Origin of the sequence: Vibrio sp. Makdt, from assembly GCF_027587015.1 — a bacterium.
Lineage (GTDB): Bacteria > Pseudomonadota > Gammaproteobacteria > Enterobacterales > Vibrionaceae > Vibrio > Vibrio chagasii_B.
In genome coordinates this window covers 57,672-139,349 of the sequence record NZ_JAPPTH010000015.1, presented here as the reverse complement: position 1 = coordinate 139,349, position 81,678 = coordinate 57,672, and the positions used below count along the sequence as shown (strand labels likewise).

The following is an 81,678-nucleotide window of genomic DNA, read 5'->3' as shown; positions in this document are numbered from 1 at the left end:
TAGATACAAAAAAAGCCGCTATTAAAGCGACTTTTTACGATTGGTTATAATATCAACTACTTAGGTTGAGCGTCGATACATTGGCCATTAATGTCTGTCACACTTGGGTTCATTAAGTGTAAGTACAGTGGGATGATATCCAGTGGCGTTTTTAGCTTGTTTGCATCTTCACCTGGGTATGCTTTTGCGCGCATTCGAGTTTGAGTGCCGCCCGGGTTGATCGCATTAACACGGATGTTGGTGTCTTCAAGCTCATCCGCTAGGATTTGCATCATACCTTCAGTAGCAAACTTAGAGATCGCGTAAGTGCCCCAGAATGCACGGCCAGAGTGGCCAACGGTAGAAGAGGTAAATACGATACGACCTGCTTCCGCTTTCTTTAGTGCAGGCAGAAGTGCTTGAGTCATCAAGAACTCAGACTTCACATTGATCTGCATAACATCATCAAAAGTCTCTTCATCAATCTGCTCAAACGGGCTCAGAGTACCGAGTACGCCAGCGTTATGAAGTAGACCGTCTAAACGACCGAACTGTGACTCAATGGTTTCAGCCATATCAATGTAGTTCTGCTTTGTCGCGCCTTTTAGATCTAATGGGATGATCGCAGGCTGTGGGTAACCAGCACTTTCGATTTCATCGTAAATAAATTCAAGGTTTTTAACATTGCGGCCTAGCAGAATAACTGTCGCGCCATGTTGAGCGAAGCTTAGTGCTGCTTGGCGTCCAATACCGGCACCAGCACCAGTAACCAAAATTACTTTATCTTTGAGGGCATCTGTAGAGATTGGGTAATCCACCGTGCTTATCCTTCTTTCTTTTATTATGTTCGCCATTCCATTGATGTTTAATCACACAGATAACCGCAGGAATGATGAGAAATTCTTGGTAATCGTGACAAGATGGTTACAATACACTAATTCATACATTAGGGGATATGACATTGGAATTTTTGTTGGACTACGGCTTGTTTTTAGCCAAGATTGCGACCGTTGTAATCGCCATCATCGCAATTTTAGTCATTGCTAAATCTGTGGGTGGAAAATCAAGCGCGATTAAAGGTGAGCTGGAAATCACGAACCTATCTGAACACCATAAACAGACAATTGAACAATTAGAGCACCATCTACACGATGATGCTTTCATCAAAGCCCGTGATAAAGCAGAAAAGAAAGCGGAAAAAGAGAAAGTAAAATCACGCGGTAAAGAAGTGAAAAAAGCAGCGAAAGAGGGTGAGCTTGATAGCAAGCGTGAACCACATCTATTCGTTCTTGATTTCAATGGCAGCATTGATGCGAAAGAAGTGGCTTCATTACGTGAAGAGGTAACGGCGGTTCTAGCTGTGGCTCGTGAAGGCGATGAGGTATTACTTAAGCTTGAATCTGGCGGTGGCATGGTTCACGGCTACGGTTTGGCGTCTTCTCAACTTGACCGTATCAAAGCCGCAGGCCTGCCTCTGACTATCTCGGTAGACAAAGTAGCGGCAAGCGGCGGCTACATGATGGCATGTATTGCAGACAAAATTGTGTCAGCGCCTTTCGCTATCGTTGGCTCTATTGGTGTGATTGCTCAACTGCCAAACTTTAACAAGCTGCTTAAGAAACACGATATCGAGTTCGAACAGCTAACAGCAGGTGAATACAAGCGTACATTGACTATGTTTGGTGAGAACAGCGATAAAGCACGTGAGAAGTTTAAAGAAGAGCTAGAAGAGACACATGGTCTATTCAAAGACTTCATTCGTGACCACCGTCCAGCACTTGATCTTGATAAAGTGGCGACGGGTGAACACTGGTTTGGTACGCAAGCTCACGAACTTGGGCTGGTGGATGAGATCCGCACTTCTGATGATTTAGTTGTTGAAGCATGCAAAGACAAGACAGTGCTAGCGATTCACTATGTACAGAAGAAAAAGCTATCGGACAAGCTCGCAGGTGTGGCAGGTAAATCTGCAGACAGCGTGCTGATGAAGCTGATTGAACGCGGTCAAAAGCCGATCGTTTAATAGTGTTCGTTTAAGACGCTAGAGCTCAAGAAGTAAGAGCCAAAAGAAGCTTAAAAGGAAAGCGCATAAGTCGATGACTTATGCGCTTTTTTGTTGCTCCACTTCCGAGCGGGTGACCACTATGTTGTAGGGGGAGCGGAGTCTTATACTCATCACCGATTAACAGCGATGGGTATTAGATTTTTGCTCCGTAATCATTACGTTTCGGGCAAGTAGTCAGAATCTCTCTATGACCTGTGTCTTTGACCTCTTCTAAAATCACATCGAAGCCCCATAAGCGATATAAGTGCTTCATCACTTCGTCGTAGCCTTTATCCAGAGGGATACGGTCATGAGGGACATATTGCAATGTCATTGAACGATCTCCGCGTACATCAACATTGAATACCTGAATATTGGGTTCAAGGTTGCTGAGGTTGTATTGCGCGGCGAGCTTTTCACGGATCAGGCGGTAGCCCGGGTCATCATGAATCGCACTCACTTCAATGGTGTTTTTTCGGTCGTCATCGAGCACTGCGAACAGCTTAAAGTCTCGAATGATCTTCGGAGAAAGGTATTGGCTGATGAAGCTTTCATCTTTGAAGTTGTGCATCGCAAAGTGCACCGCCTCCAGCCAATCCGTTCCTGCCAATTCCGGGAACCACTCTCTGTCTTCATCGGTTGGCTCTTCACAGATACGACGGATGTCTCTAAACATCGCAAAACCAAGCGCGTATGGGTTGATACCGCTGAAATAAGGGCTGTTATAGGCTGGTTGAGCGACTACGCTAGTATGGCTGTGTAGGAACTCTAAGATGAACTTATCACTTACTAGGCCTTCATCGTATAGATGGTTAAGAATGGTGTAGTGCCAGAAGGTTGCCCAGCCCTCATTCATTACCTGAGTCTGTTTCTGAGGGTAGAAGTATTGGCTGACCTTACGAACAATACGTACACATTCACGCTGCCAAGGCTCCAGTAAAGGCGCATTCTTTTCAATGAAGTAAAGAATGTTCTCTTGTGGCTCACTTGGGAAACGTACCTTCTGCTCTTCCTCTTTGTCGCGGTTTTGTGGCACTGTGCGCCATAGTTCGTTAACTTGAGATTGCAGGTAAGCCTCACGTTCTTCTTGGCGAGCGGTTTCCTCCGCGATGGAGATCTTCTCTGGGCGTTTGTATCTGTCAACGCCGTAATTCATCAGAGCATGGCAAGAATCGAGCAGTTGTTCGACTTCTGAAACGCCGTATTTCTCTTCACAATCATTGATGTACTTTTTAGCAAACAACAAGTAGTCGATGATTGAGCTAGCATCTGTCCATGTTTGGAACAGGTAATTTCCCTTGAAGAAAGAGTTATGGCCGTAACAAGCGTGTGCCATTACTAGCGCTTGCATCGTCACGGTATTCTCTTCCATTAGGTAGGCAATACAAGGGTCCGAGTTGATTACGATTTCGTACGCGAGCCCCATTTGACCGTGCTTGTAGTTCTGTTCGGTTTGAATGAACTTCTTACCAAATGACCAGTGATTGTAATTAATAGGCATACCGATACTCGAGTACGCATCCATCATCTGTTCAGAAGTGATCACTTCGATTTGGTTAGGGTAAGTGTCTAGTCGGTAATGCTGCGCCACACGCTTAATTTCCACGTGGTATCGCTCTAAGAGGTTGAACGTCCAATCTGGACCATCAGGCAGCATCTTGTCGTTGTTCTTTGGTGCAGCTTTTTTCTCTGCAACGTTTGATTTCGCTGTCATGGCAAGCCCCCTTACGCTGTCTCTTTCTGGAACAGTTCTCTAAACACAGGGAAGATATCATCCACTGTTTTGATGTTTTTCATGGCGAAGTTGTCGAAGCTCGCTTCTAACTTCTCATACTCGTGCCAGAGCGTTTGGTGTGAGCGACGCGTGATCTCGATGTACGAGTAGTATTGGCAAGTCGGCAGAAGCGTATTCACCAGTAACTCTTTACAGCGAGGCGAGTCATCTGCCCAGTTATCACCATCAGACGCTTGTGCCGCGTAGATATTCCACTCATTAGCCGGGTAACGATCAGCAACAATTTCTTTCATCAGTTTTAAGGCGCTCGATACAATGGTGCCACCGGTCTCTTGCGAGTAGAAAAACTCGTGCTCGTCGACTTCTTTGGCTTGAGTATGATGACGAATAAACACCACATCGACATTTTCGTAGGTGCGATTAAGGAATAGATACAGCAGCACATAGAAACGTTTTGCGATGTCTTTAGTGGCTTGGTCCATCGAGCCAGACACATCCATCAAGCAGAACATCACCGCTTGGCTAGATGGAATAGGGCGTTTCTCGTAGTTTTTGTAACGTAAATCGAAGGTATCGATGAACGGCACGCTATCGATTTTCTTACGTAGCTCGGCAATCTCTTCCTTGATTCGAGCTTCTTCAAACGGTTGAGCGGGCTCGGTCATTTGAACTTGATCGAGCTGGTCCATTAGGGTTTTTAAATCGCGCTTTCTACCTGCCGTCATTGCGGTTCGGCGAGCAAGTGACTGTTGCAGTGAGCGAACAATCGCGATGTTGGATGGAATCCCCGCGCTTTGGTAACCAGAGCGGTGCGTTTTCCATTCGGTGATCTTGTTGACCTGATTTTTCTCTAGGTTAGGCAGGGCGAGATCTTCAAACAGAATGTCTAGGTACTCGTCTTTTGATATTTGGAAAGTAAACTCATCTTGGCCTTCGCCATCTGGGCTAGCATCCCCTTGGCCTGAGCCACCACCTTGACCACCACCTTTCGGGCGCTCGATTTTATCGCCGGTGATGAATTGATCATTACCAGGGTGCACGCGCTCTCTTACGCCACCTTGACCTTGGTGAAAGCTTGGTTCTTTGATGTCTTTATGAGGAATAGTGACGTCTTCACCAGTTTCAGTGTTGGTGATTGAGCGTCGGTTGACTGCATCGGCCACAGATTCTTTGATTTGCTCTTTATGGCGTCGTAAGAAGCGCTGTCTGTTTACAGCACTCTTATTCTTGCCATTGAGCCTCCGATCGATAAATTGTGCCATAAGAACTCCCTCTCAGCTGATGTCGCGATCCTACTTTTACACGGGTATAAGAGTTATTGGTTGGTACGAGCTGCCCACATGAGCAGCTCTATACCGTTTAGTTATGAGGATTTACGAACTCTTAGGTACCACTCAGATAGCAGTCTCACTTGTTTCTCGGTGTAGCCTTTTTCCATCATCCGAGCAACGAAGTCGTCGTGCTTTTTCTGATCATCCGTAGAGGTCTTAGCGTTGAACGAGATAACAGGAAGCAGCTCTTCTGTGTTGGAGAACATTTTCTTCTCAATCACAGTGCGCAGTTTCTCGTAGCTGGTCCAAACTGGATTTTGACCGTTATTGTTCGCTTTGGCACGAAGCACAAAGTTCACAATCTCATTTCGGAAGTCTTTAGGGTTACTGATACCGGCTGTTTTCTCGATTTTCTCTAGCTCACCATTTAGAGAAGCACGGTCAAATAGCTGGCCTGTTTCTGGATCGCGGTACTCTTGGTCTTGGATCCAGAAGTCTGCGTAGGTTACATAGCGGTCGAAGATATTCTGACCGTACTCAGAGTAAGACTCTAGGTAAGCAGTTTGAATTTCTTTGCCGATGAACTCTACGTAGCGTGGCACTAGATATCCTTTCAAGAACTCAAGGTACTTCTCGGCGGTTTCTTGAGGGAATTGCTCACGTTCAATTTGTTGTTCAATGACGTAGAACAGGTGAACCGGGTTAGCGGCCACTTCGGCTTGGTCGAAGTTGAACACGCGAGATAGAATCTTAAAGGCGAAACGAGTCGATAGACCAGACATACCTTCGTCTACACCGGCGTAGTCACGGTACTCTTGGTAACTCTTCGCTTTTGGATCGGTATCTTTAAGGGTTTCACCATCGTAAACGCGCATTTTCGAGAACAGGGATGAGTTCTCAGGCTCTTTCAGTCTCGATAGGATGCTGAATTGCGATAGCAGGTCGAGTGTGCTTGGTGAACACGGTGCATTCGACAGTTCACTGTGCTCAAGCAGTTTCTTGTAGATCTTAACTTCTTCAGAAACGCGCAGACAGTAAGGGACTTTTACAATGTACACACGGTCGAGGAAGGCTTCATTGTTCTTGTTATTGCGGAATGTCTGCCACTCGGATTCGTTCGAGTGAGCCAGAATCATACCGTCGAATGGCAGTGCAGAAAGCCCTTCAGTACCGTTGAAGTTACCTTCTTGAGTTGCTGTTAGTAGAGGGTGTAGTACCTTGATCGGCGCTTTGAACATCTCTACGAATTCCATCAGGCCTTGGTTAGCTTTACATAGCGCACCAGAGTAGCTATAGGCATCTGGATCATCTTGAGAGAAGTGTTCTAGTTTACGGATATCTACTTTACCAACTAGGGAAGAGATATCTTGGTTGTTTTCATCACCAGGCTCTGTTTTCGCGATCGCCACTTGATCGAGGATAGAAGGGCGTAGCTTGATGACTTTGAATTTAGAAATGTCGCCGCCAAAATCGTGCAAGCGTTTCGCAGCCCATGGAGACATAATCGAACGAAGATAGCGCTTTTCGATGCCATACTCGTTTTTCAGTAAGTCGCCATCTTCATTGACGTCAAATAGACAGAATGGGTGGTCGTTTACTGGGCTTCGTTCACCGTCAGCAGAAAGTACGTAAATAGGTAGCTTTTGCATCAGTGCTTTTAGCTTTTCAGCAAGCGATGATTTACCGCCGCCCACAGGACCAAGCAAGTAAAGAATCTGTTTACGTTCTTCTAGGCCTTGCGCAGCGTGTTTTAGATAGGAAACAATCTGTTCAATCGCGTCTTCCATGCCGTAAAAATCTTCGAATTCACGGTAACGAGATATAACTCGGTTCGAGAAAATGCGACTTAGTTGAGGGTCTTGCGCGGTGTCAATAACCTCAGGTTCGCCAATAGCCAGAAGTAAGCGCTCCGCGGCGTTGGCGTAAGCACTTTTGTCGTCTTTACACAGCGCCAAGAACTCTTGCAGTGTCAGCTCTTCTTCCTTGGCTGCTTCATAACGTGATTGATAGTGGTCAAATATACTCATAGTCACATTCCCCTTGTTAACCAGTCAAAACTGACGAGCGATTGAAAAATAGGCTCTCCCTACATTTTAAGGTTAGACCCGCTTCCACAATTTTGCTTAACAATTATGTATTTATTTACAATTTTGCGTGTTGAAAGACCCGCTAAAGCTATAGGCAACTTGATGCGAGTAGAATCCAATAATTTTATATACGAAGGGTTTTGGCCTTTCGTTTTGTGTTTTTAAACCATTTTACAATTCCCACACTGTATTTATGTGTATCGGATGTATTACTGGGTTCTATTGATTTTTTGGAATGTAGTACCATATAATGCGCAGCGTTATCAGAAATCGCTTAAAAAATAGGTAGAAACAGTGAAGAGTCTTTGGTTAAAAATCGCCATTGTTGGAACAGCAATGTTAACGGCGACCACTACGCACGCAAAAATATCACAATGGTCATTGGGTGTGGCTGCTTCTTATTCTCCTGCTGTGTACAAAGACACGCCGTCAAATCGCGCGGTTATTCCGATGATTGGCTATGAAGGTGAACACTTTTTCATGCGTGGATTCAGCGCTGGCTATCGTTTGTTACCAGCTGGCTCACCTCAGAATATTGTGTTTCGAGCGGTTTATGATCCAAGAACATTAAAGCCAGGTGACTCAGACAATGTGGATATTCAAAAACTAGATGAACGTAAAGCTTCGGTATTAGGTGGCGTCAGCTATCAAGTGATTACGCTGGTGGGTATGTTTGAGGCAACAGCGGGCTCAGACTTAGGCTTTAGGCACAACGGTATTTATGCTGAAGCGGCTTGGCGCCTGCCTATTCGCCGCAATGGCTGGGCGATTACGCCTTCGATTGGTTACGCTTACAACAGTGAACGCTTGAACAACCACTTGTACGGTGTGAGCTCAGCAGAAGCTGCAAAAACGAATCTAAACGAGTTTGATGCCGATTGGGATGGCCAGTACTTTATTGGTTTAGGTGGTTACTTACATGTAACGCCGAATATTCGAGTGACTGGCGGTGTTCGTTACACCAACCTAGAGGGTGATATCGAGAATAGTCCAATCTTAGAAAGCGGGATTAATATGGCGGCCAACGTCGGTGTTGCTTACGTTTTCTAGTTAACAAGAAGCGAATACAAAAAAGGGTTACTCATGTGAGTAACCCTTTTTATTTGAAACTTTATAAGCCAAATTGAGGCTTATCTTTTTATGCATTAAGCACTAAAGATTTGAGATAGCTCTGTCGCACATAGGTGGTACTGACGAGGGCAGTTGCGCCATGTTGTTAGCATGCGACGGTATTTGTCTAGCATTGGCATTTGGCTATTGAAGTGGTGATCGGCTTTGTCGAACTGAGGGTAAAGGCCTTCAGAGTCAACTAGGAAACGTACGTAGTGTACGATTTGCGCTTCAGATGCAATGTCGAAACCTAAGAACTGTAGGCGACGCTGATCAACCTCTTTACGCTCGTCTTCTGCAAGCATTTTGTTCGACTCTTGCATTGCATGGTACATCTCCATGATGTCGATAATTTCGCGACATTCTGCTTCAGTCAAACAACCAAACTCTTTGTTAAGCTCACGCATTTGGAGTTCGTAACCACGCTCTACAATCGTTTGTAGACGTTGATATTTAGCAGAGTTCTCAGGATCCATTTGAGACATTAGGTAGTATTGATTTGATAGAATTAGACGCTGAGCATTGGTCATTTCCATGGGAGAAGCCTCACTAAAAAACTAAATGTTGTATTCTTTTGTTGAAGTAAGAGTAACAGCATTCCTACGAGTGGAAACATGATCTCAACACGGATTTAATATGATTTTTTGAATTGATAAACAAAAGTTGTAAAGAAAAGTGAAAGGATTGTTTGGCTCGAAAAAGAAAACGCCCCAATCGAAATTGAGGCGTTTGAAACAGGTTTTAAATACCGTTGGTATTAGTATTTTACGTTGGAGTGGTATTGGCTTAGAACCGCAACAATTTCATCCATTGTCTCTTTACTTGGTGGGTTTACGCCTTCAAGAGGGTAGTCCAAACCAAGAGCTTCCCATTTATGCGCACCCAATTTGTGGTAAGGAAGCAGCTCTACTTTTTCGATGTTGTCCATGTCTTTAATGAACTCACCAAGTAGGTGTGCATCTTCTGGTGTGTCTGTGTATCCAGGAACAATCACGTAACGAATCCAAGTCGTTTTACCAATCTTATGAAGGTAACGGGCAAAATCGAGAGTACGTTTGTTAGATACACCAATGAAATCATGGTGAATTTCATCACGCATGTGTTTCAGATCGAGCATCACAAGATCAGCGGCGTCTAATACTTCATCAACCACTTCGGTGTGCTTACGAATATAGCCATTGGTATCAAGGCAAGTATGGATACCTTCAGCTTTAGCAGCTAGAAAGAAGTCACGGACAAACTCAGGTTGTAGCATCGCTTCACCACCAGAACAGGTGATGCCACCGCCAGACGCTTTCATGAAGTGACGGTAAGATTTCGCTTCGTTGATGATTTCTTCTACAGTGACTTCTTTGCCATCATGAAGGTCCCATGTATCGCGGTTGTGACAGTACATACAGCGCATTAAGCAGCCTTGAAGAAACACAATAAAGCGGATACCAGGGCCATCGACAGTACCACAAGATTCGAATGAGTGAATGCGACCAGTTGTAGACATGAGCTATTCTCGTAGAGGAATTTATGCCCTTTATTTTATTACAAAAACGGTACATAAAATAGGGTCAAATCGTAACGAGACCTTTAAAAATAAAGGCAATCACCACTGAAGATGATTGCCTTTATCAAACTTGAAAAGTAAATGTGAAAGCTTGAATGATTCGCTAGAAGAACGCGAACATTGTAATGCCTCCGGTGGTGTAGATAGACTCTTTCGCTTCTTTGTAATCCGGAGTTTTTGCGGTTAGCGCGAAGGATGCACCAACGTATTGGTTGTACCAAGCCACACCCATGACAGCTGTCGTTTGAAGGTTCTCTAGAGTCACATCGTAGATAGCCGGATCTTCATTGTTTTTATTCGCGTATTCATCAACACCAGAGCGATCACCTTCAATGGTTAAGTCGTTGAAACGGTAACGACCTTCGAGGCCTGCATAGGTAAACCAACCAGCGTTCGATGCGCCGATCATACCTGGTTTAAATGGATTTTCCGTGGTGATGTTAGCCGCACCAAAGTTACCACCTAGGTCAGTACCCCAACGGAACATAAAGCCTGTTGAAATATCACTTCTAAAGTTACCCACGTTAATTTCTGAAACGTTGGAAATCTCGAAGTCAGTATTCGCCAACGCTTGATTACGCATTAAGTTGAAATGACTAAGGTAACCAACGCTGCCTGCCCATTCATCATCAACTTGGTATTCCCAACCCAGAGGCTCATCTGATTTAGTGATCGAGTGAACCAGTTTTTGAGCATCTTCAGAAAGCGCACGCTCGCCTGTTGTGCCAAACGTGATGTTAAAGCGCTGAGCTTGTTGCGGGTTCAAGCTGATGTAGTTGAATTCTGTATGTAAGTAACCGGCGTATGGGCGGTCATTCGCAAGGGGTTTTTCCACTTCAATGTCAGAAGGGGTATACATTTTGTGGCCAAGGGTGATTTCCCACTTATCTAAAGAGCTTGCGCCCCAGTAAGAAAGGCTTAATGGTTTAGCCCAATCGTATGGCGTAATGCTTGACGATGTGTAGCCCAGAAATAATCCATTGGTATAGTCTTGGTCGACACCAAAAATTCCATCGTTGTCTAGTGCAAAAGTGACCGTAGAACGTTCAGACGCCAAAGATGAAAAAGAGAGAAGAAGCAGGGGTAAACAACGAAGGTATTTCATGGAGCAGTTACTCTTAAATTATGAACTGCGATATTACCGTACTTTGCTTGAATTTGTGGAAAAAAAGTGAATAGAAAGCGCCTTTTTTGCTCAATCTAACATTTAGGGAGATGGGAGAAGTTGTTGAGATTGGTAACGAATATAAAAAAGCCCCGCACATTGGCGAGGCTAATTATTATTTACTGTCTATTGAGCGTGAGCTTATAGAGACTCAGTAAATGTACGTGCGATTACGTCAGCTTGTTGCTCTGCAGTTAGAGAGTTGAAGCGTACAGCGTAACCAGATACACGGATTGTTAGCTGAGGGTATTTCTCTGGGTGCTTAACTGCGTCTTCTAGAGTGTCGCGGTTAAGAACGTTCACGTTAAGGTGTTGACCACCTTCAATGCCAGCTTCGTGGTGGAAGTAACCATCCATTAGGCCTGCAAGGTTCGCTTTCTGACCTTCAGCATCTTTACCAAGAGCGTTAGGTACGATAGAGAACGTGTAAGAGATACCATCTTGTGCATCAGCAAACGGTAGTTTACCTACAGACGTTAGTGACGCTACAGCACCTTTCTCATCACGACCGTGCATTGGGTTAGCACCAGGAGCGAAAGGAGCACCAGCACGACGACCGTCTGGAGTGTTACCTGTTTTCTTACCGTATACAACGTTTGATGTAATAGTAAGAACTGACTGTGTAGGGATAGAGTTACGGTAAGTCTTAAGCTTACGGATCTTGTTCATGAACGTAGAAACTAGTTCACAAGCGATATCATCTACACGAGCGTCGTTGTTACCGTATTTAGGGTAATCGCCTTCGATTTCGAAGTCAGTTGCGATGCCATCTTCGTCGCGGATTGGTTTAACAGTCGCGAACTTAATTGCAGATAGTGAGTCAGCTGCAACAGATAGACCAGCGATACCACAAGCCATAGTACGACGAACGTCACGGTCATGAAGAGCCATTAGAGACGCTTCGTAGCTGTACTTGTCGTGCATGTAGTGAATGCTGTTTAGTGCAGTCACGTATTGCTTAGCTAGCCAATCCATGAATGTGTCTAGGCGACCCATTACGTCATCGTAGTTAAGAACTTCGTCAGTGATCTTGTCAGAAACAGGACCTACTTGAAGTTTTAGCTTCTCATCTACACCGCCGTTGATTGCGTAAAGCATTGTTTTCGCAAGGTTAGCACGAGCACCGAAGAACTGCATTTGCTTACCAACGATCATTGGAGATACACAACAAGCGATAGCGTAGTCATCAGACTCTAGGTCAGGACGCATTAGGTCATCATTTTCGTACTGGATAGAAGAAGTATCGATAGATACCTTCGCACAGAAACGCTTGAAGCCGTCAGGTAGTTGCTCAGACCAAAGAACAGTGATGTTTGGCTCTGGAGAAGGACCCATAGTGTATAGAGAGTTTAGGAAACGGAAGTTAGAACGCGTTACTAGCGTACGACCGTCAATACCCATACCACCCATAGACTCTGTTGCCCAGATTGGGTCGCCAGAGAATAGCTCATCGTACTCAGGAGTACGTAGGAAACGAACCATACGTAGCTTCATTACGAAGTGGTCGATCATTTCTTGAGCTTCAACTTCAGTGATCTTGCCAGCAGCGATATCACGCTCGATGTAGATGTCTAGGAAAGTCGAAGTACGACCTAGAGACATTGCAGCACCGTTTTGAGACTTAACAGCCGCTAGGTAAGCGAAGTAAGTCCATTGGATAGCTTCTTGAGCAGTTTGAGCTGGCTCAGAGATATCGAAGCCGTACTTAGCAGCCATCTCTTTGATTTGACCTAGAGCGCGGTGTTGCTCAGAGATCTCTTCGCGAAGTTGCATTGTTTCTGCTAGGTTTTCGCCGTTTTCGAATTGCTCTTGAAGAGAAGCAAATTGAGCTTGCTTGTCTTTCATTAGGAAGTCGATACCGTAAAGTGCAACACGACGGTAGTCACCAATGATACGACCACGGCCGTAAGCATCAGGAAGACCAGTCAGAACACCAGACTTACGACATTTTAGGATATCAGGAGTGTAGATATCGAAAACGCCAGCATTGTGTGTTTTGCGGTATTCTGAGTAGATTTTTGAAACCATTGGGTCAAGAGTTTCACCGTATGCTTTACAAGAACCTTCAACCATACGTACACCACCGTTAGGGATGATTGCACGTTTTAGTGGTTTCTCAGTTTGTAGACCAACGATAGTCTCAAGATCTTTCTCAATGTAACCTGCATCGTGAGCAGTAATGGTAGAGATAACAGAAGTATCGAAATCTACAGGTGCTTTAGTTGCGTTTTCCTGTTTGATACCTTCCATTACCGAAGCCCAAAGCTTGTTAGTTGCTTCAGTACCCTCAGAAACTAGGAAAGACTCGTCGCCTTCATACGGCGTGTAGTTCTTTTGAATGAAATCACGAACGTTTACTTCGCTTTGCCACTCACCTGCAGCAAAATCTTCCCAAGCTTTAGCAAATTGCTCTGCCATGACATACCTACCTTTTTAGTAGAAAAAACACGTACATTAACACTGTTGAGCCAGCGCCCCTCGTAAGGGTAGTACACTCTTATTAATAACAATATATATGAGCATATGTGCTTCATATGGTTATATATATTGTCACTACTTTTTATATGTTGTCTTTACTCTATGTAATCAAGACTACGCTAAAAAATTTCTGCAAACCTTAAACTAAATCAATAAATGCTAAAAAAAGTTGAAAAAATTTGAGTGGCAGGGGTTGCCACCCAAACTTTTTTTTAATCCGATTACTACTTTTGTGTAGTAAAGGAGATTATAGCCAAGCTTTTAGACCATATTGGCTTTCTAGCATACCAACTGCAAGCATTGCTACTAGACAAATAACCAAAACACCAACTGGGATAACAATCTTGTCTACAAATGATAGACGCTTAGCACGCTCTTTATCACCAATTAGGCCGTTGTTATCTAGAAGCATAGTCAGTGCCCATGCTAGTACAGGGTTAACGACCGCTGAACCAAAGATACAGATACCAGCTGCTTGAGAGTCTTTTGAATCTTTAACCATCTGCATACCCGCTTCAAGTAGAGGTAGAGATACACCTACAAGTAGCGCAACACGCATCACTGGTGGCCATACTGCTACGTCCATTGGGAAGCCAAGAATCGCAACAATAATACATAGAGAGCCAAGCAAGATTGCGCCGCCAGGGATTGGACGTTTCGCGATAGCCGCTGGGATCATGTAAGTACCCCAAGATGAAGTGATGTTACCACCACCAACTGCTGTACCTACCATTTGACGAACTGAACACATAGTCATTGTGTCATCTACGTCCATCAGTACTTTTTCAGACTTTTTAGGGTAGTTCAGTTCTTGGAAGATACGGTGACCTAGGAAGTCAGGTGACCACATTGCTACTGCTAGGATTGCAAATGGTAGAGAAGCGATGAAGTGCTCAACGTTTGGTAAACCAAGCATCCAACCTTCTTCAGTAGAACCCCACCAGTAGATTGGGTTTAGGTTTGGAATGCCTGTTTCAGTTACGAATTTGATATCGAAACCAGCACCAAGTACTAGAGCAATAGCTAGACCAGTGAAAGCACAAACAGGGATTGCTAACCAACGCTTGTTCACTTTAGCAAGGAATGCATATAGGCCGATGGTAACGGCTAGAACAATCAAACCGATGTAACCCATGCTACCAGCAGCGACAGTGTCAGACTGAAGACCAACAGCCCAAGCTTGAATTGAGTTGATTTGGCTCATTGTACCGGTTAGACCCAAGAAGATGAGCAAGCCACCCGCCGTACCTTCAGAGGTAAGGTTAACAAGTTTAGACCCACCTTTTAGGAAGCTTAGGATAAGACCGAAGACACCGATAAGGATTGCCAATGCAAGAGGGTGAGCACCAGCTAGAGCGATGGTACCAATAAGAGGAATCATTGGGCCGTGGTTACCGGCAAGGTTAGCTTTAGGGTTAAAGAAACCAGAAGCAAGGATACAGAACAGCAGTGCAGGGATAAGCATTTCTACACGAGCTACTTCAATCGCAAAGTCTTTACCAAGGTTTACGTGATCCCAAGCTTGAGTTAGGCCTTCAGCCCAAGACATCATTACTGCAGAGTACATCGCGATGATACCAATGGTACCAGCCAGTGCAGGAACAAGGTCTTCTAGTTCAAAGCGGAAGTCACGGCCAGGAAGGTTTAGGCCAAAGCGGCGAGGCTTCATGATTTGAAGTTCGTGATCTAGATAATCTGAGCGGTTCTCAAATTCAGAAGCAGGGCGGTGTAGCTCTTTATAGCTTTTCTCTTCTACTTCAGAGTTCGCATTATTGACAACGTCTGACATAGATTCCTCATATTTTTATGTTAGTAATTCTAAAATTGAATTCTATAATTTCGCGTAATTGTGTTATTTCTTAGTTATAACTCATTAACATTATGTTGCACGGTTTTGATGTGCTTTATGCAGCTAAGTTAAAAGAAATGTATGGCATTTTTAATGCCTTATTGTGTGCTGAGGAGTCTAACAAGCTTACCCTTTAGGGTGATTGATCTTGATCACTTTATGAGTGTATGTGAAAGAAAGCTACAAAACGGAGCGATTCATTAACGTACCATTGATGAATCGTGTAATTTGTTTTCACAAATTGACGTTTACCTACCTTCTCGAGGTATTGCTTATAAAGGAAAGCGCTGAGTTGCTGATTCTTATTGAGTTATTTCACTTTTATCCCTCTTCAGCAAAATGTCAGCCAAACACTTACAATGTAATAACCATAAAATAGTTGTGACTTATAGTACGTGCAGCATGCTTTTATTGGCGCTTTCTGGTTTCGTTGTAAATGACACTTCTTCGTTCACCAAAGTTGTTTTTCTTGTGAGACATTAGGCTACGAGAATCTCATTTTGGTTAACTTTATTTAAACAATGTAAGCATTGGATTTATAGCTTATTGATAGAAGTCATTCATAAAATTGAGGCGAAAACGCTACCTTTTGCATAATAAGTCAGAGTGAAGTGCTATTTATTCCAAATTATTAGGTTAATAATTTGTTGCATGTTAATCCGTGTGGTGCTAGTTTGTATCGCATGAAAAGGTCGGAGTACCTTGCATTTTCACAAACTTGGGAGAGAAAGCGCATGAAAGATGTACCGGCGCTGGACATAAAGGATCTACACAAAACGTTTGGTCAAAATGAAGTTTTAAAGGGAATTTCACTTTCTGCGCATAAAGGCGATGTGGTATCGATTATCGGATCTTCAGGATCGGGTAAAAGTACTTTCCTTAGATGTATCAACCTTCTAGAGACACCGACTGCAGGCGAAATTTGGGTTAATGGTGAATTAATTCAAATGAAAAATAATCGTCAAGGTGTGTCTGTTCCTGCTAATGAAAAACAAGTCCAACGAATCCGTTCTCGATTGGCGATGGTTTTTCAGGGGTTCAACCTTTGGTCTCATCTGACCGTTCTCGAAAATGTTATCGAAGCACCTGTTCATGTCTTAGGTGTACCTAAAGCTCAAGCGATTGAAAATGCGGAGTTACTACTCAAGAAAGTAGGTCTGTATGAGCGTAAAGATTACTATCCGGGTCACTTATCTGGTGGACAACAACAACGTGCTGCGATTGCAAGAGCGTTAGCAGTAGACCCTGAGGTAATGCTGTTTGATGAACCAACATCAGCACTTGACCCAGAATTAGTAGGGGAAGTACTTGGTGTAATGCGCGATCTAGCAGAAGAAGGAAGAACCATGCTTGTGGTAACACATGAAATGGCTTTTGCTCGTGACGTATCAAACCATGTGATGTTCCTGCACCAAGGTCTAGTGGAAGAACAGGGCGATCCAGCTAAACTGTTTACGAACCCAGAGTCTGAGCGACTACAACAATTTATCTCTTCGATCTATTAATCAGAATTGAAATGCCGTTGCCAAGGTAAACAGCGACGGTGTGAACAATAAAACACAACAAATAAGTTAATAAGCAACAACAAACACAATATTAAAACTAGCAAAACATAAAAACCTAAATCACAGGAGTAGGGATATGAAAAAGTGGTTATTAGTCGCGGCACTTGCTGCAACTGCGGCAACAGGCGTAGCTCAAGCGAAAGAATGGAAAACAGTACGCTTTGGTATTGAAGGTGCTTACCCTCCATTTAGCTGGACAGAAGCAGATGGTTCACTGAAAGGCTTCGACGTGGACATGGCTAACGCGCTTTGTACTGAAATGCAGGTGCAGTGTAAGATCGTTGCACAAGATTGGGATGGCATTATTCCTTCTCTACTTGCTCGTAAATATGATGCGATCATCGCGGCAATGTCTATTACTGAAGAACGTAAGAAGAAAATCGACTTCACTGGTAAATATGCACTTATCCCAAACAAGTTCATCGCTAAGAAAGGCGCAGGTCTTAACTTCGATGATTTAAGCGGTCAAAAAATTGCCGTTCAACGTGCAACAACTCACGATAAATACCTAACAGACAACTACGGCGACACGGTTGAAATCGTTCGTTACGGTTCTTTCGATGAAGCTTATCTTGATCTAGCAAATGGTCGTGTTGCAGCTGTACTTGGCGATGCTTCTGCTCTAGAAGAAGGTGTTCTGAACAAAGCGGGCGGTGAAGCGTACGAGTTTGTTGGTCCATCACTAACAGATCCTAAATGGTTCGGTGAAGGTTTTGGTATTGCTCTACGTAAGCAAGACAAAGACCTAACTAAGAAGCTAGATGCGGCAATCCTTTCTCTACGTGAAAAAGGCATCTACCAAGATATCGCGGCTAAGTACTTCAACTACGACGTATACGGTCAGTAATCTCTAGCGTCAATTCTTAAGGGAGAGGCAACCCTCTCCCTGTCTTACCAACTTTTTCGCAGTTCTGTTGGAATTCATTATGTTTGATTTACAAGGATATGAAGCGTCGATCCTGAAAGGGGCGGTGCTGACAATCGAAGTTGCCTTGCTGTCGCTAATTTTAGCTATGGTTCTTGGTATGCTAGGTGCCTTAGCAAAGCTTGCGCCTTATCGCTGGGCTCGTGCTATTGCAACCCTCTACACAACCGTCATTCGAGGCATTCCAGATCTCGTGTTGATGATGCTGATTTTCTTTGGTGGACAAATCCTTTTAAACAACAGTTTGTATTCCATCAATGAGTGGCTCAATGAGTGGTTCACATCCAGTGATCCTAACCATGAGTGGACTTCTTACTTACCTGATTATATTGATGTTAGCCCATTTGTTGCGGGTGTCTTGACCATAGGCTTCATCTTTGGTGCTTACATGGCAGAAACATTTCGTGGTGCGATCATGGCTGTGGATGCCGGTGAAATGGAAGCGGCAAAAGCTTACGGTATGAGCCCTGTAAAGGCGTTTCACCGCATACTGCTTCCGCAGATGATTCGTCATGCACTACCTGGTTTTGGTAACAACTGGTTGGTTTTACTTAAAACCACAGCTTTGGTTTCCATTATCGGCCTAGAAGACATGGTGCGTGTTAGCGCATTAGCGGCCGGTTCAACCAAAATGCCGTTTACTTTCTACATGACGGTGGCACTTATCTTCTTGTTCTTCACCAGTGTATCGACAGGTTTACTTAAACTTGTTGAACGTAAATTCAGCATCCACGCGAGGTAGTTATGGACTTTTCATTGATAATTGAAAGCCTGCCGATTTACCTTGGTGGTCTATGGACAACAGCTTGGATGGTGTGCGTCGCTTTGATTATTGGCTTGTTTGTTGCCATACCATTAGCTATCGCTCGTAACAGTCACAATATGTTGATTAATGCTCCTGCGTGGTCGTTTATCTATTTCTTCCGTGGCACACCATTACTGGTACAGCTTTATTTGATTTATTACGGCATGGATCAGTTCTTCCCAGTGAAAGACACACTATGGGAAAACGCATGGTTCTGTGCGTTGGTGGCATTCATCCTGAATACTTCTGCTTACACGGCTGAGATTATCCGTGGTGCAATTAACGGCTTACCGAAAGGTGAGGTGGAAGCGGCAAAAGCATACGGCATGAGTACACCGAAGACTTACCGTCGTATCATTTTACCAAGTGCTTTACGTCGTGCACTGCCGGCTTACAGTAACGAAGTTATCTTCATGCTTCACGGTTCAGCCGTTGCTGGTATCGTAACTATCATGGATTTAACAGGGGCAGCGCGTTTGGTTAACTCACGTTACTACGCTCCATTTGAATCCTTCCTAACCGCAGGTCTGTTCTATATGGCACTAACGTTTATCATCATCGCGATTTTCAAATTCGCAGAGAAACGTTTCCTAGCTTACTTAAGACCACTTAGTTAATAGCATTCTGTATAGTTAACAAAACGGCGCTCATTGAGCGCCGTTTTTATTAGGAGAGACTGTTTAACTTGTTATTTAAACGTCGACCAAATTGGCGCGTGATCTGATGGTTTTTCTATACCGCGCAGTTCGTAGTCGATGCCTGCTTCCGTACACTTATCAGCAAGTTTCTGAGTTGCTAGGACGACATCGATACGCAGCCCTCGGTTATCAACAAAGCCTTTAGAGCGGTAATCAAACCATGAGTATTGATCAGTGACTTCTGGGTGCAGTTGGCGGAAGGTATCTACGAAGCCCCAATCCATCAATGTTTTTAGCCATTCACGCTCTTCAGGCTGGAATGAACACTTGCCCGTTTTCAACCAACGTTTTGCATTTGGCTCGCCGATACCGATGTCTGCATCGATAGGGCTGATATTGATGTCACCCATCACGATGATCTGCTCATCTTTGTTGTGATAGTCGTTCAGGTAGGTCATCAAGTCTTTGTAGAACTCACGCTTGTATGGGTATTTGGTTTCATGCTTGATGTTGTCCCCTTGAGGGAAGTAGCCATTTAGCACAGTAACCTTTTCGCCATTTTCATCTTCAAACGTCGCCATGATCATACGTTTTTGATGGTCTTCATTGTCTGTTGGGAAACCTTTCTGCACAGAGATAGGCTCCTGCTTACACAGCATAGCAACACCGTAATGTGCTTTTTGGCCGTGGAAGTAGACTTGGTAGCCCATTGCTTCAACATCAGCAATTGGGAAGGCCTCGTCGTGCACTTTGATCTCTTGTAAACCAATTACGTCAGGTTGGTGTTTGTCGATAACCGCTTGCAGTTGATGAAGGCGAGCTCTTAGGCCATTGATGTTGAAGCTAATTACTTTCATTTATTTTTATACCTCTCGTAAACCTTTGCCTATAGTGCAGCAAAGACTATTTGATTTGGTGAGTTTCATAGTTAATCGTATTTAACCATGCTTAATAATGTATGTCGCCATTTGTAGAGACAAAATGGCGACATAAAATGGCGTGAATACTTGTATTGAATCTATTGAATCTATTGAATCTTGAGTAAATCTAAAAAGAACGCGTATTCCAGTGCGTCTTCTTTTAATCGTTTAAATCGCCCTGATGCACCACCGTGACCTGCTTCCATGTCGGTTTTGAACACAAGTACATTGTTGTCAGTTTTCATCTCACGCAGTTTGGCTACCCACTTCATAGGTTCAAAGTACTGTACTTGCGAATCATGTAGACCTGTTGTCACCAACATATTCGGGTAGTTTTGAGCCTTCACGTTGTCGTATGGCGAGTAACTCAACATGTAATCGTAGTAGGTTTTATTGTTAGGGTTACCCCATTCGTCGTATTCGTTGGTTGTAAGAGGAATTGATTCATCAAGCATGGTCGTTACCACGTCAACAAATGGAACATGAGCGCCAATGCCTCGATATAACTCAGGTGCTTGATTGATGATTGCGCCCATCAATAGACCGCCAGCCGAACCGCCCACTGCGAACACTTTATCTTTCGCGCCATAACCTTCTTCAACTAGGCCTTTTGTGACATCGATGAAGTCATTGAACGTGTTTTGTTTAGTCAGCTTTTTGCCATCTTCATACCAAGGGCGCCCCAACATCTCTGAACCTCGAATATGCGCGATAGCATAAACGAATCCGCGATCAAGTAGGCTAAGACGAGCTGAGCTAAAAGTTGGTTCGATTGTGTGCCCATAAGATCCGTAGGCATATTGGTAGAGAGGGTTAGTACCGTCTTTCTTGAATAGATCTTTGCGATAAACCAAAGAGACTGGTACTTGCTTACCATCGCGAGCCGTGATCATGATTCGCTCTGATTGGTAATTATCAGCATCGAAATCACCTAATACCGGCGTTTGTTTCATGATCTCTGATTCACCTGTATTAAGGTCGAAATCATAGTAAGTGCCAGGAGTCGTTAGGCTGCTGTAATAGACTCGAACTTTAGAGTTATCTAATTCATAGTTACTTGTTAGGTAGGCAGCAAAAGCGGTGTCGTTGAACTCAAGTGGAAATTCTTTGCCTGTAGAGAGTTGACGAACCTTCACTGTAGACAAGCCATTTGAACGCTGCTCGTAAACCAGATGATCATTAAATAGCTCAAAATCGACAAGCTGTACATTGTCGTCAGCTGGAATGACATCGACCCATTTTGAACGATCATGCATATTTTCAGCCGTTGTTTTCATCAAACGAAAGTTGACCGCTTGGTAGTTGGTGTAGATGTAATACCAATCCTCTAGCTTGGCGATGCTGTACTCAATACCCGTTTCTCTTGGGTAGAAGGCTTCTGCTTTTGCATTTGGGTTGTTGGCATCAATAATTGAAACACCACTGGTTTCAGTGCTCGAGTGCCAAATGTATACCTGCTCGCCATCTTTACTCTTACTGATGCTGGTGTAGTAAGCGCTGTCAGCTTCTTCGTAGACCAGCTCATCGTTTGTTTGAGGTGTACCTAATACGTGGCGGTAAACTTGATAGCCGAGTAAAGTTTGTGGATCTTTCTTGATGTAGTAGAAGGCTTGGTTGTCGTTTTGCCATGCGATAGCGCTCGAAGCACCTTCAATTTCATCGTTTAGGTATTCACCTGTTGTCAGGTCTTTAATCTTAATGGTGTAAATACGGCGGCTCAGAGTATCTTCGCCATAGGCCAACATATTTTCGTTCGGGCTGACAGATAGACCACCAATGCTGAAGAATTCATGTTCTTTGGCGAGTTCGTTAACGTCTAAGATGACTTGTTTGTCTATTCCTAAAAAGTGTTTTTCGCGCAAATGAACTGGGTATTCGTTGTCACCTGTGACTTTATTTGAGTAGTAATAGCTACCTTTACGAACTGGTACCGAATTGTCGTCTTTCGCGATTCGGCCTTTGATCTCTTCAAATAATTGTTCTTGAGATGCTTCTGTATGTTTCAGAACAGTCTCGGCATACTGGTTCTCTTGCTCGAGGTGCTGCAAGATCTCCGGATCTTGGCGTTCATCATCACGCATCCAATAGTAATCATCAATTCGCGTGTCACCATGAGTCGTCATTGAATGAGGGACTTTCTTAGCAACGGGAGCTTGGGTTTGTTGAGCGATGAGTTGCGATGGAGAGTAGTGGTTCATGGTTGTTGTTCCTTGATTGCTGCATCCGGCGACAAGCGCGACCGATACGGCTAATGTGGTTAAAGCGAAACGCATCTATATATCCTTAGTGTGCACCTTACTCGTTTTATTGCCAGCATCCTTTAGTGGTTAGTTTCCTTCCAGTGATATTATTTATAATTGGATTCTGGATATGCACTTTCATCGTAAGTGTCTGTTATTGTTTTTAAAAAATCAAAGTAATGTTTGATGAAATTAGTGGTAGACATCATGCAAGGGTAAACGGGTAATAAAAAAGGGACACGCCTTTCAGCATGTCCCTCTATTTGTAAGGTAGGAGTTGCGTTTTACTCTAGATAGCCAATGGCATTTCGTTTGAGTGGTCAGGCTTACGATTAACCCAACGTAAACCAAGCATAGCGATAAGTGACATGGTAATCATCAAGCAACCCAGTGGCAGCTGATCTTGAGCTGGGAAGAACGATGCCAACAGTGTTGCAATACCGGCACCTAGGTTCTGCATACCACCTAAGATCGCGCCGCCCGTACCTGCGTGATATGGGAATGGCGAAAGTGCTCCCGTTGTCGCGGCTGGAAATAAGATACCAGCGCCCAAGAAGTAAATGGTTGCACCGCCAATCAAAGTTAATGCGGTTGTTTGACCAAACAGACCCGGGATAAGCACCACAGCTGAGCCAACTAAGATCGATACTAGACCAACATTCAGTGCTCGGCGCTCAGAGCGACGTTGCGCGATGTAACTCGATAGACCTGCACCCACTAGGTAACCCGGAATCGGTAACACAAATAGCAAACTCACGGTGGTTGCCGGCAAGCCAAGTACACCGCCAAGCAATACGCCAGCTGCTGCCTCAAACACTGCTACGCCCGCAAATGTTGCCACTAGTACCAGCAAGAAGCCTTGGAAGCGTTTGTCAGACAGAACAAACTTGTAGCTGTTGACGACTGATTCATTTTTGCGTCGCTCTTTTGGCAATGTTTCCATCATGCTGGTCATCATGGTGATCACTACAGCGATACCAAACAGTGCTAGAAACAAGTAGCTAGAACGCCAGCCAAAAGCTTCTGTTAGGTAACCGCCCAATACAGGTGCCATTAATGGGGAGAAGATCACACACATGCTGATTAAGCTGTTTGCACGGTGTAACTCAGCGCCCTCAAAACAATCGCGAGTCAATGTACGAGACATTGCACCGCCACAACCAATGCCCAAGCCTTGAATAAAGCTACCCACCAAGAACCATTCGTATTCATGAGCAAATAAGCCTACCAAAGTACCTAGGATATAGATAACTAAGCCTGCGACGATGATTGGTTTACGACCGAGGCGATCTGAAAGCGGACCGTAAACAAATTGCGACAAACCATAAGGGATCAGGTAACACGCCATCACTGCTTGAAGTGAAGACGCAGAAACCAAGAACTCACCTGCCATATGACCGATAGAAGGCACGTACATCGTTTGAGTCATTTGACCTACGGCTGTCAGAATAGCGATTAAAAAGGTAAGTTTCGCTAATGGAAACGAGGCGGACATTTGCGTATCTCTCCAAAAATTAAAAACGTAAAAAGCCTTAGCGCTCCATTAGGGAGAGCCAATTAAATAAAGCGATCAGGGAATCTAGGCGCGAGATATTAGAGTTTGATTGCCGAATTAGCAATCAAAAAGTGTGAAGTCGATCAAGATAAAAATCTATGGTATGGATTAGAAAAACTAATCCTTAATCTATGTGAAACGAGTAAGTGTTGCAGGAGGAAGCTATTGAAATATTATGAGTGATTGAACAAGGTTTTGATTACCGGAGGTGGTGGTGCGCTCAATAATCTAAATCGTATAGCAGGTTTATGAAACGACAGATATCTTTGTATCAATACCTAAGATTAATAGAGTAGCCAGTCTGTCGCGTACACGACAAGCGTTATTAAACAGGTCACAACAATTGTTAGTACAAGTGCAGTCACTAACTTTTTCTTCAAACTTAGTGTGTTAAATACTTCGCCCTCTTGTTCTCTTAACCTCTTGTCTTCATCAAAGTGCCACTTGATCGCTAGGTAGCCACCGATAGTCAATACAATCAGCTTAAAAGCCCCTGCAAAGTATGGAAAGAAATTGGCCCAGCTCGCGTTCATCATCTATCTCCGTCGTTATCAAAAAAGATTCAATAGCATAATAACAAGCTTGCTTTTATAGCGCAGCGAGATGAAAAGGCATTTTTCAATTCCGGTAGGGGAGCTGCAAAGTGTTCTTATCGCCTTGAGAAAGGACGCAAGTCATACGTCATATTTTTAAAACGACAAAGATGAAGCTAAGTATCGGAAGTTAATAGCTCTCTCAGTCACAGAAGCGATAGACAAAAAGCATGAAATGTTAATATTTGCGTGAACTTTCGTTTTATATGTTAGCAATTTGTGATGTAATCATCCGCTAAGCTATTCGTCTAACTTATCTACATTGTGTACAGCCATTCGTTGTCGATGTGATAGTTATGGTTATGGAAGTCTTTTGGCTTAAATAAGGATATTAAATGCGTTCTCTATCGGTACAGTGGAAAATAACTCTATTAGCGGGTTGTTGTTTAATCATTACGTCACTGTCTCTTATTGGTTTCTCGATCTATAACGCGACGAGCAATCAACAAGTCATCAAATCTCAAAGTTCAGAATCAGTGATCAATAAAACTCAGCAGTTGTTGGCGTCTGTTTCTCAGCTTAATGCCCAAGAAACTCAACGCTATGTTGACGAAGCGATTTATCGCGCAGAGATGCTTGCGGCCAGTGCTCAGTTTCTAAAGAACAATGCAGATGAAAACTTTACTCCGAGTGAAGAGCTTCGTACAGCATTAGACGAAATGGTGCGTCGTTCAGTTTTAAACTTCGATTCAATTCAAGGTGCTTATCTCGTATTCAAGCCTGACTTACTCGATAGTGAAGATGCGAACTATGTCGATGCCGATTATGTAGGTTCTAATGAGAAAGGACGTTTCGCTCCTTACTGGAAAGTAGCGGATAATGGTGAGAATGTTCTGTCGAATGTACTTTCGGAATCAACATTGAATGACAACAGCAATAGCGAACGTTTTTACTGTCCACTATCTTCAGGGCAAACCTGTATCAGCACCCCACGAGTGGTGAACAGCGGCGGTACAGCATTACTGACGTCCTCTATTTCAGTTCCAATTTTAGTCGACGATGTTGCGATTGGTTTTCTTGGTATCGATTTGAGACTCGATGGCTTAACCAGTGTGATTACTCAATCTGACCAGAGTTTGTTTAACGGTGCAGGTAAAGCTTACGTGGTTAGCCTAGACGGCTCAGTTATCGCTTCTGACGATTCAAGTATTGCAGTTGGTTCGAATTTCCAAAGTGATAATACCAACAGTGACTTAATGACCGACTTTATCTTCGGCGGTGAAGTAACAACACAGTGGAGTGAGAACGGTGAGTGGTTACTTGCGTTTGCACCTGTTGTTGCTGCTAACCAAACGTGGGGTGTGTTGTTTGAAATTCCAAGAGACAGTGTCGTCGCTGATGCAAATAAATTGGATTCCATCATTAGCACTAAGCTAAGTGAAGGCATCAAAACAGAAGTGATCGCCGGTACAGTGTTTATTATCTTTGGCTTAGCCATTATCGCGTTTGCCTCGTTGTCTATTGTGAAGCCGATTCGTCAGGTTGTGGAAAGGTTGAATGACATCGCTTCAGGTGAAGGTGATTTGACGCAGCGCTTGGAAGTGAAGTCTCAAGATGAAATCGGTCAGTTGTCAAAAGGATTTAACCTGTTCCTAGATAAGCTGCAACACACAATCAAAGAAGTCATTCACACCACAGAACAAGTGGCAAATACTACCAGCCAAGCGAAAGCATCAGCATCAAGTACTCGTGAAAGCAGCGAGTCTCAATTTAAAGAAGTGGATCTAGTCGCGACAGCAGCAGAAGAGATGACTCAAACTGCGGGCTTAGTGGTACAAAATGCAGAAGTTGCGGTAGACGCAGCTTGTGAGGCAAATCGTTCAGCTCAGCAAGGGCAGCAAGTTATCGAGCTTTCCGCCGGTGAAATGAGGAAGCTGGTGGAACGCATGTCGAGCGCCGTGCCTATTGTTGAAGAGCTAGCGAAGAACAACGGTAATATCACCGAGATCTTAAGTGTTATCGAGGGGATCTCCGAACAGACTAACTTGTTAGCATTGAATGCGGCGATTGAGGCGGCTCGTGCCGGTGAGCAAGGTCGTGGTTTTGCGGTCGTTGCAGACGAGGTGAGAAACCTAGCAAGTCGCACACAATCATCCGTTGGTGAGATCAGAGCGGTGATCGATAAGGTTCATGCTGGTACACAAGATGTTGTTGAGGCGATCCAAGAGGGTAATATTCTTGCCAACGATACAGCGCTGCATGTTCAAAATGCAGTGGAGGATCTTGGCTCGATCTTTACTTCAATTGAGGCGATCAGTGACATGAACAATCAGATCGTAAGAGCAGCAGAAGAGCAACAATCGGTTTCCGGTGAAGTGAATCAGAGTGTGGTTAATATTCGCGACTTGAGTGCGAAGATCTTGGAACAAGCGGCAGCTTCTGAAAAAGTCGGTAATGAAATTGATCAGCTATCTCAGCAGCAACAGAAATTGGTTAATCAGTTCAAGGTCTAAACCTTAAACAATTATTGGATAGAAAAAGGGACAAATGAATATTTCATTTGTCCCTTTTTTAGTTGTTTCTTGAAAAGTAGGTTAATAACTAGCGTCTGACGCTGCTTACTCTTCGATGAACCAATAGCCTTTGTTCACCAATTCAGTCACGACAGTTACGCCCGAAGGTGATAGGGCAGTAGCCGAATTAATCACGGTCTCATCGCAAAGTATGTTGAGTAACGTAGAATCCGCTTCATCAACCTTGACCACTTCACCATTAATATAAGCGGTGTTGCCTTCATTTTCGTGGTAGAGCGCTTTTAAGCCTGATACTCGGTGGATTTCACCTTCTGACTCTAGGTGTTGGGCAACCTCTTCTTGAGTCCATAGTGGCTCTGGCGTAACGATATCAAGCTGGTGGCGAGATTGGCTCAGTAAGCAACCCATGAAGTCGCTAACCGTTTCTGGTTGTTCAAGGGCTGATTTGAGCATATCAGTTAGGTTACTCAAATCTGACCAACGAATCTTGCCGTAACCATCTTGCATTTTGAACTCAGGATCATGCAAGTGAACATCACCCATATCATGAGCAAGTACAAAGTCGGCAAAGTTACTGATTAGCTCTTGCTCTTTAGGAGAGCGGTAGCCAATGGAGTAGCTCATTGATGGCTCTAGCGTATTGCCTTCGTGTGGGAAGCCTGGCGGGATATAAAGGATATCGCCTGGTTCTAGGGTTTCATCAATGATTGGCTCAAAGCCTTCGATTTGACGAAGAGCAGAAGCTTGGACGGTCTCTTTATATTGACCGACATCTTTTGCGCCAACTTTCCATTGACGCTTACCTTGGCCTTGAATGATGAATACGTCATATTGATCAATATGCGGTCCAACACCACCTTCAGGTGCTGAGTAGCAAATCATCAGGTCATCGAACAACCAGTTTGGTAATTGTTGGAACGCTTTCGTTAGCTCATTGGCACCTTGATGCCAATGGTTGGCTGCTTGAACGATCAATTGCCAGTGAGTTTCTGCTAATTCGCCAAATTTTTCTTCGGCGAATGGGCCGTGCTCTGCTGTCCATTGGTTGTTGAGGTTAGAAACAAAGCGAGAATCCACTTCTTCTTCCATCGATAAACCAGCAAGTTCTTCCGGCGAAATTGGGTCGACGAAGTTTTGGAAGCCACCTTTTAAGATGGTTGGTTTCTTATGCCAGTAATTTTCAAGAAACTCGGGCATAGAAAAGCTAAGTTGGTACATGTGAATCCTGTATGTTTTGATGCTAGATGCTAGATGCTAGATGCTAGATGCTAGTTTGGCTTGTAAATCTTGTTGGACAATCTTAATTGCCTCTAACGCAACCTTTGGGTCGATCTCGTTACTTTCGAGTAGGTAGATCAAGTCGACAGCTAACTTAACTTCTTCAGGTGCGTCGTCCAATGGTGATGATGGGTTATCAGTGCTCATTTCGCTTTGGGTTCTCTATGTTAATCAGTCTTTCGATGTTCTTCATCGAGTCTTCACAGCGCTCTAAACGCTCTTTCGCTAACATCCAAGCGTTTTCTGCTTGTGCTTTGCTTTGACCAGGTGCGGAGTCCAGCGCTAACTTGCGTCGTTTAACCAAATCAACCAAACGTCTTTGCCAGTCTTGGTGCTGAGCCAAGTCACTATACAAATCGTTCAAGGTTTTCCCTGATTTACTTTTTCTGTCTAAGCGCAAATCGTGATTGGCTAGCTCGCGTTGCAGAGCTGCTATCTGGTTAGTTAACTTCTCGGTTAAGTAGTTTGCTCTCGATGCCGAAAGTTGGTTAGTGTTCTGTTCGCGAATAATGGTGTGGTAGGTCGCTTGGGTTTCGAGTGCGTAAGGGAGTAGAGTCGAGGCGCCACATTTAAACAACGCTTTGTCGAAAAGCGCCTGATGATAGGACCCTCTGGACCTATCAACCTGTGAACAGTGACCGAGTAAGGTATCAATGACACTTTTGATTTGTGAAAATTGACTCATTTTACTTCCTGTAATCTGGTGGCTATAGATTTACAAACCAAGCTTCGTAAGCCAGTTTTATCGCAAGTATACTGACAACCGTAACAAAGACTGGTCGTATAAACGTAGCACCAAATCGAATTGCCGAATGTGCACCTACAAATGCACCAGCCATTAAGCAAACACCCATGGTTAAACCCAATACCCAGTCAATATGACCAAGAATCGCGAAGGTCACCAAAGACGTGAAGTTGCTGGTGAAGTTCATTGCTTTCGATAGGCCAGAAGCAAGCAAGATATTTAGGCGGTACAGAGCCATAGAGCTCACCGTCCAAAAAGCACCCGTTCCCGGGCCAGCAACGCCATCATAAAAGCCAAGAATGAAGCCTTGGTACTTTTGTTTCTTCTTCAGTACCGGACAAGGTTTCGGTGACACGTTGTGATTGGCGTTCGGTGTCTTATGGAAAATGGTGTAGATCGCTGCTGCCAGAATGATCAGCGGTAGGACTTTCTCTAACCATTGAGTGCTAATGGCATCGACTGTTAGGGTACCTATGGTTGCACCGATCAAGGTCGCTATAAATGCATTTATCCAACATTCTGGCTTAAACAACTTTTTACGATAATAAGTAAAAGCTGCTGTTGAAGAAGCGAACGTGGCTGCAAGCTTATTTGTACCAAGTGCGATGTGTGGCGGTAGGCCAAGGGATAACAATGCAGGGACCGTTAACATGCCCCCACCACCGGCGACAGCATCAATAAAGCCCGCTGCAAATGCAACCAGCGCAAGTATAACCAACATGGTTGGTTCAATCATTTCCATAAATAGCTGTTGTTCTCGTTATTGGCCGTCAGAACAGCCACACGAATAGTTGATGGGCTATTCGTGTTTGATTGTGAATGCAGGGGCCAAGAGATGACTGACCCAGAACTACCCAAAGGCAGAAAAATTAGTATTTTATTGTTCTTTTAAAAGGCGGTAGCGAATCGAGTAGGGACTTGCCATATCGCTTCGTGACTATGCGTCGATCAAGGATCGTGACTTTACCAGAATCTCTCTCTTTACGCAGTAGTCGCCCTACAGATTGAATAAGCTTTTTACTCGCTTCTGGAACAGTAATCTGCATAAAAGGATTACCGCCACGCGATTCAATATATTCTGAATGCGCTTGTTCTACAGGTGACGTAGGAACACCAAAAGGAATCTTGGTAATAACTAGGTTTTCAAGAAGCTCACCCGGTAAATCCAGACCTTCCGAAAAGCTACCAGTTCCAAAAAGCACGCTGGTTTTTCCTTGGTCTATTAGCTTTTTATGTTTTTTTAGAATTTCAGCGCGTGAAGTATCACCTTGTACCTGCAATGCCCATGACTTTTTAACGAAATCTGTTGCCAAAGCCTCTGCAACTTTATTCATTTGCCAGTAAGAAGAGAATAGAACGAGATTGGCTTTGTTGTCTTCTATTACCTTAGGCAGAATTTCAATAAGATATTCGGTAAATTGAGGTGCTTGTGGCTCGTATTTCATGGCAGGCACGATTAACTCCGCTTGATTCTGATAATCAAACGGTGACGCCAGGGCAAGAAACTGCACGCCATCTTCTTCTTTTTGACTGATACCGGCTTGATGGCAGAAAAAACTGAAGGAGTTGAGTGCTCTCATTGTTGCAGAAACGAGCACTGCACCAACACAGCGGCTCCAGATTTGCTGGTCAAGTTGCCAGCCAACCTCAAGCGGAGAAACATTGACAACAAAATCGCCTTCACTCTCTTTATTAAGCTCTAACCAGCGCGCTAAAGGCGCACCTTTTTCACGTTTTGGTTCAGCCATCAGGCGCCAAACTTGCGCTAGGTTCTCGGTTCTCTGTATATAAAAGCCGATTTCCGCGAGCGCTGGCTCCGCGAGTTTTGCAGAAAGCTCTCCATCTTTGACTCGTTCTGCAATCAGGTCCGCAATTTTAGCGACTGCCTGGCTCGCTTTCTGAGAAAGTTGTTTGAGGTCTTTAGATTCGTTCTCTAACCATTCTGGCAAGTCACCATGCTCAAAGCGGTAAAGCCCATCTTCAAAATGAGTAGCATCGAACTGCTTACTGAGCTGCGTCAGAGTTGGTATCAGCTGTTGTACAGAATCCTGCAATTCATTTCTGAATCGACTCACTCGCTTTTCGTCCGCCAAGCCTGAAAGTTTGGTTATCGATTGGTTTAAACGCTCTAACCATGAAGCGGCACCTTTTAAACTTGCGGCCGCAGAAGAGTGATCTCGGGCTACGTGTGGTAAGTGGTGTGCTTCATCGAAGATATAGATGCTATTTTCCGGTTCTGGCAGTATTACACCGCCACCTAGATCTGCATCAGCCATCACTAAACTGTGATTAGCGATGATAACGTCTGCTTTATCTAGTTCTGAGCGTGCTTTTTGGAAAGGACAGTCTCTGTGAGTTGGCATGCTGTTGTTACAACTATGCTTATCACTGACAATCATCTGCCAAATCATGTTATCGATAGGCTTTGGCCATGAATCTCGGTCACCATCCCATTTGCCTTGAGCAAGGCTGCGATACATGGTTTGCAGTTGTTCAATATCTTTCTGTTTTGGCTTGGATTCAAACATTGCCATCTGACCGCCATCAACCCCACAAGCGGCTGCCAACTTTTCCGCACAGCAGTAACGCTGTCGACCTTTCGCCAATATAAAAGAGAACTCCCTGTCAGTAAGTCTTCTATATAGAGGGAGATCTTTGTTTACCAGCTGCTCTTGTAAAGCAACCGTTGCGGTTGAAATGACAATCTTTCGGTTGTTTAAAACGGCAACGGGAATCGTTGCCATTAAATACGCCAATGATTTGCCAATCCCGGTTCCCGCTTCAGCAACAATCATACGATTGCTTTTGTGGTATTGACCACAAAGTGTCTTCGCAATCTCTGCGACAAGGTAATTTTGAGCACGCCTAGGTACAAAGTTATCCAACTGTTCTTGGAGGTTTTGATAACTGGTGCGAATAGAATTTTGAATTTTAGTAGTTAGCATACTGTGACCTACGTAACGGAGCGAGGATAGTAGCACATATCACTAGCCGGTACATTTACCGCAAAATAGCTTGCTTTTGAATCAAAGGTAGATCTCGTTCACAAAAAAAAACTGAACCATCAGGAACTTAATGATTTTATTTATCTTGCGAAATATAAATATTAAAAAAGACTGGCTTGTGGGTGTTAAATTCTGCATTTGGGTTGTTTTGTGGGCGTCTTTAGGGTTTAAATTCTGTTTGTTACATTTTTTGGATTATTATATTTGCTGATAAAACTAAGGATAAGCTGCTCGTAAAATGATGAAAAAAAATGTAAGTGTTTGATTTTGAATGTTTTGTGTTTTTTTTAGGTTTGTTTTTAGTTTATTTGACACGCAGGATAATCTTTTGCAATCTAGACCTCGAAATTTAGTGACGGTGATTAACCAACAAAGAGTGGTGATGACCAGTCATAAAAATAAAAGGGAACCGGGCAAGGATCTCCCATTCTTAGAAAAGGCAGTGGATTTATTATGAAAAAGACTCTATTAGCGCTAGCTATCGCAGCTACAGCAACTTCTGTAAACGCAGCAGAAATTTACTCTAACGACGATACTAAAGTTGGCCTAAAAGGCGAGGTAGATATCTACCTATCTCAATCTGAAGTAGACAAAAACCTAACTGAAACAACTAAGAACGAAGCTGACGTTTCTACTTGGGCTAAAATCCAACTTGACGCTGAGCAGAAGCTTAACGATCAGTTCACAGCATTCGCATCTTTCGAAATCGAAACTGACGGCAGCAACGCTAAGTTCGATGACGTTCTAGCTGGTTTTAAAACTGACACTTGGGGTATGGCTTTCGGTGAAACTGGCGACCTAGCAGAATCTGCTGACGCTATCCAGAAAGACGATATCACAAACGAAGGTAACTACATGGGCTCTACTGGTGGTCACCACCGCGAGTCTTCTGGCCACGGCGCTGTATTCAAAGGTCAATTCGTTGAAGGTTTCACAATCGTAGCTGACGTTAACACTGATTCTACTGAAGACGTTGACAACACTTACGGTATCTCTGCAGATTACGCGTTCAGCAACTTCTCTATCGGTGCTTCTTACATCACTGGTGACGCTGCTAAAGACGTAGATTACTCTCTTGCTGGTGCTTCTGCTTCTGCTGAGTTTGGTGGCCTATACCTAGCTGTTACATACGCACAATTTGAAGGCAACCAAGGTTACGGTTACTGGGACCTATCTGACATCGCTGCTGATTCTTACGGCAACGGTGAAACTATGGGTATCGCAGCTGCTTACCAAATCGACGCTGTTCGTCTATACACTACATACTCTGTAGCAACAACTGACGAAATCGCTACAGCAGCGGGTACTTCTAAGATCTCTGATATCGACTCTACTAACCTAGTTGTTGGTGTTGATTACGCATTCCGTGACAACATCCTATTCCTAGCTGAATACCAAACTGCTGATTTCGAATACGCATCACAAACTCTAGATGCTGACGGCGTTATCGCTGGTGTTTACTACACATTCTAATCTGTAGTTAACTATGCTATACAAAAGCCAGCTATTAGCTGGCTTTTTTACATTTATTGATTAAGGAATCGTACATGAACAAGTGGTATTTGAGTTTTGTCTGCCTATTCTCTGCACCATACGCAACGGCTGCTCTTGATTTGGCTTCTGGTATTTCGCTAAATACTTTGAACGGTGAGGTTGTTGAAAGTGTGGAAGACGCTGTATTCACCTCAGGTGAAAACCAACTCGTTTTAGATTACACAGGGTATTTGAGCGATAAAGGCAAACGCGAGTTTATCAGTACAGTTCCTTACATTATGGTAGTTAATGTTCCCAAAAATGCTGATGTTGATATTGATCTTCTAAGTAGAAAGTACGCTAAAATCGAAAAAAATGTAGACAGAGAACTTCCTATATTCAGTATCTCTATAAACGGTGATGATGCAGAAGTCGTGCAAGAAGTTTTGCCTCCATCTCAAGGTGCACTGCCTTACAGCGATATCCCTCAGTTGGTAAAAGATTATAATCAAGAAAGAGGCTTAGTTTTTGATTCAGGAAAGATTCGTTCGTTGAAAGAAGAACTAGCAGCAGTACAAACTGGTGCAGTAGTTGGAGCGACGGTCGCTGCCGACAGTACTGTGCAAGAGTCTGAAAATACGCTTCAACTTAAGCTATGGTATTCAAGAGCAAATGAAGAAGAGCGTAAAGCATTCCAAAAATGGTTAATTGACCAGAAGTAAGACCTAAAATTTGTTAAAGCGAGGTGTTCTTGTCTAAGACAGGTGCCTCGCTTTTTCATTTCTACTATGCTGACTAGATTTCTTTCCATTCTCCAGGCTGCAGCTGCCCCACATTCATGTTGCCCATTGAATAACGGATAAGGCGTAGGGTAGGGAAACCGATGTTTGCTGTCATTCGTCTGACCTGACGGTTACGTCCTTCGATGATAGTAATCGCTAACCAGGTCGTTGGTATTGCAGCTCTGAATCTTACCGGTGGATTTCTGTCCCATACCTCTGGCTCTGCCATTAACTCCACCTTAGCAGGTAGCGTCATACCATCTTTTAGTTCAACGCCTTTTCTCAATTTATCTAAATCTTCCTCAGAAGGTGCGCCTTCAACCTGCACCCAGTAAGTCTTTGGTGATTTTGAGTTTGGTTGAGTTAGCTTGGCTTGAAATATACCGTCATTAGTTAAAACCATTAACCCTTCGCTATCACGATCAAGTCGTCCTGCAGCATAAACGTCTCTTACTGGAATAAAGTCGGCGAGCGTCTTTCTACCTTCGCCATCAGTAAACTGACTTAAAGTATCGAATGGTTTGTTGAACAAAATGACTTTGCGATCTTCGAGTGCAATTTTAGGTTTTGTGTTCGCCGGTTTCGCTTTATATCTGTGTTTACTTGAGTGCGATTTCTTGTGCGAATTGCCAGTGTTATTTCTATCATTGTTTCGGCCTTGTCTGTTGCCACTTTGTTTTAATGTGGCGCCAGAACGAGCGGGTTTGTCTGAACGAGATGCGCTGCGTGAGCGAGTAGACATGTTAACTACCTTGCAAAAATGTAAACGAAGTGTGCTGAAAAGTTTTCACTGAAACGGAATTGAGCTATCATTTGCGCGCCTAAAAGACACAAAATAGAACAAGTTTATGGACTCTTGAGCCTGATTTGTTTAATTATACCAACGTGTTTTATTATAACAACGCACTCACGGATTTGGTTCATGCTGTCATTAGATTGCATGAAAAATAAGATAGAGTACGACTATCGAGTAAGCAGTTTTCACTCTCAGAGTCGCTTACTGGTCAATTTATAACATTCTCACTATTCATGTGAGCTTGTAAGAACTATAGGGAAATTTCATGCCTACTGAAAAACCAACTATCATCTATACCATTACAGACGAAGCTCCGGCATTAGCAACATACTCTCTGCTGCCAATCATTCAATCTTTTACAGCTTCTTCAGGTATTGACGTTGATACTCGCGACATTTCACTTGCAGGGCGCATTATTGCCAACTTCCCTGACTACTTGAACGAAGAGCAACGTATTGGTGATGCATTAGCAGAACTAGGTGAATTGGCTAAGACACCAGAAGCGAACATCATCAAGCTTCCAAACATCTCTGCGTCTGTACCTCAACTACAAGCAACAATTAAAGAGCTACAATCAAAAGGCTACGCGCTTCCAAACTACCCAGAAGAAGCAAACACTGACGAAGAGAAAGCAGTAAAAGCGACTTACGATAAGATCAAGGGTAGTGCAGTAAACCCAGTATTGCGTGAAGGTAACTCAGATCGCCGCGCACCACTTTCAGTTAAAAACTACGCAAAGAAAAACCCACACTCAATGGGTGCATGGTCAGCAGATTCTAAGTCTCATGTTGCAAGCATGGAAGACAAAGACTTCTTCGGCAGCGAAAAATCGACAACAATCGATGGTGCGACTGAAGTAAGTATCGAGTTTGTAGGTAAAGATGGCGCTAAGAAAACATTGAAGCCAGCATTTGCACTGCAAGATAAAGAAATCATCGATTCATCAGTAATGAACAAAGCTGCTCTAGTCGCATTTTTTGAAAAAGAAATCGCGTCAGCGAAAGAGCAAGGTGTGCTGCTTTCTCTACACATGAAAGCAACCATGATGAAAGTCTCTGATCCTGTGATCTTTGGTCATGCGGTTAAGGTTTACTACAAAGACGTTTTTGCTAAGCACGGTCAGCTTTTCGAAGAGCTAGGTGTCGATGTTAATAACGGCATCGGTGATGTATACGCGAAGATCGCGTCACTGCCTCAAGATCAAAAATCGGCAATCGAAGCTGACTTACAAGCGGTATACGAAACTCAGCCACCACTTGCGATGGTAGATTCAGACCGTGGTATTACCAACCTACACGTACCGAGTGACATCATCGTTGACGCATCTATGCCGGCAATGCTGCGTTCTTCTGGCCAAATGTGGGATCCAGAAGGTAAGCAAAAAGATACCAAAGCAATGATCCCAGATCGTAGCTACGCGAGCATCTACCAAGCGGTAATTGATTTCTGTAAAGAGAACGGTGCTTTCGACCCAACAACTATGGGTAGCGTACCAAACGTAGGTCTAATGGCTCAAAAAGCAGAAGAGTACGGTTCTCATGATAAGACATTCATTCTAGAAGCTGCTGGTCAGGTTCAAGTCGTTGATGCTTCAGGTTCTGTGCTTCTTGAGCAAGATGTAGAAGAAGGCGACATCTTCCGTATGTGTCAGGTGAAAGATGCGCCAATCCAAGATTGGGTTAAGCTTGCTGTAACACGTGCTCGTGCTTCAGATACTCCTGCGGTATTTTGGCTAGATGAGTCTCGCGCACACGATGCAGAGCTTATTAAGAAAGTGAATGCTTACCTACCTGAACATGATACAGATGGTCTAGAGCTGAAGATTCTTTCTCCACTGGAAGCGACCAAGTTCTCTCTAGTTCGTATTAAAGAAGGTCTAGATACGATTTCGGTAACTGGTAACGTACTGCGTGATTACCTAACTGACCTGTTCCCAATCCTAGAGCTTGGTACGTCGGCTAAAATGCTATCAATCGTTCCACTAATGAACGGTGGTGGTCTATTTGAAACAGGCGCTGGCGGTTCTGCTCCTAAGCACGTTCAGCAAGTAGAGAAAGAAAACCACTTGCGTTGGGATTCTCTTGGTGAGTTCTTGGCACTAGCTGCATCTCTAGAGCACCTAAGTGTGGTTACAGGTAACGCTAAGGCTCAAGTTCTTGCTGATGCGCTGGATAAAGCGACAGGTGAATTCCTAGATAACAACAAGTCACCATCACGTCGAGTAGGTGAGCTTGATAACCGTGGTAGCCACTACTACCTAGCGGCATACTGGGCTAAAGCACTTGCAGAGCAAACTGCTGATGCTGACCTTGCAGCTGAATTTGCTGCAGTGGCAAGCCAGCTAGCTGAAAGCGAAGAAGCAATTGTAGCTGAGCTAAATAACGCACAAGGTGTTGCTGGCGATTTAGGTGGTTACTACCTATTTGATGATGCACTAGTTTCAGCATTGATGCGCCCAAGTGCTACATTAAACGCATTTATCGACGCTTAGAACGCAGCGTTTCTATGTGAGTGTTTTCTAAAGCGCTTACAGACGAAATAATAAAAGACGCTTTAACGTAACCGTTAAAGCGTCTTTTTTGTTTCTGCCGTTTCAATGTCGATCCTGGTATCAAACTGCCTTTACGGAGAACATATGTTTCGCCCAAGATCAAAAAAACCGCTCATTGAACTCTGCATACAGGTATCAAAGGAGCGGTTTTCATAATCTGTTAACTTTCAAATAGTGCTATTTAGGTCAACACGATATGGCAGCTTTGCCTATTTACTGGCACTGCCTTCTACAGGAACAACGGAGCTTGCGTGCGAGCCTTTAGGTCCACTTTCTACTTCATAGTCGACCTGCTGACCAGCCTTTAAGGTTCTGTAACCTTCCATTTGTATTGTGGAGTAGTGCGCAAAGATATCGCCTTCTTCACCTTCTGGACAAATAAAGCCAAACCCTTTGGCATTGTTAAACCATTTTACTGTACCTGTAGCCATGCTATACATCCCTCATGCATTTTGTTACTAACGTTGTTTATATCAATAGTTGTAAGTTCGATTGATATCATTCCTACCAGCTAATGACATTAAGCTGGTAACTTGAATCTCAGACATTGCTTACGGAAATTAACGCTACCCTGCGTAATTATTCCTTATTGTTAAATTTTCAAGCGTGTTATGAAACTGTATTAGAAAAACCTTTTAGCTCCAATGTAGCTAATGATTGAGCACAGTCAATAGTAAATTGGTATAAAAGTGATCAATTTTAATAACAAATCACATTCGAGATTGCTCACAAACTATTAACTAAATAGTAACTTAGCGGCTATTGCATGATTAGCGTCAATAGTTGTGGCGTCTTTTTAATCAATCACATATGTTAATCCTGTGAATCGAGATCTTTTATTTGCAGCGATGGAAATGGTGGATTAGGCTCAGTATAGAGGAATATTTTTTGGTACTGTTTCTCGGTGCGGTTTCTTAGTACACCGTAAAGCGTGAATGTGGTAAATTTAAGTTACACAAACATTCACCACTTCCGAAAAATAACCCTTAGCAAAGCGATATGAGCAGAAACTTTGAATGGGCATCTCCAGGCTCAGATTTACTGGAGAAAGAAGCAACAAAAGTAAAGCCACCGGCAATGTATAACGTCGTACTGAATAACGATGATTACACGCCAATGGACTTTGTAATCGAGATCCTAGAGCGATTCTTCTCACTAGATATCGAAAAAGCAACGGAAGTGATGCTCAAGGTTCATTATGAAGGTAAAGCTATATGCGGCACATACAGTGCTGAAATAGCGGAAACAAAGGTAGCGCAAGTCACGATGTACTCAAAGGAAAATGAGCATCCGCTACTATGTACAATGGAGCAAGTATAAATTGCTCGAACAACACAGTTGTTCCCTTAGGAGGTACTTATGCTAAATAAAGAATTAGAGTCGAGTTTAAATGGCGCATTTGCTCGTGCGCGAGACAAGCGACATGAATTTATGACTGTCGAACACCTCCTACTAGCATTATTAGAAAATGATGCGGCCAAGGAAGCGCTCCAAGCTTGTCAGGCTGATCTCGATGCTCTTCGCAACGAGCTCGATATTTTTATTGATCAAACGACCCCACTTATCCCAGAAAGTGACGAAACTCGTGAGACTCAACCTACATTGAGTTTCCAACGAGTACTTCAACGTGCTGTTTTTCATGTCCAATCTTCAGGTCGCAGTGAAGTAACAGGTGCTAACGTACTTGTCGCTATTTTCAGTGAGCAAGAGTCTCACGCGGCATATCTTCTTAAGAAAAATGACATTAGCCGTTTAGATATCGTTAACTTCATCTCACACGGTATCACCAAAGCCAGTAACGAAGGCGATAGTGCTTCCTCATCAGACTCATTTGGTGGTGCTGAAAATGCCGAAGAAGCAAATTCAGAAGACCGTTTAGAAAACTTTGCGACCAACCTTAATGAAGTGGCGAAGCAAGGTAATATTGATCCGCTAATTGGTCGTGACAAAGAGCTTGAGCGTACTATCCAAGTCCTATGTCGTCGCCGTAAGAACAACCCTCTACTGGTTGGTGAAGCGGGCGTAGGTAAAACGGCTATTGCTGAAGGCCTTGCATGGCGTATCGTTGAAGGACAGGTACCTGAAATTATTCAGAGCAGTGTGATTTACTCTCTAGATATTGGTTCACTGCTTGCGGGTACTAAATATCGTGGTGATTTCGAGAAACGCTTTAAAGCGATTCTTAAGCAACTAGAGAAAGAAGAAGACGCGATTCTGTTCATCGATGAAATCCATACCATTATTGGTGCGGGCGCAGCATCGGGTGGTCAGGTAGATGCGGCTAACCTAATCAAGCCACTACTAAGCAGTGGTAAATTGCGTTGTATCGGTTCAACGACATACCAAGAATACAGCAGTATTTTTGAGAAGGAGCGCGCGCTATCTCGTCGTTTCCAAAAAATCGATATTGTTGAGCCTTCATTAGATGATACGACTAAGATTCTGATTGGCTTGAAGCCAAAATACGAAGCTCACCACGAAGTGCGTTACACTAACAAGGCGTTGCGTGCGGCTGTGGAGTTGTCTGCGAAATACATTAACGAACGTCACCTTCCTGATAAGGCGATCGATGTTATTGATGAAGCGGGTGCTCGTAGTCGTTTAGCTCCAGCAAGCCGTCGTAAGAAAACGGTAAGCGTGGCGGATATTGAGTCAATGGTTGCGAAAATGGCTCGTATTCCAGAGAAGTCAGTATCGTCTTCAGACAAAGATACGCTGCAGAAACTGGACGACCGCATGAAAATGTTGGTGTTCGGACAAGACCCAGCTATCGATGTATTGAGCGAAGCGATCAAGCTAACTCGTGCAGGACTTGGTGCTGACAATAAACCTGTTGGTTCATTCTTGTTTGCTGGTCCTACTGGTGTTGGTAAAACTGAGGTGACGGTTCAACTGTCTAAACTGATGGGTATTGAACTGCTGCGCTTTGATATGTCTGAGTACGGTGAGCGTCACTCAGTGAGTCGCTTAATTGGTGCTCCTCCTGGTTATGTTGGATACGATCAAGGTGGCCTATTAACGGATGCGGTTATTAAGAACCCGCACTCGGTTGTACTGCTTGATGAGATCGAGAAAGCTCACCCAGACATCTTCAACCTACTACTTCAGGTGATGGATAACGGCACACTAACGGATAACAACGGTCGTAAAGCGGATTTCCGTAACGTGATCTTAGTAATGACAACCAACGCGGGTGTAGCTGAGACAGAGAAGAAATCGATCGGCCTGATCCAACAAGATCATGCACCAGATGCGATGGGTGAAATCAAGAAAGTGTTTACTCCTGAGTTCCGTAACCGTCTTGATAACATCATTTGGTTCAACAGCTTGGATCCAAGCGTGATTAGTCAAGTCGTCGACAAGTTCATTGTTGAGCTTCAGGTTCAACTGGACGCACGTGGTGTATCTCTAGAGGTTTCTGAAGACGCTCGTCACTGGTTAGCAGACAAAGGCTATGACAAGACAATGGGGGCTCGTCCAATGGGGCGTGTGATTCAAGAGAAGCTTAAGAAGCCTCTTGCGAATGAACTGTTGTTTGGTAGCTTAGTTGATGGTGGTACGGTTAAAGTAACACTGAAAAAAGACGAACTGCATTTTGTCTATGTTGGCGCTAAAGAAGAAGTGATGCACTAACGAAGTGGCGGATCGCTCAATAGTTTAGATACAAAACGCATGACTTAGGTTGTGCGTTTTTTTATGTTTTGAAGATACGAGATACGAGATACGAGATACGAAGAAAAGCGGTTAAGACCAAGAGCCAAACGCTAGGCAATAAAAAACGGAGCATTAAGCTCCGTTTCTTATCGTATTCGATAATTAAAAATTAACGAGCACGGAAGACGATGCGGCCTTTAGAAAGGTCGTATGGAGTCATCTCAACAGTTACTTTATCACCAGTAAGAATACGGATGTAGTTCTTACGCATTTTACCAGAGATGTGTGCTGTCACTACGTGACCGTTTTCAAGCTCAACACGGAACATTGTGTTTGGTAGAGTATCAAGGACAGTGCCTTGCATCTCGATTACGTCTTCTTTAGCCATCTAATCCTCTTTCGAAACTTGGCGGTTTTCAACGGCTTGATTGTGCCGTCAAAATCAAAATATGTAAAGTTGTGGCGTATTCTACCCTTGCCACCGCTGATTTACTAGCCTTTGATGACGTTGAAATCGTACTTTATAGTTCATAGCGGGGCATTCATCGATTTGATAACCCAAATATAGCCACTGTTTGTGTTCTTTCTGAGCATGTTGGATTTGGAACAAAACGCCGAGAGTGCCCATGGATATATCGATATCTGGATCGAAAAAGGTATAAAACGCACTGGTACAGTGAGACATCACATCGGTAACAGCTATGCCAACGAGGTCGGTCTCGTTGTAAATATGCATGAACTTAGTAGTTAACCACTCATTTTGAGAAAATTGTAGAAACTCTTCTTTTTTAGGTGGGTACATCGTGCCTGAACGATGGCGTGCGGTAATATAACGGCTATATAAATCAAACCAGTTTTCATCCATTGTATCTTTGAGCTCCCAACGAAAGGATTTCGCCTTGTTGAGAATTCTTCGCTGACTTTTGGAGAACTTAACATCGGGGATTGAAAGGCGAATCGCCTGACATGCCGAACAATTATCGCAATGGGGCTTATAGATGGTGGCACCGCTGCGACGAAAACCATTCGCTAGCAGAACTTCATAATTTTCTGAGGTGTGCATGTGCTCATCGAGCGTAACAGCGACTCTTTCCTCTAAGTGGGGGAGGTAGCTGCACGCGTGATTGTCTGTTAATCCAATTCTGATTTGTTGTAAATCTGGATTCATTAAGGCATTTCCTCTAGCCATTGGTTTTCAAAGCATACATCGTCAACAGACTTGTCTTTTAGTAATTGCAGAGAGCTGAGAAAATCTTCTCTTTCTACTTCTAATGCCCCCAAAGACTCCAAGTGAGGGTTCATGACTTGGCAATCAATGAGCTGCCCTCCAGACTGAGCAAAGTGGTAACAAAAATACCATAGTGCGATTTTCGAGGCATTGGTCTTTAAGCTAAACATGGATTCACCGCAAAAGACTTGCCCTCTTTGTAAGCCATATAGCCCACCGACTAGCTCGTCACCTTGCCACACTTCCACCGAGTGACAGAAACCTAACGAAGCGAGCTCTCGGTAGGCGGCCTGCATGTCGCTGTTTAGCCAGGTCTCTTCTTCAGGTCTTAGTGATGAGCAATAACCGATAACTCTATCCGTCGCTTGGTTAATACTGACACGGTAATTATGCTTTCTTTGAAACTTTTTAAGACTTTTCGATGGTTTGAATGTCTTAGGATTAAATACCGCTCGTGGTGCTGGGCTCCACCAAAGTATAGGCTCACCTGGGCCATACCATGGAAATATACCGTGACTATAAGCATTTAAGATTCGCATTGGCGACAGATCTCCCCCAAAAGCAAGAAGGCCATTTGGCTCATCCAGTGCATCGAAGGGAGATGGAAACTCTATACTAGTAGTATCGAGTTCAGTTAGGTATATAGTCATAAGTACCGCGTAACAGATTAATCATTGACCATGAGGTCATTAGGAGTTCTACCATGAAGAAGTTGCTTTGGATTTTACTTGTTTTGCCCATGTTGGCAAATGCAGCTTATAACCGAAATCAAGCTCGACCTGTGAATGAGGTTGTTTATGGTGAGATTGATACCGTGAGATATATTACTCAACAGGAGATAGTGGAATCGAAAGCGAGCGGCTGGGAAACACTATTAGGTGCCGCAATTGGTGGTTTAATTGGTAACCAGTTTGGTGATGGTACAGGTAGAGAGGTGGCAACGGCTGTCGGTGCTGTTGCAGGAGCCGGGATCGCTCGAAATCGCGGTAATAGTCAATATCGAGTGGAGTATAAATTGGTTGAACTACTGGTTAAAACCAAAGATGACAAGCTCGTCAATATCATCCAAGACGTCGATAGCACGATGTTATTTAACCGAGGTGACGACGTGAGAATTCTTTATTTTTCAGATGGCGTTCGTGTTGATCTCGTGTACTAGTATAAAAATACGATTGGTTGGCTAATTTATCACCTTTTTGAAGGGGATTAGCTCTGGAGTTCATTGGAAAAGTTCGTTAGTCTGCAAGTACGAAGAATTATTCATCACCCGAAAATAAATACTCGCCAGTGACTTCGGGTGGTACAAGGACTAAAAGATTTAATGGAAAGCCTTACGTTACAACCAATTCAAAAAGTGAGTGGGGAAGTTAACCTACCTGGCTCTAAAAGTGTTTCTAACCGTGCGCTTCTTTTGGCTGCGCTTTCAACTGGAACGACTCGCCTAACTAACTTATTAGACAGTGATGACATTCGTCATATGCTGAATGCTCTGACGCAGTTAGGTGTAGATTATCAGCTATCTGCGGACAAAACCGTATGTGAAGTGACGGGCGTTGGTGGTGCATTTTCAAGCGACAAAGCTCTCGAACTTTTCTTAGGTAACGCGGGTACTGCGATGCGTCCGCTTGCGGCTGCGCTTTGTTTAGGTCGTGGTGAATACGTTCTAACTGGTGAGCCGCGCATGAAAGAGCGCCCGATTGGCCACCTAGTCACTGCTCTACGAGAAGCTGGCGCTGACGTTGAATATTTAGAAAATGAAAACTACCCACCGTTGAAAATTACAGGCACGGGTCTGAAAAGCGGTACGGTTTCGATCGACGGTTCTATTTCTAGCCAATTTTTGACTGCATTTTTGATGGCAGCACCGTTAGCAGAAGATGAAGTGACCATCAAAATTGAGGGTGAATTGGTTTCTAAACCATACATCGATATCACGCTACACATTATGAAACAATTTGGTGTGGACGTGATCAACAACAAGTACCAAGAGTTTGTCATTCCGACGGGTCAATCATACAAAGCACCAGGTGATTTCCTTGTCGAGGGCGATGCATCTTCGGCGTCTTATTTCCTAGCAGCAGCTGCGATTAAAGGTGGTGAAATTAAGGTAACGGGTATTGGTAAAAACAGTATCCAAGGTGATATCCAATTTGCTGATGCACTTGAAAAAATGGGTGCTGAAATTGAATGGGGTGATGATTACGTTATCTCTCGTTGCGGTGAGCTGAAGGGCATTGATATGGACTACAACCATATTCCTGATGCAGCGATGACGATTGCGACCACTGCACTGTTTGCAAAAGGCACAACAGCGATTCGTAACGTCTACAACTGGCGCGTGAAAGAGACCGATCGTCTTGCGGCCATGGCAACCGAACTACGTAAAGTGGGTGCTGAGGTAGAAGAGGGCGAAGACTACATCATCGTTAACCCAGTGGCTGAATTGAAACATGCGGCGATTGATACTTACGATGATCACCGTATGGCAATGTGTTTTTCGTTGGTCGCGCTAAGCGATACGCCGGTAACGATTAATGATCCAGGTTGTACATCAAAGACATTCCCTGACTACTTCGACAAACTGAAGATGCTGAGTCAATAAGAATGCTAAGTTGATATAAGCTCAGGAAGTAAAAAAGCTTGCCTAAATGGCAAGCTTTTTAATTACTGTTGAAGCGTAAATTCTTTTGAAAGATGGTGCGCTAAGTATTTAAACATGTTAAATACTGCGGTTGTATTCTCTGTCGGCATCCCATTGCTGTCTAGGAAGTATTCGCCTTTGAAGACGAGCACATCGTCTTTCTCTACTACGCTGTTTGCGCGCATGCCTTCAATGTAGTCATCATGTGATTGGATAATTTGGTTTGCGATAAGCAGTAAATCAAATTCTGCTATTACTTTCTTTGTCATGAGTTTATCTCTGATAACTGAATATAACGTTGAGTTTATGGTGTCGAACTAGAAATTCAATGATTTCACAACCGATTAAGAGAGTCTTTTCGAATATCCACAATTTATTTTGTGATTTATGGCAAAAATAATGGAATGGGGCTCGCGTTCGATTCATGGACAAGCTTAGTATGAGCCCGTTTAGAGTTAATGCCTGATGAATAGGCCCTTGCTAGTATTCTTTTCGAGTACTTTATAGCTTCTTTATATTGTGACCCTTTTATCTGTGAGTCGACGAATTGTCGAGCGATCAGATCCAATTTTGAAAAAAGCGGTTGATCTTCTAGTAATCTCGCACAATAGTAAAAAAAGAAGCAATGAATTTAGAATATCATGCGTAAAAGCCCACAAGTTAAATTGTTGGTGCTAAAGCATCGTGATTAAGGACGTTAGAGTCAATATGGGTAAATCGCTCGTTATAGTGGAGTCGCCGGCCAAGGCTAAAACTATCAATAAATACCTTGGCAAAGACTTTGTCGTTAAGTCGAGTGTAGGTCACGTACGTGACTTACCAACGGCAGGTCAAAGTACTGGTAAAAAGGCTGCTGCAGTTTCAACAAAGGGTATGAGCCCAGAAGAAAAAGCTCGTATCAAGAAAGAAAAAGATCGCAAAGCTCTTATCAAAAAGATGGGTATTAACCCGTATAAAGAGTGGGAAGCAAATTACCAAGTATTACCGGGTAAAGAAAAAGTTGTTGCTGAACTGCAAAAACTGGCTGAGAACGCAGACCATGTTTATCTCGCAACCGATTTGGACCGCGAAGGAGAAGCTATCGCATGGCACCTTCGTGAGATCATCGGTGGCGATGAAACGCGATACAAGCGAGTGGTGTTTAACGAAATCACCAAGAACGCAATTCAACAAGCTTTTGAAACTCCAGGTGAGCTAAACATCGATGGCGTAAACGCACAGCAAGCACGACGTTTTATGGACCGTGTTGTTGGCTTTATGGTGTCACCTCTGCTTTGGAAGAAAGTAGCACGAGGCCTATCCGCTGGCCGTGTTCAATCAGTTGCTGTAAAGCTTCTTGTTGAGCGTGAGCGCGAGATCAACGCCTTTATTCCGGAAGAGTTTTGGGATGTGCATGCTGATACCAAAACAGCAGAAAAAACAGATTTTAGACTTCAAGTAGCTCAGAAAGACGGTGTTGCGTTTAAACCTGAAAACGAAGCGCAAACGCAAGCTGCATTGAGTGTTCTTGAGAAAGCACAATACGAAGTATGTAAACGTGAAGACCGCCCAACGAAGAGTAAGCCGTCTGCACCGTACATTACTTCAACGCTTCAACAGGCTGCGAGTACCCGTCTTGGTTACGGCGTAAAGAAAACCATGATGTTGGCTCAACGCCTATACGAAGCGGGCTACATTACTTATATGCGTACTGACTCAACTAACTTGAGTTCAGAAGCGGTAGAAGCAGCTCGTGAATACATCGGTTCTGAGTTTGGTGCAGAGTACCTGCCACCTAAAGCGCTAGTATACGGTAGCAAAGAGGGCGCTCAAGAGGCTCACGAAGCGATCCGTCCTTCAAGCGTTGATGTTAAGTCAGAAGACTTAAACGGCGTAGACGCAGACGCACACAAGCTTTACTCACTGATCTGGAATCAATTCGTAGCGTGTCAAATGACGCCTGCGCAGTACGACTCAACAACAGTAAGCGTGAAAGCTGAAGAGTACACATTAAAAGCGAAAGGTCGCATCCTTAAATTTGACGGTTGGACTCGTGTTCAACGTCCGATGGGTAAAAACGAAGATACGATCCTGCCTGCAGTGCAAATTGGCGATAAGCTGGATCTCATTGCATTGGATCCTAAGCAACACTTTACTAAGCCACCGGCTCGTTTCACTGAAGCGGCGCTTGTTAAAGAGCTTGAGAAACGTGGTATCGGTCGTCCTTCAACATACGCGTCGATCATCTCTACTATTCAAGATCGTGGTTACGTGAAAGTTGAGCAGCGTCGTTTCTATGCTGAGAAGATGGGTGAAATTGTGACTGACCGTCTAGACGGCAGCTTCAATGACCTAATGAACTACGACTTTACTGCTCGTATGGAGCAGAAGTTAGACCAAATCGCTGAAGGCGAAGCAAGCTGGAAAGGCGTGCTAGATAATTTCTTCAAAGATTTTACCGGTGATCTGGAAAAAGCGGATCTTGATGAAGATGCAGGCGGCATGAAGCCAAACCACATCGTAGAAACTGATATTGAGTGTCCAACTTGTGGCCGTAATATGGGTATTCGCACTGCTTCGACAGGCGTATTCCTAGGCTGTTCTGGTTATGCACTTCCACCAAAAGAGCGTTGTAAGACAACGATTAACCTTGGTGATGAAGAAGGTATTATTAACGTTCTCGAAGAAGATGTTGAAACAGCTGCCCTTCGTGCTAAAAAGCGTTGCCCAATTTGTGAAACGGCAATGGATGCTTATCTGATTGATGATAAGCGTAAGATGCACGTATGTGGTAATAACCCGAACTGTGAAGGTTACGTGGTTGAACACGGCGAATTCAAAGTAAAAGGCTATGATGGCCCGCTTGTTGAGTGTGACAAGTGTGGTTCAGATATGGTTCTGAAGAATGGTCGTTTCGGTAAGTACATGGATTGTACGAGTGAAGATTGTAAGAACACTCGTAAAATTTTGAAAAACGGCGAAGTTGCGCCACCAAAAGAAGACCCAGTACATTTCCCTGAACTTCCATGTGAAAATTCAGATGCGTACTTTGTGCTTCGTGATGGTGCTTCTGGTCTATTCATGGCAGCAAGTAACTTCCCTAAATCACGCGAAACTCGTGCTCCTTTAGTGGAAGAGTTAGTTCGCTTTAAAGACCGTATTTCACCGAAGTTCCAATACCTGACTACAGCACCAGTTGCTGATCCAGACGGTAAGCCGACAGTGGTTCGTTTTAGTCGTAAGACAAAAGAGAACTACGTTCGTACAGAAGTGGATGGTAAGCCTTCTGGTTGGACCGCCTTGTACATTGACGGTAAATGGGAAGTAACGGATAAACGTAAAAAGCCCAAAGAAAAGTAACTGAACGTTATTGATATAAAAAGCAGCCAATAGGCTGCTTTTTTTCGACTCATATATGACTAACTATGCAACTCGTTGAAATTGAGTCTTAGTTGTAATTATTTATTAAATTCACAGGGTAAAATAAATTAAGAGATTAATCACACTATCTTATGCAACTGTAACGAATGTGTAACTTAATTAGAATATTGTAACTCACAGATCAGCATTTAGTTGTATACCCGATGTGTGTCGAGTGTTAATGTAATGTTTCGCCCAGACGGTGTAATGTGAGCTGCTTTAAGTCTTAGGAAAGCAATCAGTTTACATAGCACAGAATGGCGTATTAAAAATTGAAATCGGCAGGAAAGTCGATAACGTATATAAAACCAAGTGCAAAGAATAGTGCACACATAACAACGTTTGGCTTAGGATACTGTCACTGTATGTGAATGGATATTCGCTAAGTACCGAAAACATTGTTAGTGCTCATCCCCCAGAGGAAGATACCTCTACGAGCACTGACATCGACAAGCTATAAATATATGGAGAATAAAATGGCTGGTGTATTGGGAATGATTCTTGCTGGTGGTGAAGGCTCTCGTTTAAGACCTTTAACTGAATCGCGCAGCAAACCCTCGGTTCCTTTCGGTGGTAGTTACCGCTTAATTGATTTCGCTTTAAATAACTTCGTTAACGCGGATCTAATGAAGATCTATGTATTAACGCAGTTCAAGTCACAGTCACTGTTCCACCACATGAAAAAAGGTTGGAATATCAGTGGTATAACAGATCGTTTTATCGACCCAATCCCTGCTCAAATGCGCACAGGTAAGCGTTGGTATGAAGGCACTGCAGATGCGATCTATCAAAACCTTCGCTTTATGCAGCTAGAAGAACCGGACCAAGTTTGTATCTTTGGTTCTGACCACATCTACAAAATGGATATTAAGCAGATGCTTGATTTCCACAAAGAGAAGAAAGCGGCACTAACGGTATCAGCACTGCGTATGCCTCTTGCAGAAGCGTCTGAGTTTGGTGTCATTGAGGTTGATGCTGAAGGCCGTATGGTCGGCTTTGAAGAGAAGCCTGCTAACCCTAAACCAATTCCAGGTGACCCTGATTCTGCATTGGTTTCTATGGGTAACTACGTATTTGAAGCAAATGAGCTTTTTGCAGAGCTGGTTGAAGATGCGGATAAAGAAGATTCAACTCATGACTTCGGTAAAGATATCATTCCAAATATGTTCCCGCGTGGTGACGTGTTTGTTTACGATTTCAGTACTAACCGCATTACAGGTGAGAAAGAAGAAGTTTACTGGCGCGATGTAGGTACGATTGACGCGTACTGGCAAGCTCACATGGACCTTCTTGAGAAAGATGCACCATTCTCACTATACAACCGCAAGTGGCCACTACACACTTACTACCCACCATTACCACCTGCGACGTTTACAGACTCGGCTAATGGTCGTGTTCAAATCATCGATAGCTTAGTGTGTAACGGTAGTTATGTTCGTGGTTCTCGTATCGAGAAGTGTGTACTTGGCTTCCGCAGCAACATCGCATCAGCGTGTGATATCAGTGAGAGTATCTTATTGGGCGACGTAAAAGTGGGCGAGGGCTGTGTACTTCGTCGTGTTATCGTCGATAAAGATGCAGACATCGCACCGGGTACACAGATTGGTGTAAACCTGAAAGAAGACAAAAAGCATTACCACGTCTCTGACGATGGTGTAGTAGTAATCCCTAAAGGAGCACGAGTTGGTTACTAAGACTCTCTCGGTACTTTTTGTAGCGTCTGAAGTTGAAGGCTTGATTAAAAGCGGTGGCTTGGCTGATGTAGCCAAGGCACTGCCTAAAGCGTTACAAACACTCGAACAGGACGTTCGAGTGACCATCCCCGCTTACCGCAACATTCCAAATATTGATTCTGCAGAAGTTGTTCTAGCAACAGAGCTCGATCATTGGCCTCATACGGCTTATCAAGTTAAGAAGTTAAGCGTTGAAGGGGTACAAGTGTTTGGTATTGAATGTGCTAAATACTTCGACCGTCCAGAAATGTACGCTGAAAATAATCAGGCTTATGCTGATAATGGCGAGCGCTTTTCGTTCTTCAGTGCAGCATGTTTGGATATGCTTCCTAAGCTTGGTTTCCAACCTGATATTATTCACGCGAACGATTGGCATACAGGCTTTGTTCCTTTCTTGCTTAAATCTCGCTACCAACAACATGACTTCTTTGAGAACACGCGCAGTGTTATTTCAATCCACAACGCGGTGTTCAAAGGCGTATTCTCATACGATGAGCTGCAATGTCTTCCAGAAATGCACAGTCGTAATGTTCCGGAAGCTGCGGTCAGTGATACGCACGTGACTATGCTTAAAGCTGGTGTCTTGTGCGCTGATAAAGTCAACGCAGTAAGCCCTACGTATGCGCAAGAGCTAAAAACAGAGCTTGGTAGTCATGGCATGGCGGCAGAGTTTCAACGCAGAGCTTCAGACTTAGTCGGAATCCTAAATGGTTGTGACTACAGTGCTTGGAATCCGGAAACGGATGCATTCCTTCCTCGTAAATACAAAGCGACCAAACACAGCATGGCGCGTGGAAAGTCAGCGTGTAAGCAGAAACTGCAACAAGACGTTGGCTTGCCGGTTATCGATTGTGCCGTGTATGGGATGGTTTGTCGTCTAACGAACCAGAAAGGTGTTCACTACTTGCTGCCTATCATTGAACAATTCTTGAAGAACGATCTTCAGATTGTGATTGTGGGTACGGGTGACCCTGTTTTAGCGAGCCAATTGAAAGAGTTATCGGCACTGCATTCAGAAAAATTCTCATTTGTAGAGGCATACAACAATGAGTTAGCACACTTAGTTGAAGCCGGTTCTGACTTTTTCTTGATGCCTTCTGAATTTGAACCTTGTGGTTTGAACCAGATCTACAGTATGGCTTATGGCACCTTACCTATCGTTCGCTCTGTCGGTGGTTTAAAAGACAGTGTGAATGATTATGACGAGGAGCCAGAGGTGGCGACCGGCTTTGCTTTTGAAGAGCCGACTCCGCAGGCTTTGTTGGCCGTTTTACACCGTTCGTTGCTGCTTTACGCACAAAACCCATCTGAAATTAAGCGTGTTCAGCTTTATGCGATGCAACAAGACTTTAGTTGGGAAGATGCTGCGAAAGAGTATTTAACGATGTATCACTCGGCATTTTAACGCTCTGTTTTAGCTGATAAAGTTAGCGGATGCACAGCGATTGTCTTTAATGAAAGAGGCGCTCTAATAATAGGGCGCCTTTTGCTATCTGGTCTGAGTACATCACGTTTAGAGAGACAAAGCTTGCAAACTCATTTAAGTCAGGTAGAAAGTGAAGTGAAGTATTCGCGGCACTAATGATAGGTTTGACACTATTATCACCTAATCTTCTTAATTGCGTGATATCCTTAGCCATCGCCTTGTGATGAGGCTTAGCTCCATTTTAATAATTAAAGCGATAGGTATGTCTGAAAGTTTATTATTTCATAAAACATTTACTCACCCTACTAGCGATGAGTGGGTGGTATTTGTGCATGGTGCCGGAGGTAGCTCCTCTATTTGGTTCAAGCAGATCAAGGCGTATAAACAGCATTTCAACCTGCTCCTCATTGACCTGAGAGGGCATGGTAAATCAGACAACATACTTAGAGAGCTGATATCAAACCGTTATACATTCAAAGCTGTCACTCTCGATATTCTTAAAGTATTAGACCACCTTAAAATCCGCTCCGCACACTTCGTTGGTATGTCGTTAGGAACCATTATTGTCCGTAATGTTGCGGAGTTAGCGGCAGGGCGTGTGCGTTCAATGGTATTAGGTGGTGCGGTAACTAAACTCAACACCCGCTCGCAAGTATTGGTTAAGCTAGGAAATCTAAGCAAACACATCATTCCTTACATGTGGCTTTATAGCCTTTTTGCTTACATAGTGATGCCACAAAAAAGCCAAAAAGAGTCTCGTCACCTGTTTATTCGTGAAGCCAAAAAGCTGTGTCAAAAAGAGTTTAAACGTTGGTTTATATTAACGGCTGATGTGAACCCCTTAATGAAATATTTCAAAGATAGGGAGTTACCGATACCAACCCTTTATCTGATGGGAGAGCGTGACTACATGTTCATCAAGCCCGTTAAAGAAATGGTTGAGGCGCACGAGTCAAGTGAACTGGTCGAAATTGCTAACTGTGGTCATGTGTGTAATGTTGAAAACCCTGAAGAATTCAACCAGCACTCTATCGAGTTTATCCAAAAGCAAATCCAGTGATTTCTAAGTCGGTCATTGGAACTCATAATAGAATTGAAATAAAAACGGGAAGCTATTTGAAGCTTCCCGTTTTTGTTTTGAGGATAAATCAGATGAAGCGGCTAAGGCTTCATTAAGCTCGTCTACTCAGGAGAGTTAGCTCCGCATTGCCAACAAGAACCAAATTGTGCCTCGTTCACTTCATGACATTCACTGCAGCGCCACTCTTCATAGATGATAGAATCTTGCTGTTTTTGGTAGTCATTGACAATAGCACGCGCCTTAGTGGCCATTTCTGGCTCATATAGCCATACGTATGGGTCAGTTTCTTCTGTGAACGGGATTTCCCCTTTCAAACCAAACAAACCCTCACCACGTACTTCACAGGCAATATTCTCACTTTCTAGGAGTCCGCAGATGATATGTGCCTCTGTCGGATTTGATGCACTGAAGATTTTCATTGATATAGAACCTTATCCGGCCACAATTATTATTCCGCAACCGGTGCTGAACGAAACTTGCTCATCAACCATTTAGCGATAATTGGGAACACCCCTAATAATGCAAATGACAATAGTACAGAAGGTGAAACGATACCTGAAAGCGAATCAATTTCTGCGAGTTGAGTACCAGCATTTAAGAATACAGCCGTACCAGGGAGCATGCCGATCTGGCTTGTTACGTAGTAGCGAGTCACCGACATGGGTGTTAAGCCCATTAGCAGGTTGATAAGGAAAAATGGAAACACTGGGATAAGGCGCAAAGAGAACAAGTAAAATGCACCGTCTTTTTCGACACCTTTATTAATCGTGGTGAGTTTGTCGCCAAACTTAGTTTGTATCCAGTCACGCAGCAGGTAGCGGCTACTCAAAAAGGCAAGAGTTGCGCCGATCGCGCTGGCGAAAGAAACCAAAAGTAAGCTGTTCCAAAATCCAAATAGAGCAGCGCCAAGCAGCGTAACAACGGCTGCTCCCGGGATGGAGAAGGCGGTGATCAATACATATGCGATAAAGTACGTCGCCGCGGCGGCAATAAAGTTACTTTCAATGTAGTCGTTTAGCACCGCTTGCTGTGCTTTGGCGTTTTCGAGCGTGAGGTATTGGCCAAAATTAATGCCTAATAAAACGATCGTTACGACCAATACAATACCCAATATCATTTTCTTACTCATTGATACTTCCTCAAATTTTCAATGCAGACCATTAGTATAGATAGACAGGCAAAGCATAGATTAACTTTCATAAGATAATAAAAAACTATTTAGTATAGGTGATGAATTAGGTTTGAACCGCTAACCCAATTAGTTAGCCTTGTGTTAGTGATATAGATAGATGTGGAAAAAATAATCGTTTATTAGAAGGTGGTAACGCTCTACTAGAGACTTGTTTTGCATAAAATATTTCAATCGTAATAATTTGTACCACGTAAAAATTGACAAAAAGTTGAAAGAGTTTTGGTCTTGGCTCGTTCTATATACGTAACAATCGAGGCATGAAGATTGTTTTAGATAATTATTCAGGCAGACAACTAAGGAGCTAGCTATGAAATTATTATCAATGATAACGGTTATCGCTACAACAGGCCTTCTCTCTTTCCAAGCTATGGGTTCGGGTGTCTATCATAGAGCCGCTGTAGAATCTAAAATCTTTAAAGGGGATGTAGTGGCGAGCCAATCACAGGCTTACGAATCTGGAAAACAAATCTGGATGGATATAAACGGCAAAGGCTCATATGAGCTTAGCAAAATCCTACCTCAAGCATCGGAAAAGGTAGATGTGCGTTCGTTTGAAATAAGAAACGGGAGCATTAAAGTTAAAGAGATAATGAATTCTTCTGGAGAGATTAACTTCGTTCCGATGGTCAAAGTAGACTTTAAGTATAATTATCGCCCATCCTTTTAGGGTATTGATAGAGCATTAAAGCCGCAGACTATCTAACATTCAGAATCGAAAAAAAAAGCCGCAGAAATGCGGCTTAGTTGTATAAAAAGGTGTACTGAAAATGTTAATTGACGCGACTGATAAGCTCTTCACGACGTTGCTGCGGGATAACCGACCAATGGGTGCCATTGATCGCCCCCTCTAGTGCCCAAAGCAGTTCAATACTGACGGAGGACGCATGAGATTCCTTGATGGCATTAAATGCGTTTACAGAGCCAGATTCATATAAACGTTCTACGGAATCAATTCCAGCTTTCTTCAACATGCGCTCGGTGGCGAGTCGAAGATTCGGGAGGTCTTTGAGTCGAGTTGGCTTAGCAGCGGACTGTTCAGCTTTCTCTTCTTTTGCAAAGCCCAGAGACGTAGTCGCAAGCTGCAAGATTTTCTCTTGGTCTTGCCATAAGCCTTCGGGTAGAGCGAAATATTTAGTTACGACAGGGAAACCACGCTTTTTGTAGACGTACGGTTGAAATCCTTGTTGCTCGAACTGTTTTGTTGTGCTTTTGTCTGCTCGTATGTGCAACTGGTCATTAACAACCAGAGCAAACATAGTGTCATCAGCAAAAAGACCGAATCCACCAAACATTGAGCGTGACTTTATTTTTCCTAGGGGCTCAAATAACTTCATTGAGTCCTTTAGTATCGGTTTATCCATGTTATTTATCTCGGTGTATTTGAACTACGCCACCAAATAAGCAGGTCCGAGAGATTAGCAAAATGTTGCAATTACATTGTCAATAAGCCGTAAATTACTAAATTATTAGTAGTTACTGCATTTTGCCATCGGTAACCCCGCTACCATACCAACGAGTGGTTTAGGCCGGAAGCTTTGCGTCTCACCTTTTCAAGTGATTTGCCCTGTGCGTGACTGATTGAATAGAATAAAGTTTTTGTTGAATGAGGCTCACACTTGTTATTTCAAAGTGTGATATTGCTTCAATTAATGATCTTTATTATATGAAACTAGGTTTACTTTAGTTGCTGATAAAAAAAACGCACCCAAAGGTGCGCTTGATGAAAATAAACTCAATTTATCAGTTAATTTAACGTTTTAACTGTACTACGTTCAACAATTTCTGGGTGCATTTCGAAGACGCGTTTTTCATGGTCTTTGTCTTTAATGCGCTCGAGCAGAATTTCGAAGGCGTTCTTACCGACACGGCGCTTCGGTTGGTGAACGGTAGTCAATGGTGGAGAGAAGTACTCAGCCAGTTCGATGTTATCATAGCCAATGATAGAGATATCTTCAGGGATACGGATGCCTTTCTGCTGTAGGCGGCTCATCAAGCCTAGTGCCATGGTATCGTTGAAGCAGAATACAGCTGTCGGGCGATCTTCCATCTCAACAATTTTGTCAGCGGCTAGAACGGCAGTATCACACTCAAAGTTACCTTCGATGATCATGTCGTCATTTGCAGTAATGTTAGCTTCTTCCAAAGCGCGCTTGTAACCAGCGATACGCTCCACACACGCCGCTTTGTCTAAGTGGCCACTTAAACAAGCAATCTTTGAGTGACCGCGGTCGATTAGGTATTTAGTCGCTAGGTAGCCACCTTCTTCAGAGTTATCGATGATCTTATCTGCTTGAGAACTCTCCGGGCCCCAGTCCATGACTACTTTAGGGATGTCAGCGTGACGGTCTAACATCTCTCTCAGTTCTTCAGTTAGGTCTGAACACATAACCAAGATGCCATCTACACGTTTCTCTGCAAGCATTCGAATGTAGTCACGTTGCTTCTCATAGATACCACCCGTGTTACACAGGATCAAAGTGTAACCTTGACGGTAGCAGTAGCTCTCAACACCATCGATAACTTCTGAGAAGAACAGGTTGGTTGATTGAGTCACAAGCATGCCGATGGTTCGTGTTGAATTACACTTCAAACTACGAGCAACAGCACTTGGTGCATAGTTTAATTCGTCTACCGCTTTATTTACTTTTTCTTGAGTCGCTTCTGCAACAAAACGGGTTTTGTTGATTACGTGAGAAACGGTTGTTGTTGATACGCCGGCTAAGCGAGCGACATCTTTTATAGTGGCCATGGTTTTATCCTATTAGAAGCTAATTTCCCCAAAGTACGGAATGAAGTAGCCGTTAAGCTACCTAACTAAGAGCTTAAATGTGTAGGGCTCTTTGGGTACTAAAGTGTTAAAAAACAAAAAACCGCTATTGAGCGGCTTGTCTTAACACCGAAATGCTCTGAAACTTAATAAGCATAGCATTTCGTGAATGTTTCATATTTTATCGTTTGCGGTCACAATTTTAGACTGACTAGAAAATACTCGCAATAAAATTCACCCAGAAATCCGGGTGAATTGTCACATTCTACTGAATTTATTTACCTAGTCATCTAATAAGCTATTCACCAGCCAAATATTGAGTGTCTAATTGACAGAATGCCAGTAGCAGCGATGATACTGATGCATAGAAACCGAACTCATCAACCTCATGACACTTAACCTTGAACTTTGGAATCCAAGTGAGTAGCTGTTGCTCAATAAACTGCTGTTGAACTTCGAACGACTTTTCTAACTCTTCCTCTGATTCTGTTTCATTAGAGCGAATGATTAGGTTACCTAGGAAGTCGAGTTCAATAGCGATGTGGTCTGCTGGTTCTTTTAGATCTTGGTTAACCACTAAGTTGTGCTTAGCCATGATCTCTTCCATCTCTTTTGCTGGCTTATCGTTTAATAGACCAGTTTCACCGATGTACATCGAAGCGTAGGGAAGGGCACCATGCTTGTCTGTCTTTAGGAATAGGTCACAAAAGTCAGCAGCCAGTTCCAGTTGTGCATCTTCACGTGTTTGTAAGCGGTTTAGTGCATCAACTAAGCTATCAATCGCAGGTTTGAGAGTTTCATTTTCGCCTAAACCAGTTAAGAAAGAACGAATTTCAACAGAGTGGTAGTGGTCAAGTTCATCTTGAGTGAGCTCTTTAGCGAATAAGCTTGATAACCACCAGTAAATTTCTGCTCTTTGCTCATTGAACGCTTTCGTATCTTTCATTACGTAAATCCTGATTTAGTCTTGTGGTGTTTTTTACACACCAAGGCTGATGACGAGGTTATTTGCGAAATGCAAAGTTACTCGTTAGTAGTAATGCCTATATTGAATTGTGCCAGACGACAAATAGCAAGGTTTAAGATTGTCTTGTATCAAAAAAAATCCATGTTTCTGGCATTTATCTACAGTACCACTAGAATTGTTACTAGTTATGAATAGAATAGTCACCGAAACTATTAAATAAGAAAAGTGGTGTAGATGAGCTATCACGTATTAGTCGTAGAAGATGATGTGGTGACCCGTAGTAAACTGGCTGGTTATTTCCAGAACGAAGGGTACACAGTAAGCGAAGCAGAAAGCGGCGCTCAAATGAGAAACGTGTTAGAAGAAAACAACGTTGACCTCATTATGCTGGACATCAACTTACCAGGCGAAGATGGATTGATGCTAACTCGCGAATTACGCAGTCAATCAGACATTGGAATTATTTTAGTTACTGGACGCACGGATAGCATCGACAAAATTGTTGGCCTTGAAATGGGCGCTGACGATTACGTTACTAAACCCTTCGAACTTCGCGAGTTACTGGTTCGAGTTAAAAACCTACTTTGGCGTATTTCTGCCGCTCGTAAAACAGCAGCAGGTGCGGTTGAAGAATCTGAAGATGAATCAGTGGTTCGTTTTGGTGAGTGGACATTTGATATCCCTCGTCGTGCGTTAAGCAAAAACGGTGAACCAGTAAAACTGACGAAAGCAGAATATGAATTATTGGTTGCGTTGTCTTCTTACCCTAACCAGGTATTAAGCCGTGAACGTATTCTTAATATGATCAGCCACCGAGTAGACGCGCCAAATGATCGTACTATCGACGTACTGATTCGACGCATGCGTGCAAAAATGGAATTCGATCCTAAGAATCCACAAATCTTTGTGACGGTTCATGGTGAAGGTTACATGTTCGCTGGTGACTAAGTCTTGCGGGACATGTTAGTCCGCTAGAATAGTAAATATTAAAAAGCCGAGACATCATCAGTGATGTCTCGGCTTTTTTATGACTCAGTCTTTTATGTAGACTGCTTATTGAGGCTGAGCTGCCGAAACGACATTTTCGTCTTCAGCTAGGCTCGAAGCTTCAGGCACGACGATTGGCTCTTCTGCAATATCACTGCTGGTGTCTAGCCAGTCACGTAGGCTTTGCCAAACCAACCCCATGGTCTCATGCCAGTAACGCTCTGTCTGTTCAAGATAAATCGCTTTAGGCATGTACTTATTCCAAGGCTCAACAATACCTTCTTGAGCAAGATAGTTAGTCGGTGCTGGCAAGGGTTTCATGCCTGCTGCATTAAATTCGTTTAGGGCTCGTGTCATGTGGCTTGCTGAAGTCACTAACACCATCTTTTTGTTTTTCACGAACGCAGCGGCTTGGCGGGCTTCTTCCCAAGTGTCTTTGGCTGTTTCCAGCAGAATGATATCAGGCTTTGCAACACCGAGTGCTAGGGCTACCTTAGCCATCATTCTTGCGTTGCTGACCTCTGTGCCAGCGCCGTAGCCTGACAGAATCAGTTTAGCGCCCGGGTAGAGGCGTAAAATGCGAATACCTTCACTCAAACGCATCAAGCCTGTGCGACTCAATTCAGATGTTGGTGGGATCTGGTCATCAACGACGTGGCCGCTACCAAGAACCATCACGTAATCGACGGTTTCGTCGACAGGTAAAAATGCAGTGTGCTGCCTTTCCATTGGCATTAATAGTTGACTAGAAACTGGCTGGAAAGCGATTAGGAAAATACCACAGAGGGCTGAGAGGGTAATTAAGCAACCAGTCTTTCTTTTAGTAGTAAACATCACTAGGGCTAAGCCCAGAAATGCGAGAATTAACATTGCTGGTAGTGGCATCAGTAATGAAGACACTACTTTTTTCAGCTCAAACATATCCGAATAGTCCGAAAAAACATCACTTAGTAGTAAAAAGAGACATCGCCTCTTTATTCCTGAAATTCCTGTGACAGAATAGCAGGCACGATAGGACATAATAACTCAAGTAGCCGTGACTGAAGACCGTAATTTCGACGATATTGCCCACAAATTTGCAAAAAACATTTACGGCTCTGACAAAGGAGAGATCCGTCAGATCATCGTATGGGAAGATTTAGAACAAGCTTTGAGCAAGTTTGAAGATTCTGCTTCTCCATTGCATGTGCTTGATGCTGGGGGCGGATTGGCACAGATGTCGCAAAAAATTGCGGCACTGGGTCATAAGGTTTCTCTATGTGATCTTTCTTCTGAGATGCTTAAGCTGGCTCAAGAAGGGATCACTGAAGCAGGGCTGTTAGAGCAATATCAGTTTATCCATTCTCCGGTACAAAAAGTGGCAGAGCATCTCGACGATAAAGTCGACTTTGTGATGTTTCACGCCGTTATGGAGTGGCTAGCTGATCCTAAAGAAGCACTTGATTTGCTACTTGAACAAGTCAAACCGGGTGGTATTGCTTCGATAATGTTTTACAACCACCACGGATTAGTCCTGAAAAATGTGATTTGTGGCAACATTCCTCATGTATTGAATGGGATGCCACATCGAAAACGGTTTAAGCTGCAACCACAAAAAGGCTTGAAGCCAGAAGAGGTTTATCAATGGATAGAAGACGCTGGTCTAGAAATCTGTGGTAAATCAGGCATTCGCTCCTTCAGTGACTACATAGGTAATATGGAGTACATGGGCGATTACCAATTTGAAGATGTATTGGAACTAGAAAAACAGCTATGTCGCCAAGAGCCATATCTGTCACTAGGCCGTTATATTCACGTTTGGGCTCAAAAACCTGCGCAATAACAGTGATGAATGTGGTAAAAGAAACCACAATATGCGCTATGCAATCGTAAGAAGCCCGCGTTATAAAGAAATAGGCGTCATATCTACTGTGTTTGATATGACGAAGAACAGTAACAGGAACCACAATGAGTGAAATGACTCAAACTGCCGAAGAGCAGCCAATTGATGAGTTGGTGGGCTGGGTCAAGCAGCATGATTTTTCATTAAACTTGCCGCCAGAGCGCTTAGCATTTTTGATTGCTATCGCAGTATTAAGCAATGAAAGGTTCGATGAAGAGCTGGGCGAGGGTGAACTGCATGATGCGTTTACTATCGTCACTCGACTGTTTGAAGATACTGGTGAAGCCTCAGCGTTTCGTGCCAATAATGCAATTAATGAGTTGGTTAAACAGAAGCTGATTAGCCGCTTTACCAGCGAAATTACCGATGGCGCAAGCATCTACCGCTTGTCACCGTTGGCAATTGGTATCTCAGATTATTATTTACGTCACCGTCAGTTCTCTAAATTAAAACTGTCTATCCAACTTTCTATGGTTGCGGATGAAATGGCAAAAGCTATTGAAGCAGCACAGAAAGGTGGTACGCCAGGGCATTGGAGAAAGAACGTTTACGGCGTGCTCAAGTACTCTGTTGGTGAAATTTTCGATCAGATTGATCTTAACCAACGCGTTATGGATGAGCAGCAGCAGACCGTAAAACAGCAGATTGCCGATCTTCTTAATAAAGATTGGCGTGAAGCGATCAACAACTGTGAAGTCTTGCTATCAGAAACCTCAGCCACGCTAAAAGAGTTGCAAGATACCTTGCAAGCGGCAGGTGATGAACTGCAAACACAGATCCTCGATATTCAAGAAATTGTTTACGGCGACGATGAACTCGAGTTTGTTGGCGAAACCCTGTTTGGTCTGCAAATGAAGCTCGACCGAATCACAAGTTGGGGCCAACAAGCGATTGATCTATGGATCGGCTATGACCGCCACGTTCACAAGTTTATCCGTACCGCGATTGATATGGATAAGAACCGTGCCTTCAGCCAACGCCTACGTCAATCTGTGACGGAATACTTTGATGCGCCGTGGCTACTAACTTATGCCGACGCTGAGAAGCTGACGGATCTTCGTGATGAAGCACTAGTGCTTCGTGATGACGAAGTAACAGGACAAGCGCCACTCGACGTAGAGTACGAAGAATTTGAGCAAGTGAACGATCTGCTGTCTGAAAGAATTGCAGATATGTTAAAAGCTCACAAACAGCAAGGTGCGCCAATCGATCTTGGCCTTGTGTTACGCGACTACCTCGCTGAACACCCTCGCACACACCATTTTGATTTAGCCAGAATTGTTGTCGACCAAGCGGTGCGCTTAGGTTACTCAGAGTCTGACTATCAGGCTATTCAGCCAGATTGGCAGGCAATCAACGATTTCGGTGCAAAGGTACAAGCCAATGTCATTAACAAGTACTGATGATTACATGCCAGAGAAACTGGTAAAAGCGATAGCGAACCCACTGTTCCCTGCGCTAGACAGCATGCTGCGTTCAGGTAAGCATATTTCAACAGAAGACCTAGATAACCACGCGTTACTGTCTGATTTTGAAGTTGAGCTTCAGCATTTCTACCAACGCTACAATACAGAACTTGTGAAAGCTCCGGAAGGTTTCTTCTATCTGCGTCCACGTTCTACGTCGCTGATCGGCCGTAGTGTGTTGTCTGAGCTAGACATGCTTGTTGGTAAGGTATTGTGTTTCTTGTACCTAAGCCCAGAGCGTTTAGCACACGAAGGTATCTTCACTAACCAAGAGCTATTTGAAGAGCTAATGGCGCTAGCGGATGAGAAAAAACTCATGAAGCTAGCAACAAACCGTGCGTCTGGTTCTGATTTAGACAAAGAAAAACTGTTTGAAAAAGTGCGTACTTCTCTGCGTCGCCTACGTCGTATCGGCATGTTGATTGCGATTGGCGAAACGGGCAAATTCCGTATCAGCGAAGCGGTATTCCGTTTTGGTGCGGACGTACGTGTTGGCGATGACATGAGAGAAGCTCAACTGCGTCTTATCCGTGATGGTGAGGCTGTGGTGCATACTCAAGAACCTAACCAAGGTAGCTTGTTGAATGAAGAGAAAGCTGAAGCTACATCAGATGTAGATGAAAACGGTCAACAAGATATTTTTAACGATCAAGCTGACTTTGACCTTGAGTCAAACGACGGCGAACAAACAAAAGTAGAAGGTGAAGCATGATTGAAAGAGGTAAGTATCAATCATTAACCATGGTCAACTGGAACGGCTTCTTCGCACGTACTTTTGATATTGATGGATTGGTTACAACGCTTTCTGGCGGTAACGGTGCAGGTAAGTCGACTACAATGGCGGCATTCATTACAGCACTTATCCCTGACCAAAGCCTTCTGCATTTCCGTAACACAACGGAAGCAGGCAGCTCACAGTCATCACGTGATAAAGGCCTTTACGGTAAGCTTCAGCCAGGCGCATGTTATGCAGCGCTAGATGTGGTGAACTCTCGTAACCAACGCCTACTGTTTGCAGTAAAACTGCAGCAAGTTGCTGGTCGTGACAAGAAAGTAGACATCAAGCCGTTCGTTATCCAAGGTCTTCCAAGCCATGTGAAGCCAACGGATGTATTGATTCAGAACGTTTCAGACAGTCATGCTCGTGTATGTCAGCTAAATGATGTGAAGGCCGCAGTTGCACAATACGAAGGCGCACACTTCAAAGCGTTCTCTTCGATTGTGGATTACCACTCACAGATGTTCGAATACGGTGTGGTACCGAAGAAACTGCGTAACAGCAGCGACCGCTCTAAGTTCTACCGTCTGATTGAGGCATCACTTTACGGTGGTATCTCAAGTGCGATTACACGTTCTCTGCGTGATTACCTTCTGCCGCAAAATGGTGGTGTGAAGAAAGCATTCCAAGATATGGAATCGGCACTGCGTGAGAACCGCATGACGCTAGAAGCGATCAAGACAACTCAGTCTGATCGTGATTTGTTCAAGCATTTGATCACTGAATCGACTAACTACGTGGCAGCAGACTACATGCGCCATGCGAATGACCGTCGCAATAAGTTAGATCAAACCATGAAGTTCCGTGGTGAACTGTTTGGTTCGCGTGAAACTTTACTTGAGCAAAACAACCTGTTGAATCGAGTTCAAGAAGAACTTGAGTTGCTGGTGGATCAAGAATCGTCTCTAGAACAAGACTACCAAGCGGCTTCGGATCATCTTCAATTGGTTCAAACTGCACTTCGTCAGCAAGAGAAAATTGCTCGCTACAGCGAAGATCTAGAAGAGCTTAATGAGCGTCTAGAAGAGCAGATGATGGTGGTTGAAGAAGCTCAAGAGCGAGTACTTCTTGCAGAAGAGCAGGCAACCATTACTGAAGAAGAAGTGGATAGCCTGAAAACTCAGCTTGCTGATTACCAACAAGCATTGGATGTTCAGCAGACTCGCGCACTTCAATACCAGCAAGCGGTTCAAGCATTAGAGAAAACCAAGCAGTTGCTAGGTGATGAATCTATTACGGCAGAAAGTGCGTTGACCTTGGTTTCTGAGTTAAAAGCACAAGAAGAGTCAAGCACACAGAAGCTACTGTCTACTAAGCACAAGCTAGACATGTCTTCAGCAGCTTCTGCACAGTTCGATAAAGCTCTGTCTTTGGTTAAGAGCATTGTTGGTGATGTTGAACGTAAAGAAGCGTCTCACAGCGCTAAACAAGCTCTAGAAAAAGGTCGTAACGCAAAACACGTTGTTGAGAACGAACAGCAATGGCGTGCTCAGCATCGCGACATGGCTCGTGATGTGGCGCAGCAGCGTCAAGCAAAAGAGCTGGCGACTGAATACCAAAAGCAACACAATATTTCACTGACTGACGAAGCGGTTTTCGAAGAAGAACGCGAACGTCATGCCATGCAAATCGAAACGCTTGAGTATGCTCAAGAAGAACTGCGTGAAGCCAAGAGTGAGCAACGTCGTGTTCAGCAAAATCACGACCAAGAGATTCAAAAGCTTGAATCCATTGCTCCTGCTTGGATCACAGCAAACGATGCGCTTGAATCGTTAAGAGATCAAACCGAAGCTGAGCTAGAAGATAGCCAAGCGGTGATGACGCAAATGCAACAAGTGCTTGAAGATGAAAAGTCTCAAGCGGTGGCTAAAGATCAACTGGCAACTCGCCGAGCTGAACTTGAGCAAGAAATTGAGCGTCTAGCATCACCAGGTGGTTCTAACGATCCTCGCTTGAAAGGCTTAGCGGACACCCTTGGTGGCGTGTTGCTTTCAGAGATCTACGACGACATCACAATTGGCGATGCGCCATATTTCAGTGCGATGTACGGCCCAGCTCGTCATGCGATTGTGGTTTCAGATCTTGATGGCATCAAAGAGAAGCTGATTGATCTTGATGATTGTCCTGAAGATCTTTACATCCTTGAAGGTGATGTAGACGCGTTTGATGACAGCTCGTTCAATGCTGATGAATTAGAAGGCGCGGTGTGTGTTCAATTGAACGATCGCCAAATGCGTTACTCTCGTTTCCCTGAGATCCCACTGTTTGGTCGTGCGGCTCGTGAGCAGCGTTTAGAGAAACTGCGAGAAGAGCGCGATGTGGTTGTTGAGAATCACGCGAAAGCTGCGTTTGACTCTCAAAAGCTGAATCGTTTATACCAAGCATTCAACAGCTTTGTAGCGAAACACCTGCACGTTGCGTTTAATGCAGATCCAGAGCAAGCACTTGCAGTCGTTCGTGAGAAACGTAACCAAGTAGTACGTTCATTGGCTGAACTGGATTCGAAAGAGCAACAGCAACGTAGCCAGCTTCAACAAAGCAAACAGGCGATTGCTGCGCTTGATAAGTTAGCGCCTATGGTTCGTATTCTCGAAGACGAAACATTAGCAGAGCGTTTGGCTGAACTTGAAGCACAACTAGAACGCCTGAGTGAAGCTAAGTCTTACTTGAACACTCACGGCAAAGCACTTGCATCATTAGAGCAAATCGTTTCTGCGCTAGACGCTGACCCAGAGCAATTTGAAGCTTTGGAAGCTGAGTACCGCCAGGCAGACAACGCGCTACAAACGCTTAAAGGCAAAGTATTCGCATTGTCTGATCTGATTGAACGTCGTCACTACTTTGCTTACGCAGACTCGGTTGATCTACTTAACAAGAGCAGTGAACTGAGTGAGCAACTGAAAGCGAAACTGGTTCAAGCAGAACAAGCTCGAGCGAAAGGCCGCGATGGCTTGAAGCAAGCTCGCGAACAGATGAACCAGTACAACCAAGTATTGGCAGCGCTGAAGAGCTCGCACCAAGCGAAGCAAGAGACGGTTCAAGAGTTCAAACAAGAGCTTCAAGAGTTCGGTGTTAACGCTGATGAAGGTGCTGAAGAGCGCGCTGTACGTCGTCGTGACGAGCTTCAAGAGCGTCTGCATACTTCTCGTAGCCGTAAGAGCGAATACGAACGTACGATCACCTCAACTGAACTTGAGATGAAAGCACTGGCTAAGCGTCTTAAGAAAGTACAGAAAGAGTACACAGAGCTTCGTACCTTCGTTGTTGCAGCAAAAGCAGGTTGGTGTTCAGTACTGCGTTTAGCTCGTGAGAATGACGTTGAACGTCGTCTACATAAGCGTGAACTGGCTTACCTAACGGCGGGCGAACTTCGCTCAATGTCGGATAAATCACTGGGTGCACTGCGTCTGGCTGTGGCTGACAATGAAGATCTACGTGATTCGCTGCGTCTATCTGAAGATAACGCACATCCAGAGCGTAAGGTTCTATTCTATATTGCGGTTTACCAACATCTTCGCGAGCGTATTCGCCAAGACATCATTCATACGGATGATCCGGTTGAAGCAATCGAAGAGATGGAAGTTGAGTTAGCCCGATTAACAGAAGAACTGACGCAGCGTGAAAACCGCCTAGCGATCAGCTCTGAGTCGGTAGCAAGCATCATTAAGAAGACGATTCAGCGTGAGCAGAACCGTATTCGTATGCTGAACCAAGGCTTGTCGAACATTTACTTTGGTCAGGTTAAAGGCGTACGTTTGAATGTTAAGATCCGTGAAAGCCACGAAATCTTGCTATCGGGCTTAGCGACTCAACAAGAGCAGCATAAAGACTTGTTCGAGACGACTCGCTTCACCTTCTCTGAAGCAATGGCGAAGTTGTTCCAACGTGTGAACCCACATATCGACATGGGTCAACGTTCTCCACAAGTGCTGGGTGAAGAGCTACTGGATTACCGTAACTACCTAGAGCTAAGTGTGGAAGTTAACCGTGGTTCAGACGGCTGGCTACAGGCGGAATCGGGTGCACTTTCTACCGGTGAGGCGATTGGTACTGGTCAATCTATCCTATTGATGGTTGTTCAGAGCTGGGAAGAAGAGTCTCGTCGACTGCGTAGCAAAGACATTGTTCCATGTCGCTTGTTGTTCCTTGATGAAGCAGCTCGTCTGGATGCGAAGTCTATCTCTACGCTGTTTGAACTGTGTGACCGTCTAGGCATGCAGCTTCTGATTGCAGCGCCTGAGAACATCAGCCCAGAGAAAGGCACAACCTACAAACTGGTACGTAAGGTCTTCAAAGATCACGAACACGTACACGTTGTTGGTCTGCGTGGTTTTGCACAAAACAAACCTGCATCGCCAGTGCAAGAGCTGATTGAAGAAGCTGAGCAGTAAGCTTTAAGCCGATTTATCGTATCAATTCAAAGCCCCTATTCACTTTATATACAGTGGTAGGGGCTTTTTAATATCTGAAGTCTAATCTCCCTGATTACACCTGCCTTCCTCCAATTGTCTTTATCTTCAACTTAATGTTTTCCATATACAGATAAGACCACTCATACCTTATGGTTATTATCAATGGAACTTGTTTGAGGTCACACGCACAAAACCATAATTAATGTATGGTAATTACATAGATTAAATAATATTAATAATATTGTATTACTTTATTTTTAATTATTGATAACTCGCAGTGTGCGAAAGGTAAAGGTAGGACAAGCTATGATTCAAATCGTCATTGATGGGAAGTTTCGAATCGTCGAACAAGGGCAAACCGTTCTTGAGGCGGCAAAAACATGTGGTTTAGAGATTCCATCGTTATGTGGTTTGAACAAAACAGCGGACAAAGTGCCGTGTGATTTGTGTGTGGTTGAAGTGGATGGGATGGGCGTAACACGCTCGTGTGAGCTTGAGGTCGTCAATGGCTTGAACATTACGACTCAATCAAAACAGTTAACGCTTCATCGCCAAGATGCGTTGAATCGAATCATGGCAGACCACTATGCTGACTGTGAAGCACCGTGCCAAACCGCTTGCCCGGCCGGAGTAGATATCCAGTCTTACCTTCATCACATCGCGCAAAATGATCATACTAAAGCCATTGAAGTGATTAAGAAAACACTGCCGATGCCACTATCGATCGGTCGTGTGTGTCCGGCTTTCTGTGAAACGGAATGCCGTCGAAACTTAGTCGATGATTCGATTGCGATTCGCCAACTCAAGCGACACGCAGCCGATGCCGATCTCGCTGCTCAAGAGAGCTACATGCCAGCGAAGAAACCCAATAAAGGGAAGAGCATTGCGATTGTCGGCAGTGGTCCTGGTGGCTTAACAGCAGGCTATTACCTATCTAATGAAGGTTATGACGTCAGTGTTTATGAATCGATGCCTAAAGCTGGTGGCTGGCTACGTTATGGGATTCCTGAATATCGTCTACCGAAGTCGATTCTAGATAAAGAAATCGAGCTTATGTGTCGTAATGGAATGGCAGTAGAGTGCGATAAAAAGCTCGGTGTTGATTTCACCTTGTCGGATCTTAGTCGTGATTTTGATGCGGTTTGTTTGGCGGTAGGTGCATCGCAAGCCGTTGAGATGAATTATCCGGGTAGTGATCTCGGAGGCTGCTATTTGGGTGTCGACTACCTGAAAGACTATGTGACTGACAAACATTTTACTACCGGCAAAAAAGTCGCTGTGATTGGTGGTGGTAACACGGCGATTGACTGCGCACGAACCGCAGTGCGTGATGGGGCTGATACAACACTCATCTATCGTCGTACGCGAGATGAAATGCCAGCTGAAGACTATGAAATCGAAGAAGCTGAACATGAAGGTGTGAAGTTCCACTTCTTGACCAACCCGGCAGAGAATATTGCTGATGACAATGGCCATGTATCAGAAATTCGATTAGAACGCATGGCGCTTGGCCCTGCTGACGCTTCTGGTCGTCGTAGCCCTAAACCAACGGGTGAGTTCTTTGTTGAAGCGTTCGATACGGTTATCGCTGCGGTGTCGCAAAAGCCTGACCTAAGCTTCATGGATAACGAAGAGATTGATATCCCACTGACACGTTGGAACACCGCAGATGCAGATCCGCAAACCATGCACACAGGTACGGGCAATATATTTAGTATTGGTGATTTCAGACGTGGTCCAGCGACTGCGGTAGAAGCAGTGGGAGACGGGCGTATTGCTGCGCAAGCGATCGACCGATTCTTCAATGGTGATATGGAAAATATTCCGGCTAAACCGTTTAACTCAAGAAAGCATCAGCAGCTCAAAGCCGTTGATCCCGAGCAGTACAAGTCGATACAACGCATGGCACGTAAGATTATGCCAGAGCTCACTCCAGAGCAGCGAGAGCAGAGCTTTGAAGAAGTAGAAACGGGCTTTGATAATGCTGATGCAATCGCTGAAGCTGCAAGATGTCTGGAGTGTGGTTGCCAAGCCAATACCGATTGTGACCTACGTGATTACTCGACTGAGTACAAGGCAACCCAAACACATCCAGAGTACAAAATCGATGTGGCTTCGAATGAGAGTTGGCAGGCGATTCGAACAGAAGAAGCGAAAGTGGGTTCGACAAGACAGAAGTTTGCCGTCGATGATAGCTCTGAATTCATCATCTTTGACGCAAACCGCTGCATCAGTTGTGGTCAGTGTATCCAGGCGTGTCGTGAACAAAATGTTCATGGCGTTCTAAGCTTCATGAATCAGGCTGATGGTAAGCCCGCTTCAAGACCTGAGTGTCGCCCAAATTTCGGGGCGAATCAGACTTTAATGGGTGACTCGAACTGTGTTCAATGCGGCTCTTGTATTCAAGCGTGCCCAACTGGTGCGATGGTGGACGCGAGAGATAGAAAGCAAGGTGACACCGACGTTCTTAAGAAGGTCGACACTATCTGCACCTACTGTGGTGTGGGCTGTAAGCTGACCATGCATGTTGACGAAGCGAAGAACAAAATCCGTTATATCGAGGGAGGTAATTCTCCGGTTAACGAAGGCATGCTGTGTGTTAAGGGGCGCTTTGGTTTTGACTTCGTGAGCAGTGATGCTCGCCTCACAACGCCATTGATTCGTAAAGATGGTTGGTTGCAACCTGCGAGTTGGGAAGAAGCTATCATGCTCATTGCCGATAAGTTCACGGCGATTAAACAAGGCTTTGGCAGTAATGCACTAGCGGGCTTCTCATCGGCTAAAACCACCAATGAAGATAACTATGCGTTCCAAAAATTCGTTCGTCGTGAACTAGGTACTAACAACGTCGACCATTGTGCTCGCCTTTGCCATGCTTCAACGGTAACTGGGCTTGAAGCTTCGCTGGGCAGTGGGGCGATGACTAATGACATCCCAAGCATCAAACACTCGGATGTCATCTTCATTATTGGTTCTGATACTACATCTGCACACCCTATTATCGGCTCACACATTAAACAGGCGGTAAGACATAACGGTGCTCGTTTGATTGTCGCGGACCCTAAGAGAATTGATATTGCCGATCACGCTGAGCTTTACCTAGCACATCGACCGGGTACTGACGTAATGCTGATTAATGGTGTGATGCAGCAGATCATCAAACACGGTTGGTATGACCAAGAATACATTGATGACCGTGTCGATGGCTTTGATACCTTGCTGCAAGAGGTAATGTCGCCAAGTTATTCGTTAGACAAAGTAGAGCTAGTAACTGGCGTTAAAGCAGAAGACATCTTCGCGATGGCGCGCTTGATCGGTACTGCAAAACGCACGGCGGTGTATTACTCCATGGGTATCACGCAACACACCACTGGCCACGACAACGTTCGATCTATTGCTAACCTGCAACTGTTGTGTGGCAACATCGGTATTGAAGGTGGCGGTATCAACCCGCTGCGTGGACAATCGAATGTTCAAGGTGCTTGCGACATGGGCGCATTGCCAAATAACCTCCCGGGCTATCAGAAAGTGTATAACCCAATGGTTCGCCAAAAGTTCGCGATGGAGTGGGGCACTGCTGATTTGCCGGCTGAAACGGGCTTAACACTGACCGAGATTATTGATGGGGCATGTAAGCGAGATGTGCGTGGTTTATACGTAATGGGTGAAAACCCTGTGCTAAGTGATCCGAATCAAACTCACGTGATTGAAGGGCTTGAAGCGTTAGATTTCCTTGTGGTGCAAGATATCTTCTTAACCGAAACGGCGCAGTATGCGGATGTGGTTCTGCCATCTTGCTCGTTCGCTGAGAAGTCTGGTCACTTTACCAATACTGAGCGACGTGTTCAGCGTATTAACCCTGCGGTATTACCACCGGGTGAAGCGAAGGAAGACTGGGCAATCATTCAAATGTTGGCGAATGCGATGGGCGGCGATTGGAACTATCAAACGGTTGCGGATATCACCAATGAGATTGCTCGCGTTACGCCACAATATGCCGGATTGCGTTGGGAGAACATCACGGTTAATGGCGTGCAATGGCCGAGTAACAAGAACAACCCTGACGGTACCCGTATCATGCACCAAACTCAGTTCACTCGTGGGCGCGGTCAAATGGAAGCTATTCCGTTTCGATATGCGGCTGAGCTTCCAGACGAAGAGTACCCGCTAGTACTTACTACCGGGCGTATCCTAGAGCAATTCCATACAGGTACTATGACGCGCAAAACAAAAGGCTTGGATAAGTTGGCGGGGCCACGTGGGATGGTCAGTGTTCAAGATGCTGAGACGTTAGGGATTTCCAACGGACAAATGCTCAAGGTGTCGACACGTCGTGGTGAAATTGAAATTGCGGCGTTTGTAACGAAACGAATGCAGCAAGGCGTCGTGTTTATTCCATTCCATTTTGTGGAATCGCCAGTGAACCGCCTGACGACAACGGCAACCGATCCTCATGCCAAGATCCCAGAGTTTAAGGTTGCGGCGGTGCGGATTGATCCCATTCGAGAGCCTGTAATTGAAATTACAGAGGTTTAGCCCAATCCGTTAAACTGCTGGTACTAAAAAGCCGCGTAACTCTCAGAGCTATGCGGCTTTTTTATTGAGCTCTAATTAGGTGTCCATTGACCTAATCAGTAAATAGCTTAGCTCGGAACAATCTCGTTACCGTGAACACCGAATTGCTTAGCTGCGTATGCAACGCGCTCTGCTGGTTTCGGGTATTCAGCTGGCGTACCAAGGTTCTCAATATGGTGTAAGCGTGGTAGCAGACCTGCGCCGTTCGCGATTTGGATAGCCAAACCTGGACGTGCGTTAAGCTCAAGTACCATTGGGCCTTCTTCTTGGTCTAAAACCATGTCAGTACCCATGTATCCAAGACCTGTCATTTCCCAAGCGCTTGATGCCAGTGTTAGCAACTTTTCCCAGTGAGGAACTTGCAATAATGCTAGCTCTTTACCTGTATCTGGGTGATGCGTCACCGGTTGGTCAAATTGAACCGCTCGCACCGCTTTGCCCGTTGCAATGTCGATCCCTACACCAACAGCACCTTGGTGAAGGTTAGCCTTACCATCAGAAGCAGAGGTTGAAAGACGCATCATCGCCATCACAGGGTAGCCTTTGAATACGATGATACGCACATCTGGCACCCCTTCGTAACTAAAGCCATCGAAACACTCATCAAACTTAATTAGGTTTTCAACTACGGCAACGTCGTTCTTACCACCTAGTGAGAAAAGACCGGCAAGAGCGTTACTGATGTGACGCTCTACATCTTCTTCATTAATGGTAGAGCCAGACGGCTTGGTGTAAACGCCGTCTTTGTGTGAGGTGATGACAAGGATACCCTTACCACCACTCCCTTGAGCCGGCTTGATTACAAAACCAGGCCACTCTTTTACCATCTTATGGATTGTCTTTACTTCAGCTTGGTGACTGATCACGCCGATAAGCTTAGGTACAGTTGCACCAGCTTGTTCAGCTATGATTTTAGTCTTTAGCTTGTCATCAACTAACGGATACTTGGAACGATCATTGTAGCGGCCAATGTAACTATGGTTACGCTTGTTCATTCCCATGATGCCTTTGTCTTTCAACCGAAACGGCGAAGTAAACTGATCAAACATGGCTTAGTCCTCCGTTAGCGGTTTAAAGCGACGAAGCTCAGTCAGACGGTAGCCTGTGTAGTTACCTAGTAACAAGATGGTTGCAAGGATAACCAGTTGTAGACCGATAAAGTTAAACGTTAAGTGTTGAATGAACGGGTTAGTCATACCCAAGTAAACAAGAATCGCAGTGAATAGAGAGCCACCGCCTTGTAGCATTACTTCTTTCGCACCTTCTTCTTCCCATAGGATAGACATACGTTCAATCGTCCAAGATAGGATGATCATTGGGAAGAACGTAATAGACAGACCTTCAGTCAGGCCCACTTTGAATGCCACTACGGTAAACACAGAAATAATCATGATTACCGTGATAATCACCGCGGATATCCTGGCTACCAGTAGCAAGTTAAGCTTGGATAGGTAACTTCGAATCACAAGACCCGTACCGACAATCAGAAGGAAACCAACGATACCTGTTACTAGCTGCGTTTGAACAAAGGCAACCGCAATCAGAACCGGCATGAAGGTACCAGATGTCTTCAATCCGATGATGACTCGTAAGAACACCACGATTAATGCACCGATAGGAATCAGCATGATGGTTTTAAACATCGCTTGCTCTTCTAGCGGTAGGCTGTGAATCGATAGGTTTAATAGCTGGTCTGCAGAGACTTTGCTGTTGGTTGCTTCAGTCGGGGTGACCTCTTGAGCAATCATAGAGAAGTGAACTTTACTGTTTTGGCCGCCAACGACATCTAATAGAGATACGTTTGACTCGTCCCAAATCAGTAGGTTTGGTTGAATTTGTTGTTCGCTTGACTCAGGAGAGAATAGGATCCACTGATCGTTGTCCCAAATTTGAATCATGTTCTGGATAGACTGACGACGACGGCCATCTTCTAGCTCGATAACACCAACCACTTTATTGTGTATTTTCGCTGCCGAAAGTAACTTGTGTGTCGCTTCCACTTTGGTCATGTTGTTCAGAAGCAGCGCAGAGTTTTGGCTATCTGGATCGTTAAGCGTTTTGATTAGCTCACGAGTGAAGGTTAGGTTGTCCGCTGAACGCTTGGTTGCGCGGTCAATTAGTGCAAGAGACGCCGCTTCTTCTGGGCCGTCGAAGCTTGGTTGAGCAACTTCACCTTCTGGCGGGTTTTCAGTAACTTTTGCTTGGCTGTCGACTAAGAATTGAGTCTTGTAGTAAATAGTTTGCGGGCCATCAGCATAACGGATAGACCATTCAGCGCGGCGGCCTGATTCGGTATTCAAGTATGAGATACCGTAGCCTGGTGATGAAGCTGACTCGCTAATAAGTGTGTAGTTAGACTGAGTATGAGGAGCCGCTAATGAAACCTTCGCTTCTTTGCCTACAGCATTGAATTCGATACGTGCTTCAATGTCCCACACCTGCCTGGTTTCCCCTGGGGTCCAAGGAACACCATAGGTCGTATGTCTGAACATACTCAGTGTTATGCCTGCTACGATGAGCAGGAAAATAGAGATATAAAATGGAATTCGTGACGTCATAGCTTACCCTACTATTGTTATTTGGCTTCCGTTTGTACGTACTGTTTACTTACATCTACTAGCGCGATGTCTTTGATAAATTCGCGCCCTAGTAATACAGGGTGACTCATTTGAGAGCGATCCGCCAATGTAAATTGCGCTTTTTCATGGATTTTTCCAACTTTAACCCATAATTCGATCACAGCTCGACGTTCTGCTTGGTCAGTCGTTGACTGACGGATTTTCACATAACGTACAACAGGCGCTTCAATCCATTTTTGATCTTCTGTCGCTTGTGATTTATCAGCTAGGTGGAATCGTACCCAATCTTTGCCATTGCGTTCGAATTCTTTGATATCGACAGCATTCAAAGAGGATGTTGTTGCACCCGTATCAACACGAGCATCGAAGCTTTGTTTGATAGAGTCGATAGATACTTTTTCGATGCCGCCAAGGATTGTAGGCTGTGAAGTCGGAGCAACAGGAGCCGCTGCAACTGCGACTGGCTCTTCTTCTTCCAGTTCTTCAATCACTTTGTGTTCCATGCTGGTTAGGTGAACATCAAGCTGTTGGGAAAGGGTTGTGATTTCGTCTTCTAAGCTTTCAATGTAATCACTTTGATTGCTTAGTTGCAGTTCAAGATTTTGAACTTTATTTGCGATGTTTGTCTCAGAGCGGGCAATAGCGTCGAGAGTTTCTTGGTGGTAGGCCGCACCGTTAGTTAGGGTACAGCCAGAGAGCAAACCAACCGCCACAATTGGCGATAATCGCTTAAACATAAAAAAACCTTTGGGAAATTAGAGAATAGTTCAGACTATTTAGAAGTTTAGCCCACAAAAAAGGATGCGTGAAGCATCCTATTGTAAGAGTCTGGTCATATTGAATCGCAATGTGAGCGCTACGCCAATTATTGCTATTTGAGATAGCTCATTTATTAAACATTGATCTGTTTTAGAAAATAAATGAGCTCTAGAGACAAATTTTGTTACGACGCAATTTGGGCTTTTGAATATTTAGTTTATGGCTTGGTTGCGACAAGAATAGCGCGTCTCGGCGCCGGGTGACCTTCAACGGTTTTACTTGGGTCGTTTGGATCTAGGTAATCTGGCAGAGAGTTGTGTGTCATCCACTCTGTCGTGCGCTGCTCACCAATTGTTGTGACATTCTCATCCACGATGCGTACGTCTTTAAAGCCAACTTGTTCAAGCCAGCGTTTCAGTGCGCGAGCAGAAGGGAAGAAGTACACGTTTCTCATCTGTGCGTAGCGATCAACAGGCACTAATACTGCGTTCTCATCGCCTTCAATAACTAGGGTCTCCAGCACTAATTCACCGCCAGACACCAATTGGTCCTTCAGTTGAATTAGGTGATCCAATGGAGAACGGCGGTGGTACAGCACACCCATGCTGAATACTGTGTCATAGGCTTCAAGTTTTGGTAGCTGTTCGATACCCAAAGGTAGAAGATGAGCACGTTGGTCGTTGCCCATTAACTTGCGAATCGCTTCAAATTGAATCAAAAACAGGTGAGAAGGATCAATACCCACAGTTAAGCGAGCCCCTTCACCTAGCATGCGCCACATGTGGTAGCCGTTACCACAGCCAACATCTAGCACTGAACGGTTCTTTAATGGAGAAATATGTGGAAGCACACGATCCCATTTCCAGTCACTGCGCCATTCTGTATCGATATGGATGTCGTGAACCGTATAAGGACCTTTTCTCCACGGGTGGAACGTCTTCAATAAGCTTTCTAGCTTTTTCAGTTCCCCTGTGTGGTATGGCGTAGAACTACCAATCGTCACTGAATTTTTCAGGTCAACTTGATCTGGCACGTCTTGTGGAATCTTGTTTAACGCACGTAACCAACGATCGAAATCACCGTGCTCTGCATTTTGCCAATCCGTCAGTTGCTGTGGCAAAACGTTAAGCCACGGCTGTAGGCGAGTATCTTGGGCAATAAGTTGATAAAAATTGGCAAAATTAAACATAGTTTTTCACTGAATTGGTGGTGTAAAAGTTATCGTGTCATTCACTACGGTGAGGATGACGTTCTAGTACGAGCTAACCGAGTTTGCGCGCTATTTAATCGCGAACATTGATCCAAAGTTAAAGCATTGGAACCATACTTCGCTGCTTGAGAAGCCAATCTTATTAAAGCGCTCTCTGTGAACAGGGATAGAGTCTGGGCGCATTACGTTTTCAATCGCGCTACGTTTTTGGCTTACTTCAAGTTCGCTGTATCCGTTAGCACGTTTGAAATCATGGTGCAGGTCGATAAGCAGTTCGTTCGAACTTTCATCTTCGAATACGTATTTCTCAGACAAGATTAAGATTCCGCCTGGGCGCAGGCCAGCATGAATTTTTTCAAGTAGGGCGTAGCGATCGTCTGGCGAAAGGAATTGCAGCGTGAAGTTAAGTACTACTACCGAAGCGTCTTTGATTTCGACTTCGCGAATATCGGCTTCGATGACTTCTACAGGCGTGTCGCTGCGGTAAGCGTTAACGTGTAATTTACAGCGCTCAACCATCGCTTCTGAGTTATCAATAGCGAAAATTGTGCAGCCTTCTTGCTGGATCTGACGACGCATGGAAAGTGTTGCAGCGCCCAGAGAACAACCCAGGTCATAAACGTTTGAATGCGGTTTTACGAATCGCTCCGCTAACATACCGATAGCTGAGATGATGTTGCTGTAGCCAGGAACCGAGCGTTGAATCATATCCGGGAATACTTCTGCGACCCTTGCATCAAAGGTGAAGTCTCCAATTTTATCAATAGGAGCGGAAAAGATGTTGTCTTTGTTGCTCATGGCATTCTCTCTCGACAGTCAGCGTTATTGGTATAAAACTCGTACCAAATAAAAGGGGGCGTATTTTACGAAAAAATAGGACTGCTGTCACGAAAACTCAGATTACAGTTGAGGATTACTGTTGTACGTACAAGAAGCCTTAAAACATCGAGATTTGATGATTGCCTTTCTGAGCTGGAAATTGTTCCAAGTTGGGTAGTAATAGTGACGTATTTTCAGACACTTGCTGTTGCAATAACTCATAGATGGCGATCGCGAGTTCCGGCGCATGATTGTTGTCTGGAGTGTGGATCATTAGATACGGTTGTTTGCCGTCACTTAACCACTGGGGGATTTTGCTAAACCAAGGTTTGAAAAATTCGATATTTGGCGCTTGGTCAGGGTGACCGATAAAACGGATCATCGGGTTGTTGGCCGTTGCAATGGCATGAACGGGCACGCGTGGCTTTTTCTGGTGCGCATCGATTACCGCTTCTGTGGTTGGCGGCGCAGAAAAAACAGGGCGACTATCCATAATGATGCGGTTAATGCCTTCTTCCACGAGCCATTGGTTAAAGCGTTTTTCAGCATCGCCTTTATCAAAGAAGCCTAAATGGCGAACTTCAACGCCGAGCTGCATCTCCTTTGGAAACAAGGTGCAAAATTTTTGCAAAGTAGGAAGCATGTTAGGTTCAAAGCTGTGTGGTAGCTGTATGGTCCACTGGCCGATGCGATCATGAAGGGGTGACATGGTCATTAAGAACTCTTTGAGTTCGGCTTGGCAGTGTCTAAGCTGTTGCTGGTGGGTGATGAACTTGGGCAGTTTGAAGGTGAACTTGAAGTCATCGTGGCTTGCGGCTTTCCAATTATGAACGGTAGACATACTTGGTGTCGCGTAAAAGGTCGTGTTGCCTTCAACGGTATGAAAAACTTGGGTGTATTTTTCTAGGCGTTCCGCAGGCTTTGTTCCCTTGCCATAGAACTGACTTTGCCACTCAGAGTGAGACCACATGGTTAATCCAAGTCTTAAAGGTAAAGTGTCCATCGTTTTTGCACCACTAGTCATCACATTACTGCTTTTAATCGAAACGAAAATCTACTTTACGAGAGTTTTGCTGATTAAGGTACTTTCGAGATATAATTATCGCAATTTTTTTGGTTTTGGTGAATCTTTGCGCGTTTGATGAGCTAAAAAGCAGCAAAGCCAGATAAAACACAATAAATTCGAGTGTGGAAGGTCGATTTTAACCGAGTTTCCGCGTATAAATGATTCTTTGCTCTGTTGTGTGGAATGACCACTGACAGCTTGGAAATTAGTAAATAATTAAGAGATTGGGAAATTCATTATGCGTACCCATTACTGTGGTAACCTGAACAAGTCCCTGGCGGGACAAACTGTAGAATTGTGCGGCTGGGTAAACCGTCGCCGTGATTTAGGCGGTCTTATCTTTATTGATATGCGTGATCGTGAAGGCATCGTTCAGGTTGTTGTCGATCCAGATATGAAAGATATCTTCCCGATCGCTAACCAACTGCGTAATGAATTCTGTATCAAATTTACTGGTGAAGTACGTGTTCGTCCTGACAGCCAAGTAAATAAAGACATGGCTACTGGTGAAGTAGAACTTTACGCGACTGGTCTAGAGATCATTAACCGTTCAGAAGCGCTTCCACTAGACTTCAACCAAACGAACTCTGAAGAACAGCGTCTTAAGTACCGTTACATCGATCTTCGCCGTCCAGAAATGAGCGATCGCATCAAGCTTCGTGCACGTGCATCTAGCTTCGTTCGTCGTTTCCTAGACGAGAACCTGTTCCTAGACATCGAAACACCAGTACTAACTAAAGCGACTCCAGAAGGTGCTCGTGATTACCTAGTACCAAGCCGTGTTCACAAAGGCAGTTTCTACGCGCTTCCTCAATCTCCTCAGCTGTTCAAGCAACTGCTGATGATGTCTGGTTTTGACCGTTACTACCAAATCGTTAAATGTTTCCGTGATGAAGATTTACGTGCTGACCGTCAGCCTGAATTTACTCAGATCGATATCGAAACATCGTTCATGTCTTCTCAAGAAGTACGTAACATCACTGAAAAGCTCGTTCACGATATGTGGAAAGAGCTTCTAGATGTAGAACTAGGTCAATTCCCAGTAATGCCTTTCTCTGAAGCGATTCGTCGTTTCGGTTCTGATAAGCCAGATCTACGTAACCCACTAGAGCTTGTTGACGTTGCTGACCTAGTTAAAGACGTTGAGTTCAAAGTATTCTCTGGCCCAGCTAACGACGAAAAAGGTCGTGTAGCGGTTATCCGTGTTCCAGGTGGTGCTAAGCTAACTCGTAAGCAAATCGACGGTTACGCAGAGTACGTAAACATCTACGGCGCGAAAGGTCTAGCTTGGATGAAGGTTAACGACCGTGCAGCAGGTATGGAAGGTATCCAATCTCCAGTTGCTAAATTCCTAAGCGAAGACGTAATCAACGGTATTCTAGATCGCACTGAAGCTGAATCTGGCGATATCATTCTGTTCGGCGCAGACAAAGCGGGCATCGTTGCTGAAGCAATGGGCGCACTTCGTCTTAAACTAGGTACAGACCTAGAGCTAACAGATACATCTGCATGGGCTCCACTGTGGGTTGTTGACTTCCCAATGTTTGAAGAAGACGGCGAAGGCAACCTACACGCAATGCACCACCCATTCACATCACCACTAGGTGTGACTGCGGAAGAGCTAAAAGCGAACCCAGCAGCAGCAAACTCTGATGCATACGACATGGTAATCAACGGCTACGAAGTAGGCGGCGGTTCTGTACGTATTCACAACGCAGAAATGCAAACGGCTGTATTCGGTATCCTAGGTATCGAAGAGAAAGAGCAACAAGAGAAGTTCGGCTTCCTACTAGATGCTCTTCAATACGGTACTCCACCACACGCTGGTCTAGCATTCGGTCTTGACCGTCTAGCAATGCTACTTTGTGGTACAGAGAACATCCGTGACGTTATCGCATTCCCGAAAACAACAGCAGCTGCATGTCTACTAACAGACGCGCCAAGCCTAGCAAACCCTGCATCACTGGAAGAGCTAGCAATCGCTGTTAAAGTTGCACAAAAAGAAGAGTCTGCTGAATAAGCTAATAGTGACTCTTTCTGTGAGTGACTTTCTCTTTAAGTAACCTTCTTTTTAAGTAAATAGAAATGCCCGTTAATTTAACGGGCATTTTTTTTATCGTTCGATATACTAAGCTGATAAAGCATGTATAAATAATCAGTACTAGAAGTTATGTCTATTATCTTAGGGATCGACCCTGGCTCTCGCATTACCGGTTACGGCGTGATTCGTCAAAATGGCCGTCATCTGTATTACTTAGGCAGTGGGTGTATCCGAACCTCAGAAAAAGAGCTGCCAGGCCGACTTAAGCAGATCTATGCGGGCGTGAGTGAAATCATTACTCAGTTTCAGCCAGATGTGTTTGCCATTGAGCAGGTCTTCATGGCAAAGAATGCGGACTCGGCACTCAAGCTGGGTCAGGCGCGTGGTAGTGCAATAGTGGCCGCTGTAAATGCAGATTTGCCGGTTCATGAATACGCGGCTCGTTTAATTAAGCAAGCGGTAACAGGTAATGGTGGCGCAGATAAGTCTATGGTTCAAAATATGGTGATGAGCATGCTTAAGTTGCCAGCTAAGCCACAGGCTGATGCCGCCGATGCGCTCGGTGTAGCGATCACTCACGCCAACACCAACAAAACTTTGATTGCACTGGCGGGTAAAGCGACCGGAGCGAGAAAAGGGCGTTATCGTTAATTTCCATCTCCAGTTAGCTTCCAACAGGTTACCTTCTCTTTTTCCATTGATGAGCCTCACGTTTGGTTTGGCTCAGATCACAGCAATACGCCGCTAAATCCCTGATGAAATGAGATCTTTCGAACAGAACCTAAATAATAACATTGCGCACTGTTTAACATGTTATTAACATTGGTCGGAGGTCTAACAAGTTAATCAAGGATGATCACTGATGAACCCTATCAAGCTTTGGCGCGCGCTATTTCTACCTAAAAGCAGTGGATGGAGCAATAACCAAGTCAGACAAGCCGATATCTTATTACTCTTTACCTTTATCGCCTTTTTTGTCGGTGTCTATAGCTTGGTTAAATGGACAAAGCACGGGGAACAGCTTCTGGTAGCTACCTCTGTATTTTTGATCGTATTTGAACTGATCTCAGCTATCCTACTGCGTGTTACCAGCAAACCTAGCTTGGCACTTAACTTTGGCTTTGTCGGCATGGCGGTGCATGCGCTCAATATCATCTATCAAAGTGGTGGTGTGGTGGATTCGACTCAGGCGTATTGGGTGCCTTTGTTAGTGGTTGCCTTCTTTTTATCAGGAACACGCCTTGTTGCTTTGGTATGGAGTGGGTTAGTGATTGGCGTGTCACTGGTAATGACGTCGGCTCATCTTGATGGCTTTGAATTTCCGCAGTTAGTACTTACTTCGGAAGCGGTGGTGGTTGAAACCTGGTCTGGCGTGATTATGCCACTGGTGGTGAT

At 44.2% G+C, this 81,678-nt stretch carries 64 protein-coding genes and 1 riboswitch (1 of these 65 cut by a window edge); of the genes, 28 read left to right on the top strand and 36 right to left on the bottom strand.

Translation table 11 applies throughout. From position 1 onward, the window contains the following. Positions 1 to 56: 56 nt before the first annotated feature. Positions 57 to 797, bottom strand: coding sequence for a YciK family oxidoreductase (locus OH460_RS18275; RefSeq protein WP_017629695.1), 741 nt, complete (start codon positions 795 to 797; stop codon positions 57 to 59). Between the two features lie 143 nt (positions 798 to 940). On the opposite strand from OH460_RS18275, the gene sohB reads away from it, so the two are divergent. After that, positions 941 to 2,002, top strand: a complete 1,062-nt coding sequence (gene sohB, locus OH460_RS18270; RefSeq protein ID WP_004737399.1) for a protease SohB — start codon at positions 941 to 943, stop codon at positions 2,000 to 2,002. 175 nt (positions 2,003 to 2,177) lie between these two features. On the opposite strand, the gene OH460_RS18265 is transcribed toward sohB, so the two are convergent. The 3 genes from OH460_RS18265 to OH460_RS18255 form a co-directional block, all read right to left on the bottom strand. Beyond that, entirely contained in the window at positions 2,178 to 3,737 is a 1,560-nt protein-coding gene (locus tag OH460_RS18265; protein WP_061034190.1) for a SpoVR family protein, read from the bottom strand. An 11-nt stretch (positions 3,738 to 3,748) separates the two neighbouring features. Continuing rightward, entirely contained in the window at positions 3,749 to 5,020 is a 1,272-nt protein-coding gene (locus OH460_RS18260) for a YeaH/YhbH family protein (RefSeq protein ID WP_004737401.1), read from the bottom strand. Positions 5,021 to 5,121: 101 nt separating this feature from the next. Then, a complete protein-coding gene (locus OH460_RS18255) occupies positions 5,122 to 7,056 on the bottom strand; it encodes a PrkA family serine protein kinase (protein WP_004737402.1) in 1,935 nt (644 codons plus the stop codon). Between the two features lie 396 nt (positions 7,057 to 7,452). On the opposite strand from OH460_RS18255, the gene OH460_RS18250 reads away from it, so the two are divergent. Next, positions 7,453 to 8,166 carry a MipA/OmpV family protein gene (locus tag OH460_RS18250; RefSeq protein ID WP_269999070.1) on the top strand — a complete coding sequence of 238 codons (714 nt, stop codon included), beginning with the start codon at positions 7,453 to 7,455 and terminating at the stop codon, positions 8,164 to 8,166. Positions 8,167 to 8,261: 95 nt separating this feature from the next. Here OH460_RS18250 and OH460_RS18245 read toward each other — a convergent pair whose 3' ends face one another. From OH460_RS18245 to OH460_RS18225, 5 genes are all read right to left on the bottom strand, one after another. Next, positions 8,262 to 8,762 carry a YfbU family protein gene (locus OH460_RS18245; protein ID WP_061034193.1) on the bottom strand — a complete coding sequence of 167 codons (501 nt, stop codon included), beginning with the start codon at positions 8,760 to 8,762 and terminating at the stop codon, positions 8,262 to 8,264. A 221-nt stretch (positions 8,763 to 8,983) separates the two neighbouring features. Beyond that, positions 8,984 to 9,724, bottom strand: a complete 741-nt coding sequence (gene pflA / locus OH460_RS18240) for a pyruvate formate lyase 1-activating protein (RefSeq protein WP_008220148.1) — start codon at positions 9,722 to 9,724, stop codon at positions 8,984 to 8,986. 163 nt (positions 9,725 to 9,887) lie between these two features. Continuing rightward, on the bottom strand, positions 9,888 to 10,889 hold the full coding sequence (locus OH460_RS18235; protein WP_269999066.1) for a lipid A deacylase LpxR family protein: 1,002 nt from the start codon (positions 10,887 to 10,889) through the stop codon (positions 9,888 to 9,890). 201 nt (positions 10,890 to 11,090) lie between these two features. Beyond that, a complete protein-coding gene (pflB, locus tag OH460_RS18230; protein ID WP_061034197.1) occupies positions 11,091 to 13,367 on the bottom strand; it encodes a formate C-acetyltransferase in 2,277 nt (758 codons plus the stop codon). Between the two features lie 307 nt (positions 13,368 to 13,674). Further along, positions 13,675 to 15,216 carry a DUF3360 family protein gene (locus OH460_RS18225; protein WP_008220142.1) on the bottom strand — a complete coding sequence of 514 codons (1,542 nt, stop codon included), beginning with the start codon at positions 15,214 to 15,216 and terminating at the stop codon, positions 13,675 to 13,677. A 794-nt stretch (positions 15,217 to 16,010) separates the two neighbouring features. On the opposite strand from OH460_RS18225, the gene OH460_RS18220 reads away from it, so the two are divergent. The 4 genes from OH460_RS18220 to OH460_RS18205 all read left to right on the top strand — a co-directional run bounded on the left by OH460_RS18220 (position 16,011) and on the right by OH460_RS18205 (position 19,188). Next, entirely contained in the window at positions 16,011 to 16,781 is a 771-nt protein-coding gene (locus OH460_RS18220; RefSeq protein WP_061034198.1) for an ABC transporter ATP-binding protein, read from the top strand. 136 nt (positions 16,782 to 16,917) lie between these two features. After that, entirely contained in the window at positions 16,918 to 17,688 is a 771-nt protein-coding gene (locus OH460_RS18215) for an ABC transporter substrate-binding protein (protein WP_004737411.1), read from the top strand. A 79-nt stretch (positions 17,689 to 17,767) separates the two neighbouring features. Beyond that, positions 17,768 to 18,508 carry an ABC transporter permease gene (locus OH460_RS18210; RefSeq protein ID WP_008220137.1) on the top strand — a complete coding sequence of 247 codons (741 nt, stop codon included), beginning with the start codon at positions 17,768 to 17,770 and terminating at the stop codon, positions 18,506 to 18,508. Between the two features lie 2 nt (positions 18,509 to 18,510). Further along, positions 18,511 to 19,188 carry an ABC transporter permease gene (locus OH460_RS18205; protein ID WP_102426428.1) on the top strand — a complete coding sequence of 226 codons (678 nt, stop codon included), beginning with the start codon at positions 18,511 to 18,513 and terminating at the stop codon, positions 19,186 to 19,188. 71 nt (positions 19,189 to 19,259) lie between these two features. On the opposite strand, the gene xthA is transcribed toward OH460_RS18205, so the two are convergent. The 4 genes from xthA to OH460_RS18185 form a co-directional block, all read right to left on the bottom strand. Then, on the bottom strand, positions 19,260 to 20,066 hold the full coding sequence (xthA, locus tag OH460_RS18200; protein ID WP_269999065.1) for an exodeoxyribonuclease III: 807 nt from the start codon (positions 20,064 to 20,066) through the stop codon (positions 19,260 to 19,262). A gap of 170 nt (positions 20,067 to 20,236) precedes the next feature. Then, entirely contained in the window at positions 20,237 to 22,327 is a 2,091-nt protein-coding gene (locus tag OH460_RS18195) for a S9 family peptidase (protein WP_269999069.1), read from the bottom strand. 331 nt (positions 22,328 to 22,658) lie between these two features. Next, the gene (emrD, locus tag OH460_RS18190; protein ID WP_269999064.1) at positions 22,659 to 23,864 is read right to left on the bottom strand and encodes a multidrug efflux MFS transporter EmrD; all 1,206 of its coding nucleotides are present in this window, start codon (positions 23,862 to 23,864) and stop codon (positions 22,659 to 22,661) included. A gap of 344 nt (positions 23,865 to 24,208) precedes the next feature. Then, positions 24,209 to 24,457, bottom strand: coding sequence for a hypothetical protein (locus OH460_RS18185; RefSeq protein ID WP_269999068.1), 249 nt, complete (start codon positions 24,455 to 24,457; stop codon positions 24,209 to 24,211). Positions 24,458 to 24,852: 395 nt separating this feature from the next. On the opposite strand from OH460_RS18185, the gene OH460_RS18180 reads away from it, so the two are divergent. Beyond that, positions 24,853 to 26,970, top strand: a complete 2,118-nt coding sequence (locus tag OH460_RS18180) for a methyl-accepting chemotaxis protein (RefSeq protein WP_269999063.1) — start codon at positions 24,853 to 24,855, stop codon at positions 26,968 to 26,970. Positions 26,971 to 27,075: 105 nt separating this feature from the next. Here the strand turns inward: OH460_RS18180 and OH460_RS18175 are convergent, their stop codons facing one another. The 5 genes from OH460_RS18175 to dinG form a co-directional block, all read right to left on the bottom strand. Beyond that, positions 27,076 to 28,209: a ribosomal protein uL16 3-hydroxylase gene (locus tag OH460_RS18175; RefSeq protein WP_269999062.1), complete on the bottom strand. Its 1,134-nt coding sequence runs from the start codon at positions 28,207 to 28,209 to the stop codon at positions 27,076 to 27,078. A gap of 36 nt (positions 28,210 to 28,245) precedes the next feature. After that, positions 28,246 to 28,416 (bottom strand): pleiotropic regulatory protein RsmS, encoded by a 171-nt coding sequence (gene rsmS / locus OH460_RS18170; RefSeq protein WP_008220121.1) that lies wholly within the window; start codon positions 28,414 to 28,416, stop codon positions 28,246 to 28,248. Next, complete coding sequence (locus tag OH460_RS18165; protein WP_269999061.1) at positions 28,406 to 28,954, bottom strand: primosomal replication protein; 549 nt, start codon at positions 28,952 to 28,954, stop codon at positions 28,406 to 28,408. Before OH460_RS18165 ends, rsmS begins: the two co-directional genes overlap by 11 nt. Positions 28,955 to 28,976: 22 nt before the next feature. After that, complete coding sequence (locus OH460_RS18160) at positions 28,977 to 29,756, bottom strand: sulfite exporter TauE/SafE family protein (RefSeq protein ID WP_004737423.1); 780 nt, start codon at positions 29,754 to 29,756, stop codon at positions 28,977 to 28,979. Between the two features lie 127 nt (positions 29,757 to 29,883). After that, entirely contained in the window at positions 29,884 to 31,959 is a 2,076-nt protein-coding gene (gene dinG / locus OH460_RS18155) for an ATP-dependent DNA helicase DinG (protein ID WP_269999060.1), read from the bottom strand. Positions 31,960 to 32,472: 513 nt separating this feature from the next. Here dinG and OH460_RS18150 point away from each other — a divergent pair. Both OH460_RS18150 and OH460_RS18145 read left to right on the top strand, forming a co-directional pair. After that, on the top strand, positions 32,473 to 33,492 hold the full coding sequence (locus OH460_RS18150) for a porin (RefSeq protein ID WP_269999059.1): 1,020 nt from the start codon (positions 32,473 to 32,475) through the stop codon (positions 33,490 to 33,492). 74 nt (positions 33,493 to 33,566) lie between these two features. After that, positions 33,567 to 34,214: a DUF2057 family protein gene (locus OH460_RS18145; protein WP_269999058.1), complete on the top strand. Its 648-nt coding sequence runs from the start codon at positions 33,567 to 33,569 to the stop codon at positions 34,212 to 34,214. Between the two features lie 73 nt (positions 34,215 to 34,287). Here the strand turns inward: OH460_RS18145 and OH460_RS18140 are convergent, their stop codons facing one another. Beyond that, positions 34,288 to 35,016 (bottom strand): pseudouridine synthase, encoded by a 729-nt coding sequence (locus OH460_RS18140; RefSeq protein WP_269999057.1) that lies wholly within the window; start codon positions 35,014 to 35,016, stop codon positions 34,288 to 34,290. 319 nt (positions 35,017 to 35,335) lie between these two features. Between OH460_RS18140 and OH460_RS18135 the strand changes: the two genes are divergently transcribed. Next, positions 35,336 to 37,561 (top strand): NADP-dependent isocitrate dehydrogenase, encoded by a 2,226-nt coding sequence (locus OH460_RS18135; protein WP_105057385.1) that lies wholly within the window; start codon positions 35,336 to 35,338, stop codon positions 37,559 to 37,561. 269 nt (positions 37,562 to 37,830) lie between these two features. Here OH460_RS18135 and cspD read toward each other — a convergent pair whose 3' ends face one another. Continuing rightward, on the bottom strand, positions 37,831 to 38,052 hold the full coding sequence (gene cspD / locus OH460_RS18130; protein ID WP_004737429.1) for a cold shock domain-containing protein CspD: 222 nt from the start codon (positions 38,050 to 38,052) through the stop codon (positions 37,831 to 37,833). Positions 38,053 to 38,620: 568 nt separating this feature from the next. On the opposite strand from cspD, the gene clpS reads away from it, so the two are divergent. After that, positions 38,621 to 38,941, top strand: coding sequence for an ATP-dependent Clp protease adapter ClpS (gene clpS / locus OH460_RS18125; protein WP_004737430.1), 321 nt, complete (start codon positions 38,621 to 38,623; stop codon positions 38,939 to 38,941). A gap of 39 nt (positions 38,942 to 38,980) precedes the next feature. After that, positions 38,981 to 41,254, top strand: a complete 2,274-nt coding sequence (gene clpA / locus OH460_RS18120; protein WP_004737431.1) for an ATP-dependent Clp protease ATP-binding subunit ClpA — start codon at positions 38,981 to 38,983, stop codon at positions 41,252 to 41,254. A 190-nt stretch (positions 41,255 to 41,444) separates the two neighbouring features. Here the strand turns inward: clpA and infA are convergent, their stop codons facing one another. From infA to aat, 3 genes are all read right to left on the bottom strand, one after another. Continuing rightward, positions 41,445 to 41,663: a translation initiation factor IF-1 gene (gene infA, locus OH460_RS18115; RefSeq protein WP_001040192.1), complete on the bottom strand. Its 219-nt coding sequence runs from the start codon at positions 41,661 to 41,663 to the stop codon at positions 41,445 to 41,447. Between the two features lie 81 nt (positions 41,664 to 41,744). Continuing rightward, complete coding sequence (locus OH460_RS18110) at positions 41,745 to 42,443, bottom strand: arginyltransferase (protein WP_116871840.1); 699 nt, start codon at positions 42,441 to 42,443, stop codon at positions 41,745 to 41,747. Further along, positions 42,443 to 43,153, bottom strand: coding sequence for a leucyl/phenylalanyl-tRNA--protein transferase (gene aat / locus OH460_RS18105; RefSeq protein WP_269999056.1), 711 nt, complete (start codon positions 43,151 to 43,153; stop codon positions 42,443 to 42,445). The genes OH460_RS18110 and aat overlap by 1 nt, the downstream gene beginning before the upstream one ends. A gap of 53 nt (positions 43,154 to 43,206) precedes the next feature. Between aat and OH460_RS18100 the strand changes: the two genes are divergently transcribed. Then, positions 43,207 to 43,662: a glycine zipper 2TM domain-containing protein gene (locus OH460_RS18100; RefSeq protein ID WP_008220097.1), complete on the top strand. Its 456-nt coding sequence runs from the start codon at positions 43,207 to 43,209 to the stop codon at positions 43,660 to 43,662. A gap of 162 nt (positions 43,663 to 43,824) precedes the next feature. Beyond that, positions 43,825 to 45,105: a 3-phosphoshikimate 1-carboxyvinyltransferase gene (aroA, locus tag OH460_RS18095; protein ID WP_269999055.1), complete on the top strand. Its 1,281-nt coding sequence runs from the start codon at positions 43,825 to 43,827 to the stop codon at positions 45,103 to 45,105. 62 nt (positions 45,106 to 45,167) lie between these two features. Here the strand turns inward: aroA and OH460_RS18090 are convergent, their stop codons facing one another. Continuing rightward, positions 45,168 to 45,413 (bottom strand): YciN family protein, encoded by a 246-nt coding sequence (locus OH460_RS18090; protein ID WP_004737436.1) that lies wholly within the window; start codon positions 45,411 to 45,413, stop codon positions 45,168 to 45,170. Positions 45,414 to 45,852: 439 nt separating this feature from the next. Between OH460_RS18090 and topA the strand changes: the two genes are divergently transcribed. The 4 genes from topA to OH460_RS18070 all read left to right on the top strand — a co-directional run bounded on the left by topA (position 45,853) and on the right by OH460_RS18070 (position 52,762). Beyond that, positions 45,853 to 48,483 (top strand): type I DNA topoisomerase, encoded by a 2,631-nt coding sequence (gene topA / locus OH460_RS18085; RefSeq protein WP_004737437.1) that lies wholly within the window; start codon positions 45,853 to 45,855, stop codon positions 48,481 to 48,483. Positions 48,484 to 49,007: 524 nt separating this feature from the next. Further along, complete coding sequence (glgC, locus tag OH460_RS18080) at positions 49,008 to 50,237, top strand: glucose-1-phosphate adenylyltransferase (RefSeq protein WP_081090385.1); 1,230 nt, start codon at positions 49,008 to 49,010, stop codon at positions 50,235 to 50,237. Next, a complete protein-coding gene (gene glgA / locus OH460_RS18075; RefSeq protein ID WP_269999054.1) occupies positions 50,227 to 51,681 on the top strand; it encodes a glycogen synthase GlgA in 1,455 nt (484 codons plus the stop codon). The genes glgC and glgA overlap by 11 nt, the downstream gene beginning before the upstream one ends. Before the next feature lie 283 nt (positions 51,682 to 51,964). Continuing rightward, the gene (locus OH460_RS18070) at positions 51,965 to 52,762 is read left to right on the top strand and encodes an alpha/beta fold hydrolase (protein WP_269999053.1); all 798 of its coding nucleotides are present in this window, start codon (positions 51,965 to 51,967) and stop codon (positions 52,760 to 52,762) included. Between the two features lie 122 nt (positions 52,763 to 52,884). Here OH460_RS18070 and OH460_RS18065 read toward each other — a convergent pair whose 3' ends face one another. Then, a complete protein-coding gene (locus tag OH460_RS18065) occupies positions 52,885 to 53,202 on the bottom strand; it encodes a putative signal transducing protein (protein ID WP_061034220.1) in 318 nt (105 codons plus the stop codon). A gap of 29 nt (positions 53,203 to 53,231) precedes the next feature. Beyond that, positions 53,232 to 53,912, bottom strand: coding sequence for a TVP38/TMEM64 family protein (locus OH460_RS18060; protein ID WP_061034221.1), 681 nt, complete (start codon positions 53,910 to 53,912; stop codon positions 53,232 to 53,234). Between the two features lie 370 nt (positions 53,913 to 54,282). Between OH460_RS18060 and OH460_RS18055 the strand changes: the two genes are divergently transcribed. Further along, entirely contained in the window at positions 54,283 to 54,642 is a 360-nt protein-coding gene (locus tag OH460_RS18055; RefSeq protein ID WP_136978339.1) for a DUF3316 domain-containing protein, read from the top strand. A gap of 103 nt (positions 54,643 to 54,745) precedes the next feature. Here the strand turns inward: OH460_RS18055 and OH460_RS18050 are convergent, their stop codons facing one another. From OH460_RS18050 to torD, 3 genes are all read right to left on the bottom strand, one after another. Beyond that, the gene (locus OH460_RS18050) at positions 54,746 to 55,336 is read right to left on the bottom strand and encodes a TfoX/Sxy family DNA transformation protein (RefSeq protein WP_269999052.1); all 591 of its coding nucleotides are present in this window, start codon (positions 55,334 to 55,336) and stop codon (positions 54,746 to 54,748) included. 127 nt (positions 55,337 to 55,463) lie between these two features. Next, positions 55,464 to 55,549: riboswitch (cyclic di-GMP riboswitch) on the bottom strand. A gap of 170 nt (positions 55,550 to 55,719) precedes the next feature. After that, positions 55,720 to 56,724: an HTH-type transcriptional repressor PurR gene (gene purR, locus OH460_RS18045; RefSeq protein ID WP_061034224.1), complete on the bottom strand. Its 1,005-nt coding sequence runs from the start codon at positions 56,722 to 56,724 to the stop codon at positions 55,720 to 55,722. 316 nt (positions 56,725 to 57,040) lie between these two features. Further along, entirely contained in the window at positions 57,041 to 57,688 is a 648-nt protein-coding gene (gene torD / locus OH460_RS18040) for a molecular chaperone TorD (RefSeq protein WP_008220069.1), read from the bottom strand. A 255-nt stretch (positions 57,689 to 57,943) separates the two neighbouring features. Here torD and torR point away from each other — a divergent pair, with 255 nt between their 5' ends. Further along, the gene (gene torR / locus OH460_RS18035) at positions 57,944 to 58,657 is read left to right on the top strand and encodes a two-component system response regulator TorR (protein WP_269999051.1); all 714 of its coding nucleotides are present in this window, start codon (positions 57,944 to 57,946) and stop codon (positions 58,655 to 58,657) included. 105 nt (positions 58,658 to 58,762) lie between these two features. Here the strand turns inward: torR and elyC are convergent, their stop codons facing one another. Continuing rightward, on the bottom strand, positions 58,763 to 59,617 hold the full coding sequence (gene elyC, locus OH460_RS18030; protein WP_269999050.1) for an envelope biogenesis factor ElyC: 855 nt from the start codon (positions 59,615 to 59,617) through the stop codon (positions 58,763 to 58,765). 115 nt (positions 59,618 to 59,732) lie between these two features. Here elyC and cmoM point away from each other — a divergent pair, with 115 nt between their 5' ends. The 5 genes from cmoM to fdhF all read left to right on the top strand — a co-directional run bounded on the left by cmoM (position 59,733) and on the right by fdhF (position 71,770). Then, positions 59,733 to 60,518 carry a tRNA uridine 5-oxyacetic acid(34) methyltransferase CmoM gene (cmoM, locus tag OH460_RS18025; RefSeq protein WP_269999049.1) on the top strand — a complete coding sequence of 262 codons (786 nt, stop codon included), beginning with the start codon at positions 59,733 to 59,735 and terminating at the stop codon, positions 60,516 to 60,518. A 125-nt stretch (positions 60,519 to 60,643) separates the two neighbouring features. After that, complete coding sequence (mukF, locus tag OH460_RS18020; RefSeq protein ID WP_008220060.1) at positions 60,644 to 61,981, top strand: chromosome partition protein MukF; 1,338 nt, start codon at positions 60,644 to 60,646, stop codon at positions 61,979 to 61,981. Next, positions 61,962 to 62,756: a chromosome partition protein MukE gene (gene mukE / locus OH460_RS18015; RefSeq protein WP_269999048.1), complete on the top strand. Its 795-nt coding sequence runs from the start codon at positions 61,962 to 61,964 to the stop codon at positions 62,754 to 62,756. Before mukF ends, mukE begins: the two co-directional genes overlap by 20 nt. Continuing rightward, positions 62,753 to 67,213, top strand: coding sequence for a chromosome partition protein MukB (mukB, locus tag OH460_RS18010; protein WP_269999047.1), 4,461 nt, complete (start codon positions 62,753 to 62,755; stop codon positions 67,211 to 67,213). The genes mukE and mukB overlap by 4 nt, the downstream gene beginning before the upstream one ends. A gap of 327 nt (positions 67,214 to 67,540) precedes the next feature. Next, positions 67,541 to 71,770, top strand: a complete 4,230-nt coding sequence (gene fdhF / locus OH460_RS18005) for a formate dehydrogenase subunit alpha (protein WP_269999046.1) — start codon at positions 67,541 to 67,543, stop codon at positions 71,768 to 71,770. 107 nt (positions 71,771 to 71,877) lie between these two features. On the opposite strand, the gene OH460_RS18000 is transcribed toward fdhF, so the two are convergent. The 6 genes from OH460_RS18000 to OH460_RS17975 all read right to left on the bottom strand — a co-directional run bounded on the left by OH460_RS18000 (position 71,878) and on the right by OH460_RS17975 (position 78,200). Further along, positions 71,878 to 72,858, bottom strand: a complete 981-nt coding sequence (locus OH460_RS18000) for an alpha-L-glutamate ligase-like protein (RefSeq protein WP_061032868.1) — start codon at positions 72,856 to 72,858, stop codon at positions 71,878 to 71,880. Positions 72,859 to 72,861: 3 nt separating this feature from the next. Then, positions 72,862 to 74,367, bottom strand: a complete 1,506-nt coding sequence (locus tag OH460_RS17995; RefSeq protein ID WP_105057377.1) for an inactive transglutaminase family protein — start codon at positions 74,365 to 74,367, stop codon at positions 72,862 to 72,864. 17 nt (positions 74,368 to 74,384) lie between these two features. Beyond that, on the bottom strand, positions 74,385 to 75,125 hold the full coding sequence (locus OH460_RS17990; protein ID WP_004741100.1) for an ATP-dependent zinc protease family protein: 741 nt from the start codon (positions 75,123 to 75,125) through the stop codon (positions 74,385 to 74,387). Positions 75,126 to 75,364: 239 nt separating this feature from the next. Then, complete coding sequence (gene cmoB / locus OH460_RS17985) at positions 75,365 to 76,336, bottom strand: tRNA 5-methoxyuridine(34)/uridine 5-oxyacetic acid(34) synthase CmoB (protein ID WP_061032866.1); 972 nt, start codon at positions 76,334 to 76,336, stop codon at positions 75,365 to 75,367. 90 nt (positions 76,337 to 76,426) lie between these two features. Continuing rightward, entirely contained in the window at positions 76,427 to 77,155 is a 729-nt protein-coding gene (gene cmoA / locus OH460_RS17980; protein WP_269999045.1) for a carboxy-S-adenosyl-L-methionine synthase CmoA, read from the bottom strand. Positions 77,156 to 77,294: 139 nt separating this feature from the next. Further along, positions 77,295 to 78,200, bottom strand: a complete 906-nt coding sequence (locus tag OH460_RS17975) for a DUF72 domain-containing protein (protein WP_443088687.1) — start codon at positions 78,198 to 78,200, stop codon at positions 77,295 to 77,297. A gap of 280 nt (positions 78,201 to 78,480) precedes the next feature. On the opposite strand from OH460_RS17975, the gene aspS reads away from it, so the two are divergent. The 3 genes from aspS to OH460_RS17960 form a co-directional block, all read left to right on the top strand. Next, a complete protein-coding gene (aspS, locus tag OH460_RS17970) occupies positions 78,481 to 80,262 on the top strand; it encodes an aspartate--tRNA ligase (RefSeq protein WP_008219938.1) in 1,782 nt (593 codons plus the stop codon). A gap of 150 nt (positions 80,263 to 80,412) precedes the next feature. Continuing rightward, positions 80,413 to 80,934, top strand: coding sequence for a crossover junction endodeoxyribonuclease RuvC (ruvC, locus tag OH460_RS17965; RefSeq protein ID WP_008219936.1), 522 nt, complete (start codon positions 80,413 to 80,415; stop codon positions 80,932 to 80,934). 211 nt (positions 80,935 to 81,145) lie between these two features. Then, positions 81,146 to 81,678: the start of a methyl-accepting chemotaxis protein gene (locus tag OH460_RS17960; RefSeq protein ID WP_269999043.1), read on the top strand. The gene runs 928 nt beyond the window's last position; 533 of the gene's 1,461 nt are visible here — the first part of the coding sequence; the start codon lies at positions 81,146 to 81,148; the stop codon falls past the right edge of the window.

Excerpts from the sequence above, each read along its gene's own strand:
- OH460_RS18265 (WP_061034190.1), bottom strand. The coding sequence starts at position 3,737 with ATGACAGCGAAATCAAACGTTGCAGAGAAAAAAGCTGCACCAAAGAAC.
- OH460_RS18260 (WP_004737401.1), bottom strand. The coding sequence starts at position 5,020 with ATGGCACAATTTATCGATCGGAGGCTCAATGGCAAGAATAAGAGTGCT.
- OH460_RS18255 (WP_004737402.1), bottom strand. The coding sequence starts at position 7,056 with ATGAGTATATTTGACCACTATCAATCACGTTATGAAGCAGCCAAGGAA.
- OH460_RS18250 (WP_269999070.1), top strand. The coding sequence starts at position 7,453 with ATGTTAACGGCGACCACTACGCACGCAAAAATATCACAATGGTCATTG.
- OH460_RS18245 (WP_061034193.1), bottom strand. The coding sequence starts at position 8,762 with ATGGAAATGACCAATGCTCAGCGTCTAATTCTATCAAATCAATACTAC.
- pflA (WP_008220148.1), bottom strand. The coding sequence starts at position 9,724 with ATGTCTACAACTGGTCGCATTCACTCATTCGAATCTTGTGGTACTGTC.
- OH460_RS18235 (WP_269999066.1), bottom strand. The coding sequence starts at position 10,889 with ATGAAATACCTTCGTTGTTTACCCCTGCTTCTTCTCTCTTTTTCATCT.
- pflB (WP_061034197.1), bottom strand. The coding sequence starts at position 13,367 with ATGGCAGAGCAATTTGCTAAAGCTTGGGAAGATTTTGCTGCAGGTGAG.
- OH460_RS18225 (WP_008220142.1), bottom strand. The coding sequence starts at position 15,216 with ATGTCAGACGTTGTCAATAATGCGAACTCTGAAGTAGAAGAGAAAAGC.
- OH460_RS18220 (WP_061034198.1), top strand. The coding sequence starts at position 16,011 with ATGAAAGATGTACCGGCGCTGGACATAAAGGATCTACACAAAACGTTT.
- OH460_RS18215 (WP_004737411.1), top strand. The coding sequence starts at position 16,918 with ATGAAAAAGTGGTTATTAGTCGCGGCACTTGCTGCAACTGCGGCAACA.
- OH460_RS18210 (WP_008220137.1), top strand. The coding sequence starts at position 17,768 with ATGTTTGATTTACAAGGATATGAAGCGTCGATCCTGAAAGGGGCGGTG.
- OH460_RS18205 (WP_102426428.1), top strand. The coding sequence starts at position 18,511 with ATGGACTTTTCATTGATAATTGAAAGCCTGCCGATTTACCTTGGTGGT.
- xthA (WP_269999065.1), bottom strand. The coding sequence starts at position 20,066 with ATGAAAGTAATTAGCTTCAACATCAATGGCCTAAGAGCTCGCCTTCAT.
- OH460_RS18195 (WP_269999069.1), bottom strand. The coding sequence starts at position 22,327 with ATGAACCACTACTCTCCATCGCAACTCATCGCTCAACAAACCCAAGCT.
- emrD (WP_269999064.1), bottom strand. The coding sequence starts at position 23,864 with ATGTCCGCCTCGTTTCCATTAGCGAAACTTACCTTTTTAATCGCTATT.
- OH460_RS18185 (WP_269999068.1), bottom strand. The coding sequence starts at position 24,457 with ATGAACGCGAGCTGGGCCAATTTCTTTCCATACTTTGCAGGGGCTTTT.
- OH460_RS18180 (WP_269999063.1), top strand. The coding sequence starts at position 24,853 with ATGCGTTCTCTATCGGTACAGTGGAAAATAACTCTATTAGCGGGTTGT.
- OH460_RS18175 (WP_269999062.1), bottom strand. The coding sequence starts at position 28,209 with ATGTACCAACTTAGCTTTTCTATGCCCGAGTTTCTTGAAAATTACTGG.
- rsmS (WP_008220121.1), bottom strand. The coding sequence starts at position 28,416 with ATGAGCACTGATAACCCATCATCACCATTGGACGACGCACCTGAAGAA.
- OH460_RS18165 (WP_269999061.1), bottom strand. The coding sequence starts at position 28,954 with ATGAGTCAATTTTCACAAATCAAAAGTGTCATTGATACCTTACTCGGT.
- OH460_RS18160 (WP_004737423.1), bottom strand. The coding sequence starts at position 29,756 with ATGGAAATGATTGAACCAACCATGTTGGTTATACTTGCGCTGGTTGCA.
- dinG (WP_269999060.1), bottom strand. The coding sequence starts at position 31,959 with ATGCTAACTACTAAAATTCAAAATTCTATTCGCACCAGTTATCAAAAC.
- OH460_RS18150 (WP_269999059.1), top strand. The coding sequence starts at position 32,473 with ATGAAAAAGACTCTATTAGCGCTAGCTATCGCAGCTACAGCAACTTCT.
- OH460_RS18145 (WP_269999058.1), top strand. The coding sequence starts at position 33,567 with ATGAACAAGTGGTATTTGAGTTTTGTCTGCCTATTCTCTGCACCATAC.
- OH460_RS18140 (WP_269999057.1), bottom strand. The coding sequence starts at position 35,016 with ATGTCTACTCGCTCACGCAGCGCATCTCGTTCAGACAAACCCGCTCGT.
- OH460_RS18135 (WP_105057385.1), top strand. The coding sequence starts at position 35,336 with ATGCCTACTGAAAAACCAACTATCATCTATACCATTACAGACGAAGCT.
- cspD (WP_004737429.1), bottom strand. The coding sequence starts at position 38,052 with ATGGCTACAGGTACAGTAAAATGGTTTAACAATGCCAAAGGGTTTGGC.
- clpS (WP_004737430.1), top strand. The coding sequence starts at position 38,621 with ATGAGCAGAAACTTTGAATGGGCATCTCCAGGCTCAGATTTACTGGAG.
- clpA (WP_004737431.1), top strand. The coding sequence starts at position 38,981 with ATGCTAAATAAAGAATTAGAGTCGAGTTTAAATGGCGCATTTGCTCGT.
- infA (WP_001040192.1), bottom strand. The coding sequence starts at position 41,663 with ATGGCTAAAGAAGACGTAATCGAGATGCAAGGCACTGTCCTTGATACT.
- OH460_RS18110 (WP_116871840.1), bottom strand. The coding sequence starts at position 42,443 with ATGAATCCAGATTTACAACAAATCAGAATTGGATTAACAGACAATCAC.
- aat (WP_269999056.1), bottom strand. The coding sequence starts at position 43,153 with ATGACTATATACCTAACTGAACTCGATACTACTAGTATAGAGTTTCCA.
- OH460_RS18100 (WP_008220097.1), top strand. The coding sequence starts at position 43,207 with ATGAAGAAGTTGCTTTGGATTTTACTTGTTTTGCCCATGTTGGCAAAT.
- aroA (WP_269999055.1), top strand. The coding sequence starts at position 43,825 with ATGGAAAGCCTTACGTTACAACCAATTCAAAAAGTGAGTGGGGAAGTT.
- OH460_RS18090 (WP_004737436.1), bottom strand. The coding sequence starts at position 45,413 with ATGACAAAGAAAGTAATAGCAGAATTTGATTTACTGCTTATCGCAAAC.
- topA (WP_004737437.1), top strand. The coding sequence starts at position 45,853 with ATGGGTAAATCGCTCGTTATAGTGGAGTCGCCGGCCAAGGCTAAAACT.
- glgC (WP_081090385.1), top strand. The coding sequence starts at position 49,008 with ATGGAGAATAAAATGGCTGGTGTATTGGGAATGATTCTTGCTGGTGGT.
- OH460_RS18070 (WP_269999053.1), top strand. The coding sequence starts at position 51,965 with ATGTCTGAAAGTTTATTATTTCATAAAACATTTACTCACCCTACTAGC.
- OH460_RS18065 (WP_061034220.1), bottom strand. The coding sequence starts at position 53,202 with ATGAAAATCTTCAGTGCATCAAATCCGACAGAGGCACATATCATCTGC.
- OH460_RS18060 (WP_061034221.1), bottom strand. The coding sequence starts at position 53,912 with ATGAGTAAGAAAATGATATTGGGTATTGTATTGGTCGTAACGATCGTT.
- OH460_RS18055 (WP_136978339.1), top strand. The coding sequence starts at position 54,283 with ATGAAATTATTATCAATGATAACGGTTATCGCTACAACAGGCCTTCTC.
- OH460_RS18050 (WP_269999052.1), bottom strand. The coding sequence starts at position 55,336 with ATGGATAAACCGATACTAAAGGACTCAATGAAGTTATTTGAGCCCCTA.
- purR (WP_061034224.1), bottom strand. The coding sequence starts at position 56,724 with ATGGCCACTATAAAAGATGTCGCTCGCTTAGCCGGCGTATCAACAACA.
- torD (WP_008220069.1), bottom strand. The coding sequence starts at position 57,688 with ATGAAAGATACGAAAGCGTTCAATGAGCAAAGAGCAGAAATTTACTGG.
- torR (WP_269999051.1), top strand. The coding sequence starts at position 57,944 with ATGAGCTATCACGTATTAGTCGTAGAAGATGATGTGGTGACCCGTAGT.
- elyC (WP_269999050.1), bottom strand. The coding sequence starts at position 59,617 with ATGTTTGAGCTGAAAAAAGTAGTGTCTTCATTACTGATGCCACTACCA.
- mukF (WP_008220060.1), top strand. The coding sequence starts at position 60,644 with ATGAGTGAAATGACTCAAACTGCCGAAGAGCAGCCAATTGATGAGTTG.
- mukE (WP_269999048.1), top strand. The coding sequence starts at position 61,962 with ATGTCATTAACAAGTACTGATGATTACATGCCAGAGAAACTGGTAAAA.
- mukB (WP_269999047.1), top strand. The coding sequence starts at position 62,753 with ATGATTGAAAGAGGTAAGTATCAATCATTAACCATGGTCAACTGGAAC.
- fdhF (WP_269999046.1), top strand. The coding sequence starts at position 67,541 with ATGATTCAAATCGTCATTGATGGGAAGTTTCGAATCGTCGAACAAGGG.
- OH460_RS18000 (WP_061032868.1), bottom strand. The coding sequence starts at position 72,858 with ATGTTTGATCAGTTTACTTCGCCGTTTCGGTTGAAAGACAAAGGCATC.
- OH460_RS17995 (WP_105057377.1), bottom strand. The coding sequence starts at position 74,367 with ATGACGTCACGAATTCCATTTTATATCTCTATTTTCCTGCTCATCGTA.
- OH460_RS17990 (WP_004741100.1), bottom strand. The coding sequence starts at position 75,125 with ATGTTTAAGCGATTATCGCCAATTGTGGCGGTTGGTTTGCTCTCTGGC.
- cmoB (WP_061032866.1), bottom strand. The coding sequence starts at position 76,336 with ATGTTTAATTTTGCCAATTTTTATCAACTTATTGCCCAAGATACTCGC.
- cmoA (WP_269999045.1), bottom strand. The coding sequence starts at position 77,155 with ATGAGCAACAAAGACAACATCTTTTCCGCTCCTATTGATAAAATTGGA.
- OH460_RS17975 (WP_443088687.1), bottom strand. The coding sequence starts at position 78,200 with ATGACTAGTGGTGCAAAAACGATGGACACTTTACCTTTAAGACTTGGA.
- aspS (WP_008219938.1), top strand. The coding sequence starts at position 78,481 with ATGCGTACCCATTACTGTGGTAACCTGAACAAGTCCCTGGCGGGACAA.
- ruvC (WP_008219936.1), top strand. The coding sequence starts at position 80,413 with ATGTCTATTATCTTAGGGATCGACCCTGGCTCTCGCATTACCGGTTAC.